This is a genomic window from Pseudoduganella sp. SL102 (assembly GCF_027856995.1).
GTDB lineage: Bacteria > Pseudomonadota > Gammaproteobacteria > Burkholderiales > Burkholderiaceae_D > Rugamonas > Rugamonas albidiflava.
The window spans coordinates 1542876-1658218 of record NZ_CP115554.1; the positions used below are offsets into that span (position 1 = coordinate 1542876).

95 protein-coding genes and 1 other RNA gene (1 of these 96 only partly in view) are annotated in these 115343 nt (G+C 64.8%); 57 read left to right on the plus strand and 39 right to left on the minus strand.

Going from position 1 to position 115343, the window contains the following annotated elements:
- Positions 1–268: 268 nt before the first annotated feature.
- The 6 genes from ftsX to OU994_RS06660 form a co-directional block, all read right to left on the minus strand.
- Entirely contained in the window at positions 269–1183 is a 915-nt protein-coding gene (gene ftsX / locus OU994_RS06635; protein ID WP_131147610.1) for a permease-like cell division protein FtsX, read from the minus strand.
- Positions 1180–1839: a cell division ATP-binding protein FtsE gene (locus tag OU994_RS06640; RefSeq protein ID WP_131147609.1), complete on the minus strand. Its 660-nt coding sequence runs from the start codon at positions 1837–1839 to the stop codon at positions 1180–1182. Before OU994_RS06640 ends, ftsX begins: the two co-directional genes overlap by 4 nt.
- Positions 1840–1864: 25 nt before the next feature.
- Entirely contained in the window at positions 1865–2935 is a 1071-nt protein-coding gene (gene ftsY, locus OU994_RS06645) for a signal recognition particle-docking protein FtsY (RefSeq protein WP_281610104.1), read from the minus strand.
- 208 nt (positions 2936–3143) lie between these two features.
- Positions 3144–4094, minus strand: coding sequence for a MerR family transcriptional regulator (locus OU994_RS06650; protein WP_281610105.1), 951 nt, complete (start codon positions 4092–4094; stop codon positions 3144–3146).
- 212 nt (positions 4095–4306) lie between these two features.
- Positions 4307–5224 carry an AEC family transporter gene (locus tag OU994_RS06655; protein ID WP_281610106.1) on the minus strand — a complete coding sequence of 306 codons (918 nt, stop codon included), beginning with the start codon at positions 5222–5224 and terminating at the stop codon, positions 4307–4309.
- A gap of 42 nt (positions 5225–5266) precedes the next feature.
- On the minus strand, positions 5267–6241 hold the full coding sequence (locus tag OU994_RS06660; RefSeq protein WP_131147605.1) for a TauD/TfdA family dioxygenase: 975 nt from the start codon (positions 6239–6241) through the stop codon (positions 5267–5269).
- Positions 6242–6574: 333 nt separating this feature from the next.
- On the opposite strand from OU994_RS06660, the gene OU994_RS06665 reads away from it, so the two are divergent.
- The 3 genes from OU994_RS06665 (at position 6575) to OU994_RS06675 (ending at position 10119) form a co-directional block, all read left to right on the plus strand.
- Positions 6575–8215, plus strand: a complete 1641-nt coding sequence (locus OU994_RS06665; RefSeq protein WP_281610107.1) for a methyl-accepting chemotaxis protein — start codon at positions 6575–6577, stop codon at positions 8213–8215.
- Between the two features lie 157 nt (positions 8216–8372).
- Positions 8373–9488 carry a porin gene (locus OU994_RS06670; RefSeq protein ID WP_281610108.1) on the plus strand — a complete coding sequence of 372 codons (1116 nt, stop codon included), beginning with the start codon at positions 8373–8375 and terminating at the stop codon, positions 9486–9488.
- Positions 9489–9582: 94 nt separating this feature from the next.
- Positions 9583–10119, plus strand: a complete 537-nt coding sequence (locus OU994_RS06675) for a hypothetical protein (protein ID WP_281610109.1) — start codon at positions 9583–9585, stop codon at positions 10117–10119.
- Positions 10120–10181: 62 nt separating this feature from the next.
- Here OU994_RS06675 and OU994_RS06680 read toward each other — a convergent pair whose 3' ends face one another.
- Positions 10182–11882, minus strand: a complete 1701-nt coding sequence (locus OU994_RS06680; RefSeq protein WP_281610110.1) for a thiamine pyrophosphate-binding protein — start codon at positions 11880–11882, stop codon at positions 10182–10184.
- A gap of 128 nt (positions 11883–12010) precedes the next feature.
- Here OU994_RS06680 and OU994_RS06685 point away from each other — a divergent pair, with 128 nt between their 5' ends.
- The 5 genes from OU994_RS06685 to glpK all read left to right on the plus strand — a co-directional run bounded on the left by OU994_RS06685 (position 12011) and on the right by glpK (position 14908).
- Positions 12011–12343 (plus strand): winged helix-turn-helix domain-containing protein, encoded by a 333-nt coding sequence (locus tag OU994_RS06685; protein WP_281610111.1) that lies wholly within the window; start codon positions 12011–12013, stop codon positions 12341–12343.
- A gap of 26 nt (positions 12344–12369) precedes the next feature.
- Complete coding sequence (locus OU994_RS06690; protein ID WP_281610112.1) at positions 12370–12603, plus strand: hypothetical protein; 234 nt, start codon at positions 12370–12372, stop codon at positions 12601–12603.
- A 24-nt stretch (positions 12604–12627) separates the two neighbouring features.
- Complete coding sequence (locus OU994_RS06695) at positions 12628–13056, plus strand: hypothetical protein (protein ID WP_281610113.1); 429 nt, start codon at positions 12628–12630, stop codon at positions 13054–13056.
- Positions 13057–13061: 5 nt separating this feature from the next.
- Positions 13062–13399, plus strand: an RNA gene (gene rnpB / locus OU994_RS06700) — RNase P RNA component class A.
- A 9-nt stretch (positions 13400–13408) separates the two neighbouring features.
- Entirely contained in the window at positions 13409–14908 is a 1500-nt protein-coding gene (gene glpK / locus OU994_RS06705) for a glycerol kinase GlpK (protein WP_281610114.1), read from the plus strand.
- A gap of 26 nt (positions 14909–14934) precedes the next feature.
- On the opposite strand, the gene OU994_RS06710 is transcribed toward glpK, so the two are convergent.
- From OU994_RS06710 to tssE, 8 genes are all read right to left on the minus strand, one after another.
- Entirely contained in the window at positions 14935–15198 is a 264-nt protein-coding gene (locus OU994_RS06710; RefSeq protein WP_281610115.1) for a PAAR domain-containing protein, read from the minus strand.
- A gap of 108 nt (positions 15199–15306) precedes the next feature.
- The gene (locus OU994_RS06715) at positions 15307–15957 is read right to left on the minus strand and encodes a hypothetical protein (RefSeq protein ID WP_281610116.1); all 651 of its coding nucleotides are present in this window, start codon (positions 15955–15957) and stop codon (positions 15307–15309) included.
- 6 nt (positions 15958–15963) lie between these two features.
- Complete coding sequence (locus OU994_RS06720) at positions 15964–17307, minus strand: hypothetical protein (protein WP_281610117.1); 1344 nt, start codon at positions 17305–17307, stop codon at positions 15964–15966.
- A 140-nt stretch (positions 17308–17447) separates the two neighbouring features.
- Positions 17448–19670: a hypothetical protein gene (locus tag OU994_RS06725; protein ID WP_281610118.1), complete on the minus strand. Its 2223-nt coding sequence runs from the start codon at positions 19668–19670 to the stop codon at positions 17448–17450.
- Between the two features lie 24 nt (positions 19671–19694).
- A complete protein-coding gene (locus tag OU994_RS06730) occupies positions 19695–22460 on the minus strand; it encodes a type VI secretion system Vgr family protein (RefSeq protein ID WP_281610119.1) in 2766 nt (921 codons plus the stop codon).
- 15 nt (positions 22461–22475) lie between these two features.
- Positions 22476–23462 (minus strand): type VI secretion system baseplate subunit TssG, encoded by a 987-nt coding sequence (gene tssG, locus OU994_RS06735; protein ID WP_281610120.1) that lies wholly within the window; start codon positions 23460–23462, stop codon positions 22476–22478.
- Positions 23426–25270 carry a type VI secretion system baseplate subunit TssF gene (gene tssF, locus OU994_RS06740; protein ID WP_281610121.1) on the minus strand — a complete coding sequence of 615 codons (1845 nt, stop codon included), beginning with the start codon at positions 25268–25270 and terminating at the stop codon, positions 23426–23428. Before tssF ends, tssG begins: the two co-directional genes overlap by 37 nt.
- A gap of 10 nt (positions 25271–25280) precedes the next feature.
- Positions 25281–25733 (minus strand): type VI secretion system baseplate subunit TssE, encoded by a 453-nt coding sequence (tssE, locus tag OU994_RS06745; RefSeq protein WP_281610122.1) that lies wholly within the window; start codon positions 25731–25733, stop codon positions 25281–25283.
- A gap of 824 nt (positions 25734–26557) precedes the next feature.
- On the opposite strand from tssE, the gene mraZ reads away from it, so the two are divergent.
- The 16 genes from mraZ to OU994_RS06825 all read left to right on the plus strand — a co-directional run bounded on the left by mraZ (position 26558) and on the right by OU994_RS06825 (position 44690).
- Positions 26558–26986, plus strand: coding sequence for a division/cell wall cluster transcriptional repressor MraZ (mraZ, locus tag OU994_RS06750; protein ID WP_131147600.1), 429 nt, complete (start codon positions 26558–26560; stop codon positions 26984–26986).
- A gap of 11 nt (positions 26987–26997) precedes the next feature.
- Positions 26998–27975 (plus strand): 16S rRNA (cytosine(1402)-N(4))-methyltransferase RsmH, encoded by a 978-nt coding sequence (gene rsmH / locus OU994_RS06755; RefSeq protein WP_281610123.1) that lies wholly within the window; start codon positions 26998–27000, stop codon positions 27973–27975.
- The gene (gene ftsL / locus OU994_RS06760; protein ID WP_281610124.1) at positions 27972–28244 is read left to right on the plus strand and encodes a cell division protein FtsL; all 273 of its coding nucleotides are present in this window, start codon (positions 27972–27974) and stop codon (positions 28242–28244) included. Before rsmH ends, ftsL begins: the two co-directional genes overlap by 4 nt.
- Complete coding sequence (locus tag OU994_RS06765) at positions 28241–30019, plus strand: penicillin-binding protein 2 (RefSeq protein WP_281610125.1); 1779 nt, start codon at positions 28241–28243, stop codon at positions 30017–30019. The genes ftsL and OU994_RS06765 overlap by 4 nt, the downstream gene beginning before the upstream one ends.
- On the plus strand, positions 30019–31584 hold the full coding sequence (locus OU994_RS06770) for a UDP-N-acetylmuramoyl-L-alanyl-D-glutamate--2,6-diaminopimelate ligase (protein ID WP_281610126.1): 1566 nt from the start codon (positions 30019–30021) through the stop codon (positions 31582–31584). The genes OU994_RS06765 and OU994_RS06770 overlap by 1 nt, the downstream gene beginning before the upstream one ends.
- Positions 31584–33005 carry a UDP-N-acetylmuramoyl-tripeptide--D-alanyl-D-alanine ligase gene (gene murF, locus OU994_RS06775; protein ID WP_281610127.1) on the plus strand — a complete coding sequence of 474 codons (1422 nt, stop codon included), beginning with the start codon at positions 31584–31586 and terminating at the stop codon, positions 33003–33005. Before OU994_RS06770 ends, murF begins: the two co-directional genes overlap by 1 nt.
- Positions 33006–33007: 2 nt before the next feature.
- Complete coding sequence (gene mraY, locus OU994_RS06780) at positions 33008–34177, plus strand: phospho-N-acetylmuramoyl-pentapeptide-transferase (RefSeq protein ID WP_281610128.1); 1170 nt, start codon at positions 33008–33010, stop codon at positions 34175–34177.
- Positions 34178–34215: 38 nt separating this feature from the next.
- Positions 34216–35772 (plus strand): UDP-N-acetylmuramoyl-L-alanine--D-glutamate ligase, encoded by a 1557-nt coding sequence (murD, locus tag OU994_RS06785; RefSeq protein ID WP_281610129.1) that lies wholly within the window; start codon positions 34216–34218, stop codon positions 35770–35772.
- Positions 35772–36983 (plus strand): putative lipid II flippase FtsW, encoded by a 1212-nt coding sequence (gene ftsW / locus OU994_RS06790; protein WP_281610130.1) that lies wholly within the window; start codon positions 35772–35774, stop codon positions 36981–36983. The genes murD and ftsW overlap by 1 nt, the downstream gene beginning before the upstream one ends.
- Positions 36980–38059 (plus strand): undecaprenyldiphospho-muramoylpentapeptide beta-N-acetylglucosaminyltransferase, encoded by a 1080-nt coding sequence (murG, locus tag OU994_RS06795; RefSeq protein ID WP_281610131.1) that lies wholly within the window; start codon positions 36980–36982, stop codon positions 38057–38059. The genes ftsW and murG overlap by 4 nt, the downstream gene beginning before the upstream one ends.
- 15 nt (positions 38060–38074) lie before the next feature.
- Positions 38075–39475 carry a UDP-N-acetylmuramate--L-alanine ligase gene (murC, locus tag OU994_RS06800; protein ID WP_281610132.1) on the plus strand — a complete coding sequence of 467 codons (1401 nt, stop codon included), beginning with the start codon at positions 38075–38077 and terminating at the stop codon, positions 39473–39475.
- A gap of 34 nt (positions 39476–39509) precedes the next feature.
- Positions 39510–40466 carry a D-alanine--D-alanine ligase gene (locus OU994_RS06805; RefSeq protein ID WP_373922559.1) on the plus strand — a complete coding sequence of 319 codons (957 nt, stop codon included), beginning with the start codon at positions 39510–39512 and terminating at the stop codon, positions 40464–40466.
- Between the two features lie 6 nt (positions 40467–40472).
- Positions 40473–41237, plus strand: coding sequence for a cell division protein FtsQ/DivIB (locus OU994_RS06810; RefSeq protein ID WP_131147588.1), 765 nt, complete (start codon positions 40473–40475; stop codon positions 41235–41237).
- 90 nt (positions 41238–41327) lie between these two features.
- The gene (gene ftsA, locus OU994_RS06815) at positions 41328–42560 is read left to right on the plus strand and encodes a cell division protein FtsA (protein WP_131147587.1); all 1233 of its coding nucleotides are present in this window, start codon (positions 41328–41330) and stop codon (positions 42558–42560) included.
- Between the two features lie 160 nt (positions 42561–42720).
- Entirely contained in the window at positions 42721–43929 is a 1209-nt protein-coding gene (gene ftsZ / locus OU994_RS06820) for a cell division protein FtsZ (protein ID WP_131147586.1), read from the plus strand.
- 257 nt (positions 43930–44186) lie between these two features.
- Positions 44187–44690, plus strand: coding sequence for a peroxiredoxin (locus tag OU994_RS06825; RefSeq protein ID WP_131147585.1), 504 nt, complete (start codon positions 44187–44189; stop codon positions 44688–44690).
- Between the two features lie 124 nt (positions 44691–44814).
- Here OU994_RS06825 and OU994_RS06830 read toward each other — a convergent pair whose 3' ends face one another.
- Positions 44815–45315 carry an SET domain-containing protein gene (locus OU994_RS06830; protein ID WP_131147582.1) on the minus strand — a complete coding sequence of 167 codons (501 nt, stop codon included), beginning with the start codon at positions 45313–45315 and terminating at the stop codon, positions 44815–44817.
- Between the two features lie 151 nt (positions 45316–45466).
- On the opposite strand from OU994_RS06830, the gene OU994_RS06835 reads away from it, so the two are divergent.
- The gene (locus tag OU994_RS06835; protein ID WP_281611592.1) at positions 45467–46309 is read left to right on the plus strand and encodes a DMT family transporter; all 843 of its coding nucleotides are present in this window, start codon (positions 45467–45469) and stop codon (positions 46307–46309) included.
- A gap of 34 nt (positions 46310–46343) precedes the next feature.
- On the opposite strand, the gene OU994_RS06840 is transcribed toward OU994_RS06835, so the two are convergent.
- Complete coding sequence (locus OU994_RS06840; protein WP_281610134.1) at positions 46344–47114, minus strand: PEP-CTERM sorting domain-containing protein; 771 nt, start codon at positions 47112–47114, stop codon at positions 46344–46346.
- A gap of 195 nt (positions 47115–47309) precedes the next feature.
- Here OU994_RS06840 and lpxC point away from each other — a divergent pair, with 195 nt between their 5' ends.
- Complete coding sequence (gene lpxC, locus OU994_RS06845) at positions 47310–48242, plus strand: UDP-3-O-acyl-N-acetylglucosamine deacetylase (RefSeq protein WP_281610135.1); 933 nt, start codon at positions 47310–47312, stop codon at positions 48240–48242.
- Between the two features lie 32 nt (positions 48243–48274).
- Here lpxC and OU994_RS06850 read toward each other — a convergent pair whose 3' ends face one another.
- Positions 48275–48760, minus strand: a complete 486-nt coding sequence (locus OU994_RS06850; RefSeq protein WP_281610136.1) for a DciA family protein — start codon at positions 48758–48760, stop codon at positions 48275–48277.
- A gap of 265 nt (positions 48761–49025) precedes the next feature.
- Here OU994_RS06850 and secA point away from each other — a divergent pair, with 265 nt between their 5' ends.
- Both secA and OU994_RS06860 read left to right on the plus strand, forming a co-directional pair.
- Positions 49026–51794, plus strand: coding sequence for a preprotein translocase subunit SecA (secA, locus tag OU994_RS06855; RefSeq protein ID WP_281610137.1), 2769 nt, complete (start codon positions 49026–49028; stop codon positions 51792–51794).
- Between the two features lie 128 nt (positions 51795–51922).
- Entirely contained in the window at positions 51923–52285 is a 363-nt protein-coding gene (locus OU994_RS06860; RefSeq protein WP_281610138.1) for a lysozyme inhibitor LprI family protein, read from the plus strand.
- Between the two features lie 64 nt (positions 52286–52349).
- Here OU994_RS06860 and OU994_RS06865 read toward each other — a convergent pair whose 3' ends face one another.
- Together OU994_RS06865 and OU994_RS06870 are read right to left on the minus strand one after the other, a co-directional pair.
- Positions 52350–52769: a hypothetical protein gene (locus OU994_RS06865; protein WP_281610139.1), complete on the minus strand. Its 420-nt coding sequence runs from the start codon at positions 52767–52769 to the stop codon at positions 52350–52352.
- A gap of 9 nt (positions 52770–52778) precedes the next feature.
- The gene (locus OU994_RS06870) at positions 52779–54002 is read right to left on the minus strand and encodes a porin (RefSeq protein WP_281610140.1); all 1224 of its coding nucleotides are present in this window, start codon (positions 54000–54002) and stop codon (positions 52779–52781) included.
- A 334-nt stretch (positions 54003–54336) separates the two neighbouring features.
- Between OU994_RS06870 and argJ the strand changes: the two genes are divergently transcribed.
- The 3 genes from argJ (at position 54337) to OU994_RS06885 (ending at position 56929) form a co-directional block, all read left to right on the plus strand.
- Entirely contained in the window at positions 54337–55572 is a 1236-nt protein-coding gene (argJ, locus tag OU994_RS06875; RefSeq protein WP_281610141.1) for a bifunctional glutamate N-acetyltransferase/amino-acid acetyltransferase ArgJ, read from the plus strand.
- A gap of 68 nt (positions 55573–55640) precedes the next feature.
- Positions 55641–56537, plus strand: a complete 897-nt coding sequence (locus OU994_RS06880) for an ATP-binding protein (RefSeq protein ID WP_281610142.1) — start codon at positions 55641–55643, stop codon at positions 56535–56537.
- A complete protein-coding gene (locus OU994_RS06885) occupies positions 56534–56929 on the plus strand; it encodes an NUDIX domain-containing protein (protein ID WP_281610143.1) in 396 nt (131 codons plus the stop codon). The genes OU994_RS06880 and OU994_RS06885 overlap by 4 nt, the downstream gene beginning before the upstream one ends.
- Before the next feature lie 178 nt (positions 56930–57107).
- On the opposite strand, the gene yacG is transcribed toward OU994_RS06885, so the two are convergent.
- The 4 genes from yacG to OU994_RS06905 form a co-directional block, all read right to left on the minus strand.
- Positions 57108–57287 carry a DNA gyrase inhibitor YacG gene (yacG, locus tag OU994_RS06890; protein WP_281610144.1) on the minus strand — a complete coding sequence of 60 codons (180 nt, stop codon included), beginning with the start codon at positions 57285–57287 and terminating at the stop codon, positions 57108–57110.
- A gap of 12 nt (positions 57288–57299) precedes the next feature.
- Positions 57300–58055 carry a cell division protein ZapD gene (gene zapD / locus OU994_RS06895; RefSeq protein WP_131147572.1) on the minus strand — a complete coding sequence of 252 codons (756 nt, stop codon included), beginning with the start codon at positions 58053–58055 and terminating at the stop codon, positions 57300–57302.
- 73 nt (positions 58056–58128) lie between these two features.
- Positions 58129–58788 (minus strand): dephospho-CoA kinase, encoded by a 660-nt coding sequence (gene coaE / locus OU994_RS06900; RefSeq protein ID WP_281610145.1) that lies wholly within the window; start codon positions 58786–58788, stop codon positions 58129–58131.
- Positions 58785–59660: an A24 family peptidase gene (locus tag OU994_RS06905; RefSeq protein ID WP_281610146.1), complete on the minus strand. Its 876-nt coding sequence runs from the start codon at positions 59658–59660 to the stop codon at positions 58785–58787. Before OU994_RS06905 ends, coaE begins: the two co-directional genes overlap by 4 nt.
- Positions 59661–59868: 208 nt before the next feature.
- Here OU994_RS06905 and OU994_RS06910 point away from each other — a divergent pair, with 208 nt between their 5' ends.
- The 5 genes from OU994_RS06910 (at position 59869) to OU994_RS06930 (ending at position 68619) form a co-directional block, all read left to right on the plus strand.
- Complete coding sequence (locus OU994_RS06910; protein WP_281610147.1) at positions 59869–60939, plus strand: LacI family DNA-binding transcriptional regulator; 1071 nt, start codon at positions 59869–59871, stop codon at positions 60937–60939.
- Between the two features lie 266 nt (positions 60940–61205).
- A complete protein-coding gene (locus tag OU994_RS06915) occupies positions 61206–63479 on the plus strand; it encodes a TonB-dependent siderophore receptor (protein ID WP_281610148.1) in 2274 nt (757 codons plus the stop codon).
- A gap of 11 nt (positions 63480–63490) precedes the next feature.
- Entirely contained in the window at positions 63491–65362 is a 1872-nt protein-coding gene (locus OU994_RS06920; RefSeq protein WP_281610149.1) for an alpha-amylase family glycosyl hydrolase, read from the plus strand.
- Between the two features lie 115 nt (positions 65363–65477).
- A complete protein-coding gene (locus OU994_RS06925) occupies positions 65478–66827 on the plus strand; it encodes an MFS transporter (protein WP_281610150.1) in 1350 nt (449 codons plus the stop codon).
- Between the two features lie 97 nt (positions 66828–66924).
- The gene (locus tag OU994_RS06930; protein WP_281610151.1) at positions 66925–68619 is read left to right on the plus strand and encodes an SEC-C metal-binding domain-containing protein; all 1695 of its coding nucleotides are present in this window, start codon (positions 66925–66927) and stop codon (positions 68617–68619) included.
- A gap of 34 nt (positions 68620–68653) precedes the next feature.
- On the opposite strand, the gene OU994_RS06935 is transcribed toward OU994_RS06930, so the two are convergent.
- From OU994_RS06935 to OU994_RS06945, 3 genes are all read right to left on the minus strand, one after another.
- Positions 68654–69865 (minus strand): type II secretion system F family protein, encoded by a 1212-nt coding sequence (locus OU994_RS06935; protein WP_281610152.1) that lies wholly within the window; start codon positions 69863–69865, stop codon positions 68654–68656.
- A 22-nt stretch (positions 69866–69887) separates the two neighbouring features.
- Positions 69888–71573 carry a type IV-A pilus assembly ATPase PilB gene (pilB, locus tag OU994_RS06940; protein WP_281610153.1) on the minus strand — a complete coding sequence of 562 codons (1686 nt, stop codon included), beginning with the start codon at positions 71571–71573 and terminating at the stop codon, positions 69888–69890.
- A gap of 176 nt (positions 71574–71749) precedes the next feature.
- A complete protein-coding gene (locus OU994_RS06945; RefSeq protein ID WP_281610154.1) occupies positions 71750–73021 on the minus strand; it encodes an HlyC/CorC family transporter in 1272 nt (423 codons plus the stop codon).
- A gap of 202 nt (positions 73022–73223) precedes the next feature.
- Here OU994_RS06945 and OU994_RS06950 point away from each other — a divergent pair, with 202 nt between their 5' ends.
- From OU994_RS06950 to OU994_RS06995, 10 genes are all read left to right on the plus strand, one after another.
- On the plus strand, positions 73224–74762 hold the full coding sequence (locus OU994_RS06950) for a carboxylesterase/lipase family protein (RefSeq protein WP_281610155.1): 1539 nt from the start codon (positions 73224–73226) through the stop codon (positions 74760–74762).
- Between the two features lie 126 nt (positions 74763–74888).
- Complete coding sequence (gene xdhA, locus OU994_RS06955) at positions 74889–76367, plus strand: xanthine dehydrogenase small subunit (protein ID WP_281610156.1); 1479 nt, start codon at positions 74889–74891, stop codon at positions 76365–76367.
- A 10-nt stretch (positions 76368–76377) separates the two neighbouring features.
- The gene (gene xdhB, locus OU994_RS06960) at positions 76378–78732 is read left to right on the plus strand and encodes a xanthine dehydrogenase molybdopterin binding subunit (protein WP_281610157.1); all 2355 of its coding nucleotides are present in this window, start codon (positions 76378–76380) and stop codon (positions 78730–78732) included.
- Between the two features lie 132 nt (positions 78733–78864).
- Positions 78865–79881, plus strand: a complete 1017-nt coding sequence (xdhC, locus tag OU994_RS06965) for a xanthine dehydrogenase accessory protein XdhC (RefSeq protein WP_281610158.1) — start codon at positions 78865–78867, stop codon at positions 79879–79881.
- A 1-nt stretch (position 79882) separates the two neighbouring features.
- A complete protein-coding gene (gene guaD / locus OU994_RS06970; RefSeq protein WP_281610159.1) occupies positions 79883–81193 on the plus strand; it encodes a guanine deaminase in 1311 nt (436 codons plus the stop codon).
- 26 nt (positions 81194–81219) lie between these two features.
- A complete protein-coding gene (locus OU994_RS06975; protein WP_281610160.1) occupies positions 81220–82701 on the plus strand; it encodes an adenosine deaminase in 1482 nt (493 codons plus the stop codon).
- A gap of 576 nt (positions 82702–83277) precedes the next feature.
- Positions 83278–86697, plus strand: coding sequence for a TonB-dependent receptor (locus OU994_RS06980; RefSeq protein WP_281610161.1), 3420 nt, complete (start codon positions 83278–83280; stop codon positions 86695–86697).
- Between the two features lie 144 nt (positions 86698–86841).
- Positions 86842–88527, plus strand: coding sequence for a bifunctional UDP-sugar hydrolase/5'-nucleotidase (locus tag OU994_RS06985; protein WP_281610162.1), 1686 nt, complete (start codon positions 86842–86844; stop codon positions 88525–88527).
- Positions 88528–88537: 10 nt separating this feature from the next.
- Positions 88538–89758: a phospholipase D-like domain-containing protein gene (locus OU994_RS06990; protein ID WP_281611593.1), complete on the plus strand. Its 1221-nt coding sequence runs from the start codon at positions 88538–88540 to the stop codon at positions 89756–89758.
- Positions 89755–90819, plus strand: a complete 1065-nt coding sequence (locus OU994_RS06995; RefSeq protein ID WP_281610163.1) for a S1/P1 nuclease — start codon at positions 89755–89757, stop codon at positions 90817–90819. Before OU994_RS06990 ends, OU994_RS06995 begins: the two co-directional genes overlap by 4 nt.
- 239 nt (positions 90820–91058) lie before the next feature.
- Here the strand turns inward: OU994_RS06995 and OU994_RS07000 are convergent, their stop codons facing one another.
- A complete protein-coding gene (locus OU994_RS07000; protein ID WP_281610164.1) occupies positions 91059–91814 on the minus strand; it encodes a DeoR/GlpR family DNA-binding transcription regulator in 756 nt (251 codons plus the stop codon).
- Positions 91815–91886: 72 nt separating this feature from the next.
- On the opposite strand from OU994_RS07000, the gene OU994_RS07005 reads away from it, so the two are divergent.
- Positions 91887–92468 (plus strand): NUDIX domain-containing protein, encoded by a 582-nt coding sequence (locus OU994_RS07005; protein WP_281610165.1) that lies wholly within the window; start codon positions 91887–91889, stop codon positions 92466–92468.
- 121 nt (positions 92469–92589) lie between these two features.
- Here OU994_RS07005 and OU994_RS07010 read toward each other — a convergent pair whose 3' ends face one another.
- The 4 genes from OU994_RS07010 to OU994_RS07025 form a co-directional block, all read right to left on the minus strand.
- Entirely contained in the window at positions 92590–93561 is a 972-nt protein-coding gene (locus OU994_RS07010; protein WP_131147551.1) for an ABC transporter permease, read from the minus strand.
- A complete protein-coding gene (locus tag OU994_RS07015) occupies positions 93558–94637 on the minus strand; it encodes an ABC transporter permease (RefSeq protein WP_281610166.1) in 1080 nt (359 codons plus the stop codon). The genes OU994_RS07010 and OU994_RS07015 overlap by 4 nt, the downstream gene beginning before the upstream one ends.
- Positions 94634–96160: an ABC transporter ATP-binding protein gene (locus tag OU994_RS07020; RefSeq protein WP_281610167.1), complete on the minus strand. Its 1527-nt coding sequence runs from the start codon at positions 96158–96160 to the stop codon at positions 94634–94636. Before OU994_RS07020 ends, OU994_RS07015 begins: the two co-directional genes overlap by 4 nt.
- A 93-nt stretch (positions 96161–96253) precedes the next feature.
- Positions 96254–97249: a BMP family protein gene (locus OU994_RS07025; RefSeq protein WP_131147548.1), complete on the minus strand. Its 996-nt coding sequence runs from the start codon at positions 97247–97249 to the stop codon at positions 96254–96256.
- On the opposite strand from OU994_RS07025, the gene OU994_RS07030 reads away from it, so the two are divergent.
- Positions 97248–97529 (plus strand): hypothetical protein, encoded by a 282-nt coding sequence (locus OU994_RS07030; RefSeq protein ID WP_281610168.1) that lies wholly within the window; start codon positions 97248–97250, stop codon positions 97527–97529. The two genes, OU994_RS07025 and OU994_RS07030, sit on opposite strands and share 2 nt — an antisense overlap.
- Before the next feature lie 213 nt (positions 97530–97742).
- Positions 97743–99986, plus strand: a complete 2244-nt coding sequence (locus OU994_RS07035) for a TonB-dependent receptor (RefSeq protein ID WP_281610169.1) — start codon at positions 97743–97745, stop codon at positions 99984–99986.
- 260 nt (positions 99987–100246) lie between these two features.
- On the opposite strand, the gene OU994_RS07040 is transcribed toward OU994_RS07035, so the two are convergent.
- Genes OU994_RS07040 through OU994_RS07050 form a run of 3 tightly spaced genes read right to left on the minus strand, consistent with a single transcriptional unit; the run spans position 100247 to position 103328 of the window.
- The gene (locus tag OU994_RS07040; RefSeq protein WP_281610170.1) at positions 100247–101149 is read right to left on the minus strand and encodes a LysR family transcriptional regulator; all 903 of its coding nucleotides are present in this window, start codon (positions 101147–101149) and stop codon (positions 100247–100249) included.
- Positions 101150–101166: 17 nt separating this feature from the next.
- Complete coding sequence (locus OU994_RS07045; RefSeq protein ID WP_131149304.1) at positions 101167–102087, minus strand: pseudouridine-5'-phosphate glycosidase; 921 nt, start codon at positions 102085–102087, stop codon at positions 101167–101169.
- A gap of 17 nt (positions 102088–102104) precedes the next feature.
- A complete protein-coding gene (locus tag OU994_RS07050; RefSeq protein ID WP_373922560.1) occupies positions 102105–103328 on the minus strand; it encodes a carbohydrate kinase in 1224 nt (407 codons plus the stop codon).
- Between the two features lie 216 nt (positions 103329–103544).
- On the opposite strand from OU994_RS07050, the gene xapA reads away from it, so the two are divergent.
- From xapA to OU994_RS07085, 7 genes are all read left to right on the plus strand, one after another.
- Entirely contained in the window at positions 103545–104375 is an 831-nt protein-coding gene (gene xapA, locus OU994_RS07055) for a xanthosine phosphorylase (RefSeq protein WP_131147543.1), read from the plus strand.
- 54 nt (positions 104376–104429) lie between these two features.
- Positions 104430–105623 (plus strand): phosphopentomutase, encoded by a 1194-nt coding sequence (locus OU994_RS07060; RefSeq protein WP_281610171.1) that lies wholly within the window; start codon positions 104430–104432, stop codon positions 105621–105623.
- Complete coding sequence (deoC, locus tag OU994_RS07065; RefSeq protein WP_281610172.1) at positions 105620–106588, plus strand: deoxyribose-phosphate aldolase; 969 nt, start codon at positions 105620–105622, stop codon at positions 106586–106588. The genes OU994_RS07060 and deoC overlap by 4 nt, the downstream gene beginning before the upstream one ends.
- Before the next feature lie 17 nt (positions 106589–106605).
- Positions 106606–109011, plus strand: coding sequence for an aldehyde dehydrogenase family protein (locus OU994_RS07070; RefSeq protein ID WP_373922561.1), 2406 nt, complete (start codon positions 106606–106608; stop codon positions 109009–109011).
- Between the two features lie 130 nt (positions 109012–109141).
- Positions 109142–110464, plus strand: coding sequence for a thymidine phosphorylase (gene deoA, locus OU994_RS07075; RefSeq protein WP_281610173.1), 1323 nt, complete (start codon positions 109142–109144; stop codon positions 110462–110464).
- Positions 110465–110584: 120 nt separating this feature from the next.
- Positions 110585–110992 carry a cytidine deaminase gene (locus tag OU994_RS07080; RefSeq protein WP_281610174.1) on the plus strand — a complete coding sequence of 136 codons (408 nt, stop codon included), beginning with the start codon at positions 110585–110587 and terminating at the stop codon, positions 110990–110992.
- A 4-nt stretch (positions 110993–110996) separates the two neighbouring features.
- Entirely contained in the window at positions 110997–112211 is a 1215-nt protein-coding gene (locus tag OU994_RS07085) for a nucleoside deaminase (RefSeq protein WP_281610175.1), read from the plus strand.
- 6 nt (positions 112212–112217) lie between these two features.
- Here OU994_RS07085 and OU994_RS07090 read toward each other — a convergent pair whose 3' ends face one another.
- The 4 genes from OU994_RS07090 to OU994_RS07105 form a co-directional block, all read right to left on the minus strand.
- Positions 112218–112676, minus strand: coding sequence for a VOC family protein (locus OU994_RS07090; protein ID WP_131147537.1), 459 nt, complete (start codon positions 112674–112676; stop codon positions 112218–112220).
- Between the two features lie 134 nt (positions 112677–112810).
- Positions 112811–113584 (minus strand): LytTR family DNA-binding domain-containing protein, encoded by a 774-nt coding sequence (locus OU994_RS07095; RefSeq protein WP_281610176.1) that lies wholly within the window; start codon positions 113582–113584, stop codon positions 112811–112813.
- A gap of 10 nt (positions 113585–113594) precedes the next feature.
- Complete coding sequence (locus OU994_RS07100; RefSeq protein WP_131147535.1) at positions 113595–114506, minus strand: sensor histidine kinase; 912 nt, start codon at positions 114504–114506, stop codon at positions 113595–113597.
- 19 nt (positions 114507–114525) lie between these two features.
- Positions 114526–114801 (minus strand): hypothetical protein, encoded by a 276-nt coding sequence (locus OU994_RS07105; RefSeq protein WP_281610177.1) that lies wholly within the window; start codon positions 114799–114801, stop codon positions 114526–114528.
- A 251-nt stretch (positions 114802–115052) separates the two neighbouring features.
- On the opposite strand from OU994_RS07105, the gene OU994_RS07110 reads away from it, so the two are divergent.
- Positions 115053–115343: the beginning of a choice-of-anchor A family protein gene (locus OU994_RS07110; protein ID WP_281610178.1), read on the plus strand. 924 nt of this gene lie beyond the right edge of the window; the window shows 291 of its 1215 coding nt (coding positions 1–291); its start codon is at positions 115053–115055; its stop codon lies off the right edge, out of view.

Consider the following 115343-nt stretch of genomic DNA (forward strand, 5'->3'; position numbering starts at 1 on the left):
GATAGCCTCTTTGCTATGGCTCAATACTAATCGGTAGGGCTGGGGCGCGGCTCGGCGCGCCAATGTTACTGCGCAGAATTTGAGCTGGATCAAAAGTTGTAAGACAAGATTATCGACGCGGCGCGACGGACTCTGTGCGTGAACGCACGATCATCCGGGGGCGGATGTAGGAGTGCAGCCAACGAGTTTGTACGTCGGCAGGAGGGGGTGGACAAAGAGATAAGGGCGGCCCGCCCGATTGCAAGAGCAGGCCGCCGGGAAAATTGCGTCAGGCAAGCCGGGCCAGTTGCCGGCGCACGGACAGCGCCGCGCCGACCAGCCCCAGGCCAGCCGACAGTGCCAAGAGCAGCGCCATCGCCAGCGGTTCGAGCGGGGCCAGCTGGAATTCGGATGCGTACAGCCGGGCAAACTCGGCGATCGCCGCGTTCAGCGGATGCAGCGACAACGCCACCGCACCCAGCGCGACGGCGCCAGCGAACAGGCCCAGCAGCGCGCCTGTGTAATAGAACGGGCGCTGGATATAGGTATCGGTCGCGCCGATCAGCCGCGACACGAGGATTTCCTCGCGCTGCGTCAGCACCTGGAGGCGGATCGTATTGAATACCACCGCGACAACCACGGTGCCGAGCGTGGCCGCGAGCAGCAGCAGGCCCACGCGCAGCACGCCCAGCAGGGCGGCCAGCCGCTTGACCCATTCGGAATCGACCTGCACCGACTCGACGCCGGGAATGGCGCGGATGCTGTCCGCGATATCGTCCACGTGCGCGCTTTCCGCAGCGCTCTGGAAGGCATTGAGCCGCACGATATAACTGTCGGGCAGCGGATTCTCGCCCAGCGTGTCGATCACGCCGGCCACGCCGTTTTTCTCCTGCAGTTCCTCCAGCGCCTTTTCGCGCGGCACGAACACGATCCGGGCATCCTTCGCCACCGCGCGCAGCGAACCGGCCATGCCTTGCGTATGCTCGCGCGGCAGGTCCTGCTTCAGGAATACCGACAGTTCGGGGTCGACGGCCAGCTGTTCGGACATCGGCCGGATATTGTCCAGCACCGTCACGCCGGCAAACGGCAGCGCCAGCGCGATCGCCACCACGAGGATGTTGAAGAAGAACGAGCCCGGCGAGCGGCGCAGGTGCCCCACCGCGGCGCCCAGCGCGAAGCCATGTTGACGCAGCCACACGCTCATGCGGCCTCCTTCAGCAGTTCGCCCTGCTTCAGGTGGATCACGCGGCTGGCGCTGTCCAGCACCAGTTCGTCGTGGGTCGAGATCAGGCACGTGACGCCGGCCTTGTTGAAGGCGCGCAGCGCGTCGAAGACCTTGTTGGCGCTGGCGCGGTCCAGGTTTGCCGTCGGTTCGTCGGCCAGGATGATCTGCGGCCGGTTGACGATGGCGCGGGCAATCGACACGCGCTGCTGCTCGCCACCGGACAATGCCAGCGGGCTGGCGGTGGCACGGCTCAGCAGGCCCACCTTGTCCAGCGCGGCGCGGGCGCGTTCTTCCGCCTGGCTACGGGGCAAGCCCGTGACCAGCATCGGCATCATCACATTGGCCAGCACGGAACGGTCGGTCAGCAGCCGCTGCTGCTGGAAGATCAGGCCCAGGTTGCGGCGCAGGAAGGGCACGCCGGCGCTTTTCAGCCGGCCGATGTCGGTACCATTCACGGTCACCTGGCCCGACGTGGGGCGCTCCATGGCCGCGATCAGCTTCAGCAGCGTGGACTTGCCCGCCCCGGACGGGCCCGCCAGATAGACGAGCTCGCCCTTGGCGACCGTCAGCGTGACGTCGCGCAGCGCGGTGGTGTCGGCGGTGTATTGCTTGGTGACGTTGACGAATTCGATCATGGCCGGTTTTTCCGTTCCCCAGCCATCAACCGAGCAGGGCTTCGACGAATTCTTCGGCGTCGAACGGCTGCAGGTCCTCGATCTTCTCGCCGATGCCGATGAAATACACGGGCACCGGGCGCACCCGCGCGATCGCGGCCAGCACGCCGCCCTTGGCGGTGCCGTCCAGCTTGGTGATGATCAGGCCGGTGAGCTGCAGCGCATCGTCGAACGCCTTCACCTGGGTCAGCGCGTTCTGGCCCGTGTTGCCGTCGATGACGAGCAGCGTTTCGTGCGGCGCCTGGTCCATGCCCTTGCCGATCACGCGCTTGATCTTCTGCAGCTCGTTCATCAGGTGCAACTGGGTCGGCAGGCGGCCGGCCGTGTCGATCATGACGACATTGGTACCCTTCGCCTTGCCGGACTGTACCGCGTCGTACGACACGGCGGCCGGGTCGCCCGATTCCTGCGACACCACCGTCACGTTGTTGCGCTGGCCCCAGATCATCAGCTGCTCGCGGGCCGCGGCACGGAACGTGTCGCCGGCGGCCAGCAGCACGGATTGGCCATGTGCCTGCATGTGCTTGGCGAGCTTGCCGATCGTGGTGGTCTTGCCGGCGCCGTTGACGCCGGAAATCATCATCACGGTCGGCTGGTGCCGGCCCAGCACGAAGGGTTTTTCAAGGGGCCGCAGCAGGTCGACCATCAAGGCCTTCAGCGCCACCTTGACGGCGGCCGCATCGGTCAGTTTGTCGTCCTTGACCTTGCGCTTGAGCGCATCGAGCAGGTATTCGGTGGCGTCGATGCCGGCATCGGACATCAGCAGCGCCGCTTCCAGTTCGTCATACAGGTCGTCGTCGATGCGGGCGCCGACGAACAGCAGCGACAGGTTGGCGGAGGTTTTCGACAGGCCGGCCTTGAGCCGGTTCATCCAGGATTGTTTCGATTCGGGGCGCGGCGCGGTTTCAACGTCGAAAGCCAGTGGAACCGCAGCGGCAACGGCGGCCGGCGCGGGATTCGAAGCAGGGGCAGCGGGAGCCGGGATCGGCGCCTGGTCCGCAGGTGCGACCGGCGGCACGTCGGGCGTGACGGTTTTTTTCTTGAAGAAGCTGAACATGTGTGTGGGGGCTGCGGCCGCGGTGGCCGGTAACACGCTGGGAATGGTTTCTTGCGCCGGCTATTCTACCAGAGCGCCCCGGAAAACCTTGCTGAAAGGGTATTTCCAGTATTTCCCCCGGGCTCGGCCGGCCCTGGGAAGCGCTGGCGCGCGATCCCGCAGCCGTTCCCCCTTGCATTACGACGTGCGCCGGCTCGGGACTCCGGGCTCAGGCAGCGGCGTGCCTGCGCTGTTCGTGGCGCCAGTCGGCCAGCGCCGCGGCCACGTCGGGCAAGGTCAGCACCTGCACGTAGGCCGGGGCGCGCCGGCGCAGCGCGGCATTGCCGCCACCGGCCCACAGGACCACCGGTTCCGGCAGGCGGGCCCGCAATTCCTTCAGCGCGTCCAGCACGTGGCGGGTATTCATCGAGGTCGAGAACGACAGTGTCACCACGTCCACCTGCAGGGCGCGGGCCGCTTCGACGATATCGGGCAATGGCGTTTGCGGGCCCAGCGAATAACAGCCGGCACCCTCGGCCACCATCAGCGCTTCGGACATCAGCAGGCCCAGGCCATGCCTTTCCTGCGGCGTGGTGGTCAGCAGGATGCGCGGGCGCGGCGCGCCGCCCAGCGGATTGGTGGGCGGCATCGAGAAGATCGCGCTGCGCAAGACCATTTGCAGCGTTTCCGTAAGCAAGTGTTCCTGCCATACGCCGAGGTCGCCGCATGCCCAGGCGTCGCCGATGGCGCCCGTCAGCGGGGCCATCAGGTCGATGACGAAATTGCGCAGTCCCATCACCAGCAACGCCTGCGACAGCTTGCGGCGCAGCCCGTCGCTGTCGTGGCTGCGGCAAAGGTCCAGGTAAGGAGTCAGCTCGGTAGCGTCGGGAAGGCGCGGCCGGTTGCCGGAGGTGGTTTTTTCCGCCAGTGCCTGCAGCTCCTGCGCCGTATAGCCGATCACCTTGCCGGGCCGGAAGCCCAGGTCGATCAGGCGCTTGACGAGGCGCAGCTTGTGCACTTGTTCGACTGGATACAGCCGCTCGCCGAACGGGTCGCGTTCCGGCCGTGGAAACGCGTACCGCCGTTCCCATACGCGCAGCGTTTCCTTGGCCACGCCGGTATCGCGCTCGACGTCGCTGATCGTGCACGGCATGGGCGAGAAATGCATCGGGTTATTCATCTGCGCGGGCTACTCCTGCGTTGGGCGTGCAGCATTTTAATGCCTTTTCCCGGGGAAAAATGACAGCCCATCCTTGCGGGAAGGGCCGGCCATGCGTCCTGTGTGACTTGTCCATGACATGTACAGGCAGGATGCATAGATGCATTTTATTTATGGGCTTTCACCGTTCATGTCGTGGACAAATAACGTGAAAAAAATTGTAGCCGGCACCGTCATGCGCCAAGCCAGGACATGAACTGCCGGCTCAACGGCACGGTCATCACGGCCAGCAGGGTTTGCAATGTAATCAGCGATGCCATCAGGCGGGCGTCGCCACCCAGCTGCTTTGCCATGATATAGGCGTTCGGGGCGGCCGGCAGCGCGCAATAGAAACAGGCTGCCAGCGCCACCTGCGGCGACACCTCCAGCCACAGGCAGACCTGGGCCGCCAGCAATGGCATGACCAGCAGTTTCAGCACGGAGCTGACGGCAAGCGCTGCCGGGCGCGCGCCTTCCAGCGAAAACACCAGGCCGCCGCCTACGCACAGCAGGCCCAGCGCGGTGGCTGCCTTGCCGAGGATGTCGAGCGTATTCATCAGCTCTTTCGGCAGCGCGATGCCCAGCACGCTGACGAGCACGCCGGCCAGCGTGGCCTGGATGATCGGATTGCGTGCCAGTGTCTTCGCCACGGTACCCAGGTTCGGCGTGGTGCCGCTCCACCACGCCAGCGCGATCACCGCCAGCGCATTTACCACCGGCAGGCACAGCGCCAGCGCCAGCATGACGCGCGACGCCGTTTCGGCCGGGAAGAACAATGCCGCCACGGCCAGGCCGAAATACGTGTTCGGACGCATCGCGCCCTGCATGACGGACGAGCGGCTGGCGCCCGGCAGCGTGGGCAGCAGCAGCAGCGCGCCCAGCGTCAGCACCACCACGGCGAACGTGGGGACCAGGGTGGCCAGCGCCAGTTCGCCGACTTCGCCGCCCTCGAACGACAGCCGGGCCGTGCCCGCGAACAGCATCGCCGGAAACGCGACGTTGTACGAGAACTTCTCGATGGAGGGGAAGAACTCGGCCGGCATCCAGCCGAAGCGGCGGATCGCCACGCCCAGCAGGATGATCAGGAAGACGGGAATGATGGAAGCGAGCATGGTGCGATTCTAATCGTTGCCTGGGTACGGATTCGTGCCCGCTCAGTCCGCCGAAATACCGGACGGGCCGATGCGGTGCGCATTTGGCGTGCTGGAAATGCGGATGCGGATCAGGTGGCGGCCCGGGTCCGTATACATGGCACGGCCGTGCAGCGTGCGGTGATTGTCCGCCCACAGCAGCGTATCGTCCGGCAACTGGCGCACGAAACGGGGCGCACGCTCTTCGACGATCTCGTTGAGCAGGCGCAGCGCGGCTATCAGTTCGGGAGTGGCCAAGTCGGGCCTGGCTGCAAGTCCTTTTTCAATCGAATCGTAGCGCCACCGCATCGCCCGGCCATCGGCATGAAAAACGGGTGCGTAGAATAATTCGATCCGGTCGTCGCCGGCGGCATAGACCGACGGCACGCGGAAAGGTACCTGGGTATCGCACAGCAGTGCATAGGCGTCGCGGCCCGCCGCGGTTTTCTGCAGCTCGGCAACGATGTCTTCCACGTCGATCAGCAGCGATTCGCCGCCATTGCAGCGCGCCGAGGCGACCACGTACAGCAGGAACTGCTCTTCCGGCATCGGATAGAACGACGAATCGGTGTGCATGTCGGCGTTGCCGGTGCGTTCGGAGAACGTGACGAACTTCGACTGGCTGCCGGGGCGGGCGCGCACATCCCATGCCACGCGCCTGGTGCGCTGGTCGGTCGACGTGGGGAAGCCCTGCGTCAGCGCGATCGCATACAGCACCGCGTTGCGGTGCGCTTCGGACAGGCCGGCCAGGCCCAGGCCGGTGATGGCCAGGCCGCGTGCCTTGCGGCTGGCCATGTGGGCGGCGAAGTCGCGCAGCGTGGGCACGGCGAGCAGTTCGCGCTGCAGCGCTTCCTCGTCGGGGTGCGGATAAAAGCCATTGCCGTTGAAATCGTCGAAGTGGCGTTCAACGATGGCGATGATGCGGGGCAAGTCGTCGCCCCAGGAAAAATTGGTCTGGACAACAGCGATGTTGCCGGATTGCTCAATGGACGAAAACACGAAGACTCCTGGACTTGTAATTGCCGCACGGCAACAAAGATGGCATTTTGATGGAGTCGGGATTTTTCTTCAAGGCATTGTTGCTGCAATGCAGCAACCGAATATTGTTTAGGTCTGAAATATTTGCTGCTGAAACCCTGCAACGGCGGGGAAGTTTGGCCACTCCGCATCAAATTTCCATGACGCATCATTGTTTCTTCAAGCTGACGCAAAAACGACACATTCGGATTTGTGCTGGACATTTCAACAAGGGAACGATACGTCGCGTGCTGCAATGCGCTAAAATTTTGCCGTGCGGCAATTTGCCATCCATTACAGACAAGAGGGAATCACATGAAGTGGCTAACCGGGCGCAAGCTCTCAACCAAGCTGGGCCTCGCCTTTGCGGCGGTCCTGCTGCTGACGGCGGTCGTCGGCATTTTTTCGATCAACCAGCTGGCCAAGGTCAACGACACGGCAAGGGGGCTGTCGACGCGCTGGATGCCGGCCATGCGCGTCATCCAGGACATCAAGTCGCAGATCGCCCGCGTTCGTACCCGTGAACTGCAATACATCATTTCCGACCAGGTTGCCGACCTGGACAAGTACGACAAGGTGATCGCCAACGACCTCGTCGACCTGAAGAAGATGCAGGATGAATACGTGGCCCTGATCAAGACGCCGGAAGAGCAGGCGCTGTACAGCGAATTCCTGGCATTGTGGGATCGCTACATGGCCGAGGACGCGAAACTGCGCGCCGCCGTGCGCGCCGGTGACCTGCCGCTGGCCAAGCAGCTGATCCGTGGCGAATCCAATAAACTGATCGTTGCCTTGCGCGGCCAGGTTGACAAGTTGGTCAAATACTACGGCGAAGGCGGCAACGCGGCGGCAGAATTTGGTGATCAGGTATACAATGCGTCGCGCGCCTGGATCGCCGGCCTGCTGGTCATCTCGGTGATACTTGGCACACTGGCGGCTTTGCTGATCACCCGCTGGCTCGTGAAGACGCTGGGCGGCGAACCGCAATACGCGGTGGAACTGGCCGGGCGGATCGCGGCAGGCGAGTTGAACGTGGACGTGCGTACCCGTGCGGGCGATGACAGCAGCCTGCTGTTCGCGATGAAGTCGATGCGCGACAGCCTGGCCAACATCGTCGGCCAGGTCCGGCATTCCACCGAAACGATCGCCAGCGCGGCACAGCAGGTGGTGGCCGGCAACGTGGACCTGTCGTCCCGTACCGAAGCGCAAGCCAGCTCGCTGGAAGAAACCGCGGCGTCGATGGAAGAACTGACGTCGACCGTTCGCCACAATTCCGACAGTGCGCGCCAGGCCAATGAACTGGCCGTGAACGCATCGGCGATTGCCGAGCAGGGCGGGCAGGTGGTGTCGCAGGTGGTCGAGCGGATGGGCTCGATCAACGAGTCGGCGAAGAAGATTTCGGACATCACCGGTGTGATCGATGGCATCGCCTTCCAGACCAATATCCTGGCGTTGAACGCGGCAGTGGAAGCTGCGCGTGCCGGTGAACAGGGCCGCGGCTTCGCCGTGGTGGCATCGGAAGTGCGCAACCTGGCCCAGCGCTCGGCTGCGGCGGCGCGCGAAATCAAGGAATTGATCGGCGATTCGGTCGACCAGGTCGAGGCCGGTACCAGGCTGGTCAACCAGGCCGGCAGCACGATGGAAGAGGTGGTGGTCAGCGTGCGCCGCGTGACCGACATCATGGGCGAAATCACGGTCGCCGGCCAGCAGCAAAGCGCCGGCATCGTGCAGGTGAATGAAGCGATCGCGCAGATGGACGCGGTCACGCAACAGAACGCGGCGCTGGTGGAAGAAGCCACCGCGGCGTCGCACAGCATGCAGGATCAGGCCTCCAGCCTGGCCCGGCTGGTAAGTATTTTTACTCTTGATGGAATAGCAAACCATCAGTATAGTGCCGCCTCCAGTGCCCAGCGCACTGATAACAAGACGGCGCGATTGAATCGGCCGCGACAATAAGTGAGCGCCGCAACCTTTACCGAAGGCTCGCGGCACAGTGGCAAATCGGGGTTTGCCGTCACGCATAAGCGGTCCGGAACATAGATTCCCGGCACCGCAAGACCGAATTTAGCCGTTGCTTTACTTTTTTAGATGCAACACAACTGAAGGAAATGTAATGAAAAAAACTCTAATCTCCGTTGCAGTTCTGGGCGCAATGAGCAGCGCCGCCTTTGCACAGTCGAATGTAACGATCTACGGTATCGTTGACGCTGGTATCGTCGCCGAGCGCGGCGGTAAAGACGGCAACGTGACCAAGGTTTCCTCGGGCGTCGCCAATGCATCGCGCATCGGCTTCCGTGGCACGGAAGACCTGGGTGGCGGCCTGTCCGCGATCTTCACCCTGGAAACCGGCTACAAGACCGACGACGGCCAGCTGGACAACTCCAGCAACACGCTGTTCAACCGCCAGGCATTCGTCGGCCTGCGTTCCACCACCGCCGGCACGCTGACGGTCGGTCGCCAGTACACCCCGTGGTACAACGCGCTGGTGCAAGTGGGTGACCCGTTCGCCGCCGGCCTGGCTGGCTCGGCCAAGAACCTGTTCCCGGCCAGCGGCATCAACGTGCGTAACAGCAATGCTGTCGTGTACCAGACCCCGCTGTTCAACGGCTTCGCCGGTGAAGTGTTCTACGGCTTCGGCGAACAGTCCGAATCGTCGGCCGGCCGCCAGCTGAGCGCCGCCGTGTCGTACACCAACGGCCCGCTGAACGCCCGCGTTGCCTACAACAACCGCAACAACGACACCGCTTCGACCGCTACCGCGGCAGCTGTCGAGCGCGGCATCGGCCACAACAGCCTGCTGGCAGTGAACTATGACTTCCAGGTTGCCAAGGCCTACTTCATGTTCAACCGCAGCAAGGGCCTGAACAGCATCGCCTACCCGAACCAGGGCACCCTGGGCGGCGTGACCGGCGGCATCGCCTACGCGACCACCACCGCGATCGCCGCATCGCGCGACAGCCGCGACGGCCTGGTCGGCGTGCAAGTGCCAGTGGCTGGCGCCGGCAAGGTCATCGCTTCGTTCATCTACAAGGATGACCGCGAAGCCGTGAACCGCGATGCCAAGCAGTGGGCCATCGGCTACATGCACGACATCTCGAAGCGCACCACCGGCTACGTGTCGTACGCCAAGATCGACAACAAGAACAACGCAGCGTTCACCGTCGGCGGCAACACCGAAGTCGGTTCGGGCGACAGCGCGTTCAACGTGGGCGTGCGTCACTCGTTCTAAGCGAGCCGCTTCACCCCGCATGCAAACCGGCCCTCGCGGGCCGGTTTTTTTTCGTGCGTTAGAATGACGCCAGATTGACTTTGCCGGCCTGCCAATGAAAACAAACTCGAGCATCGCGATTGCATTGCTGCTGACCTGTACCGCCGCCATGGCCGCGCCGCAGGGTGTGAAAAAAACCGCAGCGGAGAAGGGGGGCTTGCCGCGCTACGGCATGGCCGTGTACTCGGACCTGTGCGTGCAGCCGGGCGGCGAATTCGGCGGCCAGCGCATCACGGTGCAGCGCTTTGCCGAGGTGGACACGGTAATCTACGAATACACGGCGGGCGGCCTGTCGTGGCCCGTGGTGGCGAACGACGTCAACATCGACCCGCGCGGCCGGATGATGTATTTCACGGTGCAGCCGCCGGACGAGCCGGAGCGCACGCTCAGCGGCAAGTTTTCAAACGACGGCAACACGCTGACGCTGGACGGTGGCTATTGCGCCGACGAGTCGCTGCCGATGACGCTGCAAAAGGTGCGCGACTACGCGCAAAAGCCGAAGGCTTGCCGCGCCTGCCCGGCCGGCAAGAAGGCGCCGGCCGGTGACCCGGCGGCACCGAAGTGGGAAGCGGTGCCGCCGTCGCAGGGGTGACGCTCCCTGGGATGATTCTCCCTGGGGGGCGCCGCCCTGGGTATTGCTTCTTGAGATGACGCTTACTTTGCTTTTTCCTTCGCCGCGTTGGCGCGGATGGTGTCCAGCGTGGCGCCCGGCGTGATCAGGTTGCCGTCGTAGCGCAGCTCGATCACGGCGGGCAGGTTCTTCTCGCGCGTGAAGGAAAGCGCGCGCTGCAGCGCCGGCGCGAACTGCGCGGTGCGCTCGACGATTTCGCCCTGGCCCCCATACGCTTGCGCCAGCGCGGCGAAATCCGGATTTTCCAGGTCGGTTCCCGACACCCGCCCGGGGTATTCGCGCTCCTGGTGCATGCGGATCGTGCCGAACATGCGGTTGTTGAAGACGATGACGATCACCCCCGCCCCATACTGCACGGCCGTGGCCAGCTCCTGGCCGTTCATCATGAATTCGCCGTCGCCGGCAAACGTGATCACGGTCCGCTGCGGATCGATGACCTTCGCCGCCACGCCGGCCGGCACGCTGTAGCCCATCGCGCCGCTGGTCGGCGCCAGCTGCGTGCGCATGCCGCCGTAGCGGTGGAAACGGTGCGCCCAGGTGGCGTAGTTGCCGGCGCCGTTCGTGATGATCGTGTCGTGCGGTGCCAGCGCGTCGATGTCCTGCACCACCTGCCACAGGTCCAGCGGCGCCTGGCCATCCTGGAAGATGGCGGGGCGCGCCTGCCATGCGCGCAGCTCTTCCTTTGCCTGGGCCACGCTGCCCGCCCAGGCCGGCGCCTCCACCGGCGCCATCGCCGCCAGCATCGCCGCGGCCTGCGGCATGCCGCTGGCGATCATCAACTCGGCCTGGTAGACGCTGCCCAGTTCTTCCATGCTGGCGTGGATGTGCACCAGCCGCTGGCGCGGCAGCGGCGCCTCGATGACGCTGTAGCCGCTGGTGGTCATTTCACCCAGGCGCGGGCCGAGCGCGATCAGCACGTCGGCATCCCTGACGCGCGCGGCGAGCTTCGGATTGATGCCGATGCCCACGTCGCCGATATAGTGGGGATGGTCATTGTCCAGCAGGTCCTGGTAGCGGAAGGCGCACGCCACCGGCAGCTGGTTCGCTTCGGCGAAGCGGGCGATGTCGGCGCTGGCCTGTGCGGTCCAGCCGCTGCCGCCCAGCAGCAGCAGCGGGCGCCGCGCCTCGGCCAGCATGGCGCGCAGCGTATCGACCTGCGCCTGCGACGGGCTGGCCTGCACCGGCTGGTAGCGGCGGGTGTCGGCCACGGCGGCCTGCCTGACCAGCATGTCTTCCGGCAGGGCCAGCACCACGGGGCCCTGGCGCCCGCTGGTGGCCACCTGGAACGCGCGTGCGAGATACTCGGGAATGCGCTCGGCGCGGTCGATCTGCGCCACCCACTTGGCCATCTGCCCGTACATGCGCCGATAGTCCACTTCCTGGAACGCTTCGCGGTCGATGAAGTCGCCGCCCACCTGGCCGATGAACAGGATCATCGGCGTGGAATCCTGGTAGGCCGTGTGCACGCCGATCGATGCGTTGGTGGCGCCCGGCCCGCGCGTGACGAAGCAGATGCCCGGCTTGCCCGTCATCTTGCCGTAGGCGTCGGCCATGAACGCCGCGCCGCCTTCCTGGCGGTTGATCACGAAGCGGATGTCCGATTCGTGCAGCGCGTCGAGCACGTCCAGGTAGCTTTCGCCGGGCACGCCGAACGCGGTGTCGACACCGTGGATCTTCAATGCATCGACCAGGATCTGGCCGCCGGAACGGGATGGATGGGTCATGTGGGCCTCTTTGGATGATGCGGCATTCTAGAGCGCGGGTCGGCCGCGGGCTTTTGAAATGGCGACATCGATTTCCGTTTTGCGGATGATGTCTTGACATGCTTACACCTGTCAGATAATGTTTACACATGAAAGCGAAGAATAAGCGCAGTGACGGCGACCAGCTGCTGGCCATGCTGGCGGCACTCGATAATCCGCACCGGTTGCGCATCGTGGCCGCACTGGCCGAGGGCGGGCGCAACTATGTGAGCCAGCTGGCGCGCGAACTGGGCATCAGTCGCCCGCTGCTCCACCTGCACCTGCAAAAGCTGGAGGAAGCGGGCCTGGTGCGCAGCCAGATGGAGCTTTCGGCGGATGGCAAGGCATTGAATTACTTCGACGTGGCGGCATTCGATGTCACCCTCACCCCGGCGGCGGTGGCGATCGCGGTGCAGACCATGAGCGATCCTGAGCGACCCTGACTAACCCTGAACAGTAGAGGTACCCGATGTCCGAACATGTGTTCCTGCTGACGATTTTCCTGGTGGCCGTGGCGGTCCTGCTGGTCTTCGGCATGCGCTCGTACAGCGCCGTGCAGCAGGCGAAATACCGCGCGGCCGGCAGTGCCGACGCCACCCAGGCAGCCGAAACGGCGCGCACGCTGGCCTCCATCGACGCTTCGCTGGCCGACCTGCGCCAGCGCATCGCGGCGATCGAGCGCATCCTGGCGCAGGTCGACTGAGTCATCCAACCCGAGGAGAGCAAAATGACCGACATATCGCTGTTCCGGCTGTACCTGTTGCGTGCCGTGTACCTGCTGATCGGCATCGGGCTGCTGGTGCAGGTGTGGCCACGCATCCTGTCGGCCTCGCCCGACCAGCACCTGATGCAGGGCGTGGTGAACTGCATGCTGGGTGCCCTCTGCGGGCTGGCGCTGCTGGGTATCCGCTATCCGTTGCGCATGCTGCCGCTGCTGCTGTGGGAGCTGGCGTGGAAAGCGTTATGGCTGGCGATGGTCGCGCTGCCGCAGTGGCGTGCCGGCACGATGGACGAGGACATGGCCGCCACGGCGTTTTCCTGCCTGGTCGGCGTGGTGGTACCGCTGGCGCTGCCTTGGCGCTACCTGTTCGAGCGCTACCTGCGCGCACCGGGCGACCGCTGGCGCGGGCCGGCGGCGGCGGGTCGGGTACAATAGCGCCCGAAGCAAGCCAGACAGCCGCTGGCCGGCGCAGCAATGCGTTGGCGGGAGGAAGGTCCGGACTCCACAGAGCGGGGTGACGGTTAACGGCCGTCCGCTGAAAGCCCTTCACGGGGTATAAGGCGAGGAATAGGGCCACAGAGACGAGCGTATTAAGTTACGGTGAAACGCGGTAACCTCCACCTGGTGCAATTTCAAATAGGCACGCGATGATGTTGCTCGCGGAGCGTGCGGGTAGAAAGCTTGAGCGGCGGAGTAATCCGTCGCCTAGAGGAATGGCTGTCATAGCACCGGCTTGCCGGTGCCGTAACAGAATCCGGCCTATCGGCTTGCTTCACTAAATTCGGTCATGAAGAACTACATCCTCGCCCTCGACCAGGGCACCACCAGTTCGCGCGCCATCCTGTTCGACCACGAAGGCCGCATCGGCGGCTGCGCCGCGCAGGAATTCCCCCAGCATTTCCCCCGGCCCGGCTGGGTCGAACACGACGCCGATGACATCTGGACCAGCCAGCTCGCCGTGGCGCGCCAGGTACTGCGCGAAGCGAACGTGCGCCCAGCCCAGGTGCGCGCGATCGGCATCGCCAACCAGCGTGAAACCACCGTGCTGTGGGAGCGGGCCACCGGGTGCCCGGTGGGACCCGCGATCGTATGGCAGGATCGCCGCACGGCCGACCAGTGCGACGCCATGCGCGCGGCCGGCAAGGCGGCATTGATCCGCGACCGCACCGGCCTGGAGCTGGACGCCTATTTTTCCGCCACCAAGCTGGCCTGGCTGCTCGACCATGTGCCTGACGCACGCGAGCGCGCGGGCCGCGGCGAACTGTGCTTCGGCACCGTCGACAGCTGGCTCGTGTTCAACCTGTGCGGCGCCCACGTGACGGACGTCAGCAACGCCTCGCGCACGATGCTGTTCAACATCCACCTGATGCGCTGGGACGCCGACCTGCTGGCGCTGTTCGATATCCCGGAAGCGGTGCTGCCGGAAGTCGTGTCGTCCAGCGCGGAGATCGGCGCCACGCACGCCGATCTGTTCGGCAGCCCGATCCCGGTGGCCGGCATCGCCGGCGACCAGCAGGCCGCCACCTTCGGCCAGGCATGCCACGTGCCCGGCATGGTCAAGAATACCTATGGCACCGGCTGCTTTATGCTGATGCATGCCGGCGCCCGCCCGGCCGTGTCGCACGAGCGGCTGCTGTCCACGGTGGGCTGGCGCCTGCACAGCAGTGACGACATGCGCCCCTGCTACCTGCTGGAAGGCAGCGTGTTCATGGGCGGCGCCACCGTGCAATGGCTGCGCGACGGCCTGGGCATCATCCGCCAGTCGGGCGACGTGGAAGCGCTGGCCGCATCCGTGCCGGACAGCGGCGGTGTAATGCTGGTGCCGGCCTTCGTCGGCCTCGGCGCGCCGCACTGGGACCAGTACGCGCGCGGCACCATCGTCGGCCTCACGCGCGGCAGCACCGCCGCCCACATCGCCCGGGCCGCCGTGGAGGCGATCGCCTATCAAAGCGCGGAACTGCTGGCCGCCATGCAGCGCGATGCCGCCCAGCCGGTGCTGGAAGTGCGCGCCGATGGCGGCGCCGCCCGCAACGACCTGCTGATGCAGTTCCAGGCCGACCTGCTCGGCGTGCCCGTGGTGCGCCCGCGCGTAACGGAAACCACCGCGCTCGGCGCGGCATACCTGGCCGGCCTGGCGGTGCACTTCTGGTCGTCGATGGAGGAAATCGCCGCGCAGTGGCAATGCGAGCGGCGTTTCGAGCCGGCCATGCCGGAGGACCGCCGCGCCGCCTTGCTGGCGCGCTGGGGCAGGGCGGTGGAGCGCTCGCGGGGCTGGGAAGTGGATTGAGCGTTGCCGGGGTGGTTGGTCGATGTTCAGCCGCGGGTACTCTTCGGCACCGTCGTGATCAGCCTGGCGCCACAAGTCGTCCTGTGGCCTTCGAACGCGACCGGCACGCCATCGATCGTCACCTTCGGATCGCCTTCCGCGATGAAGCAGATGCCGTGGCCCGGAATCGGGCACGTGCAGCGGTCGCCCTTGCGGGCCACCGTGATGCCCAGCACGCTGGTCTTCGGCGCGGCGCTGATCACGCGGCCGCCGTGGCTGGTGGGGTCGTGGAGGCGAATGATGCCTTTCATGGGTGCTCCTTTCCGATTCCTTGCGTTACAGAATTGCCGGTCTTTGACAGCGTAATTGCCTTGTCGGCGTGCGATTTGGCAAGGGGCCAAGCCTGGCTCACCGACGGGTCAACGCGGAGCCGGCTGCCATTCATTGATACAGTCCGAAACGACCTCGTAGGGCGGAAAGGTTTTCTGCTTTTCGATGATGCGCGCTTTCAACTGCTCCCCTAGGGTCTTTTCCCTGTCGCTATAACCGGAGATGATTTTCTCCAGATCGCCTTGGCGGCAGAACCAGTCATGTTCGATACAAATGCTGATCCAGGCATATGCGTCGAGCTTGCTGTATACAGGGTTTTTCTCGTTGGAATATGCATACGCAAGATCGGCGTACGCGCGTTTGAAGCCCCTCTCCGCGGCGTTTAACTTCAACGCGAACCGTTGCGATGCGTTACCGCCGCCACCTGTCAAGGCCAGGAAATACATTGAAGGTGGGTGAAACTGTGCAGCCGCTTTCGCGAAGTGAATCTGCGCGGGTTCCCACGAACTATCTCCTGAATATGGACTCATGTGCCGAGCGCCAAGCAGATAGGAAGCCCGTATGTCTCCAGCATCTTCAAGGCGCTGCAGTTCCTCATCAGACGAAGTATCGCAAACGATCTGGTTCGCAGTACTCAGGGGTGAAGCAAGGTACGCGAACACAAGCACAGGCACGGTGAACCTTTTAAAGTTTTTCATGATGATCCCTTCGTCAGCCGGTGGATGGTGGTGGTCGATCAAAATTCGCTACTTCGAATACCCCTGCATATGGAACTCGGTATCCTGGCGGATTCCCCACCACATCAGGTACGCGTTGTTTTCGCTGCGGGCGCGAAACCAGGGTTTGTCGTGGTCGATCGGCCTGACCTTCGCTGGCGGGACGATCACAACCGCTGCTGGATTCTCGAGATCAGTCGTTCCCGCGACTAATACGTTCTTGCCGATGTGGTTGGCGTAGGCGATGCCGAGCGCCACGTTCGTCAAGGCTGACCCGGCGCCCATGTCACCCAGCAGCGCCGACGTATTGAACGATTGCTTTACAAAGTCGAATTCGGCGATTTCCTTGGTCGAAATGTGGGCGAGGTTGGCAATGCGTTCTCCTGAGTCAGCGTGGGTGTTGTGGGCATCGTGGATGACGTAGCCGATGTCGATGGGTTCCTTGCCAGCGTTTTGCACTGCTTGGGCGAGCGTGGCTTTCCAGGCTTGCATGACCCTGGGTGGAAGATCGGATTTCTTTTCAAAGTCGGCAGCGTTATGGGTGGCTGGATAGCCGATCCAGGCGAGCGGTTCGCGCTCGGTCTTGTAATCAGGGCCAGCGAGGACGAGCAGGACCATGTTTTCGTTGAGCTGATCGTCTTTTGGGGGGAAATTAGGAGCATCCCAATTCATGGCCCAAGCGGTTTCGCTAGGGTGAGTCTGCAGATAGTCAAGTGCAGCAGACAGAGATTTGAACCCAATATTCTCGCCGCCGGTGGTTACATGGACGTCTGGAACTGCGTCGCGAGTCCAAGCGGTAGGAAAATTTGGGTTTCCAATGGCAAATGTTCTGCGTATAAAATTGACAGCGAAACTTCTCGCCTCTAAGGGGTCTAACTTCTCACTTGGTAGCGCATACTCAACGTGAATTCCTGCCAGCTCGCGCCATGTGTCTTTTTCTTTCACGTTATGTGCATTGTAGAAGTATGTCGAATATGAAAAGTAATTGTCATGAAATGGGACAATCAGTGATTCAAAATATTTACGATGAAAGCCCGGAAAGGTTTCCTCGCCGTTCACGCCGCTTACAATTGAACCTATTGCTTGAAGCGTCGAGAAGGAGGCGGGATCAGTGCGAACCAAATCATCATCTTTGTTCGGTTTAGATAGCCCTAGTGTCCAAAGTAATTGCCATTCGGTAGAATAATCCCGGCGTTGTAGCGGGTTTAGCCATTGGATGCCGACTACTTGCGCTTTATATGGGTCCGTGCTCGCGCTGGTGGAAATCGAGACTTTGTTTTCGGTGGGGCGTAGCACATAAATATTTGCACATGCACTCATTAGTGTCACGGAGGCGAGTGCGGCGAGCGCTGGCATGATTGCGAAGCGTTTCATTATTTCTCCGTTGCTTAGAGGTTCTTGTACATCATTTGTCGTCAACCACGAATAAGTAGTTGTGGTTGATGCCATGGCTATAAAAATTAATGCCGCAAGGAATATTTTTCGGTTTCGGTTGGTAAATAGAAGGTGCATGGTTAGTCTCCAGCGGGAATGTGGGCAGGGGGAGCCGCATTCTCACGGCGATCCTCGATTTCCAGAGGCATGCTAGCTTCACCTTTTGAGTCGTTTGCCCACTTAAAAACTGATGTGTCGTTAATTTGACCGGACTGAAAATATTGCGAGAGTGTTTTTTGGGAGCTTGTATCTGGAAGGTCACGCCATAGCCGCCAGTCTGCCTCTATCCTAAGTTTTTGCAGTTCGGGCGCCGGGATCCGGCACATCCCAACGGCTACGTCATAAGCCAGGGCTTGCTCTGCATGCATCGGATTGGTCATAATGGTCGAATGATCGGTAGCGTTGCTGTCGATGTTTTCGGTCAGGTAACGCTTAATTTCCTTGGCACGCCATGCCTTGTACTCGTCATTGGCTTGTTCGGGGTTGTCTTCAGCGGTTACCTTCTCATCTGGTTTGACCATTTTTTCACGTCTTGCCAGCATACGCAGGCGGGCATGATCTTCGTAGCGCCGGCTCGCTTCACTGTCGCGGTTGCCCTTCCCGGCGTCGGTTTGTTCTCTGTTTGGTTCATCGGAGCGTTGTGTGATGGGCCGGTTTTCGGCATACGGATCTCCGGGATCGCGCACACGGTTGGCATCGCGGTCCTGTCCCGGGGCGTCGTAATATTCATCGAAGTCACTGGTCTTGCCGAAGCGCATTCCAACGGGTTCAAATGCCGAAGGCAGTGTCGGAGCATCGATGGGAATCGACCAATTTTTGCCCGGCTCGGCATTGATGCACGCGCCAAAAAAAGCCGAGGTGACTGTAATGGGTACGATGACTGGTGTTGATAAGAACGTTATTACTTTGCCGAAGTAAGTCTTATTTGAGCTTAAACCTTGAGATATTGAATACTTAACCTTGGGAGATGCGGGAATCCAGAATCCCGTGTTCCCAGCTTTCACATTCCTGTTGTGACGGTCATTCCAATAGTGGTAATTGCTCTTGACGCCGACTTTGAAATTTTGTGCGAATACGCGCTGGCTGAATACCCCGGCGCCACCAGCGGCAGTGATTTCCTCCTGATTCATGCCGCGCCATCCAATGCCTTGTATGGATGTGGCTGAAATGACTTGATCATGCGGATTACAGTAAAGCGTGACACGGCCACAAGTACCCTGGCGCGGTCCATAGCCGCAAGCTTGCCGGTCGCTTGCGATATCGAATCCATGCGCTGAATTTGCCATACGCTTGTCGATATCTTCGGCTTTTTGCTGTTCTGATGCCGGGCGGCGAATGATGTCGAAAAATGCCCGCAATGTCTTCATCCGTGCTTGTTCGGTCTGCCGCCCGGTACCGCCATACCGGTCTTTCATGTGTGATTCGGTCCAACTTTGAAGGAAGTTGGACTTGAGCACACTGTATGGCGGATTGCACAGGACGTAAGTGTCGGCTACGCAGCGTCCTTCCCTGCCAGCGCTGTTTTTTACCGCAGGCATTCGGTCCCCGAGGAATGCGGCGGCCATGCCGATCATGTTACCTTGGCTATGGCATACGATCGTAATCGGTACATCCACTTGTAATTCGCGAATGGATTTGATCAGCTTCGCTAGCCGAAGCGCAGCAAGCACGAAATAGGGACGCGGCGGACAAGAGAAGACTTGACGGCCGGGCACTGGATTGATGTGCTGGACGTTCATCCACAGAAACAGGTTTTCCGACAAGCCTGCGCTCCAAAGATCGGGTAACGCCGTGCAACCATTGGCAAACGGGCCGCCACCCCAATAATTCTCTTCGTTAAGATAAATGGCGTCGCCGAATTCTTGTAGCTCGGTTAGGCTAGCCTTATAGCCCCAGCGAAATCGAATTACTGGGCTAAAATGATTGTCGTCCCCTACAAACGTCTTGCTAGTCCGCTTTGCATTGATGAATCCATCATCCGTGAGCTCAGGAATATATGAGACCGGGGTCAGCTGGCCGCCCGCTGGCGTGGGATGAGCCAAATGCTCATCGCAACGTTTCAGGCGCTGGTTCAATCCAGCACAGATTCCCTTCTCGGCTTGGTCATACCATTCTCCGTCTGAATTCACTCCATGGACGAAAATCACAATACCCGGCAAGGGCATTTGCATAAGAACGTCCAAATAAGAATCACGCAGCAGTGTCACACCACTTGCGCCTTCAATGGATGACAAACGGACTACGTCCATTTCCTTGGGATCTGCCTTGGCAGAGCTCAAATGTGGGTTCGAGCTATTCGACATATCGATCTTCCTCCAAGAGTTTGTTCATGTCTCGTCATCAGCGATGCTTGCGAGCAGTTGTTGCACAGTGTCGCCTTGGACTTTTTCGGCCTCGCCTGAGTCATTGGTAATCACTGACATTGGAGCGCCCCCGTTTACGGCCACGTTCAGCTTTATTCCTTCGACGGGCTTACCGTCAGTAGGCCGTACAACGCGCGGCGTCCGAACAAATTCCCCATCTGTAAACTTCGGCACCTCCGCCCCCTTGGTCGCCGGCCCATTCCACCGATGCCCGTCCGTCCTGATCCGCATCTCCCCCGGCCCACCGATCTCCGGCTCGCCACCCTTCAGCGACAGGTAAGCCCCAGCCGTATTCACCAGCACGATTTCCTCGGCCATGATGATCACGCGCCCCGCGGCGCTGATCTTCACGTCCTTGGCGGAATCGATCTGCGTGGTGTCGTGCTGGCTTTGCATCAGCAGCGGGCCGTGGTGAGCGATGGCGTGCAGGCCGTCCCAATGCGAGAACAGCGAGATGCCCTTGCCGGCGTTGACGTTGAAACGCTGGCCGGAGGTCAGTTGCAGGTGTTGCTGCGCCACCGTATCGACGTTGGTGGCGGCGTAGGTGACCACTGCTTTCGACGTGGCGAAGCTGATGCCGTCCGGGGCGGTGACGCCGATGGCGGCGGCGCGGTTCTTTTCCCAATCCTTGACCTCCGCTTGCAGCTCGCTCTGCGCCGCGGCATCGATGGGCAGGCCTTCGTGCTGGGCCGCGTACTCGCCCAGTGACCGGAACAGCTGCACGCATTCCTCCATCAGCGCCAGGTATTCCGTGCGGTCGAGCTGCTTGCCGCCGCTGCCTAGCCGCTGCCAGGTGGTGAGCAGCATGCCTTTTGCGCCGCGCAGCGCCATGTGGCGGTCGGTGGTCAGCTCCGCGCCGTCGCCGCGCGGCGCGCCCACGCCGTTCGTGCGCGGCTGGGTGAGCGCGCCGAGATTGAGTTCGGTGCGGCCATGGTCGCTGGAGACTTGCGCGCTGATTTCGCCGGGCGTGTCGTCGAGCCGCAGCTGGTTGACGCGCGTGCTGCGGATTTCGCGGCTTTGAATACCAGCGACATACCGGTTGCCGGGCAGGCCGTCCGTGCCGAGGTGCGGAGGGCGGGCGACCGTGTTGTAGAGCTGGCCGATCACCACCGGCTTGTCCGGGTCGCCGCCCAGGAAGGCGATCAATACCTCGGTGCCGACGCGCGGCAGCGTGAGCGCGCCAAAGTGCGAGCCGGCGCCGCCGATGCTGCCGGCCCAGTTGGTGGCCACGCGCACCCAGGCCGAACCGGCATCGGTCCCGGATGCGCCGGCGCCCTGCGCGTGCTCGTGATCGCGTTCGCGCATGCCGCCGAAACGTACCTTGACGCGGCCATGCTGGTCGCAGTGCACTTCTTCGCCGGCTGGGCCGACCACGATGGCGCTTTGCATCTCCGCGCGCGGCTGGTCGATACGCGGGTCGTAGGCCGGCACGAAGCGGGTGTCGCGCCGTACGCACGCCATGCGCATGAAGAATCGCATGTCGCCGGCGTCGAACCAGTTTCGGCTGGCCAGGGGAATATCGGCGATGTCGGCGGTCCAGCGATTGCGGGCAAACAGGCGTTCCACCCGCGCATCGAACGCCTTGGGCAGGTTGTTCTGGGCAATGAACTGCAACGACAGGATGATGAATTCGCGCTCCTCGTCCGGGTGGGTGTTCATGTCGGGGTGGCCGTCCAGCGCAAAGTACTCGCCAGCGCCGCAGGAGCGCACGCCGCCTTCGGCGTGGTAGCACTTCGCTTCGAAGTCCGAGCGGGCCATCGCCTGCCGGGCCAGGTCACCGAGATCATCGGCGTTGGCACGCACGTGCGGTGCTTCGACCAGGTACCGGTCCAGATGGTCGGCCACCTTGTTGCCCTTGGCGCCCTGGTCGGCCGCGCTGCCAGCGCGCGCGGTCATGAACGAGGTACCGCGGGGATTGATGTAGTCCCAGCTGAAATGCGTCACGCTGCCGGGGCGCAGCATACGCACGCCGCTCCAGGCCGTGATGGTGTCGCGTTCCTCGGTGGCGCTGTTGCGATGAAAGCGCACCTGCCCGGCGGGAGATTGCCGGAGCCGCTTCACGTCGCGAAACAGCACCATGGTATGGACCGGCACCGCGGTCTTGCCGCTGTCTTCGTCGCCAGGCTTGGGCCGGAAGAACCAGCTGATGCCGCGCCGCTTCAGCAGCCGCTTCACGAATGCGCCAGTCCCTTCGTTATATTGGATGATCTGCTTGCGGGGCGGATCGCGGCGCATGCCCAGCGCAGCATCCACTTCGAACTCGAACGCGGCGGCCAGCGCGGGATTGTTGCGGCGCGCTTCGGTGAGGATCACCTGCACCACGTCCAGTTCCGTCTTGTCGAGGAACACGCGGGTATTGACGGCCAGGTCGAGAATGGCCAGCGCATCGCGGATGACCAGCTGGTAGGTGGCCAGGCCGCCATCGCTTTCGCCCTGCGCCGCTTCAGCCACGATGCCGCAGATGCTGCGCAACTTGCCTTCGTCCGTCACGATCTGTACCTCGGCCGCCACGCCGATCAGTTCCTTCAGGGGCAGGCGAACATCGAGCGACAGGCAGTACACGCGCAGTTCGATACCGCCGCAGACGGCTTCCGTGCCGGTGATCCGCTGCGGCAGCAGCATGGTGTCCGACAGGCCGTCCGCGCAGGCAAGCGTCATCCGGAGCGGGCGGTTGCGGGCCGTCAGGAATTGTTCGATGGGGCTGGTATCGTCGAATTTGTCGTAGTCCATAAGGCCTCCGGTCCGTCAAAAGGGCTCGATCAGGTAGCGGGTCTTGTCGTGATCCCGTGTCGCTGGCTTGAAGGTGAGGACTGCCGCGCGGCCCAGGCGGGCCTGGCCAAGGATGACCGGCCGTATATCTTTTGCGCGCAGGATCGGACGTACTTCGAAGCGCAGTTCAGGTACGGAGAACAGGGCAAGCATGGCTTTCAGTGCTTTTCCGCCGTCGCCATCGCGCAGGAAGTGGTCGTACTGGTCCCTTGTCAGGGGGCCGATCCACAGGCGCACCCAGGTGTCCCGCGTGCGGTAGCGCTTGCCGATGATCATGCTGCCCAGCCGGCACTGTTGCGGCTCGCCCAGCGTTGCCGTTTCATCCGGTTGCAATCTTTCCCAGGCGGGCACGAACGGCTCCAGCCGGATCGGCACGCCAAAGTAGTCATTCAGCACAGCCGATAGCAGTGCCGCTGAAACCGGCCGCTGGCGCAGCACTGCGGCATAGTGTGCGACGGCTTCGGCCGGGATCTCTTCCGCATCCTTCCGGCCCGCATGGCCGGCCAGGGCCAATTGCATATCGCGGAAATCGTCGCGCCCGTCGCGGCCGAACCGGTACTCGACGCGGCACTTTTCCCAGGCGCGATAGAACAGCATCACGGAGCGCTGCGAAAAACAGTCGAGGAAGGCACGCCCGCTTTCATCCTTGTCGCCGTGCACCTGCGTGGCGATGGTCTCCGTATAACAATAGGGCAGCGCGCCCTTCACACCGAGGAAGCCGATGAAGGCCGGCGTGATGCGGATGCGCGCATCGTCGATGGCCAGGGCCTCGATCTGGCTGGGCGGGAATCCCAGCGAAATGCTGTTCGAGAAGCGCAGCACGCTTTCCAGCGTATGCCGTGCCGGCTGGCCCTGCAGCCACCGGTCCAGCAGGTGCACGGCCTGGAAAAAGTCGTAGCGGTGCGGCCGGTCGAGCACCCGGCCGATCAGGCCAGTTCGATCTCGCCATGTCGTGGCTTGCATCGTATGAGTTCCTTTCCGTTCGAGAGCGAGACGATGGTCAGTTGCGTGAAGCTGTTGATGTGGACGCACAGTCCAAAGAAGTGGTCCAGTACTTGCGCGAACAGGTGCAGTCCGGTGCCCGTGAACGCTTCCTCGTCGAGCGTGATGCGGATTGCGATGCCGTGCACGGGTACCCGGCCCTTTTCGTCGCGGAACCAGGTGCGTGCGGGGCGCCGTTCCAGTGCCGCTATCGCGCGGATCTGGTGTTGCGTGAGCGCTGACTGGCGCAGGTCGTACAGCGCCAGGGCTTCGCGCAGCCCGTCGACGCCTTGCTGCACCAGCGCCGTGTGGCTGAGCGCCAGTTGCGAGACCAGCCGCCACTGAATGTCGCCGCTGAAGCGGTATTGCGGAGTGGGGCGGTTCAGGAAGCGCAGCGTCCATCCGGCGCTGCCCTGTTCCAGCTGCAGGTCGCCAGCCGGAGCGCCATGGCGCAGGCGCGCCGGCAAGTCGCGGTTGGTGCAGGTAAGGTCGATGGAGGCGCTGGCGTTGGGCATGTCGAGCGGGTCGATGGTCCGGTCCACCAGCGATATGCGCATTTCATGCCCTGGATGCGTCACGGCGCGGATGGCATCGCGCCTCACCAGGTAATATGCGCCCTTGCCGCGCTGTTCGCCGTGGCGCAGCGAGTAGTAGGGGCGGAATTCCGTCAATTCCTGCTTGCGGCCTTCCGCCCGCGCCGCTGCCCGCAGTACCGAAACCTTGTCCACGCTGTAGATGTCATAAGCGCTGGCGGGGCCGCCTTCTGGTAGCAGCAAGTAATCGGGCCGCGTGTGATCGAGTTCGATCGGGCAGGCGCTGTGCGGGAACAGGTTGACCACCGGCGTGCAGTTCAGCAGCAAGTTGTCGCGCGAAAGCGTGGCCAGATGGCGCGCGGGAACTGCATCGTGCCGTATGTCGAGTCCCAGGTGCAGCGTCAGCCGGCGGCATTCGGGCTTGAAGTGCGGGGCCAGCGGCCGCCACCCTATATCGATGAAATTGAACCGTTCGGGGAAGACGAAATACTCGGTCAGCAAGCGGAATGCCGGGTGGGACGTGGGCGGGCAGGGCAGCACCGCATCGCTGGCTGCGAAGCCGGCTGCTGCCAGGGGCACCGCGTCCAGTGCCTGCCATCGGCCGCCGGGCAGCTCGATCCAGGCGGCTTTCGTGTGCAGGAACAGAGTATCGCGCACCGTCGCGCACAGCGAAGGCTGGCCGGCGAGCAGGGCGCGCACTGCATCGAGGTCGATCCTGGTGGGATCGTCCGCCATGCATTCGAAGCCGATGCTGATCGACGAGACCACATCGATCGGGCGTTTGCACGCCGGCGGTGGTGCGAAGATGGGGTGGAACGCGAATTCCGTCACCACCAGTGGACTCACGTGTACATCCTGCACCGTGCGAAATCGGCAACTTGCTCCGCCGTCCGCACCGGCGCGCATCATCGTGCCGCGCGGCAGTCGGATTGTTCCATTCATACCACTCATGCCGTGGACGGCCAGGCCCGGATCGACGTGGACGATGGCCGTCGAGGGGAAGGGCAGCAGATAGTGGCGATAATTGACGCTGAGGATCGCCTCGCTCATCTTGTTGTCGTTTTCCTCGATCGCCTGCTCGGTGCGCCCGGTGAGAAAAGCGGTTCCCTGGAGCAGCCGCTCGATGTGGGGATCATCGCTGGCGCCGTTCGCCACGCCGAGGCGTGTTGCCTGCGCCGGGTACTCGGCGGCGTATTCCCGCACGTAGCCGTGGAGGATGCCCAGCGCACGTTCGTAGTATTCGCGTTCCTTTTTCATCGGGGCCCCATCAACGGATCGAGTAATGAAGGCTGGACGGTTCCAGCATCACATCGAAGCGCACCCGCTCGCCGGCCGACACGGTACGGAGCTGCGCGGTGATGATGAAACTGAGCCGGTTGACCACGCCCGGTTCATGGATCAGCTGCACCCGCACACCGGCCAGGCGCGGTTCGTGCAGCGCGATGGCGGTTTCCAGCTGGTCGCAAATGTCCTTGCGGTCCGCGCTGCTGGAAAGGCAGAGCTGTGCAAAGTCGGCCAAACCGAAATGGCCCACCGACCGGCGGCACAGCGGCAAACCCGCAAGGTCGCCATCCGCAATCGCGTTGCGGGTATTCAGCAGGCTTTCGAGGTCGCGCGTAATGCCCCGCTTGTGCTGCTCGAGAGTCAGCAGCGAAGGCGTCGAAGGTACGGTCAGGCGCTCCCACACGCTGGGGATGAAAGTGGCGTCGGCTTGTCTCATTGATTTCCTCTCGGAAAGTCCAGAGAGGTGATTCTCTGATCCCGAGAAGAAATACGAATTGCGTCAACGCAACAGTTTGTGTCGTCCGATCGCAAATGCCGCGACGCTCTTTAGACCGGGCGTCATGAACTTGTCTTCTCGGCATGAGAAGAAGTACTCACTTTCCCTATAGGCCGCATATTGCCTGGGAGCGCGAGAGGACATTGCTTTCCTGATGAAAGCAGCGGAAAATGCGGCGCCCTGCGGCCGGGAACACCTTGGACATGCAAAGTTGTCTATACATGTTATTTCCACAAGGAATTTTCAGCAATTTTTAAAACCGTGGAGTCATTGCATTATTAATAATTTGGCGCCGTGTTTCCGGTAGTACTTACTGCGCTGAAAACCCTGCCTGTATGCGGATACAGTGTCGGGAAACGGCGACAGCCAGCTAGGTTTTATGGCTGAGAAAACCGTTGTCGGGCCGCTACTCAGCCGTTGTTTCATGGCAACATTATATTTTCCTCAAATTTTGTTCTTTGCCACTCGGCAGCGATTCATGCTGCGCTGTAGATGAGGTAGCACATGCACTAAATAGCCTAGGTACCTGATTTGTCGACGTTTTCTGTGTTGAGACTGCTTGAACGATACGCGCTAAGTCCTTAATTTCATTAGTAAAAATCGACTTTTACCAATTGGAAATCGCTTGACCACTGTCGTGCCGACCTTTAAAGTGGGCACCTGTGTGAAAAAGTGCAGTTTTGTGGGATACCGGGGCGGAAACGGCGCCACCCAAAACCAACAACAGATTTATCCAAACCAGGTTCTGAAGAGAAAGTACAGCCGTGTTCCAGGGCGCTTCCGCGATCACTCTCGATGCGAAAGGCAGGATGTCCATTCCCGCCAAGCATCGTGACGCACTGTCAATACAGTGCGAAGGCCGCCTCACGCTGACCAAGCACCCGGACGGCTGCCTGCTGATGTATCCGCGCCCCGTCTGGGAAGCCAAGCGCGACCAGATCGCCGCCTGGCCGATGTCGGCCCGTGGCTGGCAGCGCATCTTGCTGGGCAATGCCAGCGACGTGGAAATGGATGCTACCGGGCGCATTCTGGTGGCGCCGGAGCTGCGTGCAGCCGTCGGCCTGGGCCGCGAGGTGATTCTTTCCGGCATGCTGACGCACTTTGAAATCTGGGATCCGGCCAAACGCGCCGAAAACGAACAAGCCACGATCGACGTCGGCATGCCGGACACGCTGTCCGATTTCTCATTCTAAAGGCCCGCCACATGACGAACACAGCGGTGCCAGAATTCCAGCATCGTACGGTGCTGCTAGACGAAGCGGTCGATGCGCTGGCCATTGCCGGCGCGCGTGCCGACGGTATCTACGTCGACGGCACCTTCGGCCGCGGCGGTCACAGCCGCCTGTTGCTGTCGCGCCTGGGCCCGAACGGGCGCCTGGTCGCGTTCGACAAGGATCCGCAGGCGATCGCCACCGCGCAAACCATCGAAGATCCGCGTTTTACCATCGTGCACGACAGTTTTGCCACGATGGCTTCCGCATTTGCCGAGCGCGGCATCGGCCAGGTCGACGGCGTGCTGCTCGACCTGGGCATTTCATCGCCACAGGTCGATGACGCCGCGCGCGGCTTTTCATTCCGCAATGACGGGCCGCTCGACATGCGGATGGACACGACACGCGGCATTTCCGCGGCCGAATGGCTGGCCAAGGAATCGGAACAGACTCTTGAAAAGGTGATCAGGGATTATGGGGAAGAACGGTTTGCTTTTCAGATTGCAAAGGCGATTGTTGCTCGCCGGGCAGTCGAACCAATTTCAAGCACACGACAGCTTGCCGGCATCGTGGCAGGCGCGGTCAAAACCCGGGAGAAGGGCAAGGATCCGGCCACAAGGACCTTTCAGGCTATCCGGATTTACATCAATCAAGAGCTTGAGGACCTCCAGGCAGGATTGAAGCAGGCCTACGACGCGCTGGCCCCGGGCGGCATCATGGCCGTCATCAGCTTCCATTCGCTGGAAGACCGCATCGTCAAGCGTTTCCTTGCCGAGCGCGCCAATGTGCCGCAGCCGGACCGCCGGCTGCCGATCCGCGCCGCCGACCTGCCGCAGCCGGAAGTGAAGCTGCTCGCCAAGATCAAGCCATCGGCGCGCGAAGTGGACGAGAACCCGCGCGCCCGCTCGGCGGTGATGCGGGTCGCAGTTCGTTTACCTGTGCGTCTCCCTGAACAAAAGAGGCCGGCATGAGCGGCAAGCTCGCCGCCGTCCTGGCCGCGCTGCTGGTGGGCTGCGCGCTGTCGCTCGTTAACGCGCAATACCAGGCGCGCCACCTGTTCATCGAGCTCGAACGCGCGCAGTCCAAGGCGCGCCAGCTCGACATCGAATGGGCGCAGCTGCAGCTGGACCAGTCCACGCTGGGCAAGCACGCCCGCATCGAAGAAATCGCGCACGGCGACCTGGGCATGACCCAGCTGACGCCCGCGCGCACGCAATACCTGACGGAGGGCGAGGAATGAGCCGTCCCAACGCCGCAAGCTCCCGCGTGGCCGCCTCGAAAGGCGTGTCGTTCTCCAAGAGCCCCGTGCTGGCTGTGCGCCTGCCCACCTGGCGCTCGCGCGTGGTGCTGTTCGTGCTGTTCACCGCGTTCGCCGCGCTGGCGGTGCGCGCGCTGTGGCTGCAGGGCCTGTCCACCCAGTTCCTGCAGAAGCAGGGCGAGATCCGCTACGCGCGCACGATCGAACTGCCGGCCACGCGCGGCAAGATCATGGACCGCAATGGCCAGGTGCTGGCATCGTCGGTACCGGTGAAGGCCATCTGGGCGATTCCGGACGACGTGCTGCAGGCGCCGCCCGAAAAGATCCGCGCGCTGGCCAGCCTGCTCGACATGAGCGAGGCCGAGTTGCGCAAGAAGCTCGATTCCGACCGCAACTTTGTTTACCTGAAGCGGCAGGTCGAGCAGGACGTGGCCGACCGGATCGCCAAGCTGAAGATCGACGGCATCGACACGCGCAAGGAATACAAGCGCTTCTACCCGCAGGGTGAAGTGATGACCCACGTGGTGGGCTTCACCAACGTGGAAGACGTGGGCCAGGAATCGATGGAGCTGGCGCACCAGAAAACGCTGGTGGGCCAGCCCGGCACGCGCCGCGTGATCAAGGACCGCCTGGGCCACATCGTCGAGGATATCGGCGCCAAGCACGAACCGCACGACGGCAAGGACCTGGTGCTGTCGGTCGATTCGAAGATCCAGTACATCGCCTTCACGCAGCTGAAGGCGGCTGTCGAGAAATTCGCCGCCAAGGCCGGCGCCGCCGTGGTGCTGGACGTGCACACCGGCGAAGTGCTGGCGCTGGCGAACTATCCCAGCTACGACCCGAACGACCGCCGCAAGCTGACCGGCGCGCAGTTGCGCAACCGCGTGATGACGGACTCGTTCGAACCGGGTTCCACGCTGAAGGCGATCACCGTGGCGCTGGCGCTGGACAAGGGCGTGGTCACGCCGTACACCAGCATCGACACCGGCAACGGCCGCCTCACCATCAAGGACCGCACCATCAGCGATACCAAGCCGCACCACGTGATCAGCGTGCAGCAGGTGATGGAGATGTCGTCCAACATCGGCACCTCGAAGATCGCGCTGTCGATGCCGCCGCAGGATATGTGGGAAATGTTCACCAAGGTCGGCTTCGGCCAGCAGCCGAAGTGGGGCTTCCCCGGCGCCGTTGCCGGCCGCGTGCGTCCCTACAAGAACTGGCGGCCGATCGAACAGGCCACGATGAGCTACGGGAACGGCATCTCGGTGTCGCTGATCCAGCTGGCCCGCTCGTACCTGATGTTCGCCCGCGATGGCGACCTGATTCCGCTCACCTTCCAGAAAAGCCACGACCTGCCGCAGGGCCAGCAGATCATCAAGCCGCAGACGGCGCGCCAGATGCGCGAGATGCTCGAGATGGTCGTCACCGGCAAGGACGGCACGGCGAAGCAGGCCCAGATCCCCGGCTACCGCGTGGGCGGCAAGACGGGCACCGCCTACAAGGTGGAAAACGGCCGCTACCCGATTCCGCGCAAGTACATCGGCTCCTTCGTGGGCATCGTGCCGCTGTCGGCGCCGCGCTTCGTGATCGCCGTGATGATCGACGAGCCGACCCAGGGCGGCCGTTTCGGCGGCCAGGTGGCGGCGCCGACGTTTGCCAAGGTCGCGGAAAACGCGCTGCGCGCCATGAACGTGCCTCCTGATTCCACCGTGACGGAAATCGTGGCTCCGGCGAGCAACGAAGGGGAGGCCATGTAATGACGAACATGAATAACAACGACGACATCCAACAGATCGGCGACTGGATCAGGCAGGCCGCACCAGGCGGCCAGCTGACCTCCGACTCGCGCCGCATCGCACCGGGCGACGTATTCTTCGCCTATCCGAACAACAGCGCCGGCGATGCCGGCGACGGCCGTACCTATATAGGACGGGCCATCGAACAGGGCGCCGCGGCCGTGCTGTACGACCCGGCCGGATTCGCCTGGAACCCGGAATGGCGCGTAGCCAGCCTGCCGGTGGCGGACCTGAAACTGCGCGCCGGTCCGATCGCGCACGCCGTGTACGGCATGCCGGACGCCGGCATGTTCACCGTCGGCGTCACGGGCACCAACGGCAAGACCTCGTCGGCCGTGTGGCTGGGCCATGCGCTGTCGCGCGCCGGCGAAACCGCCGCCGTCATCGGCACGCTGGGTGTCGGCCTGTTCCACGGCCAGGGCAATGGCCGCGGCGAAGCCGAATTCGCGGCCACCGGCTACACCACGCCGGACCAGGTACTGCTGGCCCGCACGCTGGACGAATGCCGCGCCGCCGGCACCCGTGCGCTGGCCATCGAGGTGTCGTCGATCGGCCTCGAACAGGGCCGCGTGGCGGGCATGCATTTCGACGTCGCCCTGTTCACCAACCTGACGCGCGACCACCTGGATTTCCACGGCTCGATGGAAGCCTATGAAGCGGCCAAGCAAAAGCTGTTCGCCTGGCCCGGCCTGAAGACCGCCGTCATCAACCTGGACGATCCGGCCGGTGTACGCATGGCATCGCAGGTGAAGGATGCCCAGGTGATCGGCTATACGCTCAAGAGCGAAGCCGAGATGGCTGCACTGCCTGCGCAGTTGGCCGGGATTGCCGTGCTGCGTGCCAGCCAGGTCAAGAGCCGCAGCGCCGGCACCGAGTTCCACCTCGAGTCGCCTTATGGCGCCGCGCAGGTGAAGACCCGGCTGGTGGGCGCGTTCAACGTCAGCAACGCGCTCGGCGTGCTGGGCGCGCTGCTGGCGAAAGGCCTGCCGCTACGCGCCGCCGTCGAGGCGATCGAGGCATTGGCGCCGGCCCCGGGCCGCATGCAGCTGGTCGGCGGCAACGATGCGCCGATGGTCGTCATCGACTACGCGCACACGCCCGACGCACTGGAAAAAACCCTGGAAGCGCTGCGTCCCGTGGCGGCGGACCGCGGCGGCCAGCTGTGGTGCGTGTTCGGCTGCGGCGGCGACCGCGACCCGGGCAAGCGCCCGCAGATGGGCCGCATCGCGCAGGCCGCGGACCATGTGCTGGTCACCAGCGACAACCCGCGCAGCGAAGACCCGCACGCGATCATCGCGCAGATCGTGGCCGGCATGGATGCCACCCGCCCCGCGCAGGCCATCGAAGACCGCGCCGCGGCGATCCTTTCCGCCGTCAAGCACGCGGCCAGGAACGACGTGATCCTGGTGGCCGGCAAGGGCCATGAACCCTACCAGGAAATCAAGGGCAAGAAACTGCCGTTCTCCGATGCCGAGCATGCCCAGCTGGCACTGACTGCCCGACTGACGATGATGAGGACGAACTGATGCGCGCCACGCTGGACCAGATCCTGGCTGCGCTGGATGGCGCGCGCCTCGTTGGCGAAGCCTCCACGGGCACGGGCTTCGATGGCGTGTCGACCGACAGCCGCACCGTGGCGCCGGGCGCCCTGTTCGTCGCGCTGCGCGGCGAAAACTTCGATGCGCACGACTTCCTGCCGCAAGTGGCGCAGAAAGCGGCTGCCATAGTGGTTGAACGGCTGCCCGATGGCTGGACCGCGCCTGCGGCGCTGCCCGTCATCCTCGTGCAGGACACGCTGGCAGCGCTCGGCCAGATCGCCCGCTGGTGGCGCAGCCAGTTCGACCTGCCGCTGATCGGTGTTACCGGCAGCAACGGCAAGACGACGGTCAAGGAAATGATCGCCGCCATCCTGGCTGCGGCCCATGGCGAGGAAGACCGGCTGGCGACGCGCGGAAACCTCAACAACGAGATCGGCGTGCCGCTCACGCTGTTCCGCCTGGCGCCGCACCATTCCTCCGCCGTAATCGAGCTGGGCATGAACCACCCGGGCGAGATCGGCCGGCTGGCCCGCATTGCCATGCCGACCATCGCCCTGGTGAACAATGCCCAGCGCGAGCACCAGGAATTCATGCACACGGTGGAAGCCGTGGCGCGCGAGAACGGTTCCGTGCTGGCCGCGCTGCCGGGCGACGGTACGGCGGTGTTTCCGTCGCACGACGAATTCACGCCCATCTGGCGCGAGCTCGCGGGCAGCCGCCGCACGATCACCTTCGGCCTGACCAAGGAGGCCGATGTGAGCTGCACGTTCCGGCCGGCCGATTTCGGCAACCAGATGTTCGTGTCGATCCGCTGCAGCGATGGTGAACTGGTCCAGTTCTATGTCGCCCTGCAGGCGGCCGGCGAGCACAACGTGCGCAATGCGCTGGCCGCCATCGCCTGTACGGCGGCAGCCGGCATTTCGTTCGACCGCGTCAAGGCGGGGCTGGACACCTTCGCGCCGGTCAGTGGCCGGCTGCAGCGCAAGCAGGCCGCCCAAGGCGCCGTCGTCATCGACGATACGTACAATGCGAACCCGGATTCGGTACGCGCCGCGATCGACGTGCTGGCGGGCAGCCCGGCGCCGCGCGTGCTGGTGCTGGGCGATATGGGTGAAGTGGGCACCAAGGGGAAGGAATTCCACGAAGAGATCGCCGCCTACGCGGCACAGAAGGGCATCGAACAGGTGCTCGTGACGGGAACGCTGGCCCGGCACATGCAGGATGCAGGTGCGGATTCGGGTTCGGCGAATGTCCGTCATTTCGAACAGTTCGACGCATTGCTCGCGGCAGTCGACGCGGCAGTGACGCCGGACACCACGGTGTTGATCAAGGGCTCCCGTTTCATGAAGATGGAGCGGGTCGTGCAGCATTTGATTGGATCGCAACAAGCTAACAAGGAAACCCACTGATCATGCTGCTTTGGCTCGCACAGTACCTGCAGGACGATATCGGCGCCTTCCGCGTCTTTAACTTCATTACTTTCCGCGCCGTGTTCGCCACGATCACGGCGCTGGTGATCGGCCTCGTCGCCGGCCCCGCCGTCATCCGCAAGCTCACCGCCATGAAGTACGGCCAGGCCGTGCGTACCGACGGCCCGCAGACGCACCTGAAAAAACACGGCACACCGACGATGGGCGGTGTGCTGATCCTGATCGCGATCGGCGTTTCCACCCTGCTGTGGTGCGACTGGTCGAACCGGCTGATCTGGCCGGTGATCGTGGTGACGCTGGGCTTCGGCGCCGTGGGCTGGGTGGACGACTACAGGAAAGTAGTGCGGCAAGACCCGGAAGGCATGCGCTCGGCCGAAAAATACTTCTGGCAATCGCTGGTGGGCGTGGCCGCCGCGCTGTACCTGGCATTCTCCGTGTCGGCACCCACGCCGGCCGAAGTGTTCACGCTGTTCTTCCAGTGGGTGCAGTCGGGCTTCTCGATGGACCTGCCGCCGAAGGCCGACCTGATCGTGCCGTTCTTCAAGACCATCAGCTATCCGCTGGGCGTGTGGGGCTTCATCGCGCTGACCTATTGCGTGATCGTGGGTTCGTCGAACGCCGTCAACTTCACCGATGGCCTGGATGGCCTGGCCATCATGCCGACCGTGATGGTCGGTTCGGCCCTGGGCCTGTTCGCCTACCTCACCGGCAGTGCCACCTATTCGAAATACCTGTTCATCCCGCACATCCCCGGCGCGGGCGAGTTGATCATCTTCGTGGGCGCGATGGCCGGCGCCGGCCTGGCCTTCCTCTGGTATAACACGCACCCCGCGCAAGTGTTCATGGGCGACGTCGGCGCACTGGCGCTGGGCGGCGCGCTGGGCACCATCGCCGTCATCGTGCGCCAGGAAATCGTGCTGTTCATCATGGGCGGCATCTTCGTCGCCGAAACGGTCTCCGTGATCATCCAGGTGGGCTGGTTCAAGTACACGAAAAAGCGTTATGGCCAGGGCCGCCGGGTATTCCTGATGGCGCCGCTGCACCACCATTTCGAACAGAAGGGCTGGAAGGAAACCCAGGTCGTGGTGCGCTTCTGGATCGTCACGATGATGCTGGTGCTGGTGGGCCTTTCCACGCTCAAGCTGCGGTAATCAACGGTAATCAATGGCAGGAAGAACGGTAGAACACGATGATCTATAACGGCAAAATCGCGCTGGTGCTGGGCCTTGGCGAATCGGGCCTGGCCATGGCGCAGTGGCTCGCCCGCTGCGGCGCGCTGCTGCGCGTGGCCGATACGCGCGCCGTGCCGGATCGCCTGCCGGCGCTGCGCGAAGCGGTGCCGGGCACGCAGTTCATCGCCGGCCCGTTCAACGCCGCGCTGCTCGACGGCGTGGACTTCGTCGCCGTCAGCCCCGGGCTGGCGCCGAACCGCGAGCTGGCCGACCTGCTGCCGGCCGCGCAGGAAAAGAACATCCCTGTCTGGGGGGAGATCGAACTCTTCGCCCAGGCGCTGGCCTGGCTGAAGACCGACCGCGCCTATGCGCCGAAGGTCATCGCAATCACCGGCACCAACGGCAAGACCACCGTCACCACGATCACGGGCCAGCTGTGCGAGCGCGCCGGCTTGTCGGTGAAAGTGGCCGGCAACATCAGCCCGGCCGCGCTGGACGTGCTGCGCGAGGCGATGGATGCCGCGCCGGCGGGCGCCGGGTCGACGGATGCAGGGCCGACGGATGCAGGGCCGACGGATGCACTGCCGCAGGCCTGGGTGCTGGAACTGTCCAGCTTCCAGCTGCACACCACGTATTCGCTGCAGGCCGATGCCGCCACGGTACTGAACCTGACCCAGGATCACCTGGACTGGCACGGCAGCATGGAAGCCTACGCCGCCGACAAGGCGCGCATCTTCGGCGCGCAGACCGTGCGCGTGCTCAATCGCGACGATGCCTGGACGATGCGCATGGCCAATCCGCTCGGCGGCAATGCCACCTTCGGCACCGGCGCCCCGGTCACGCCGGACAGCTTCGGCCTCGTCAACGAACGGGGCGTGTGGTGGCTGGCGGCGGCCGAGCCGCTCGACGATGCCGAACCGGCGAAGAAGCGCCGCAAGAACGAGCCGGCGCCCGCCGTGGAGACGGGCGTGAAGAAGCTGATGCCGGCCGATGCGCTGCAGATCCGCGGCACGCACAACGCGACCAACGCGCTGGCCGCGCTGGCGCTGTGCCGCGCGATCGGCCTGCCGTTCGCACCGCTGCTGCACGGCCTGCGCGACTACAAGGGCCAGCCGCACCGCGTGGAACTGGTCGCGGCGATCAACGGCGTCGAGTTCTACGACGACAGCAAGGGCACCAACGTGGGCGCCACCGTGGCCGCCATCGATGGCCTGGGCAAGAGCTTCGGCGGCGACAGCCAGCGCATCGTGCTGGTCGCCGGCGGCGACGGCAAGGGCCAGGAGTTCGATCCGCTGGCCGGACCGGTGTCGCGCTACGTGCGCGCCGTGGTGCTGATCGGCCGCGATGCGCCGGGCATCCGCGCCGCGCTGGCCGGCAGCGGCGTGCCGCTGCACGATTTCGCCACGCTGGAAGAGGCGACCATGGCCGCCGCGCGCATGGCGCTCAGCGGTGATGCCGTGCTGCTGTCGCCCGCCTGCGCCAGCCTGGACATGTTCAAGAACTACGCGCACCGCGCCCAGGTGTTCATCGACACCGTGCGCGAGATCGCGCTCGATGCGGGACAGGAGATCTGATGGCCTTCCAGCTGCCATTCAAGTTCTCCGGAGGCGGATCGGTCACGCCGATCGACATCCGCGCGCGCCAGTCGCGCATGATGGAGTACGACAAGCCGCTGCTGTGGGTAATCATCCTGCTGCTGCTGCTCGGCATGGTCATGGTGTATTCCGCGTCGATCGCGCTGCCCGATTCGCCGAAGTACGCGGCGTACAAGAACTCTTACTTCCTGACGCGCCAGGCCACCTTCATCGCCATCTCCGGCGTGGTGGCGCTGGTGGCGTTCCGCATTCCGATCGCCACCTGGCAGCGCTGGGCGCCCTACCTGTTCCTCGGCACCATGTTCCTGTTGCTGCTGGTGCTGATTCCCGGCGTGGGCGTGGTGGTCAACGGCGGCCGGCGCTGGCTGTCCCTGAAGATCTACAACCTGCAGCCTTCCGAGCTGATGAAGCTGTTCATCGTGCTGTACGCGGCCGACTACACGGTGCGCAAGCAGGAATACATGCACAAGCTGACCAAGGGTTTCCTGCCGATGGCCCTGGCGGTCAGCGTGGTCGGCCTGCTGCTGCTGCTCGAGCCCGACCTGGGCGCGTTCGGCGTGATCGTCTGCATCGCGATGGGCATCCTGTTCCTCGGCGGCGTGAATGCGGTCTGGTTCGGCGGCATCGCCGGCATGCTGGTCACGGTGTTCGTATCGATCATCGCGCTGTCGAAATTCCGGCGCGAGCGCTTCTTCGCCTACCTGAACCCGTGGGACGAAGCCAATGCGCTGGACAAGGGCTACCAGCTGACCCACTCGCTGATCGCCTTCGGCCGCGGCGAGATCTTCGGCGTGGGCCTGGGCGGCAGCGTGGAGAAACTGCATTACCTGCCGGAGGCGCATACCGACTTCCTGCTGGCCGTGATCGGCGAAGAACTGGGCCTGATCGGCGTGCTCGCTGTCATCGGAATGTTCTACTGGATCGTTAAACGCGCTTTCGAGATCGGCCGCCAGGCGATCGCCATCGACCAGACCTTTGCGGGCCTGGTCGCCAAGGGCATCGGCATCTGGATCGGCATTCAGACATTCATCAATATGGGCGTGAACCTCGGGCTGCTGCCCACCAAGGGATTGACCTTGCCGCTGATGAGCTACGGCGGCACGGGTGTGCTCGTGAATTGCCTCGGCCTGGCGATCCTGCTGCGGATCGACTACGAGAACCGCGTGCTGATGCGGGGCGGGCGAACATGAGCGCACCTGTGAAGAAGCTCGTGATCATGGCGGCCGGCACCGGCGGCCATATCTTCCCCGGCCTGGCGATCGCCCAGACGATGCGCGCGCGCGGCTGGGAAGTGAGCTGGCTCGGCACGTCGCACGGCATGGAGGGCGAGCTGGTGCCGAAGGCCGGCGTGGCGATGGACGTCATCCACTTTTCCGGCATGCGCGGCAAGGGGCTGGGCCATACGCTGTCCGGCGCGGTGAAGATGCTGAAGGCATTCTGGGATTGCTACGGCATCATCGGCCGCCGCAAGCCCGCCGTGGTGCTGGGCATGGGCGGTTACGTGACCGTGCCGGGCGGGATGATGACGAAGCTGCGCAATGTGCCGCTGGTGCTCGTCAACGCCGATGCGGCGCTGCTGCTGTCGAACAAGACGCTGGCGCCGGTGGCGTCGAAGGTGTGCTTCGGCTTCCCGGCCGACTTCGGCCGCGCGGCCGGCAAGGCGGTCGTCACCGGCAACCCGGTGCGCAGGGAAATCCTCGACCTGCCGGCACCCGCGCAGCGCTTCGCCGGCCGCGAGGGCGCCTTGCGCATCCTGGTGGTCGGCGGCAGCCTCGGGGCCAGGGCGCTCAACGATGCGCTGCCGGCCGCGCTGGCCCTGCTGCCGGAAGGCGAACGCCCGCTGGTCACCCACCAGTCGGGCAAGAAGAACATCGATGCGCTGCGCGCCGGCTATGCGCAGGCGGGAGTGCAGGCCACCGTGGTCGACTTCATCGACGACATGGCCAGCGCCTATGCGCAGGCCGACGTGGTGATCTGCCGCGCCGGCGCCATCACCGTGTCCGAGCTGACGGCGGCCGGCGTGGCCAGCGTGCTGGTGCCGCTGGTGGCGTCGACCACCAGCCACCAGCGCGACAACGCCCGCTGGATGGCGCAACAGAACGCGGCGATCCACATGCCGCAGACCGAACTGACCGCGCAGGGCCTGGCAACCCTGCTGCAGACGCTGACGCGCAACGCCTGCCGCGGCATGGCCGAGGCGGCGCACGCGGTCGGCAAGCGCGACGCGAACGACGCGATCGCAAACGTACTCGAACAACTGGCATAAGACGACACAGACACCATGCAACACAAGGTCAAGAACATTCACTTCGTCGGCATCGGCGGCAGCGGCATGAGCGGCATCGCCGAGGTGCTGGTCACGCTCGGCTACAACGTCAGCGGCTCGGACCTGGGCAGCTCGGCTGTTACCCAGCGCCTGGCCGACATGGGCGCCAAGGTGTTCCAGGGCCACGCGGCCGAGTACATCGGCGCCGCCGACGCGGTCGTCACGTCCACCGCCGTGGCGGCGGATAACCCGGAAGTGGTCGCGGCCCGCGCGAAGAAAATCCCGATCGTGCCGCGCGCCGTGATGCTGGGCGAACTGATGCGCCTTAAACGGGGCATCGCCATCGCCGGCACGCACGGCAAGACCACGACCACGTCGCTGGTCGCTTCGGTGCTGTACCAGGGCGGCCTGGACCCCACGTTCGTGATCGGCGGCCGGCTCACGGCGGCCGGTGCCAACGCCAAGCTGGGTTCCGGCGAATACCTGGTGGCCGAGGCGGACGAATCGGATGCGTCGTTCCTGAACCTGGCGCCGATGATCGAAGTGATCACGAACATCGACGCCGACCACATGGAGACGTACGAGCACGATTTCGAGAAGCTCAAGCAGGCTTTCGTGCACTTCACGCACCGCCTGCCGTTCTATGGCCGCGCGATGCTGTGCATCGACGATGCGCACGTGCGCAGCATCCTGCCGCAAGTAACGAAGCCGGTGACCACGTACGGTTTCGCCGAAGATGCCGAAGTGCGCGCCGTGAACGCCCGCGCGGTCGGCACGCAGATGCATTTCACGGTGTTGCAGGAAGGCTTCCCGGATCTCGATATCGTGCTGAACCAGCCCGGCCTGCACAACGTGCAGAACGCCTGCTCGGCCGTGGCCATCGCCCGCGAGATCGGCATCGATGACAGCGCCACGCAGGCCGGCCTGGCCGGTTTCGCCGGCGTGGGCCGCCGCTTCACGAAATACGGCGACGTCGCGATTCCGGGCGGCGGTACGAATCGTGGGACATTCACCCTGGTCGACGATTTCGGCCACCACCCCGTGGAAACGGAAGTCACGCTGGCCGCCGCGCGCGCCGCGTACCCGGGCCGCCGCCTGGTGCTGGCGTTCCAGCCGCACCGCTACACCCGCACGCGCGACCTGTTCGAGGACTTCGCCCGCGTGCTGTCGGTAGTGGACCTGCTGGTGCTGGTCGAGGTCTACCCGGCCGGCGAAGCGCCGATCGTGGGCGCCGACGGCCGCTCGCTGGTGCGCGCGATCCGCGCGCGCGGCAAGACCGAGCCTGTGTTCGTCGAAACCATCGGCGAGGTACCGGAAACCATCATGGGACTGGTGCGGGACGGCGACGTGGTGCTGACGATGGGTGCCGGTGCGATCAGCGGCGTGCCAGGAAAACTGGTGAACTACAAAGATTGAACGCAATGTTGAACAATCAAGCACAGGCATGAACATGGCAATTTCAAAAGAAGAAGCGCAATCGTTCGGCAAGGTCGGCGTGCTGTTCGGCGGCCGGTCCGCCGAGCGCGACGTGTCGATCATGTCCGGCGGCGGCGTGCTCGAAGCGCTTTGCAGCCAGGGCATCGATGCCCACCCGTTCGATCCGGGCCAGCGCTCGCTGGCCGAGCTGGCGGCCGAGAAGTTCGACCGCGTGTTCATCGCGCTGCACGGCCGCTACGGCGAAGACGGCACGCTGCAGGGCGCGCTGGAACTGCTGGGTATTCCGTATACGGGCAGCGGCGTGATGGCCAGTTCGGTGGCGATGGACAAGATCACGACCAAGATCCTGTGGCTGAAGGCCGGCCTGCCGACGCCCGACTTCGCGGTGCTGGACGATGGTGCCGACCTGGCGGCCGTTGCCGCGCAACTGGGCCTGCCGCTGATCGTCAAGCCGCCGCACGAGGGTTCGTCGATCGGCTTCTCGAAAGTCGATGCGGTCGGGCAGTTCCAGGCGGCCTACGACAAGTGCGCGCCACTGGACGACTCGGTGCTGGCCGAATCGTTCGTGTCCGGCCGCGAGTTCACCGTGGCTGTGCTGGGCGCCGGTGCCGGCGCGCGCGCGCTGCCGGTGGTGGAAATCGTGGCGCCGAAAGGCAACTACGATTACCAGAACAAGTATTTCACGGACGACGTGCAGTATTTCTGCCCGCCGCAGCTCGATGAAGCGATCCAGGCCGAGATGCGGCGCATCGCCGTCGAAGCCTACCGCACGCTCGGCTGCGAGGGCTGGGCGCGCGTCGATGTGCTGCTGCGCGACAGCGACAACCAGCCATACCTGCTGGAAGCGAATACCTCGCCCGGCATGACGAGCCATTCGCTGGTGCCGATGGCGGCACGCGCCGAAGGCATGTCGTACGAAGCGCTGTGCGTGGAAATCCTGCGCACCGCGCGCCTGAAGATCAAGGGATAAAGAGCAATGTGGCACGACGCGAAAGCCTTGAACGCAACCGCCAGCGGCATCGTCGCGCTGGTGTTTGCCGTTTGCGTCGCCGCCGGTATCTGGTGGATCGCGCACCGGCCGATCTTCGACCTGCGCACGATCCGCGTCGAGGCGATGGAACGGGCCGAACTGCGCCACGTGAACCTGCTGACGCTGAAGAACGGCACGCAGGGCCGCATCCCCGGCAACTTCTTCACGGCCAACCTGGAACAGGTGCGCCAGGTGTTCGAGGCGGTGCCCTGGGTGCGGCGCGCCACGGTGCGGCGCGAATGGCCGAACCAGCTGATCGTGGAAGTGGAGGAACACGAGGCGCTGGGTACCTGGGGCGAGGATGGCCGGCTGCTGTCGGTGAAGGGCGATGTATTCACGGCCAACCTGGCCGAGGCGGAAGAAGATCACGAGCTGCCGCAGTTCTCCGGACCGGACGGCAGCGAGAAGGAAGTACTGTCGCGCTACGCCGAGCTGCGCAAGTGGTTCGCGCCGGCCAGGCTGGTGCCGGCCGGCCTGTCGCTGTCGAGCCGTTATGCGTGGACAGTGACGCTGGACAACGGCGCGAGCGTGGCGCTGGGCCGCGAGCAGACGCCGACGATGCTGAAGGACCGCGTGGCGCGGCTGGTGTCGGTGTGGCCGCAGCTGGCCGCGCGCGTGCCGGACATCGAGACGATCGACATGCGCTACCAGAACGGACTGGCGCTGTCGGCGGCGGGGCTGAAGATCCCGGCCGAAAAAGTAAAGAAATAGCGAACAAAAAAGCGAACAAGAAAACTAACAAAAAACGAACAACAGGCCGCGGAAGGCCCGGTAGAGCGAAACGAATTTAACGAGCAAATAATGACAAAAGACGCGAAAAACCTGATCGTCGGCCTCGACATCGGCACCTCGAAGGTGGTGGCCGTGGTGGCCGAGGTGATGGGCGATGGCCGCCATGAAGTGATCGGGCTGGGGCAGCACGAATCGAAGGGCCTGAAGAAGGGCGTGGTGGTCAACATCGAAGCGACCGTGGAATCCATCCAGCGCGCCCTCGAGGAGGCCGAGCTGATGGCCGACTGCAAGATCCGCAACGTGTACGCGGGTATCGCGGGCAGCCATATCCGCAGCTTCAATTCGAGCGGCATGGTGGCGATCAAGGAAAAGGAAGTCACGGCCACCGATGTGGCGCGCGTCATTGAAACGGCGAAGGCCGTTAACATTCCCACCGATCAGCAGCTGCTGCACACGGTGCCGCAGGAATTCATCGTCGACAGCCAGGAAGACGTGCGCGAGCCGATCGGCATGAGCGGCATCCGGCTGGAAGTGAAAGTACATATCGTCACGGGCGCGGTGAGCGCCGTGCAGAATATCGTCAAGTGCGTGCGGCGTTGCGGACTCGAGGTCTCGGACCTGATCCTGCAGCCGATGGCATCCGCGGATGCCGTGCTCACGCCGGACGAAAAAGAATTAGGTGTAGTGCTGATCGATATCGGCGGCGGCACCACCGACGTTGCAGTGTTCTCGGACGGCGCGATCCGCCATACGGCAGTGATCCCGATCGCCGGTGACCAGATCACCAACGACATAGCGATGGCCTTGCGAACCCCCACCTCCGAAGCGGAAGAAATCAAGATCCGCTACGGGGTGGCAAAACAGGTGCTGGCGGATCCGGGGGAACACCTGGAAGTGCCGGGCCTGGGCGACCGCGGCCCCCGCAATCTGTCCCGCCAGGCGCTGGCTGCAGTCATCGAGCCGCGCGTGGAGGAATTGTTCGCCATGGTGCACCAGGTCGTGCGCGAGTCCGGATACGAGGGCGTGCTCTCGTCCGGCATCGTGCTGACCGGCGGCTCCTCGATCATGCCCGGCATGGTTGAAATGGCGGAGGACATCTTCCTGAAACCGGCACGCCTCGGCACGCCGGATTATCGCGGCCAGCTGGCCGACGTGGTGCGCAGCCCCCGCTACGCCACCGTGCTCGGTCTTCTGCTGGAAGCGAAGAAGCAGTATTTGCGCGGGCATATCGTGACGCGCCAGGACGGGTCCGTGAAGGCGGTCTGGCAACGCATGAAGGAATGGTTCCTCGGTAATTTCTGAGGGTGGGTGCCGGGTACGCAGGCCACCGCTTGATGGCCTGCGATGCACCCAAAACGGTAACAACAGGGTAAACTATTTTTATATATACGCGGTCTTCACCCCCAGCTTCTACCGATATGAAGGCTGGCGCTTGAAGGGCGCTCTCAACTAGGAGCACATCATGGAGTTCGATATGGTCGATAACGCATCACTGGGAACGGTGATCAAGGTGGTCGGTGTTGGCGGCGCGGGCGGTAACGCGGTGCAGCACATGATCAACAAGGGCATGAGCGGCGTGGAATTCATCGCCGCCAATACGGATGCCCAGGCGTTGTCGGCTTCCAAGGCCGACAACATCATCCAGATCGGCGAGACCGGCCTGGGCGCGGGCATGAAGCCCGACGTCGGCCGCAAGCTGGCCGAGGAATCGCGCGCGCGCATCGAGGATGCGCTGCGCGGCGCGCACATGGTGTTCATCGCCGCGGGCATGGGCGGCGGCACCGGCACCGGCGCCGCGCCGATCGTCGCGGAAGTGGCGAAATCGCTGGGCGCGCTGACGGTGGCGGTGGTGTCGAAGCCGTTCTCGCACGAAGGCCAGAAGTGCATGGAAATCGCCGATGAAGGCCTGGAGCAGCTGTCGCAGAACGTCGACTCGCTGATCGTGATCCTGAACGAGAAGCTCGAAGAGATCTACGAAGACGAGTCGCTGATCGAATGGCTGCAGCATGCCGACGATGTGCTGAACAACGCGGTGGCCGGCATCGCCGAGATCATCAACGTGCCGGGTCACATCAACGTCGACTTCAACGACGTGAAGACGATCATGGGCGAGCAGGGCAAGGCGATGATGGGTACCGCCACCGCCGCCGGCGTGGACCGCGCTCGCATCGCCGCCGAACAGGCCGTGGCATCGCCGCTGCTCGATGGCATCGACCTGTCCGGCGCGCGCGGCGTGCTGGTCAACGTGACCGCCAGCCGCAGCCTGAAGGGCAAGGAAATCAAGGAGGTGATGGCCGCGGTGCGCGCCTTCGCCGCGCCGGACGCATCGATCGCACAGGGCATCGCCTATGACGATTCGATGGGCGATTCGATCCGCGTGACCGTGGTGGCGACGGGCCTGGGCAAGAACAAGAAGCACGTGCAGCTGGTACCGCAGCAGATGCTGCGCACGGGCACCCACAACAACCCGCTGAACCCGCAGGCCGGCCTGGCCGGCGCCGCCGCATCGGTGTCGATGGGCATCGGTGCCGCCGGTGGCCACAGCTTCGAAGGCAAGCGCGAGCCGGCCGTATGGCGCCGCGAATCGGCTTCCGAGCAGGTGCGCGCGATGGAAAAGAACGGCATGGAAACCTACGATATCCCGGCATTCCTGCGCAAGCAGGCCGACTGATGTTGTAATGCGGCGGCGTGCCCGCAAGGGTGCCGCCGTGCCGGCCTACGTGAGAGGGGCCGGCCCTTTCGAGCGGCTTCGCTCGCGCTCTGGCATACTTGCCGGAGCTGCCGCCTGGTGCAGTGCACCTTGGGCGGCTTTTTTTTTGCCTGTGCGGCTTTTTTGTTTGCGTGGCTGGGCTCATCTGTACCCCCAGGTTTCGCTGTTGGGGTACTGCAGGGGAGCCCCTGCGCGCAACGGTTTACAAGGAGATCACCATGACCATCAAGATCGGCGACAAACTGCCGGAAGGCACCCTGTCCGAATTCATCGAAGTCGAAACCGAAGGCTGCTCGCTGGGCCCGAACACGTTCAACGTGCAGGAACTGGCTGCCGGCAAGAAGATCGCCATCTTCGGCCTGCCGGGCGCCTACACGCCGACCTGCTCGGCCAAGCATGTTCCCGGCTTCGTCCAGCACGCCGAGGCCTTCAAGGCCAAGGGCGTGGACGAGATCTGGTGCGTCTCGGTCAACGACGCCTTCGTGATGGGCGCCTGGGGCCGCGAACAGAAAGCCACCGGCATCGTGCGCATGATGGCCGATGGTAACGCCGCGTTCGCGAAAGCACTGGGCCTGGACGCCGACTTCTCGAAGTTCGGCATGGGTACCCGCTCGCAGCGCTACTCGATGCTGGTCGAGGACGGCGTCGTCACGCAGCTGAACATCGAGCAGGGCGGCAAGTTCGAGGTGTCGAACGCGGAGACGCTGCTGGGTCAGCTGTAACGCGGTAGCAACACCGGCCGGGTTATCCCGGCCATCGGCGCAGGTGGCAATTGCCGCGATCACGCGGCGGCCGTGTGAATCCTGGCTATCGAAAGTCAGCTCAGGCGGTAAATTCCGCGGATACTCAGCCAGCCGCCTTCTTGCCCCGGCTGCGCTTCTTCGGCGCCAGCATGATCCCCGTGCAGTTCGGCGCGCCGCAATGGCAGGCGAACGCCTTCTTCACCGCGGGGGTATGGCGCTCGTCGTAGATGAGGCCATAGTTGTAGCGCAGCTCCTCGCCTTTTTCAATGTCGCACAGCGCGTGGATGAATACGCGGTCGTCTTCCTCCATGGCCTCGCAGTTCGGGTCGCACGAGTGATTGATGAAGCGCGACTCGTTGCCGCCGGCGCCGCCATCGATCAGCAGGCCGTTATTGAGCGTGAAGAAGAACGTATGGTTGATCGGGCCGCCCTTTTCGGCGGTGCGCCGGCAGGTCTCGTCCCAATCCACGATCTCGCCGGTATATTCGATGATCCGGGTACCGGCCGGGATCGCGCGGCGGGCGAAGACGCCCTTGCCGTGGATCGGCGAATCGTGCACTTCGAACAGGGCGGAAGTTTTCGGTTTGGCAGTGGACGTGGTCATTCGAATATCATACCGCTTTGATAGTGTGCTTGCTCGTATCGCGCGCGTGCCGCGAGCGGGCCCGATCCGGCGGCTACAATGTGCGCCCCCAATCCCCACGGAATGCCCTTTGAAACAGAACGCCAAGGAAAACCTGCACAGCATTTACGCGATGGTCACGGCCGTCGCGATGTTCTCCATCATGGATACGGCGATGAAGCTGCTCGCCGCCCATTACCCGGCCATGCAGGTGACGGTGCTGCGCGCGTTTTCATCGATGCCGCTGGTGTGCGCGTACGTGGCATACCGGGGCGGGTTCCACGGCATCTTCAAGGTGAACTGGCCGTTGCAGCTGCTGCGCGGTGCGCTGGGCATCGGCATGCTGACGCTGTTTGCGTATGGCCTGAAGTCGCTGCCGCTGTCGGAAACCTATTCCGTGTTCTTCATCGCGCCCGCGCTGATCACGGCGCTGTCGGTGTTCATCCTGAAGGAGCGGGTGGACGGCATGCAGTGGCTGGCCATCGGCGTGGGCCTGGTCGGCGTGCTGGTGGTGCTGCGGCCCGAGGGCACCAGCTTCATTTCCGTTGCCGGACTGGCGATCCTCGGTTCGGCGGCCTGCTATGCGGTATCGGCGATCGCCAGCCGGATGCTGTCGCGCACGGATTCTAACGAGAAGATCATGTTCTGGCTGCTGGTGATGATCGGTGCCGGCTCGCTGCCGCTGGCGTTGCCGTCCTGGGTGGCGCTGCGCTGGGAGGACTGGCCGGTGATCGCCACGCTGGCCCTGTCCGGCTTTTTCGGCCAGCTGGCGATCACCAAGGCATTCAGCATGGGCAAGGCATCGATCGTGGCGCCGTTCGAGTACACCGCGCTGGCCTGGGGCGTGGCGATCGACTGGGCGTTGTGGAGCACGCTGCCGGATGGCTGGACCCTGGTGGGCGCGGCGATCATCATCGGCAGCGGCATCTACCTGGTGCGGCGCGAGGCGGTGCACAGCGAGGCCGAGCACCCGTAGTGTGGCGAATGTGGCGAATCAAGAATTCATCGAATCAACGACTTGATGATTTAACCACTGGGACACGCCGCCGGTTCGGGCGCCGGTGTGCGAGGCCCAGTCCGCCGAGGCCCAGCGCCACCAGCGCCAGGCTGTCCGGCTCCGGCACGACGCCGAACTGGGCTTCGATGCCGACCATGTCGACGCCCATGTTCAGGAACAGCTGGTTGTCCGTTTCGGCGAAGCGCAACTGGAACGTACCGCCACCGGCTACCAGGCTGGTAATGTCGTGTGTGTAGCCGATCCATGGATTCGGATTCGAGATCGGCGTGCCGTCGATTCCCAGGTAGAAGGTGCGCAGCACGCCCGTCCCCGTGTCGAACGCTCCGGCGCTCCCGGTCAACAGGTCGACACGGCCGAACTGCGCCGGCATGCCTGTATGGTCGAGTACGCCGTCATTGGGCAAGAACGGTGCGTAGCTGTTGACGAACATGGAGTAGTTCAGCATGACCGACGTCGCGTTCGGTGCCACGGTGAACGATTGCGTCAGCGCATGCGTGCCGGGGCCGAACTGGTCGCTCAGCGCATAGTATTGGCCTTGCAGCGGCCCCACCGTGACATTGCCTGATCCACCGCCGGATTCGCCTGCGACGGTGTCCGTATCGGCGGCCCAGGTGCCGCTGCCGTTGGGCAGGTCGGTGACCGTCCAGAAGGGCAGGCCGAGCCCCAGTTCGAAGTTGCCATTGCGAATCAACGGTATGGCGGACGCCGCTTGGCTGATGACGGCAAGCATGGCGGTGCAGGTGAGAAGCGCTAGCGGTTTCATGATGTTCTCCGGTGGATGAGCGTGTCCAAGGCATTGCAAACGCCATGCCATTGTTGAGCCGCAGAGTGAACGGCCGGCGCGGCACGCTTTCCGTGTAAATGGCGCCGACGCTTCGCTTGTTGTATTGGTCATATCGCACGGTTGGCGGCTGGTCGGTCCAGAACGCCAGCAGCGGAATGCCGATATAATCGTGAAATGAAACAACGTACGATCAAAGAACAAGTCCGCACCACCGGTGTCGGCGTGCACTCCGGGACCAAGGTCGAACTGACCCTGCGCCCGGCCCCGCCCGACACGGGCATCGTCTTCGCCCGCGTGGACCTGGTGCCGCCCGTGGTGTTCCCGGTCGGCCCCCTGGAAATCGGCGATACCCGCATGGCGACCGTGATGATTCGCGATGGCGCCCGTGTGTCGACGATCGAGCACCTGATGTCGGCCTGCGCGGGCCTGGGCATCGACAACCTCTATATCGACGTGACCGCCGAGGAAATCCCCATCATGGATGGCTCGGCGTCGTCGTTCGTCTACCTGCTGCAGCAGGCCGGCCTCGCCGAGCAGGAAGTACCGAAGAAATTCATCCGCATCAAGAAGCCGATCGAGGTGCGCGAAGGGCAGGGCGCCAGCGAGAAGTGGGCGCGGCTGGTGCCGCACAACGGCTTCAAGCTGGACTTCTTCATTGAATTCAACCACCCGGCCGTCGATGGCACGGCGCAGCGCGCGCAGATCGACTTCGGCAGCCAGTCGTATATCCAGGCGGTGGCGCGGGCGCGCACGTTCGGCTTCATGCAGGACGTGGAAATGCTGCGCGGGATCGGGCTGGCGCGCGGCGGTTCGCTGGAAAACGCGATCGTGATGGATGAGTACCGCATCCTGAATCCGGACGGCCTGCGCTACGACGATGAATTCGTGCGCCACAAGATCCTCGATGCGATCGGCGACCTGTACGTGATCGGCCACCCGCTGATCTGCGCGTACGAGGCGCACAAGTCCGGCCACGCGCTGAACAACAAGCTGCTGCGCGAACTGCTGGCCAATCCGGATGCGTATGAATTCGTCAGCTACGATTCGGCCGACCAGGCGCCGCCGTCGTATGCGCGGCAGCTCGAGCAGGAATGGGCGTATAACTAAGTAGCCGGGCAAGCAAGCCGGCGGCTTCGCTGCTACCGGCGATGTGCCACCAGGTTCTTCAGCGCCGCGATCAGCGTGGCGTTCTGCTTGGTCGGCTCCAGCGTCTCGGACAGCCGGGCGAACGAATCCACCCCCACTTCGGGAATGACGAGCTGGCGCCGCTCCACGGGCGGCGCCGCCATGGCCTTCATCATCTGCACCTTCAGGCGGATGTTGTCGATCTGCCACCCCTTGGTCGACAGCGCTTCTTGCAGTTTTGGCAATTGCTGTTTAAGCTTGGCGGCAACCGATGCGTTCGGTGTCGACAGCACCAGCTGGCCGGCCTCGAACGACAGGATGTCGCAGAAATTGAAGGCGGCCGGCAGGACTTTCGCGCAGTCCTGCTGCAACTTCGCCATGCGCTGCACGGCCGGCAGCAACGCGGCAAGGCGGTCGTCGCGGCGCAGGAAGTCGGTGGCTTCGACCGCCGTCCGGTTCCGGCGGGTCTGGTCGAAGGCATTGAAGGAGTTGAATCGCATGCGCGAAACATAGCATAGCCGCGCCGTGCATGCAGCACCGGCGGCGTGGCGGCGGGTGCATGCGATGCCGGACAGGAGCCGGGCGCACTGCACGGGAAGCTGCAGGGTGAGCTGTAAAGCGAACGGCAAGTTCCCCTGAGGCTATTGTCTTTCCGGCAGCCATCCCCATGTACCCCCGTGCTAAAATCATGGTCTTTTGCCACAGGCTTTGGGCGAGGTCGCGAAGCGAGCTTTTTTTAAACGGCGTTTATTCAAGAATTCAAGCATGTCCTTACTGACCGCGATTTTCGGCAGCCGTAACCAGCGGCTGCTCAAGCAGTACCAAAAAACCGTCAAAGCAATCAACGCTCTCGAACCCGAGTACGAAAAGCTGTCGGACGCCGAATTGCAGGCCAAGACGCCCGCCTTCAAGGAACGCGTGGCAGCCGGCGAGGCGCTGGACGACTTGCTGGTGGAAGCCTTCGCCGTCTGCCGCGAAGCGTCCAAGCGCGTCTTCAAGATGCGCCACTTCGACGTGCAGCTGCTCGGCGGCATGGTGCTGCATTACGGGAAAATCGCCGAGATGCGCACCGGTGAAGGCAAGACGCTGACGGCAACCCTGCCGGCCTACCTGAATGCGCTGTCCGGCAAGGGCGTGCACATCGTGACCGTCAACGATTACCTGGCCCAGCGCGACGCCGAAACCATGGGCAAGCTGTATCGCTGGCTGGGCCTGACCACGGGTGTCAACCTGGGGCAGATGGAGCACTCGGTCAAGCAGCAGGCCTATGCGTCGGACATCACGTACGGCACCAACAACGAATTCGGTTTCGACTACCTGCGCGACAACATGGTGTTCGACATCCGCGACCGGGTGCAGCGCGGCCTGAATTACGCGATCGTCGACGAAGTCGACTCGATCCTGATCGACGAGGCCCGTACGCCGCTGATCATTTCCGGCCAGGCCGAGAACCACACGGACCTGTACCACAAGATCAATGAAGTGCCCAAGCTGCTGACCCTGCAGATCGGCGAGGAAAAGCCGGACGGCAAGGGCAATGTCGAAGTGCCGGGCGACTATACGAAGGACGAGAAAGCGCACCAGGTGCTGCTGACCGAAGCCGGCCACGAGAAGGCCGAGGCGATCCTGACGAAAATGGGCCTGCTGCCGGAAGGCGCCTCGCTGTACGACTCCGCCAACATCACGCTGGTGCACCACCTGTATGCCGCGCTGCGCGCGCATGCGCTGTACCACAAGGACCAGCACTACGTGGTGCAGAACGGCGAAGTGGTGATCGTCGACGAATTCACCGGCCGCATGATGACGGGCCGCCGCTGGTCCGACGGCCTGCACCAGGCGGTCGAGGCGAAGGAAGGCGTGAAGATCCAGAACGAGAACCAGACGCTGGCCTCGATCACGTTCCAGAACTACTTCCGCATGTACACCAAGCTGTCCGGCATGACCGGTACCGCCGACACGGAAGCATTCGAATTCCAGGACATCTACGGCCTGGAAACCGTGGTGATCCCGCCGAACCGCCCGTCCGCCCGCAAGGACAAGCAGGACCAGGTGTACAAGTCGGCCCAGGAAAAATACCAGGCCATGGTGACCGACATCCGCGATTGCTACGAGCGCGGCCAGCCGGTGCTGGTGGGTACCACGTCGATCGAGAATTCCGAGCTGCTGGCGTCGATCCTCGACAAGGCCAAGCTGCCGCACAACGTGCTGAACGCGAAACAGCACGCCCGCGAAGCGGAGATCATCGCGCAGGCCGGCTCGCCGAAAGCGATCACGATCGCCACCAACATGGCCGGCCGCGGTACCGACATCGTCCTGGGCGGCAATGTCGAGAACCAGATCAAGTTCCTGGAAGCCGATCCGAACCTGTCGGACGCCGAGAAGCAAGCGCGCGCGCAAACGCTGCGCGATGGCTGGCAGGCGCTGCACGAGCAGGTGGTGGCGGCCGGCGGCCTGCACATCATCGGCACCGAGCGCCACGAATCGCGCCGGGTCGACAACCAGCTGCGCGGCCGTTCCGGCCGCCAGGGCGACCCGGGCTCCTCGCGCTTCTACCTGTCGCTGGACGATCCGCTCCTGCGCATCTTCGCCGGCGACCGCGTGCGCGCCATCATGGAACGCCTGAAGATGCCGGAAGGCGAGCCGATCGAGGCGGGCATCGTCACGCGCTCGATCGAATCGGCGCAGCGCAAGGTCGAGGCTCGCAACTTCGACATCCGCAAGCAGCTGCTCGAATACGACGACGTCTCCAACGACCAGCGCAAGGTGATCTACCAGCAGCGTAACGAGCTGCTGGAAGCCACCGAGATCGCCGAAATGATCCAGAACCTGCGCCACGGCGTGTTCACCGACCTGGTGCGCCAGTACGTGCCGGAAGAATCGGTCGAAGAGCAGTGGGACGTGCCGGCCCTGCAGGCCGCGCTGGCTGCCGAATGGCGCATCGACGTGCCGCTGGCGGAAATGCTGGAGAAGGAATCGAACCTGACCGACGAAGACCTCGTCGAGCGCGTGGTCGCCGCGGCGGACGAGCAGTACAACGCCAAGATCGCCATCGTCGGCAAGGAAGCGTTCGGCGGCTTCGAGCGCAGCGTGATGCTGCAGGCGGTGGACAGCCACTGGCGCGAACACCTGGCGGCGCTGGACCACCTGCGCCAGGGTATCCACCTGCGCGGCTACGCGCAGAAGAACCCGAAGCAGGAGTACAAGCGCGAAGCGTTCGAACTGTTCGCCCAGATGCTGGACCTGATCAAGAACGAAGTTGTGCGCCAGGTGATGACGGTGCGGATCCAGTCGCGCGAGGAAGTGGAAGCGGCCGAGGCGGCCCTGGCCGCCACGCACCTGGAAAACGTGAGTTTCCAGCACGCCGACTTCGATCCGAACGCGGCGCCGGAAGAACTGCTGGCGCCAACCGCCCATCCGGCTCCCGGCGGCATGCCGGAGGCCACGGTGCAGGTCGGGCCGAAAGTCGGCCGCAACGACCCCTGCCCATGCGGCAGCGGCAAGAAGTACAAGGCTTGCCACGGCAAGCTGGCTTGATGAAAAACCGGGGCGCGCCCCGGTTTTTTTTTGCCTGTACCTGATCCCGGTTGTTCACATCGCGACAGGCGCTTGCATTACCATCGCCGTTTATTGCCATCGCCGTGTTATTCCTGCTCCGCCCGCCCATGAAAACCAGCACCATCATTCCTGCCCTCGCCATTTGCCTCGGCACCGCGCTGCCCGTGGCGGCGCACGCCGCCAGTTTCGATTGCAGGAAAGCGGCGACGCCCGTGGAAGCCATCATCTGCGCCGATCCCGCGCTGTCGAAGGCGGATGAAGAGGTAGCCGTGCTGTACCGGCGCCTGCTCAAGCTGGACCCTGGCGCGAGGCAGGGGCAGCGGGAGTGGCTGCGTACGGTCCGCAACCGGTGCAAGGACGTCGCATGCCTGCGCGCGGTATACGAGGAACATGACACCCGGCTGCGGCTTTCGCTGGAAGCGGACAACGAGGAAGCAACGGCCGATGCCGCGCCACCGGCACGGCGCTGAAAGCGGGTGCCAATGCAAAAAGCCCGGCACTTGGCCGGGCTTTCGCTGACTGCAGGAGCCGCGCTTACTGCAGCGTCAGGATGACCTTGACGGTATCGTCCACGGCCGACTTGTCGATGTAGCCGATGGCTTTCGGATCGTCCGCCACGGCTTTCTTCACGTCGGCGTTCGACTTGAACTCCTTTGGCGCCTGGGCCTTGCCGGTGAAGACCAGCTTCGACCAGATGGCTTTTACCTGGGCGGCGTCCTTGTCGGTCACCTTCTTGTAGAACTCGTTGCGGATCGCCGAGCCGTCGGCCTGGTCGACCGGCGTGAACATCGTCGATTTACCCAGGAAGAACTGGGCCGCCTGCTCGGAGAACATGCGGGTGGCCGGGTTCTTCGCGCTGACGATGACCACGGTCTCGGCAAACGCCGAAGCCGGCAGGACGGAGGCCGTCGCGGCGAGGGCGGCGATGACCAGGGTGATAGTGATCTTTTTCATGTGCATTCCTTAGAAAACGAAGTCCACGCCGGCAGCGATCACGGTGACCTTCTTGCCGACGCCGGCCGGCGTCACATCGCTCAGGAAGCCGTTCTTGGCACCCGGCTTCACGCGGTCGACTTGCACCTTCAGCGCGGCCGACTGGGCGAAGTCCCAGCGCACGCCGATCAGGTCGGACGACTGGCTGCCAGGAGCCAGCAGGTTTTTCACGCCGGCGTTCAGCGTCGGGATGCGCGCCAGCGCGGCCGGCACGGAAACGTTCGAGCCCTTGCCATCGTACTTGGCGTGCGCGTAGTACGGCAGCACCTTGCCGAAGCGGTAGCCGGCCATCAGGTACCAGGCGTTGCTGTCGGCCAGGTAGACCGGGTCCTTGGCGCGGCGCATGCCGAATTCGGACTGCACCACGATATTGTTCCAGTCGGCCAGCAGGCCCACCGAGGTGAAGGCGACGCGCTTGGTCTCGGCGATCGTGATGTCGCTGGCCAGCTGGCCGAAGCCCACCGCCGTCAGCGTGCCCGTCAGCGAGTTGATCGGCTTGACGTCGGTGGCTTTCAGCTTGCCCTGCATGTGGGCGAAACGCAGCGTGACCGGGCCATGCTCGGCGCTGACCGCGAAGCCGGCAGCCGGCGCCTGGTAGCGCGGCTCGGAACGGTCGGACGACACGTACGACTTGCCGCGCGAAATGCCGACGAAGGCTTGCGCCGTCACGTTGGTGTCGCCGAAGGCGCGCTGCCAGTTGACGTCCACGCCGTCGACGCTGTCGATGATCATCTGGCCGTACATTTCCACCGGCGGGCGCATCATCGTGTTCGCGTAGCCCACGTTCTGGTAATCGGAGATCAGGAAGCCGGGCACCGCCACGCGGCCGGCGCGCAGCGCGACTTCATCGCTGACCTTGTACTTGACGAAGGCCCATGCCAGTTCGGTCGTGAAGCTGTCGCCAGTCGACTTGCGCGACAGGATCTGCGTGGTGGCGGACAGCTTGTCCGAGAACGTGTACGTGGCTTGCAGGCCCAGGTTCGAGTCGAGGCCGATGGTGGTGGTGCCGGCCGTGCCTTCGCGCTGGTTGGCGCGGGTGTAGCGCGCGTCTTCCGTATTGCTCTTGGCGGCGGCCAGCGTGCCGAAGCCGCTGACGTTGAGCTTGCCGTCGCCGATGGCGACCGCGTTGGCCGCACCGGTTTGCATCAGGCACAGCGCGCCCAGGACGAATGCTGCTGACAGTTTCAATTTCATGTTGGGGAATCCGTTCCGATGATTGTTTTGTATGGGGTATTGCCTGCCGTGAGGGCCGCTGCGGAGGTAGGGGAGCGGCACGCTGTCCACGACGAAGTGCATGCGGTCTCTACCTTATGGGATATTTCCATCGAGCACCAAATTTTATTTCCGGAAAGATATAAAACATGAAAGTTACTGTCGTTTTTTGTGAACTGATTGCGCTATCGAAGGCCGTTTACGAAACAATTTCTACTCAAAAATATAAGACTTTCGGCACTCGCCCGGTGCCGGCCGCCACCTGTTGCCACAGGTATTACAATAGCGATTTCACCAACCCGCACGAGAACATCACATGGCCGTCAATTCCCCCATTCCTGTCGCTGCTGAACTGAAACCTGTCGCCGGTATCGAGATCGGCTACGCCGAGGCCGGGATCAAGAAACCGAACCGCAAGGATGTGCTGGTGATGAAGCTGGCCGAGGGGGCCACGGTATCCGGCGTGTTCACGCTGAACCGTTTCTGCGCGGCGCCCGTGCAGATCTCGAAGGACAACCTGGCGGCGGCCAAGGCCGGCGGCAAGCCGATCCGCGCACTGCTCGTCAACACCGGCAACGCCAACGCCGGCACGGGCGAGGCGGGCATGGCCAATGCGCGCGCCACCTGCGATGCGCTGGCCGCCGAACTGGGCATCGATGCGCAGCAGGTGCTGCCGTTCTCCACCGGCGTGATCCTGGAACCGCTGCCGGTCGCGAAGATCAAGGCCGGGCTTCCCGCCGCCGTGCAGAACCTGAAGGCCGATAACTGGTTCAATGCCGCCGAAGGCATCATGACCACCGACACCCAGCCGAAGGCCGGCTCGCGCACCGTCACCGTCGCCGGCCACGCCGTCACGCTGACGGGCATCAGCAAGGGCGCCGGCATGATCAAGCCGAACATGGCCACCATGCTGGGCTACCTGGCGTTCGATGCGAAAGTGGCGCAACCCGTGCTGGACGTGCTGGTCAAGGAAGCGGCCGACAAGTCGTTCAACTGCATCACGATCGACGGCGACACGTCGACCAACGACTCGTTCATCCTGATGGCCACCGGTGCCGGCACGCTCGAAGTGAACTCGGTCGATTCGCCGGAATACCGCGAACTGGCGGCCGCGGTCACCGAACTGTCCGTGTTCCTGGCCCAGGCCATCGTGCGCGACGGCGAAGGCGCCACCAAGTTCATCACCATCACGGTGGAAGAAGGCGAATCCGTCGAGGAGTGCCGCAAGATCGCCTACTCGATCGGCCACTCGCCGCTGGTGAAGACGGCCTTCTTCGCTTCCGACCCGAACCTGGGCCGCATCCTGGCCGCCATCGGCTACGCCGGCGTGGAACTGGATGTCTCGAAAATCAACATGTGGCTGGACGACGTGTGGGTGGCCAAGGACGGCGGCCGCAATCCCGACTACAAGGAAGAACACGGCCAGCGCGTGATGAAGCAGAGCGAGATCACGGTGCGCGTGAAACTGGCGCGCGGCGCTGCCGCCGCCACCGTGTACACCTGCGACCTGTCGCACGACTACGTGTCGATCAACGCGGATTACCGTTCCTGATGGCAGGGCTGGAAGACTCACTGGCCACCTCATTGGCCACCTCATTGGCCACCTCATTGGCTACGTTCATGGTCCGTGCCGAAAGCGTGCTGGCGCGCGTGGAGGCGCTGCTGCCGCCAGCGCTGCCGGCGCCGGACTGGAATGCCGCGTTCGCGTTCCGCTGGCGCAAGCGCAGCGGCATCGCGGGCCAGGCCGGCTGGCTGCAGCCGGTCGCGCACGCGGCGAAGATCACGCTGGACGACCTGCACAACGTGGCGAACCAGAAGGCCGCCATCGAACAGAACACGCGGCAGTTCGTCGAAGGCCGGCCCGCCAACAACGTGCTGCTGACGGGCGCGCGCGGTACCGGCAAATCGTCGCTGATCAAGGCTTGCCTGAACGGCTTCGCCGGCCGCGGCCTGCGGCTGATCGAAGTCGACAAGGCCGACCTGGCCGACCTGCCGGACATCATCGACCTGGTGGCCGGCCGGCCCGAACGCTTCATCGTCTTCTGCGACGATCTGTCGTTCGAGGAGGGCGAGAGCGGCTACAAGGCGCTGAAGGTGGCGCTGGACGGTTCGATCACCGCGCAGTCGGACAATGTGCTGATCTACGCCACGTCGAACCGGCGGCACCTGCTGCCGGAGCGCATGTCGGACAACACGAGCTACAAGCACGACGAGGACGGCGACCTGCATCCCGGCGAAACGGTCGAGGAAAAGATTTCGCTGTCCGAGCGCTTCGGGCTGTGGCTGTCGTTCTACCCGTTCAAGCAGGACGACTACTTGGCCATCGTCGCGCACTGGCTGTCGACGTTCGGCTGCACCCCCGCGCAGATCGAGGAAGCGCGCGGCGACGCCCTGCGCTGGGCACTGCAGCGCGGCTCGCGTTCGGGCCGCGTGGCCTGGCAGTTCGCCCGCGACCATGCCGGGAAAATGGACGCTGTGGCCCCTGTGGCCCCTGTGGACCCCGGGACGGCGGCATGACGGAGGCGGCCAGGCCGATCGATGTCGCGGTCGGCATTTTGATGAAACCGAACGGCGACGTGCTGCTGGGCCAGCGCCCGGCCGGCAAGCCCTATGCGGGCTACTGGGAATTCCCCGGCGGGAAAGTCGACCCGGGCGAGACTATCTTCGCGGCGCTGCAGCGCGAGTTCATGGAAGAACTGGGCATCGAAGTGCTGTCGGCGCAGGAATGGTGCGGCGTCGAGCACGTGTACGAACACGCCCACGTGCGGCTGCACTTCTTCATCAGCCGCGAATGGCGCGGCGAACCGCAAAGCCTGGAAGGGCAGGCGTTCGCGTGGCAGGGGGAGGTGGGCGTGGAACCGCTGTTGCCGGCCACGATACCGCTGCTGCAGTGGATCGATCGGGGTTAATCAGTTGCCTGAAAAGTGGGGTACGTCCCTGATGCCGTTAAGTTAAGCGTTACACGGCATATTGAAAGCTCATGCATTCACCCCAACAGCGAAGGGCTGGGGTCAGACCCGCCGGGTCTGACCCCGGAATTTGCACTTGGGGTAGGCTTATCCAAACTGCTTCAGCCCGTCCTTATCTTTATTGCTTGTCTTCCTCGAGCGGATCGGTAGGGGCGGTGCCGGGGATGGTGTATTTTTCCTCGGCCCAGGCACCCAGGTCGATTTGCTTGCAGCGTTCGGAACAGAAGGGGCGGAACTTGTTTTTCTCGCTCCACTCCACTTTCTTGCCACAGGTGGGGCAGTCGACAACGGTTGGCATGGCAGGTAAAGATCAGAAATTGCAAAGGGTCAGTTCGAACGGCACGTCGTCTTCCAGCGGTTTCGGCTTGCAGTCGCCGCCCTGGCTGGTGAAACGCACCCACAGCATGTATTTATTGGCCGAGATTTCCGGGATTGCGCCCAGCGATTCATCGAGCGTGAGCCGCAGCATCTGGTATACCTTCCCCTGCAGCATCTGCTGGTAGCTGCCGGCATTGGCGATCATCTTCTTCGGCGCGCCGGAATTGCGCAGCAGCCGCAGCACCAGGGCCAGCGCGTCGCACAGCGGCGCCAGCGGCGCGAACCAGGTGGCGATGTCGTGGTAGCGCTGTTCGAACGGGTGCTGCTGCCACGCATAGTACGACGGCAGATCGAATTCGCACGCGCCGCCGGGAATGATGGTGCGGCCGCGAATGCTCATCAGCCATTCGTTGTCGCGCACGTTCTGGCCCGTCTTGCCCTGCGAAGCGACCAGCGCGGTCGACACGCTGTCGAGTTCCTCGAGGATCGCGTCGAGCATCTCGGCCTGCACGGCGGGGTTGGAACGGTAGCCCATCAGCGTCTGCTTCTGGCGCTCGATTTCCTGCAGCAGGTCCGATTTCAGGTCGGCGCGGCCGGCCACTTCGAGCATGTCGAAGATGGTGGAGAGCGCCACGTGATGCTGCAACGGATGTTCCTGGTTCAGGAAAAACTTGAATTTCTCGTACAGGTCCTCCAGGCGCAACAGCGTGCGGATGCGCTCGTTGAAAGGATATTCATAGACGATCAAAGTGAATCCCTCGTGGGTGGGCCTGAAATATGCCCGTGATTCTGAGGCATGCGAGGCAAAAATACAAACGTTGTTAATTGTTTCGTACGGCTTCTTCAGCCATCGCTAAGTAAGTTGCATGCAAGCTGTCGACTTGCGGTGTCAGCGCGTCCAGTGCGCCGGCATTGTCGATGACGTCGTGCGCGGCAGCCAGCCGCGCCTGCCGCGGCGCCTGGGCCGCCATGATCGCACGCACCTGCTGTTCCGGCAGCGCGTTCCGTGCCATCACCCGTGCCACCTGCACCGCTTCGGGGCAATCGACCACCAGCACGCGGCCCACGCGCTCGCGCCACGTGCCCGACTCGACCAGCAAAGGAATGTCGAAGATCACGTACGGGCCGGTGCCCAGCAGGCTCTCGGCGAACACGGCATCGCGGATCATCGGGTGCAGGATGCCTTCCAGCGTGCGCCGGGCCTCCGGCCGGGAGAACGCGAGCGCGCGCATCTTCACGCGGTCCAGCGCACCGTGTGCATCGGCGAAGTCGGCGCCGAAGGCGGCCAGCACGGCCGGCATGGCGGCGCCATGCGGCCCGGTCAGGCTGCGTGCGATCTGGTCGGTATCGACGATGTCCACGCCCCGCTCGGCGAACAGCCGCGCCACCACGCTCTTGCCGCTGCCGATGCCGCCCGTCAGGCCGACGGTGAAGCGCCTGCGGACGGTATCGTTCCCGTCACTCCCCGCGCCAGCGCTCATGCCACGCCCAGGAACCGGCTGGTGGCGGCGGCGATCTGCGTGCCGAACAGCAGCGCGATCATGCCGGCGGCGGCCAGGTAGGGGCCGAACGGAATCGGGTTGTCGCGGCCGCGCTTGGCGAACACCATCAGGCCGATGCCGACCACCGCGCCCACGACGGACGACAGCAGGATGATCGTCGGCAGCATCATCCAGCCCAGCCAGGCGCCCAGCGCCGCGAGCAGCTTGAAGTCGCCGTAGCCCATGCCTTCCTTCCCGGTCAGCAGCTTGAACGCCCAGTAGACGGACCACAGGCACAGGTAGCCGGCGGCCGCGCCGATCACGGCATCGCCCAGCGGCACGAAAGTGCCGTTCAGGTTCACCAGCAGGCCGGCCCACAGCAGCGGGTAGGTCAGGTCGTCCGGCAGCAGCCGGGTATCGGCATCGATGAACGTCATGGCGATCAGCAGGTAGGCGAACAGCAGCGTGGCCAGGCCCGTCCAGCCGCTGCCGAACTGCCAGACCAGCGCGGCCGACAGCACGCCCGTCAGCGCCTCGATGGCGGGATAGCGCGCCGAGATCGGCGCCTTGCACTGGCTGCACTTGCCGCGCAGCGCCAGCCAGCTGATGACGGGAATGTTTTCCAGCGCCGTGATCCGGTGGCCGCAATGAGGACAGGCCGAACGCGGCACCATCAGGTTGAAGCGGTCCGTGTGTGGCAGCGGCAAGCCCGATTCGCTGGCCACGTAGTTGTCCGATTCGCGCTGCATCATCTTCGGTATCCGGTAGATGACGACATTGAGGAAGCTGCCGACCAGCAGGCCGAAGATGGCGGCGATGATCGCGGCGGGGAGGGTGGCGGGCGGCGAAAAGAGGAAGAGTTGCTCGAGCATGTGTGGGTTCCGTGATCCCCGGCCTGCCGGGGCGGGATGGCAAAACCAGAGCTTACACCACCGGCCGCGGTTTGCAGGAGGCGGTACCGGCCGCCGGCCGTGTCGCCGGACGTATCGCCGGCGGCCGCATGGCGGGCATGGCTTTCCACGCGGCGGCCGGGTGTCATACAATCGGCCCTCCGGCCCCGGGGCATTGCGAAAAATCCAGATGGCGAAAGCACGGCAAGACAGTTCCAGCAGCGAGGTGGCGCAGCGGCGCCTGCAGATGGCCGATATCGCCCGGCTGGCCGGTGTTTCCACGGCCACCGTGTCGCGTGCCTTGAACAACAGCCCGCTCGTCAACGCCGAGACCCGCGGCCGCATCCTCGAACTGGCCGCGTCGCTGAAGTACTCGATCAATATCGGCGCGCAGAACCTGCGCCTGAAGCAGAACCGCTCGATCAGCGTGCTGATTCCGTTCGACCGCAAGAGCCACCAGAGCCTGACCGACCCGTTCCTGCTGGCCATGCTGGGCAGCCTGGCCGATGCGCTCACCGAGCAGGGCTTCGACATGCTGTTCTCGCGCGTTCCCGTCGACGAGCTGGGTGCCGCGGCGGCGGCGCCCTTCGATTCGGGCCGCGTGGTCGGCGTCATCCTCGTCGGCCAGTGGGGCCGCCATGAGGAACTCAACGAGCTGGCCGCCCGCAAGGTGCCGATCGTGGTCTGGGGCGCACAGCTGCCGCGGCAACTGTATTGCTGCATCGGCAGCGACAATGCCGGCGGCGGCCTGCTCGCCACCGAGCACCTGATCGCCCAGGGCCGCCGGCGCATCGCCTTCCTTGGCGATGTCGACCTGCCAGAACCGGCCCAGCGCTATCGCGGCCATTGCGAAGCCCTGGCCAGGCATGGCATCGCCGTGGAGCCGCGCCTGCAGGTATCGACATCGTTCCTGCCCCGCGGCGGGCGGGAAGCGGTCGAGACCCTGCACGCCCGCGGCATCGACTGCGATGCCGTGTTCGCCTGCAGCGACCTGCTGGCCATGACCGCCATCGACAGCCTGCGTGCGCATGGCCGGCGCGTGCCGGACGACGTGGCCGTCGTTGGCTATGACGATATCCCCCAGGCCGCGTGGTTCCACCCCCGCCTCAGCACCGTACGGCAGCCGATCGGCGAAGCCGGCCGCGCGATGGTGGCCGCGCTGATGGCATTGATCGAAGGGGGCGCCGCCCCGTCGGTGCAGCTCGCCACGGAACTGGTCGTGCGCGCCAGCGCGGGCGAACAGCCCGCATCCCCTCCCTGAATCTTTCCTGTTGGATATCCTGGTTTCCCTGGCACCCGGTTGTAATCGTTTGCATTCGAGCTGGATTCTGACCCATCCATTCCTGGCGTCGCCGTTTCTCTAACCGGATCAGGCCAACAACAGCAGCTAGACTGGCGCGTAGTGGCAAAGCAACCCCAAAAAATAAACTAATGCAATCGATTGCAATGATTTGCAAAAGTCGTGATAATTTGTCCGGCGCACCACCACGGCGGCGCGGCCACACATCAAAAACATCGGAGGAGACAATGACATTCCCTTGCACCCGCATGGGGGCGGCGGTATCGCTCGCCCTGCTGCACATGAACGGCGCGCTTGCCCAGGAGGCACCGGCGGCGGACGACGCCTTGCAGATGAACCGCGTGGTCGTCACCGGCACGGCCGGCGGCACGTCGAAGATGAAATCGAGCGTCTCGGTCAGCACGCTCGAAGCCGACACCATCGCCCAGTCGGTGCCGACCAGCGCGGCGGACGTGCTGCGTTCGGTGCCCGGCGTGCGGTCCGAATCCTCGGGCGGCGAAGGCAATGCCAACATGACAGTGCGCGGCGTGCCGATTTCGGCGGGCGGCTCGCGCTATGTGCAGATGCAGGAAGACGGCTTGCCGATCCTGCAGTCGGGCGACTTCAACTTCACCACGCCGGATGCCTTCATGCGCATCGACGGCGGCCTGTCGCACCTGGAAGTGGTGCGCGGCGGCTCCGCCTCCACGCTGGCCACCAATGCGCCGGGCGGCATCATCAACTTCATCGGCAAGACCGGCGAGCAGCAGGGCGGCAGCATCGGCCTGACAGCGGGGCTGGACCACGATTCGAAGCGGATCGATGCCGACTACGGCGGCACGCTGGCGCCGCGCACGCGCTTCTTCATCGGCGGCTTCTACCGCAACGGCGAAGGCGTGCGCAATGCCGGCGTCACGACCGAGAAGGGTGGCCAGCTGCGTGCCAACATCACCCGTGAATTCGACAACGGCTACCTGCGCCTGTCGGTGAAGCACCTCGACGACCAGACGCCGACCGCGCTGCCGGTGCCGGTGCGCATCGCCGACGGGCGGGTGGCCGCGATCGATGGCATCGACCCACGCACCGCCAGTTTCTACTCGCCTTACTGGGTGCCGGACGTCACGCTCGACAAGAACAACCGCCAGGTAGCGCACGACGTCAACGACGGCCTGCGCGTGCGCAGCACCGCCTTCGGCCTGGAAGCCCGGTTCGATCTCGGCAACGGCTGGACCCTGACCGAGCGGCTGCGCAAGTCGAACAACAGCGGCCGCTTCATCGGCGTCTTCGCCGGGAACAGCGGCACCGAGGGCGACTACCTCTTCGCCACCGGGCCGCGCGCCGGCCAGGCCTACGCGGGCCGGGCATTCTCGGCGGTCGTGTTCAATACCTCCATCGACGATGCCGGCTCGGTGATGAACGACACGAAGCTGGCGCGCACTTTCCAGCTGGCCGACGGTGCGCGCCTCACGGCCACCGGCGGCATCTACCTCGCCAACCAGGACCTGGGCCTGACGTGGAACTTCAACGAATACCTGATGCAGGCCATCGGCGACAAGCCCGCGTTGCTGCAAACGGCCAGCACCACCCCAGGCCTGGTCGGTCCCGCGTTCGGCGCCTGCTGCTCGCGTGCCGTGGACATGCGATACAAGTACCGCTCGCCCTATGTCAACCTGGGCTACGAGGCCGGCGCGCTGAACGTCGACGCCAGCGTGCGCCACGACCGGCAAAGCGCGAACGGCACGGCCAATATCGCCACCGGCGCGCTGCGCTACGATCCCGCCACCGTGCAGCGCGTCGACTATGACGTGAGCCACAACTCGTATTCGGTGGGGGCCAACTACCGCCTCACCGGCGGACTGGCCCTGTTCGCCCGCACCAGCGAAGGCGTCGCCTTCAATGCCGACCGCATCCTGTTCGGCGCGCCGCTCGACGGCAGCGCGCCGGTCAGCATCAATACCGTGCGCCAGCTCGAGGGCGGCGTGAAGTGGCGCAGTGGCCCGCTGAGCGCCTTCGTCACGGCCTTCCATGCGAAGACGCGCGAGAGCAACTATGAAGTGACCACGCAGACCAGCACGGCCAACAGCTACGACGCGAAAGGCGTCGAGGTCGAGGCGGCGTGGCGCCATGGCGACTTCCAGCTCAACGGCGGCCTGACGCTGACCGATGCCGAGATCAGCGCCACCGCGCCGGGCAGCGAAGCCCTGGTCGGCAACACGCCGCGCCGCCAGGCCAAGGCCGTGTACCAGCTGGCTGCCACGTACGACTTCGGCAAGGCCATGGTGGGCGCCAGCCTGGCCGGCACGGGCAGGTCGTGGGCGGACGACCAGAACACCTTCGTGCTGCCCGCTTACCGCACGGTGAGCGCCTTCGCCAACTACCGCGTCACCGACCAGGTCACGCTGTCGCTGTCGGCCAACAACCTGTTCAACGCCACCGGCTATACGGAGGCGGAGGGCGACGGCCACGCGGCGCGCTCGGTCAGCGGCCGTTCCATCAAGGCCAGCGCCAGGTACACGTTCTGAACCGCTTACACATGTCCCGTTCCATGACCGATCTTGCCGATGTTCCATCCGCCGAGCCGCTGCTGGCGGCGCTTCCCGCCCCGCGGCGTGCCGCCGCGGCACGCCGCTACGCCGAGCATGGCCCGCTGCTGTACCAGCGGCTGGCCGGCCTGTATGGCGAATGCCCCGGCTTCGGCCAATGGTACGAAACCTTGCTGGCCACGGTCGGCGGCCTGCTGGCCGCGCGCCCGGCCGACCTGCTGGCGCTGGACGCGCGGCGCGCCGCCGAGCCGGACTGGTTCCTGCGCCAGGACATGCTGGGCTACAGCGCCTATGCGTCGCGCTTCGGCGGCGACCTGGCCGGGGTAGGGCGGCGCATCGGCCACTTGCGCGCGCTGGGCGTCACCTACCTGCACCTGCTGCCGTTCCTGCGCGCGCGGGCCGGCGAGAACGATGGCGGCTTCGCCGTGGCCAGCTTCGACGACATCGATCCCGCGCTGGGCAGCATGGCCGACCTGGAAACGCTGTGCGGCCAGCTGCGCGATGCGGGCATCAGCCTGTGCGCGGATTTCGTGCTGAACCACGTGGCCGACGACCATGCCTGGGCCCGGGGGGCGATGGCGGGCGACGCTCGCCTGCGCAAGTTCTTCCACGTGTTCCCCGACCGCGCCATGCCGGAGCGCTACGAAAGCACGCTCGGCCAGGTGTTTCCCGAAGCGGCACCCGGCAACTTCACCCGGGTGCCGGCCATGGAAGGCTGGGTATGGACCACCTTCTACCCGTTCCAGTGGGATTTGAACTACGCCAATCCCGAGGTGCTGGCGGAAATCGCCGCGGCGCTGCTGCGGCTGGCGAACCGCGGCGTCGAAGTGTTCCGGCTCGACTCCACCGCCTTCCTGTGGAAACGCGAGGGAACCGCGTGCATGAACCAGCCGGAAGTGCACGCGCTGCTGCAGGCGCTGCGCGCCATCGTCGGCATCGCCGCGCCGGCCGTGCTGCTGAAGGCGGAGGCCATCGTGCCGACCCGCGACCTGCCGGCCTACCTCGGCGACGCCGGCACGCCGGAATGCCACCTGGCCTATCACAGCACGCTGATGGCCGCCGGCTGGGCCGCGCTGGCCGAGCAGGAAACCGGCCTGCTGCGGGCCGTGATCGCGCGCACGCCGAATCCGCCACCCGGTGCGAGCTGGCTGACCTATGTGCGCTGCCACGACGATATCGGCTGGAAGATCCTGCTCGACGAAGCGGGCGGCGCCGCCGGGCGCCTGGCCGCCGTCGCGCGCTTCTTCCATGGCGAGGGCGGCACCTACGCCGCCGGCGTGCCCTTCCAGGACGGTGCCGCCGCGCCATCGGCCGGCACCATCACGGCCACCAACGGCATGGCGGCGGCGCTGACGGGCTTCGAGACGGCCGAAGGGCCGCTGGCGCGCGAAATGGCGCTGCGGCGCCTGCTCCTGGTGCACGGGGTGGCCCTGGCATTCGGCGGCATGCCGATGCTGTACATGGGCGATGAGCTGGGCACGAGCAACGACCATGCCTATCGCACCGACGCGCAGCGGGCGCACGACACGCGCTGGGTCCAGCGGCCGGTGTTCGACGACGCCAGCCTGGCGCGCCGCGACGATCCGGATACCTGGTCGGGACGGGTATTCCACGCGCTGCGCGCGCTGGTCGAGGAGCGCCGCCAGTGCCCGGCATTGGCGGCCGATGTGCCGCGCAAGCTGTTGCCGGTACCGGACGACGCGCTGCTGGCGCTGGCGCGCGGCGACGATTTCCTGGCCCTGTTCAACTTCTCCGAGCGCACCATGGTGGTCGACCTGCCTGCCCTGGGGGCGGGTACATGGCCCGGCTACTCCGGCAAGGTGGAGCTGGCGCCATGGAGCATGCTGTGGCTGCGGCGCTAGCGGGGCAGCACGTGTAACAACCGGATGTGCCCGAAAAAGCGCGGAAAACATGCGCGGGCACACGGACCACCCCTATCAGGCGCATCATGGCGCCACCATGACGGAGACAATCGCGATGGCATACCAACCCCACCTGTCGTTCCGGCAGATCGTCAACATGAACGTGGGTTTCTTCGGCATCCAGTTCAGCTTCGGGCTGCAGCAGAGCAGCATGAGCCCGATCTACAAGTACCTGGGTGCCGACGAGGCGACGCTGCCCCTGCTGTGGCTGGCCGGCCCCGTCACCGGCCTGCTGGTGCAGCCGCTGGTCGGCGCGATGAGCGACCGCACGGTCACGCGCTGGGGCCGGCGCACGCCATATTTCCTGGTCGGCGCGATCCTGTGCAGCCTGGGACTGCTGTTCATGCCGTTCAGCGCCACGCTGTGGATGGCGGCCAGCCTGCTGTGGATCCTGGACGCCGCCAACAACGTCACCATGGAACCCTACCGCGCCTTCGTCAGCGACAAGCTGGCGCCGCCCCAGCATTCGCTGGGTTTCCTTACACAGAGCGCATTCACGGGGCTGGGCCAGACGCTGGCCTATCTGACGCCGTCGCTGCTCGTCATGCTGGGCATGGACAAGGATGCGACCAACGGCAGCCATATCCCGCAAGTCGTGGTGGCCGCGTTCCTGATCGGCGCGTTCATGTCCATCACCAGCGTGCTGTGGTCGATCCGCACTACGCCCGAGCTGCCGCCCGACGCCGCGGAACTGGCCCGCTTGCGCGCCGCCGGCCGGCCCGGGATACGCGCGGTCCTGGCCGACATCGGGCAAGCCATGCGCGAGATGCCGCCCACCATGCGCCAGCTGGCGTTCGTCAAGCTATTCCAGTGGTATGCCATGTTCTGCTACTGGCAGTACATCATGCTGTCGCTGTCGCAGACCATGTACGGCACCACCGACCCGGCCAGCCAGGGCTTCCGGGACGCGGGCCTGCTCAACGGGCAGGTCGGCGCCTTCTACAACTTCATCGCCTTCCTGGCCGCTTTCGCCCTGGTGCCGTTTACGCGGCGCTTCGGCGCCAAGCGCATGCATGCCGCGTGCGTGGCGGTGGCCGGCGCCTGCATGCTGTCCATCCCGATGATCCGCGAACCGGCCCTGCTGTTCATCCCGATGGTCGGCATCGGCCTGGCATGGGCCAGCATGATGGGCAATCCCTACGTGATGCTGGCCGGGTGCATCCCGCCGGCGCGCACCGGCGTGTACATGGGCATCTTCAACATGTTCATCGTGATCCCGATGATCATCCAGATCTTCACGCTGCCGCTGTACTACCGGGGGCTGCTGGGCGGCAACCCGGAAAACGTGATCCGGCTCGCCGGCGTGCTGATGCTGTGCGCGGCGGTGGCGGTGCTGCGGGTCAGGCTGGCACCTGCCGCGGGCGCCGCCGGTGCACCGGTGCTGCAGCCGGCGACCCGGCATTGAGGCGTCGGCGAACCCCGTTTCCGGCATCAGGCGTGGCCGGAAGGGAACACTGCGGTACACTGGCAGCGCGGCATTTCCGCCGCATCTACCGCGACACATGGACGATCTTGAATTTGCACGGCGCGTCTCGGCGCGCATCGCCGAGCTGTACAGCGAAGCCAAGCGCAGCCAGCACCACTTCCCCAGGCACGCCCTGATCCAGACCCGCGCGCTGGCCAGCCTGTGCTGCGACATGCTGTACCAGGCCGGCGGGCGCGAGTCGCCGCTGGGCCTGGATGAAAAGATCCGGGCGCTGGTCAAGGCCCGCCTGATCAACCCCGACACCCGCGCGCTGCTGCACGACCTGCGCCGCTGGGGCAACGCGGCCGCGCATCCCGAGGACAGCCTGCTGGACGAAGGGCGCTTCGCCACGCTGGCCAGGCAGGCGCTGGCCGGCTCGATTGCCCTGCTTGAAACCGTGTTTCGCCAGCAGCACGGCGGCGCGGAGGTGCCGGGCTACGCGGTCGCCGACGACGGGCGGAAGGATGAGCTGAAGGAAGTGTGCTACCGGGCGCTGCTGGAGAACAGCGCGGCCGACCAGTACCAGGTCGCGATGCTGCTGCGCCAGCAGTGGGTGACGAGCGTCGAGGAATCCGGGGCCGGTCCCAACCCCGTGCTCGCGTCGTTTGCCAGGCGCTTCGAGTTCGGCGCGCTGGAAGGCCGGGCGCTGGACCTGCTGCGCTACGCCAGCGACGCGAACTATCCGCCGGCCTGCTACCAATATGGCCTCGCGCTGTCGGAAGGCCGGCGCGGCGAGCAGTTCACCGCGCTCGGCGTGAGCCTCATTGCCCTGGCCAGCCGGCATGGCGATATCGATGCGCTGGCCTGGTGCGGCCGCTCCGCCCTGTACGGCCTGCACGGCGAGCCGGTGGATTTCGCACTCGCGCGCGAGCACCTGGAACGGGCCGCCGCCGAGGACCACCCGCTGGCCCTGACCCTGCTGTCGACCATGTACCGCGATGGCCTGGGCATGCCGGCCGACCCGACAGCGGCGTTCGGCCTGACCCTGCGTGCCGCGGAAGCGGGCTACCCGATCGGGCAATACCAGGCGGGGATCGCCCTGTACCGCGGCGATGGCGTCGCGAGCGACGAGCCGGCGGCGCTGGCGTACCTGAAACGGGCCAGCGATGCCGGGCTTCCCGAAGCGCGGCATATCGTGGGCAACCTGATCCGGCGCGGCGCGCTGCCGGGCGACGTCGGCGAGGCGGAACAGCTTCTCGCGAGCGCCATGCTGCGGGTGAACGAGGCCTACCTCGACCTGGCCGAGCTGTACATGTCGCAGCCGCAGCCCAGGCAATGGATCGAGGCGAGCCGCCTGGTGCAGGCTGTCTACGAGAAGGCGCTGCGCGACCACGACGGGCCGATCGCGGATCGGGCATTCCAGGCGGGGCCACCCCTCATCGCCAGGCTCGAAGCGGCGCACGGCGTGATGTCGGACGAGGAACGCAGGGATTTCGTGGCGGCGCGCTTCATGTTCGACGCGGAAGGGCGGCCCTTCCCGGATCGCGACGAGCGCCTGCGGGTGTTCGTCGCCAGCACCATGGCGCTGGCACAGGTACGGGAAAGCGGTTCCGGGCATGAAGCGCCGCCGCGCGGCAAGGCGGGCTGGATGGCCGGTACCCCGGCGATCCGCCACCCGGCCCCGCAGGCCCCGCTGGCACCGGTGGTGCAGCGGGTGACGCATGCCAAGGTTGGCCGGAACGACCCTTGCCCGTGCGGGAGCGGGCAGAAATTCAAGGCCTGCTGCGGTTGAGGCCCGGGGCGGATGGGCCCCGGGCCAGCGGGGCTTACACCACCGAACCGAGCTTGAAGATCGGCAGGTACATCGCCACCACCAGGCCGCCGATCAGCACGCCCAGGATCACCATGATGGCCGGTTCCATCAGCGACGACAGCGACGCCACCGCCTCGTCGACTTCTTCCTCGAAGAAGTCGGCGACCTTGCCCAGCATGCTGTCCAGCGCGCCGGATTCCTCGCCGATCGCCACCATCTGCGTCACCATGTTGGGGAACACTTCCACATTCTGCATCGCCACCGTCAGGCTGACCCCGGTGGACACCTCTTTCTGGATGCTTCGCGTAGCTTCCAGGTAGACGGCATTGCCGGAGGCGCCGCCGACGGAATCGAGCGCTTCGACCAGCGGCACGCCGGCCGCGAACATGGTCGACAGCGTGCGCGTCCACCTTGCAATGGTGGCTTTCCTGATCACGGCGCCGAACACCGGCAGCCTCAGCAGCAGGCGGTCCATCGCCTGCTGCATGGACAGCGAGCGGCGCCAGGCCTGGAAGAAGAAGTACACGGCGGCGAACAGGCCGCCGAAGATCATGTACCACCAGGCCACGAAGAATTCCGAGATCGACATCACCACCAGGGTAGGCGTGGGCAAATCCGCGCCGAAGCTGGTGAACACCTCCTTGAAGGCCGGCACCACCCAGATCATGATCACGGCCGTGACGATGAATGCCACCGCCAGAATGGCGATCGGATAGGTCAGCGCCGACTTGATCTTGGCCTTCATCGCCAGCGTCTTTTCCTTGTAGATCGCCAGGCGCGTCAGCAGGTCTTCCAGGATGCCGGCCTGTTCGCCGGCGCCCACCAGGTTGCAGAACAGCGGGTCGAAATACAGCGGGAACTTGCGGAACGCGCCATTCAGGCTGGTGCCGGTCTCGATATCCGAGCGCAGGTCCATCACCAGTTTCGACACGGCCGGATTGGCGTGCCCCTTGCCGACGATATCGAACGATTGCAGCAGCGGCACGCCGGCCTTCATCATCGTCGCCAGCTGGCGCGTGAACAGGGTGATGTCCTTGTCGGTGACCTTCTTGCCGGAGCGGTACACCTTTTTCTTGACCTTGGTGACCATGATGCCCTGGCGGCGCAGCGTCACGTTGACGACCGCCTCGCCGCCCGCGCGCAGTTCGCCGCGCACGGTCTTGCCCGTCTTGTCCTTGCCTTCCCAGGCAAAGATGGATTCCTTGATACCGCCCGCGTGTGCCATGTCTTGATTCCTGTCCTGAGTCCTATTCGTTGGTGCAGCCCAGCACTTCTTCCAGGCTGGTCAATCCCGCCTTCACTTTCACCAGGCCGGACTGGCGCAGCGATTTCACGCCTTCGGCCTGGGCCTGGGCGGCGATCTGCATCGCGTTGCCGTGCGCCAGGATCAGCGCCTCGATGGCCGGGCTGATCGGCATGATCTGGTAGATGCCCACGCGTCCCTTGTAGCCGGAGCCGTTGCACCGTTCGCAGCCCACCGGGCCGTACGGCTTCCAGCTGCCGTCGGCTTCCTCGGCGCGGAAACCGGCGCTGATGAGCTTGTCCGGGGCGATGTCCAGCGGCTGCTTGCAGCCGCACAGCCGGCGCGCCAGCCGCTGCGCCGTGATCAGGATCACCGACGAGGCGATATTGAACGGCGCCACGCCCATGTTCATCAGGCGTGTCAGCGTGGAGGGCGCATCGTTGGTGTGCAGCGTGGAGAACACCATGTGGCCCGTCTGCGCCGCCTTGATGGCGATATCGGCGGTTTCCAGGTCGCGGATCTCGCCGACCATGATGATGTCCGGATCCTGGCGCAGGAACGATTTCAGCGCCACCGGGAAGGTCAGCCCGGCCTTGTCGTTCACGTTCACCTGGTTCACGCCGGGCAGGTTGATCTCGGCCGGATCTTCCGCCGTCGAGATATTGATGCCCGGCTTGTTCAGGATGTTCAGGCAGGTGTACAGCGACACCGTTTTGCCCGAGCCCGTGGGGCCCGTGACGAGCACCATGCCGTACGGGCGCTGGATCGCATCGAGCAGCAGCGCGCGCTGTTCCGGTTCGTAGCCCAGCGCATCGATGCCCATCTGCGCCTGCGTGGCGTCGAGGATACGCATTACGGTCTTCTCGCCGAACAGCGTAGGCAGCGTGGAGATACGCAGGTCGAGCGTCTTGGTGGGCGACACGATCAGCCGCATGCGGCCATCCTGCGGCACGCGCTTTTCCGAGATGTCCAGGCGGGCCAGCACCTTGATGCGCGATACCAGCTTGTCCTTGATGGCGATCGGCGGCTGCGCGTGTTCGACCAGCACGCCGTCGACGCGGAAGCGGATCCGGTAGAACTTCTCGAACGGCTCGAAGTGCAGGTCGGAGGCGCCCATGTTCACCGCATCCATCAGCATCTTGTTCAGGAAGCGCACGATCGGCGCATCCTCGATATCGGTGGCCGGCGCCTCCGTTGCCGCCGCTTCCTGGTCTTCGGCGAACTGGATCTCGCTTTCCGCGCCGGCCAGTTCGTCCATCAGCTGGGCGCTGCTCTTGCCGAGCTCGTGCAGCAGCCGCAATAGCGCATCGTGCGGCACGATCACCGGTTCCACCGCCGATTCGGTCTGGAACTTGATCTGGTCCAGCGCCTGCGTGTTGGTGGGATCGGAAATCGCCACCGACATCTTGTTGCCCCGCTTGGCCAGCGCCACCACGCGGCCGCTCTGCATCAGTTTTTCGTCGATGATCTTGTGGGGCAGCGCGGCCACGCTGATCGCGTGCAGATCCAGCATCGGGTAGGCGAACGTTTCGGAGCAGAAGGCGGCCAGGTCGCGCGCGCCGATGATGCCGCTGCCGAGCAGCACGTCGATGAAGGGCTGCTTGTCCGTGCCCGCGCGCTTTTGCAGCGCGTCCGCCTGCGCGGTCGTCAGGCGGCCGGCCTGTACCAGGACCCGTGCCAGTCCCGGCATGGGCGCCGCTGACGCCGTCGTGGGTTGGACTGCTGCCATAAGAGAAACTGAATGCGGAAACTAGAGTGAGGACACTGGAATGGCACCGATGAAACCAACAAGAACAACAGGGGAACGGTGGAGATAATCAAGTGATGATGCCTGTGGGCATCACTTTTGTAAAGCGTTCCGCGCGCTCACAGGTGTGTCAATTTGGCGACTTTCACGCGCTGGTTTTGCACTTGTACAACCTCCATGATGCAATTGCCAATGCGCACGCAGATCGGCGCATCGGGAATGTCCTGCAGGTATTCAAGCAGCAAGCCGTTCAGTGTTTTCGGCCCGTCCAGCGGAAAGTTTAATCCCAGCCGCTTGTTGATGTCGCGCAGCGCGGTACTGCCCTCGAGCAGGCAGGTGCCCGCGCTGTCCCAGCCGAACGCCTCGGGCCGCGGCGCGGAGGGTGCCGGCGTGGTGAATTCGCCAATCATTTCTTCGATGATATCGTCCAGCGTCACGAGGCCTTGCACCTCGCCGTACTCGTCGACGATGATCGCCAGCCGTTCCCGGCGGTCCTGGAAATTCTGCAGTTGCGCGAACACGGCCGTATCCTGCGGAATGAAATAAGGCGCGGACAACAGGGCGCGGATGCGTTCCGCGGTGAGCTCGTCTTCCTCGTTCAGCAGCGAAACGGCCCGGCGCACGTGCAGGATGCCGGTGATGCCGTTGATCTCGCCATCGTGGACGGGCAGCTTGGTGTGCCGGCATGCCGTCAGCTGCCGCCGGATTTCGCTGGCGGGCAGGGCGAGGTTGAGCGCCTCGATCTGCGCGCGGGGCGTCATCACGTCCTCGACCGAGATCTTGTCGAGGTCGAACAGGTTGAGCAGGATGCTGCGGTGCTGCTGCGGCATGAAATTGCCCGCTTCCAGCAGCAGCGAGCGCAATTCGTCGGCCGACAGTCCCGCCTCGTGGGGATTGGCGGCCGGCTTGACGCGGAAGGCGCGCAGCAGCGTTGCCACGAACAGGTTGACGAACCAGATCAGCGGCCCGGCCGCGCGCAGCAGGGGGCGCAGCACGAGGCTGGCCGGCAGCACCACCTGGTCGGCATAGCGGGCGCCGATGATCTTCGGCGCGATCCCGGTCAGCACGATCAGCGCGAACACCGCCACGCCGGTCGAGACCATGATCACCTGTTCATCGAGGCCGAAGCGGTTGATGGCGATCGCCGTCACCAGCGCGATGGCCATGGCGTTCAGCAGCGTGTTGGCGATCAATACCAGCGACAGGAGGCGCTCGGTCCGTTCCAGCAGCCACAGCGTGGCCAGCGCACGGCGGCTGCCGCGTTTCGCTTCATGGCGCAAACGGAACCGGTTGGCCGCCATCAGGGCGGTTTCGGCCATCGCGAAAAAAGCCGACAGGAAAATCAGGCAGGCGAGTACAGCGAGCTGTACCCATAAGGGAATGTTGTCCAAAGCGTGGGCAAGTGTCGCGGCAGGCGCGGCCGCAGAGCTGCAAATTCTACGGGATCGATGTCTCTGGTGCAACTAGACGCATTGCAGGCAAAGAGCGGTGCTCTTTGAAACCCCTGCAATGCCCCCCTGACACGGGCTCTGCTGGTGCACCAGGTGGGGATAGCGCTATCATCACGTTAACAACCACAACGGGAGACAACACATGAAAGCAGCCTCCGCCGGCATCCTGCTGGCCGCCGCAAGCACGCTCGCCCAGGGCGCCGCGCCCGTCACCACCGTCAAGGTCGAAGGCGGCCGCATCGAAGGGCGCATCGAGGATGGCGTGCGCGTCTTCAAGGGCATTCCGTTCGCCGCGCCGCCGGTCGGTGAGCTGCGCTGGCAGGCCCCGCAGCCGGTGCGGCCGTGGCAGGGCGTGCGCGAGGCGGTGGACTTCGGCAACCGCTGCATGCAGCTGCCGCTGTATTCCGACATGGTGTTCCGCTCGCCCGGCCAGTCCGAGGATTGCCTGTACCTGAACGTGTGGGCGCCGGCCAGCGCTGGCGCGGGCAAGAAGGCGCTGCCGGTGCTGGTCTATATCCACGGCGGGGGCCTCGCCACGGGCGATGGATCGGAGCCGCGCTACGAGGGTGCGGCGATGGCGAAGCAGGGTATCGTGGCGTTGACGATCAATTACCGTCTCGGCGCGTTCGGCTTCCTCGCCCATCCGGAGCTGACGGCCGAGAGCAAGTACAAGGCGTCCGGCAACTATGGCCTGATGGACCAGTCGGCCGCGCTGGCGTGGGTGAAGAAGAATATCGCGGCCTTCGGCGGCGATCCGGCGCAGGTGACGATCGCCGGCGAATCGGCCGGTTCGTATTCGGTCAGCGCGCAGATGATCATGCCGATGTCGAAGGGCCTGTTCGCGCGCGCCATCGGCGAAAGCGGTTCGGTGCTGGGCCGGCGCGGCGCTCCGCCGCTGGCGGAAGCGGAAAAGCAGGGCGCGGCGTTCGCGCAAGGCGCCGGCTTCGCCACGCTGAAAGAGCTGCGCGCGGCGCCGGCCGAAGCCCTGCTGGAAGCGCAGGCCAAGCCGGGCGTGCCGTGGTTCGGCATCGTCACCGATGGCCACGTGTTCGACCGCGCGCCGCTGGACACCTACGCGCAGGGCCGCCAGGCGAAGGTGCCGCTGCTGGCCGGCTGGAATTCGCAGGAAATGCACGCCGGCGCGATCCTGGAGAACCAGGAGCCGACGCCGGAACGCTTCCAGGCGGTGTTGAAAAAGTTCTACGGCGACGATGCGGCGGCCGCGGCCCGCGTGTATGACTACGACGTGGCCGATGCCGCGCGCGACCTGTCGAGCGACCGCTGGATCGTCTACGGCACGTGGAAATGGATCGACCTGCATGCCAAAGCGGCACCGACGTGGCGCTATTACTACAGCCGCCCGCGGCCGGCCACCGTCGATGGCCAGCCGGCGGCCACCGGTGCGGCCCATTCGGCGGAGATCGAATACGCGATGGGTAACCTGGACGGCAACAAGGTGTATGCCTGGACGGACGAGGACCGCGCCGTGTCGCGCACCATGCAGGGCTATTTTGCCAACTTCATCAAGCATGGCGATCCGAACGGCGCCGGCCTGCCGGCCTGGCCGAAGGCCACCCAGCCGGGTGCCAGCGTGATGCGGCTCGACGTGCAGTCGGGGGCCTACGATCCGCAAGACCGCGCGCGCTTCGAATTCCACGACCGGCAGGCCGCGAAACCCTGATCTTGCAATCGGCACGGCCGGAAAGTTGCTTCATGCTGTTTGGGTGATAAGGCTCATCACCAATATGTTATAGGTGGGTTGGTCGCGAATGTTAGTCTTACAAACTGATACCACCGCGAGGCCAACATGTCCGAACCGATCCGCTTTTACTTCCGCGGCGCCGTGCACGAAGTGCAAGGCGCCGATACCACGCAAACCGTGCTCCAGCACCTGCGCGAAGACCTGCATTGCACCGGCACCAAGGAAGGCTGTGCCGAGGGCGATTGCGGTGCCTGTACCGTCGTGGTCGGCTCCCTTGTCGATGGCAAGGTCGAGCTGAAAGCCGTCAATTCCTGCATCCAGCTGACGCCCACGCTGGACGGCAAGGCCCTGTTCACCGTCGAGGACCTGCAGCAGCCGAACGGCGACCTGCACCCGGTGCAGCAGGCACTGGTCGAATGCCACGGTTCGCAATGCGGCTTCTGTACCCCGGGCTTCGCCATGTCGCTGTGGGGCATGTACCTGAAAGTGGAAGGCCGCACGCCCGAGCGGAAAGAGATCGACGATTGCCTGTCCGGCAACCTGTGCCGCTGCACCGGCTACCGTCCCATCATCGATGCCGCCCGCCGCATGACGGAACTGCCGGCCGTAGATTTTGATACCACCGGACTGGCCGAACAGCTGCAGGCACTGAAGCGGGACAAGCTGTCCACGTACGCCGCCAACGGCCAGACGTTCCACGCTCCGCGCACGCTGGAAGAACTGGCGCAGCTGCGCGCCGAGCATCCCGCCGCCACGCTGCTGGCCGGCTCCACTGACGTGGGCCTGTGGATCACCAAGCAGATGCGCGTGCTCACCGACATCATCTACCTGGGCCACGTCGAAGCACTCAAGAGCGTGACGCTGGATGCTGCGTCCCACGACCGTCCTATGCTTGAAATCGGCGCCGGCGTCGCGCTGGACGAAGCCTACGGCAAGCTGTGCGAATACTACCCGGCCGAGCTGTCCGAACTGCGCCAGCGTTTTGCCTCGCTGCCGATCCGCAATGCCGGCACCCTGGGCGGCAACGTGGCCAACGGTTCGCCGATCGGCGACTCGATGCCGTGGATGATCGCGCTGGGCAGCGAAGTGGTGCTGCACAGTGCCGCCGGCGACCGCACGCTGCCGATGGACGCGTTCTACCTCGACTACATGAAGAAGGACATGCGGCCGGGCGAGTTCGTGCGCGCCGTGCGCGTGCCGCTGCCGCGCGCCAATGTAGCGTTCCGCACCTATAAACTGGCCAAGCGCTTCGACCAGGACATCTCGGCCGTGTGCGCCGCCTATGCCTTCGAACTCGATGGCGGCAAGGTCGTCGATGCCCGCATCTGCTACGGCGGCATGGCCGGCACGCCAAAACGCGCCGCGCAGGCTGAAGCCGTGCTGAACGGCCGCGTGTGGAGCGAAGAAGCGCTGGTCGAAGCGATCGCCGCGCTGGCGCAGGATTACGCGCCGCTGACCGACATGCGCGCCTCCAGCACCTACCGCATGCGCACCGCGCAAAACCTGCTGCGCCGCTTCTGGCTTGAAACCCGTATCGATGCGCCGCTGGCGAATGCCGACGTGAACGCCTTTGCCGCTGCCTGAGGAGACACCCATGAACCATCCCGCCATCCCCGAACTGAAGGCCGCCATCCCCGAGCTGGCAGGTGCCGCATGGTCCGGCGTCGGCCTGTCGCGCAAGCATGAATCGGCCGAGCTGCACGTGCTGGGCCAGGCTACCTACACGGACGACATCCCCGAGCTGCAAGGCACGCTGCACGCCGCGCTGGGCCTGTCGACCAAGGCGCACGCCAACATCACCGCCATGGACCTGGAGCCGGTCAAGAACTCCCCGGGCGTGGTCGCCGTGTTCACCGCCACCGATATCCCCGGCGTCAACGACATGGGCCCGATCATCCATGACGATCCGATCTTGTCGCCCGGCCTGGTGCAGTACGTGGGCCAGCCGATCTTTGTCGTGGTCGCCGACACGCACACCAACGCGCGCCGCGCCGCCCGCAAGGCCGTGATCACGTACGACGAACTGCCGGCCATTTTCACGCCGCAGCAGGCGAAAGCCGCGGGCTCGTACGTGCTGCCGCCGATGAAGCTGCTGAAGGGCGATGCGCAGGCCGCGTTCGAGCGCGCCCCGCGCAAGGTCAAGGGCGAACTGTTCGTCGGCGGCCAGGAGCAGTTCTACCTGGAAGGCCAGATCTCGTACGCGATCCCGAAGGAAAACCGCGGCATGTTCGTGCAGTGCTCCACCCAGCACCCGAGCGAGATGCTGCACCTGGTCGCGCATGCGCTGGGCCTGAATTCGCACAATGTGACGGTCGAGTGCCGCCGCATGGGCGGCGGCTTCGGCGGCAAGGAATCGCAGTCCGCGCTGTGGGCGATCTGCGCCTCGCTGGCCGCGTTCAAGCTGAAAGTGCCGGTCAAGCTGCGCGCCGACCGCGACGACGACATGATCGTCACCGGCAAGCGCCACTGCTTCTTCTATGAGTACGAAGTGGGTTACGACGACGCGGGCCGCATCGTTGCCGCCAAGGTGGACATGACGTCGCGCGCCGGCTACTCGGCCGACCTGTCCGGCCCCGTGGCGACCCGGGCGATCTGCCACTTCGACAATTGCTACTACCTGTCCGATGCCGACATCCGTGCCGGCGCCGGCAAGACCAACACGCAGTCGAACACCGCGTTCCGCGGCTTCGGCGGGCCGCAGGGCGCGATCGCGATGGAATACATCATCGACGAGATCGCCCGCGAACTGGGCAAGGATGCGCTGGATATCCGCCGCCTGAATTTCTATGGCACCGACGAGCGCAACGTCACGCCGTACGGCCAGCTCGTCGAAGGCAACGTGCTGCCGGAACTGACCGCGCGGCTGGAAGCCACCAGCGAATACCGCGCGCGCCGCGAAGCCATCGAGAAATTCAACGCCACCAGCCCGGTGCTGAAGAAGGGCCTGGCCTTCACGCCGCTCAAATTCGGCATCGCGTTCAACGTCACGCACCTGAACCAGGCCGGCGCGCTGGTGCACGTGTATGTCGACGGTTCGGTGCTCGTCAACCACGGCGGTACCGAGATGGGGCAGGGCGTCAACACCAAGGTGATGCAGGTGGTGGCCCACGAACTGGGGCTGGACATGTGCCACGTGCGCATCACCGCCACCGATACCAGCAAGGTCGCCAACACGTCGGCCACCGCGGCATCGACCGGCGCGGACCTGAACGGCAAGGCGGCGCAGGATGCCGCCCGGCAGATCAAGGAACGGCTGGCCAAGTTCGCCGTCGAGCAGCATGGCGGCGATGTGGCGTCGGTGCGCTTCGAGGACGATCACGTGCATGTCAACGGCCAGGCTATCCGCTGGCACGTGCTGGTGGGCCAGGCCTACCTGAAGCGCGTGCAGCTGTGGTCGGACGGCTTCTACGCCACGCCGCACCTGTCGTGGGATCCGAAGTCGATGAATGGCCATCCATTCTCGTACTACGCGTTCGGCGCGGCGGTCTCCGAAGTGATCGTCGACACGCTGACCGGCGAATGGCGCCTGCTGCGCGCCGATGCGCTGTACGACGCCGGCAAGTCGCTGAACCCGGCCATCGATATCGGCCAGGTCGAAGGCGCGTTCATCCAGGGCATGGGCTGGCTCACCACCGAGCAGCTGTGGTGGAATGCGAACGGCAAGCTGATGACGCACGCACCATCCACGTACAAGATCCCCGGCATTTCCGATTGCCCGGGGGACTTCCGCGTGAACCTGTTCGAGCAGCCGAACGTGGCCGACAGCATCCACCGCTCGAAAGCGGTCGGCGAACCGCCGCTGCTGCTGCCGTTCTCGGTGTTCTTCGCCATCCGCGACGCCATCTCCGCCGTGGGCAACCACCAGGTGAACCCGCCGCTGAACGCCCCCGCCACCAGCGAGGAAATCCTGCGCGCGATCGATGCCGTGACCGCGAAAGTTGCAAATTAATCTGTGCTTGTCACCGTTTTCACCCCAAAGCAAAACCCGGGGTCAGACCCGGCGGGTCTGACCCCAGACTCTGCACTTGGGGTGCTGGTAAGTGAATCAGGGCATTTGACTACCCTGGTTGAGGATTGAATCATGAACGAATGGCTGACGACAACCACCGCACCGGCGGTGCTGGTAACGGTGGCGCGGGTCGAGGGATCGGCGCCGCGCGAGCCGGGGGCGAAGTTCCTGGTCACGCAGCGATCGCTGCACGACACGATCGGCGGCGGCCACCTGGAACTGCGCGCGGTGGAGATCGCCCGCGAGATGCTGGCCGCCGGTGCCACCGAGGTGCGCAATGAGCGCTTCGGCCTCGGCCCCAGCCTGGGCCAGTGCTGCGGCGGCGTCGTCTGGCTGCTGTTCGAACCGGTGACCGATTCCGTCGCCGAAGCGCTCACCGTACTGCGTGGCGACAGGACCAGCGACTTCTGGCGCGTCGCGTCGATCGCCGGCCGGCCACGCAACGCGGTGTTCGATGCGGAAGGCGCGCTGGTTGCCGGCGAGGTCGATGTGCCGCGCCACTTCCCGCGCCACTTCCCGCGCACCTCCAGCGCCATCGTGCTGCCCGAGGGCTGGCTGGTCGATCCGGTCGCGGCGCCGGCGGCGCACCTGGTGCTGTTCGGCGCCGGCCACGTGGGTGCCGCGATCGTGCGGGCACTGGCGGAGCTGCCGTGCACCATCACGTGGGTGGACGAGCGCGACGACATGTTCCCGGCGCAGGTGCCCGCCAACGTGATCGTCGAGGCGACCGATACGCCGGAAGCCGTGGTAGCATCGGCTCCACCCGGCGCCAGCTACCTCGTGCTGACCCACAGCCATGCGCTGGACGAGCGCCTGTCCGCCGCCATCCTGGCGCGCGACAGCGTGGGCTGGTTCGGCCTGATCGGCTCGAAAACCAAACGGGTGCTGTTCGAACGCCGGCTGCTGGCGCGCGGCTTGCCGGCGGAGCGCATCGATGCGATGGTCTGCCCGATCGGCGTGCCCGGCATTACCGACAAGGCACCCGCCGCCATTGCCGTCTCCGTGGCGGCACAATTACTGATGACCTGGGAAGCGCAGGCGCACGCGGCCGCCGCGATGCCACGCCAACCCGCCCTGCAAGAGAACTGACATGCAAACCACCCCGAACGTGCAGGCCTACCGCGCCGGCCTGCTGACCTTCCATGCCGACCCGGCCTTCAGCGAGCGGGCCCATTCCTGGTACGAGGATGGCCTGCTGATCGTTGCCGATGGCAAGATCCAGGCCGCCGGCGACTGGGACAAGCTGCGCGACACGCTGCCGCCCGATACGCCGGTGACGGATTACCGCGGCAAGATCATCACGGCCGGCTTCATCGACGCCCACATCCACTACCCGCAGACCGACATGATCGCCTCCCCGGCGCCGGGCCTGCTGCCATGGCTGGAGCAGTACACGTTCCCGACCGAGCGCGCGTTCGCCGACCCGGCCCATGCGGCTGGCGTCGCCGAATTCTTCCTGGATGAGCTGATGCGCGTGGGCACCACCACGGCGCTGGTGTATTGCACGGTGCACCCGCAATCGGTGGATGCGTTCTTCACCGCCAGCGAAGCGCGCGGCCTGCGCATGATCGCCGGCAAGGTGATGATGGACCGCCACTGCCCGGACTTCCTGTGCGACACGGCCGAGCGGGGCGCCCTCGAGTCGGAAGAGCTGATCGGGCGCTGGCACAACCACGGCCGCTCGCAATACGCGATCACGCCCCGTTTCGCGCCCACGTCCACCGAGGCGCAGATGGAGCTGGCCGGCGCGCTGGCCCGCAAGTACCCGGACACGTATCTGCAGACCCACGTGTCGGAAAACGAGGATGAGTGCAAGTGGGTGCAGCAGCTGTATCCGAACGCGCGCAGCTACCTCGACGTATACGACCACTACGGCATGCTGCGCCCGCGCGCCGTGTTCGGCCACTGCATCTGGCTCGATGGCGAAGACCGCGCCCGCATGGCGGAAACGAAATCGGCCGCCGCCGTGTGTCCCACGTCGAACCTGTTCCTGGGCAGCGGCCTGTTCGATTTCGAGGAAGCCGACAAGGCCGGCATGCCGATGGCGCTGGCCACGGACGTCGGCGCGGGCACGTCGTTCTCGATGTTGCAAACGATGAATGAAGCCTATAAAGTAGCGCGCTTGAAAGGCAGCTACCTGCCCGCGCTGCGCATGTTTTATTTGTCGACGCTGGGCGCCGCGCGCAGCCTGCACCTGGACGGCACGATCGGCAGCCTGGCGGCCGGCAACGAGGCCGATTTCATCGTGCTCGATCCGCAGGCCACGCCGTTGCTGGCGCGCCGCACGGCCCGCACGGAAAGCCTCGAGGAGATGCTGTTCGCGCTGGCCCTGCTGGGCGACGACCGCGTGATCGCGGCCACGTACTCGGCCGGCAAGCGGGTGCACCAGCGGGAGAGCTGACTTTCTCACCTTCACGAGAGAGTCCCATGCAAACAGCAGTCAACACCCGTCGCATCCTCGCCGCCGCCCTTGCCGCGGCCTTCGCCTTTGGCGCGCAGGCAAAAGGCGGCAACGAAGACATCGTCAAGCGCCATTTCGCCTCGCTGGTCGCCAGCCCGGCGAAAACGGCGGAACTGACGATGTTCATGACGATGATGCCGAAGGGCGGCGACCTGCACCACCATTACTCCGGCGCGATCTATGCCGAGCAGTACCTGGAGTGGGTGGACCGGCAGGGGTACTGCGTCAACAAGACCAATTTCAGGATCACCAGCGACAAGGCGGCCGTGGAAGCGGAGCGGGCCAAGCCCAACGGCCTGCGCACCTGCGTCTCCGGCGCCGACCTGGTGGCCGACAACGACACCTACCGCAAGCTGCTGCAAAAGTGGTCGACCCTGGACTTCCACAACCATTCGGCCGACCAGGCGCCGCCGGACCAGACTTTCTTCGACACCTTCGGCTACTTCGGCCCGGTGGCATCGACCAATACCAATGAAGGCCTGCGCACGTTGAAGCAGCGCGCGATCGCCGAGAACCTGGCGTACATCGAGACCATCTTCGAGCTGGCGCCGATGACGCCGGACGAAGCGTTCGACAAACTGTTCACCACGCCGAACCTGCCACCGGCGCAGCTCGAAGCGTACATGACGCATTTTGCGACCGTGCTGGAAAACATTCCTTCCTTCCAGCGTGGCATCACCGACTACATCGCCAATGTGGAAAAGAGCGCCGCCGGCATCGACGACGAGCGCTTCACCATGCGCTACCAGCCCTACGTGCTGCGCTTCCTGTCGCCATCGGCCGTGTTTTCGCAAATGCTGGCCAGCTTCAAGCTGGCGCAGGCCAGTCCGCTGATCGTCGGCGTCAACATCGTCGGCCAGGAAAGCCTGCACGTATCGATGCGGGACTACAGCCTGCACATGCAGATGTTCCGCTTCCTGAAGGCGAAGTACCCGGACGTGAAGACGGCACTGCATGCCGGCGAATTGCGCCTGGGGATCGTGCCGCCGGAAGGGCTGACGTTCCACATCGGCGAAGCGGTCAATGTCGCCGGCGCCAACCGGATCGGCCACGGCATCGACATCGCGCATGAACGCAATGCGCTGGCGCTGATGAAGACGATGCGCGAGCGCCGCATCCCCGTCGAGGTCAACCTCACCAGCAACGAGTTCATCCTGGGCGTGAAGAACGAGGAGCATCCGGTCGAGCTGTACCGCCGCTATGGCGTGCCGTTCGTACTCTCCACGGACGATGCCGGCGTCACCCGCCACAGCCTGTCGAACGAATACGTGCTGTTCGCCACGCGCTACAAGACCGATTACGCGGAGGTGAAGAAACTGTCGTACGACAGCATCCGCTATGCCTTCCTGGCGGACAGCGACCGCAAGCGGCTGCTGAAGCAGCTCGATGAACGGTTTGCCAGGTTCGAGGCGGAAGTTGCCGGCGCACTGCCGGCTGGCAAGCAGTAAAGGTTGTTGACGGGAAGGCGCCGCGATGGCGCCGACTTTCTCTTTATTCCCGGTAACTTCTTTTTTGTTGGCGATCCCTGCTGCAATGGCCGGGATCGGCCCCGAGCCATCGGCGATCTTGATTGTTTTGCTTTCAATCCTGCCAACTCTGTGGCCTTTGCGCTACATTTCTGTAGTACGCAAGCACCGTTTTTATTATTTCTAAATGAAATAATTTCACGCAATCGTGCCGCACTTATAATCCCGCCGTCAGCCATCCCCGAGAGTAAACACGACGTTTAACGAGCGATACCCACCCGATTTATTTCGCGTGCGTATAAATCCACTTGTTAAATCGAATTTGTCACCGTTTTGACGCTCATGCATAGTTGATCGGAAGCTATGTCATTTTAGCTGCGCGCCGGTCACGCAGGTGTCATGAAACTGTCATATCAATGTCACGGCCATGAAATCGTGACCGGCTAAGCTCTCGGGTCGGCTAAGCAGCTTGCAACACAAAGTAAAGCGTGGCGGTCGTTGTGATCCACCAGATCCGCAGCGAACCGCCAATAAATTCGTCCATTTTGGGGTTAAACAATGATGAATCACCAACGGCTCCGGCTTACGCAGATCGCGCTGAGCCTGTCTATCGCACTGGCCGCCATCCCGGCCGCCGCGCAGAACACGACCTCCGCCATCGGCGGTCGTATCTCGGGCGCGGACGGCAATCCGGCTTCCGGCGCACAGGTCACGATCCGTCACGTAGAGTCCGGTTCCGTCAACAACGTGACCACCGATGCCGAGGGCCGCTATGTGGCCCGCGGCCTGCGCGTGGGCGGTCCCTACACCATCACGATCACCAAGAACGGCGTGACCGAGAAGCGTGAAGGCGTGTTCATCGCCCTGGCGGAAACGGCGAGCGTGGACGCGCAGCTGGGCCAGGCGATGCAGACCGTGACCGTTACCGGCAGCAATGTGCGCAACGATCGTTTCTCGAAGACGACGATGGGTACCGGCACCAATATCGGCCCGCAGGAACTGGCGATCCAGGCATCGATCCAGCGCAACCTGCAGGACTACGCGCGTGCCGACCCCCGCGTGTCGCAGACCGACAAGGAACGCGGCGAGATTTCCGTGGCCGGCCAGAACAGCCGCTACAACTCGCTGACCATCGACGGCGTGGCCGTGTCCGATACGTTCGGCCTGGAAGCTTCCGGCTCCCCGACCGCGAAGCAGCCGATCTCGATCGAGGCGATCCAGTCCGTGCAGGTCAACGTCGCCAACTACGACGTCACGCAGAAGGGCTACACGGGCGGCAACATCAACGCCGTGACCAAGTCCGGCACGAACACCGTCAAGGGCAGCGTCTACTACGTCTTCCGTAACGACAAGACCGCCGGCGAGCGCTTCAACGCCACCGACGGCACCTACTACGATCCGGCCAAGTTCAAGGAAACGACCAAGGGTGCGACGGTCGGCGGCCCGCTGATCAAGGACAAGCTGTTCATCTTCGCCAACTACGAGAAGCTGGAATCGACCCGCGCGGCGCCGAGCTACGGCGTGGCCGGCAGCCAGATGACCAACGTGGGCGTGACCCAGGAAGCCATCGACCAGGCGCAGCAGATCGCCCAGAGCCGCTACGGCATGGACATCGGCACGTCCCAGGTTCCCGGCGGCACGATGCTGTCCGTCACCGACAAGCTGCTGAAAGTGGACTGGAACATCAGCGACGACCACCGCGCCATGTTCCGCTGGTCCAAGACCGAGCAGAGCGAGCCGTTCTTCGCCGGCCTGACCTCCACCGGCATCTCGCTGAACTCGCAGTGGTACCAGCAGAACAAGGTCATCGAGACCAAGGTCGCGCAGCTGACCTCGGACTGGTCGCCGACCTTCTCCACCGAGATCAAGCTGTCGACCCGCGACTATGACAGCGTGCCCACCGTGAACGCGATGCTGCCGACCGTGGCCCTGCGCTTCTCCGGCCCGCTGCCGGCCGGTGCACCGGCAAGCCTGGGTACCGGCAACCGCTTCATCAACTTCGGTACCGACAACAGCCGCCAGCGCAACGTGCTGGGCACGAAGACGGATGACGTCTACGTGGGCGGCAACCTGCAGCTGGGCGACCATGAAGTGAAATTCGGCGCCGATTACCAGAAGAACGAGATCTACAACGCGTTCCTGCAGAACGTCTACGGCAACTACACGTTTGCCTGCCAGACGGGCCTGGCCTACGAGTTCCTGGGCGGTAGCTTACTGAACAGCAAGGACAACGGCGGATGCGACACCGTCAGCAACGTGCAGCAAGCCGTGCTGGAAAACTTCCGCCGCGGCCGCCCGCTGAATTACAGCTACCAGGTCGCCAACCCCGGCTATTCGCTGGAAGACGCCGTGGCCCGCTTCACGATGAAGAACACGGGGGTGTTCGTGCAGGATACCTGGACCGTGACCCCGAACCTGACGGTGATGGCCGGCGTGCGCCTGGACAAGATCGACGTGCCCGAGCGTCCACTGGCCAATGCCGCACTGGCGGGAGCGCCAGGCGCTCTGAATGCTGCCGGCCGCGCGACGGGTGGCTTCGGCATCAACAACACCAACACGCTGGATGGCCAGAAGCTGTGGCAGCCGCGCGTGGGCTTCAACTACAACTTCGAAACCGCGCGCCGTACGCAGATCCGCGGTGGCGCCGGCCTGTTCCAGGGTGCCGCGATGAGCGTGTGGCTGGGTAACCCGTTCCAGAACGCCGGCGTGGCGACGACGACGGTCGGTTGCGGTGGCAGCTTCGCGGTTTGCGATATCAACGGCGGCACGTTCAGCGCCGACATCAACAACCAGCCGCGGTTCTCGACCTCGCCGCCGGCCGCGTCGGTCGACGTGCTGGCCGCCGGCCTGCGCCAGCCGGCCGTGTGGAAGATGAACCTGGCCGTCGACCACGAACTGCCGTGGTACGGCATGACCGTGGGCGCGGAGTTCCTGAAGACGAACGCACGTGACGCGATCTTCTACCGCAACCTGAACCTCGGCAATGCCACTGCGACGGGTTCCGATGGCCGCGCGCTGTACTATACGGCGCCAGGTTACGACCGGCAGTGCTGGGATGCCAGCGGCAACAGCATCACGGCCGGTGACGCATGCAGGGCCTTGCGCCCGCGTGCCCAGTCGAACCAGACGTTCAACAACGTGCTGGTCGCCACCAACACGAAGAAGGGTGGCAGCAACGTGGCCACGCTGCAGCTGAGCCGTCCGATGAATGCCGGCTGGGCATGGAATGCGGCCTACACGTACACAGAGTCGAAGGAAGTGTCGCCGCTGACCTCGTCCACGTCGAACTCGAACTGGTCGGGCCGTGCCGTGTTGAACCCGAACGAGGAAGTGGAAGCCAATTCCAGCTACTTGGTGAAGGACCGCATCAGCGCATCGCTCAGTTTCCAGAAGCGCTTCTTCGGCACCTACCGCACCACCTTCGGCACGTTCTATGAAGGCCGTTCGGGCAAGCCGTACAGCTGGACGTTCAACAACGACGCCAACGGCGACAACCTGGCTGGCAACGACCTGATGTACATCCCGACCGCATTCGGTTCCGGCGAAGTCATCTTCCGCGGCGATTCGGCCACCAGCCACGCCAACGAAGAGCGCTTCTGGGCGATCGTCGAACAGTACCGTGGCCTGCGCAATTCGGCTGGCGGCGTCGTGAAGCGCAACAACAGCTTCTCGAACTGGACCAACAACTTCGACGTGCGCGTGTCGCAGGAAATCCCGGGCCTGTGGCAAGGCCACAAGGGTGTGTTCACGCTGGACATCCTGAACTTCGGCAACCTGCTGAACAAGAAGTGGGGCCGCATCAACGAAGTGGCCTTCCAGGCCAACGGCGCGCAAGCCCGTTCCTTCGTGGACGTGGTCGGCATCGAAGGCGGCAAGTACATCTACGCGATGCGCGACAAGGTGGAAGACCTGACCGTGCGCCAGGAAAAGGGCGAATCGCAGTGGGCCCTGCAAGCCACCGTCAAGTACGAATTCTAAGGTTCGTGCAGGTCTAGCTTGATGAAAAGGCCGGCATCCGCCGGCCTTTTTTTCGTCTGTAACACAAGGTATCAACCTGCCGGCGGCGCTGTTTTCGCATGCCGGCCGCCGGTACAATACACGCTCACGTATCTCATCCTTTCCATGAAATCCTCACTGCATACTCTCGCCCTGGCGGCTGCGCTGACCGCGCTCGCCGGGTGCGCCACGCCGCCGTCCGACCGGGCGCCCGCGGAGATCAACCTGGTCGCCATCAACGACCTGCATGGCAACCTGGAAGCCACGAAATTCACGTACACCGGCGTGGCCGACAAGGCGCCGCGCACCGTGATGGCGGGCGGCATCGACACCATTGCCGGCGCGCTGCAGCAATGGCGCCGCGAAGACAGCGAACTGCTGCTGGTCGGCGCGGGCGACATGGTGGGCGCCAGTCCGGCGCTGTCGGCCATGTGGGCGGATGAACCGACCATCGCGGCGCTGGACATGCTGGGCCTGGCCGTCACCTCGGCCGGCAACCATGAATTCGACGGCGGCCGCAAGGAACTGCTGCGCCAGCAGCACGGCGGCTGTGATTCGCCACGGCCGGACAAGGCCTGCCAGTTCGACTCGCAATACGGCGGGGCGAAATTCGGCTACCTGGCCGCCAACGTCGTCGAGGCGGACAGCGGCAAGACCATCCTGCCGGCCTACCGCATCCTCGAAGCGAAGGGCGTCAAGATCGCCTTCATCGGCGCCGTGCTGAAGGGCACCGCCGACGTGGTGGTCGCTTCCGGCATCGCCGGCCTGCGCTTCCTCGACGAAGCCGATGCCGTCAACCGCCTGCTGCCGGAACTGCGCGCGCAGGGCGTGGGCGCGTTCGTGTTGCTGGTCCACGAGGGTGGGCGCACCGTCACGCCGTTCGACCAGCAGTATTGCGACAACCTGGAAGGCGACCTGGTGCCGATCGTGAAGCGGCTCGATCCGGCCGTGAAGCTCGTGATCAGCGGGCACTCGCACAAGGGTTACCTGTGCCGGGTCGGCGATACCGTCGTCACGCAGGCGCAGATGGGCGGGCACATGCTGTCGCGCATCAAGCTGATGGTGGACCGCCAGAGCGGCAAGATCGTCGACGTCGATGCGCGCAACGTCGTCATCGAGCAGGGCGCCTATCCGGCCGAGCCGAAAGTGGCGGCCTACCTGGCCAGCGTGCGCGAGCGCAGCAACCGCGAACTGGCCAAGCCGGTCGCACGCATCGCCGTGCCCACCGTGTCGCGCGCCGGCGACGGTGCCGATGAATCCGCGCTCGGAAACCTGGTTGCCGATGCCACGCTGCTGGCCGCGCTGCCGTATAGCGCGCAGGTGGCGTTCATGAACCGGGACGGCATTCGCCAGCACCTGGAGGCGGGCCCCGGCAACGTCGTGTCGAAAGGCCAGGCACTGGCCACGCTGCCGTTCGGGAATACGCTGGTGGTGATGGACCTCACCGGGGCGCAGCTGCGCACGCTGCTCGAACAGCAATGGGTGGCCGACAAGGTGCAGGTGCGTGGCCTGCTGCAGGTATCCGAAGGGTTCACCTACCGCTATCGGCTGGATGCCAATGGCAAGGCGACGGTATCGGATGTCACGCTGAACGGTGCGCCGCTGGACGATGGCGCAACCTATCGCGTGGCCGTCAACAATTTCCTGGCAGGCGGCAACGACGCATTCCCGATGTTCGCCAAGGGCACCAACCGCGCCGAAACGGGCATCCGCGACATCGATTCGCTGACCGCATTCCTGGTGCGCCGCGAACAGGAGGGCAAGCCGGCCGGCCTGCCGCCCGCGCAGCCGCGCATCCGCCGCACCCAATAAGGAGCCGATGATGAAACGACTGATCTTATCCGGTTTGCTGTTGCTGCCGTTCTGCGGCGCCCACGCCGACTTCCGCATTCCCGGCTTCGAACTGGTGCAGACCGCGCCGGTGGAAACCACGTTGGCGAACGCCGACCTGCGCGATCCGGTTACCGTCTGGTGCGAGCTGTTCGACAATGCCAGGAGCGACATCGCGATCGGCCAGTTCTACGCCGCCGGCAAGCCGGGAGCGCCGTTCGACAAGGTGATCGACCGGCTGGCCGCGGCCGGCAAGCGCGGCGTGAAGATCCGCTTCCTGCTCGACAAGAAGGGCATCGGCCTGTCCGATGCCGCCACGCTGGAGCGGCTGCGCGCGATCCCGAACCTGGAAATGCGCGTCCTCGATTTCAGCCGTCTCACCGGCAACGGCATCATCCACGCCAAGTACGTGATCGCGGACGGCAAGCGGGCTTTCGTCGGCAGCCAGAACTTCGACTGGCGCGCGTTCACGCACATCCACGAGACCGGGCTGCTGGTCGACGATGCCGCGATCGTCGCGCAGGTCGGCGCGATCTTCGAGCAAGACTGGAACGCGCAGGCCCAGTTGGCGCAAGGCCGCGCGGTGGCGCCGCTGCAGCAGAAGTCGGCGACGGCCACCGTGCCGGACCGGCCATCCTACCTGCTGGCCAGCCCGGCCGCCTACAACCCGCCCGGTGTGGCCGATTCCGAGACCGGCCTGCCGGCGCTGCTGGCCGGCGCCAAGGAAGAAGTGCGCGTGCAGCTGCTCGACTATGCGCCGCTGTCGTATGGCCCGAACGGCACCCGCCCATACTACGCGGTGGTGGACAACGCCGTGCGCGCGGCCGCCAACCGCGGCGTGAAGGTGAAGCTGATGGTGTCGAACTGGAACCTGGAGCACGTCACCCTGCCGTACCTGAAAAGCCTGGCCGTGCTGCCGAACGTGGAAATCCGCGTCGTCACCTTGCCCAAGGCGTCCACCGGCTTCATCCCGTTTGCCCGCGTGATCCACTCGAAGACGATGGTCATCGACGGCAAGCTGGCATGGGTCGGCACCAGCAACTGGGCCGGCGGCTATTTCGACCTGTCGCGCAACCTGGAAATCGTGATGCGCAACGAGCAGATGGCGCGGCGGCTGGCGGCGCTGCAGGAACAGGTGTGGAGCTCGCCGTACGCCGAACCGCTCGACATCAACAAGAACTACCCGAAACCACAGAAAGCTTCCGAACAATGAAACGACTCGCATGCATGCTGGCGCTGGCCGGCGTCTTCGCCACCACCGCGCCGTCGAGCGCCCTGGCATGGGGTAACGATGGCCACCGCGCGGTGGGCGCCATCGCCGCCAAGCTGCTCAAGGGCAGCGTCGCCGAACAGCGCATCGCCGCGCTGCTGCTGCCGGGCGAAACGCTGGAATCGATCGCCGTCTGGGCCGATTGCGTGAAGGGCACCTGGTGCGGCCCGCAGACGCCGGAGATGCAGGCCTACGTGGCCGCCAATCCAAAGCACTCCGAGTACCACTACACGGACGTGCCGTTCCAGCTGGGCGCCTACCACGACCATGCGCCCGGCACGTTCGACGACGATATCGTGCACACGCTGAAGTCGGCGATCCTGGTCCTGCAGGGCAAGGACACGCCGGCGACCAACCCGCACAAGTTCACCCCGCGCCAGGCGCTGCTGATCGTAGCCCACCTGGCCGGCGACATCCACCAGCCGCTGCACGTGGGCGCCGCCTTCGTCAGCAAGGATGGCCGCTTCGTGGTGCCGAAGACGCATGCCGAGATCGACGAACTGAACATCTTCGATTCGCGCGGCGGCAACAACCTGCTGCTGGACGATGCGTTCATCGCGTCGATCGGCAACAAGCACATTCCGCCCGGCGCTCCGGCGAAGTCCGGCGCCAGCGCGGCGAAGACCAAGCCGTTCCACTCGTACTGGGACACCACCGTGGTCGATTACGCATTCCGCCGCTCCAGCACGCGCACGCCGGAACAGTTCGCGCAGTACGCCATCGACCGGAAGCCGGCGGTGCCCGTCAACAGCGGCGACGCAGCCACCTGGCCCTACCAGTGGGCCAACGATTCGCTGGCCGTCTCCAAGCTGGCGCACATGGATGTCACGCTGGGCGCCGCCACCACGCAAACCTCGAAAAGCAGCGGCACCAGCTACCAGGTGTGGGCCTTGAACGTGCCGGACGACTATCCGGTGCCATCCTCCGCGCTGGCGCGCCAGCAGCTGATCAAGGGCGGCTACAACCTGGCCGCGCTGCTGAAGGAAATCTGGCCGGAGGCATAGTCGCCGGCGCTGGCTCCGCAGGTGCCGGACATTTTTTCCGGTGAAAGTGTGCGACACCGGTTCTCGCCCGAAAAATGGTGACAGGCTCCGATTAAAAAACGGTGACAGGCTCCGATTACCAAAAACGGTGACAGGCTCCGATTAATTTGAAATTTTCCTTGAGCGCCGGGAAGGTTTCAAAACAATCGGAGCCTGTCCCCGGTTTTCAAAACAATCGGAGCCTGTCCCCGGTTCTCGTTTCACGCCAGCGTCACCTCGATCCCCATCTCCCGATACGGCGCCAGCAGCGCGTCGTCCACCCCGCGGTTGACGACGATGTGATCCACGGTCGCCAGCGGCGCGATCTGGAACGGCGCCGCGGTCCCCAGCTTCTCCGGCGATGCCATCACCACCGTGCGCTGCGCATGCGCCGACAGTGCGCGCTTCATCGCCGCCTCGTCGAAATCCCCCGTCGTGATGCCGGCCTGCGGGTCCAGGCTGCACACGCCCATGAAGAACAGGTCGGCGCGGAACTGGCTGACAGCTTCCACCGCGGCGGCGCCCATCGCCACGATCGAGTGCTTGAACAGGCGCCCGCCGATGATGATCACGTCGATGTACTCGTGCCCGACCAGTTCCACCGCCACCGACGGGCTGTGCGTGATCACCGTCGCGCGCAGGTCGCGGGGCAGGGCGCGCGCCAGCTGCACGGCGGTCGTGCCGCCATCGATGAACACGACCTGGCCCGGCGCGATCATCGCCGCGGCCGCGCGGGCGATGGCCGGCTTGGCATCCGTCGACAGCTTCTCGCGCACCGCGAAATTGCCCTGGGCGGGCGACGCGGGCAGGGCGCCGCCGTGCACGCGCTGCAGCAGGCCTTCCTTGGCCAGCTCGCGCAGGTCGCGGCGGATCGTGTCTTCCGACAGCCCCAGCGATTCGCTCAGGGTCTTGGCGACGATTTGTCCTTCTTCCTTCAGGAGGCGCAGCAGCAGCTCCTTGCGCTGGCGGGTCAGCATTGCACGATTTTCCTTGAAATTGCACGAGATCGCATGATAGCCTAAAAAAGACCTGTTACCAATGGAGCGATCATGCACGTACGTATCCGCGAAGTCCGGACCCTGGCCAACGACTGGTACCTGCTGAAGAAAACCACGTTCGATTACCGCCGGCGCGACGGCAGCTGGCAGACCATGTCGCGCGAAACCTACGACCGCGGCCATGGCGCCGTGATCCTGCTGTACAACCTGGCGCGCCGCACGGTGGTGCTGGTGCGGCAATTCCGCTTTCCCGCCTATGGCTATGGCGGCAGCCACGACGGCTACCTGATCGAAGCCCCCGCCGGCCTGCTCGACGCGGCGTCACCCGAGGAACGCATCCGCGCCGAAGTGGCCGAGGAAACCGGCTTCCACGTCGAGCATGTGCAGCGCGTGTTCGACGCCTTCATGAGCCCCGGCTCCGTTACCGAGCGGCTGCATTTCTTCGTCGCCGAGTACGACGCCACCCATCGCGCCGACAGTGGCGGCGGCGTGGCAGACGAAGGGGAGGACATCGAAGTGCTGGAACTGGACATCGACGCCGCCCTCGCCATGATCGCCGACGGCCGCATCGAAGACGGTAAGACCATCATGCTGCTCCAGCACGCCGCGCTGAACTTGTTCCGGGCTCGCTGACTGTTGTTTCGCCAACACAGGGACAGTCCCCCTGGAGGGGACAGTCCCCCGGGTTTTTACAACAGTGCGGGAAAAAAAAAGCCTGCGGGGTGCGCAGGCTTTCGGGGGGAGCAGGCAGGGCCTACCGCGACTTCACGAACGGCACGCCAATGGCCTTCGGTGCCACCGACTTGGCCATCAGCCCGGCCAGCACGATCACGGTGACGACATACGGCACCATCTGGATCAGCGCGCCCGGGATGCGGCCCACGACCGGCAGGTCGACGCCTTCGAGCTGGATCTGCACGGCGCCGAAGAAGCCGAACATCAGGCAGCCGAGGAAGGTGTAGAACGGCCGCCAGTTGCCGAACACCATGGCGGTCAGCGCCAGGTAGCCGGCGCCGGCCGACATGTCGCGCAGGAAGAAGCCGCTCTGCACGATCGCCAGGTAGGCGCCGGAGAACGAGCACAGGATGCCGGCGATCAGCATCGCCGCGTAGCGGGTGCGTTCGACGGAAACACCGGCCGCGTCGGCGGCGTGCGGATTCTCGCCGCAGGCGCGCAGGCGCAGGCCGAAGCGCGTGTGGTACAGCACCCAGTGCACCAGCGGCACCAGCGCGAACGCCAGGTAGACGAGCGCCGTGTGGCCGCCCAGCAGCTGCGTCCAGATCCAGCCCAGCACGGGAACGTCCGCCACGGCGGCGCTGCCCGGCAGCACGATCTCCGACAGGCGCGCCTCGCCCAGGTCCGGCGTGCGGCCGCCCTGCTGGAAGAAGTATTGCGCCACCACGAACGTCAGGCCGCTCATCGTGATGTTGATGGCGATGCCGGCCACCAGCTGGTTGCCCTTCTGCGTGATGGCGATGCAGCCTTGCAGCAGCGCCACCGCGACGGAAACGCCCATGCCGGCCAGGATGCCGTACCACGGATTCTGCGTGGCGAAGGCCACCGCGGCGGACACGAATGCCGACGCGAGGATCTTGCCTTCGAGTCCGATGTCGACGACGCCGGAGCGTTCGGCGAACAGGCCGGCCATCGCCGCGAATATCAGCACCGGCGCATTGCGCACGGTGGACACGACGATGCTGCCCAGGTGGAGATCTTCAAAGCTCATGCTTGTTTCCCTTTGATCAGTTTCATCAGCGCGGGGGCGTACAGGTATTCCATCGCACCGCAGAACAGGATGATCAGGCCCTGGATCAGGATCACCATCTCCGGCGGGATGTTCGGTTTTTCCAGCGAGAGGTCGAAGCCGCCCTGCGTGAGGGCGCCGAACAGCACGGCCGACAGGAAGATGCCCACCGGGTGCTGGCGGCCCATCAGCGCGATGGCGATGCCGATGAAGCCCGCGCCGCCGACGAAGTTCAGCGACAGGTAGTGGGTGGAACCCATGATCGAGTTGACGGCGCCCAGGCCGGCCAGCGCGCCCGAGATCAGCATGGTCGCGATGATCATCGCCGAGATCTTCACGCCGGCGTAGTGCGCGGCGTGCTGGTTCAGGCCCGTGGCGCGCAGCTTGTAGCCCCACGACGAGCGCGACACCATCACGCCGTACACGGCCAGCGCGACGAGGGCCAGGAAGAAGCTGATGTTCAGCGGCGTATCGCCCAGCACCGGCAGCCAGTCCGACAGGCGCGGCAGCTCGGCGCCTGGGGCGAACACGCGGCTGGCCGTGTTCTGCTCGCCCGGCGGGATCAGGTACTTGACGATCACGAAGTTCATCAGCGACGCGGCGATGAAGTTGAACATGATCGTGGTGACCACCACGTGGCTGCCCCGTTTCGCCTGCAGGTAGCCGGGAATGAAGGCCCACAGCGCGCCGAACAGCGCGGCGCCCACCATGCCAGCTGGGATCAGCAGGAACCAGGGCAGGCTGGCGTCGAAGGCCAGCATGGCGATGGTCAGGCCCAGGCCGCCCAGGTACATCTGGCCCTCGGCGCCGATATTGAACAGGCCCGCCTGCATCGCCACCGACACCGCCAGGCCGGTGAACACGAAGGTCGACGCATAGAACAGCGTGTACGCCAGGCCTTCCGGATTGACGACGGCGCTGTTGATCAGGATCTGCATCGATTCGACGGGGTCCTCGCCGAGCAGGTGGATCACCAGCGCGGTGACGAGCAGCGCGGACAGCAGGTTCAGGAGGGGCAGGACGATGCCGGTTGCCCAGCGTGGCAGATCGTTGTTCATGACTTGTGCATCCCCCCCATCAGCAGGCCGATGCGGGTGGTATCGAATTCGTTGACCGGCATTTCGCCGGTGATGCGGCCGCCGCACATCACGAGGATGCGGTCGGCCAGCGCGCGTACTTCTTCCAGCTCCACGGAGACCAGCAGGATCGCCACGCCGGCATCGCGCAGCGCCAGCAGCTGCGTATGGATCGCCTCGATGGTGCCGATATCCACGCCGCGGGTGGGCTGGCCCACCAGCATCAGCTTCGGTTTCGCCAGCACTTCGCGGGCGATGACGACCTTTTGCTGATTCCCGCCGCTCAATAAACCGATGCGCAGGTCCGGGTTGGGCGGACGCACGTCGAACTCCTTCAGCAGCCCGGCGCAGCGCTCGGCGATGTGCTTGAAGTCGAACAGCCCCCAGCGGCCCTTGATGTGGTCCTGGTAGCCGAAGAAGGTGTTGTGCATCACGCTGAAATTCTTCACCACGCCATCGCGCAGGCGGTCTTCCGGCACGTGGGCGATGCCCAGGTCGCGGAACTTGCGCGGCAGGCCGTCGGCATCGTGGCGCTTGTACGGCAGGGGCTTGCCCTCGAAGTCGGCCTGGCCGCCGGTGGGCAGCCGCATGCCGGACAGGATTTCCATCAGCTCGCTCTGGCCATTGCCGGACACGCCGGCGATCGCGACGATCTCGCCGGCACGCAGCGTGAAATTGATTTCCTCCAGCAGCGAGACGCCGGCGCTGTCCTTCAGCTGCAGGCCCTTCACTTCCAGTACCGGCGCGCCAGGCTTGTACGGCGCGCGCGGCAGGTTGTTCTCGATCGGCCGGCCGACCATCATGTTGGCCAGCGCTTCCTTCGACGTCCCGGCGGTCTGCACCGCACCCACCACGCGCCCGGCGCGCATCACGGTCACGGTATCCGTGATATCCATGATTTCCTGGAGCTTGTGGGTGATCAGGATGATCGTCTTGCCCTGTTCCTTGAACAGCCTGAGGATCTCGAACAGCGACTCGGTTTCCTGCGCGGTCAGCACGGCGGTCGGCTCGTCCAGGATCAGGATGTTGGCGCTGCGGTAGATCTGCTTGAGGATTTCCACGCGCTGCTGGGCGCCCACGGACAGGTCGTGGATCGTCGCCAGCGGGTCGACATCGAGCCGGTAGCGCGCACAGATCTCGCGCAGTTTCTTCTCGGCCTCGGCGCGGTGGGAGGCGAGGCGGAAGCCGCCTTCGGTGCCCAGCATGACGTTATCGAGCACGGTCATGTTATCGACCAGCATGAAGTGCTGGTGCACCATGCCGATGCCGAGGCGGATCGCTTCCTGGCTGGAGCGGATCTGGCATTCCCGGCCATCGAGCAGGATGGTGCCGCCGTCGGCATGGTAATAGCCGTACAGGATGCTCATCAGCGTGGACTTGCCGGCGCCGTTCTCGCCCACCAGGCCATGGATGGCACCCTTGGCGATCGCGAAGCTCACATCCGTGTTCGCCTTCACGGCGCCGAAATGCTTGGAGATGCCGCGGAATTCAACAGCTGGCTGCATAGGAGTTTTCAGGTCGTGTTTTACTGAAAAACGCGCCGCGGGGAGACCCCGGCGGCGCGTTTTCGCATGTCTGTTTTCTGTGGTGCTGGCGTATCAGGCCGGGCAGGCAGCGCCCGAGCGGATGTCGATGACCTTGGTCTTGCCGTCGATGATGTCCTTGCGAACACCCAGCACGCGCTTCTCGATCTCCGGCGTGACCAGCTTGCGGTTGTTGGCATCGAGTGCCCAGTCCACGCCGCCTTCCTTGATGCCCTTGGCGGTGACGCCCGCCTTCCAGGTGCCGTTCTTCATCTGCATGAAGCTGTCGTACACGGCATTGTCCACGCGCTTGACCATCGAGGTCAGCATCGTGCCCGGATACAGGTGGTTCTGGTTCGAGTCGACGCCGATCGCCAGCTTGCCTTTTTCCTTGGCCATCTGCAGCGTGCCCATGCCGGAACCGCCGGCCACGGCGAACACCACGTCCACGCCGCGTTCGAACTGCGAGCGGGCCAGTTCGCCACCCTTGGCAGGATCGTTCCAGGCGGCGGCGGTGGTGCCGACCATGTTCTGCACGACTTCGGATTTCTTGTCGACGGATTTCGCGCCTTGCGCGTAGCCGCAGGCAAAGGTGCGGATCAGCGGGATGTCGATGCCGCCGATGAAGCCCAGCTTCTTCGACTTCGACGCCATGGCCGCGGCCACGCCGACCAGGTAGGAACCTTCTTCTTCCTTGAACGTGATCGAATTCACGTTATTGCCCTGTGCCACGCCATCGATCAGCACGAAACGCACGTTGGGGAATTCCTTGGCCACTTTCTGCACGGCCTGCGTCTGGGCGAAGCCGATCGACGCGATCATGTCGAGTTTCTTGCGCGCCAGGCCACGCAGCACCTGTTCGGCCTGGGTATCGGAAGACGCCTGCACTTCGATGAAATTGATACCGGTTTCTTTCTTGAAGCGCGAAGCACCTTCGAAAGCGGATTGATTGAACGACTTGTCGAACTTGCCGCCCGCGTCATAGACGACGCCCAGTTTTGGGTTGGCAGCAAATGCGCTCGCCGAAACCGCAACTGCGGCGATCATCATGGAAAGTTGTTTGATTTTCATGAAAATGCTCCTGGAAGTCCGCTATTGTATAGTTTTTGTGAGCAAAACACGTATCCCGCTGAGGCAGGGACAGGTGAAAGCCGCATGTTTAGAGGTTTTGCTCGGCAATTGCGAAACCGCCACATTTTCCATTCCTTGCATTTTCTTCCACGGTTTTTATCCCCTGTTGGAATCCAACAACATCCTGGGGCTGCTGGTGGCAATCCCCTCTGCAGCCCGACAAGCCCCGCCGCCGTTGTTTTCGCTCCACTTCTGGCGTCGCGAAAGTGCCCCGAAATGATCGCTTCCTCTGGGGCCGCCAAGCGGCCGGAGCCGGGCTGACCGCACACTATTGCATGTCGATCATATGTATGACAAATACCTTTTTTCTACAAGATTTATATTGAAAACATCTCAATAAGCTTGTTGTGACCGCCAGTTTCGATCGTGTAGGATCGGCAAACATTGGTTATCCGCCATGGTCTAAAACTCTACAAAAAGGAATTGGCTCCCCATGAAACTCACCCATCGGACCCTGATGGCGCTGGCGATCGCCGCCGCCTTCCCCTTCGCCTCCGCCCAGGACACCCAGGCAACGGGCGCAAGCGCCGAAACCACCCAGCCGGGCCAGCTGGAAACCGTGATCGTGACGGCCCAGCGCCGCGCCGAGAACATCAAGGACGTGCCGATGTCGATCGCCACCGTGAAGGGTGAGAAGCTCGACGTGCTCACCTCCGGCGGCCAGGATATCCGCTTCCTGTCCGGCCGCTCGCCGTCGGTCAGCATCGAATCCGACTATGGCCGCACCTTCCCGCGCTTCTACATCCGCGGCCTGGGCAATACCGACTTCGACCTGAACGCGTCGCAGCCGGTGGGCCTGGTGATGGACGACATCGTGCAGGAAAACCCGATGCTGAAAGGCTTCCCCGTGTTCGACGTGGACCAGGTGGAAGTGCTGCGCGGTCCGCAGGGCACGCTGTTCGGCCGTAATTCCCCGGCCGGCGTGATCAAGTTCGATTCGGCCAAGCCCGTGTTCAAGCAGGAAGGCTACCTGGCCGCCGGCTTCGGCAAGGACCGCGTGCGCAATGTGGATGGCGCCTACAACCTCCCCGTCAGCGACACGGTGGCGATCCGCTTCGCCGGCTCGTCGCAGCACCGCGGCGACCGCGTGCACAACGAGCGGGCCACCGGCACGCGCGACTTCGAGGGCTACAAGGACAACGCGGCGCGGCTGCAGGTACTGGTCAAGCCGTCGGCGAACTTCTCGGCCCTGTTCAATGTGCACGGCCGCGACATGGACGGCACCGCCACGCTGTTCCGCGCCAACATCCTGAAGGCGGGCACCAATGAACTGGTCGACGGCTTCGACTACGACCGCTATCCGACCGATGGCATCAACGAACAGCACCTGAAGAACAAGGGCGGCAATGTCAGGCTGCGCTGGGATCTGCCGGGCGTGACGCTGCATTCGATCACCGGCTATGAAAAGCTGGAGTTCTACAGCCGCGCCGACGTCGACGGCGGCTATGGCGCGGTGTACGCGCCGCCGTACGGCCCCGGCTTCATCCCGTTCATCGTTGAAACGGCGGACCTGATCCCCGACCACAAGCAGATTTCGCAGGAGTTCCGCGCCGAATCGACCGGCAGCGGCCCGCTGCAGTGGATCGCCGGACTGTTCTACTTCAAGGAAGACATCACGATCGACAGTGTCGCGTTCGATACGCTCTCGCCGGGCAACCCGCAGGTGCCGAACTACGCGACGCAGACGCAGAACGCCAAGTCGTGGGCGGTGTTCGGCTCCGTCAACTACGCGGTGAGCGAGCGGCTGAAACTGCGCGGCGGGCTGCGCTACACGAGCGACAAGAAGGACTTCGTGGCGCAGCGCATCGAAACCACCGGCCGCTCGTACCTGCCGCTGTCCGACGATTCCAGCAATGTCAGCTGGGATGCCTCCGGCACCTATGTGCTGAACCGGGATACCAACGTGTTCGCCCGCGTGGCGACGGGCTACCGGGCGCCGTCGATGCAGGGCCGCCTGTTCGACCTGGGCAGCAAGCCATCGATGGCCGGCGCCGAGAAGGTGCTGTCGGTCGAGGCGGGGGTGAAGCAGGACCTGTTCGACCGCCGCGCGCGCATGTCGGCCACCGTGTTCCATTACCGCGTGAAGGACAAGCAGCTGACCGCCGGCAGTGGTTCGGTCAACATGAACCAGCTGCTGAACGCCGACAAGGCGACCGGGCAGGGTGTGGAACTGGACCTGCAGGCCAACCTGTCGCAGAACTTCTCCGCCACGTTCGGCACCAGCTACAACGATACCGAGATCAAGGACAGCAGCCTGTTCGTGCTGCCATGCGGCAGCGGCTGCACGGTGACGAACCCGGTCTCGTTCGTGGGCGGCACCCGCGTCGCGCTCATCGACGGCAACCCGCTGCCGCGCGCGCCGAAGTGGCAGCACAACTTCACGCTGAAGTACGCCGCCCCGGTGGCGAACGGCGAAGTGTATGCCTTCACCGACTGGTCGTACCGCTCGTCGTATAACTTCTTCCTGTACGAAGCCGTCGAGTACAAGGCCAAGGACCTGCTGGAAGGCGGCCTGCGCGTCGGCTACAAGTGGGGCGACGGCAAGTACGACCTGGCGCTGTACGGCCGCAACATCACCGACGAAGTGCAGTCGGTCGGCGCGATCGACTTCAACAACTTGACCGGCATCCTGAACGAACCGCGCACGTATGGCGTGCAGTTCAAGGTGAATTTCTGAGGTAGCCGCCTTGCGCGCTCGATCTAGCGATTAGCGGTTGAGCAGCAGGGGTCTGTCCCCGGTAAGTGTAAGCAGTAGTGCTTGCCATTTGCTCCGTTAGGGGACTGACCCCGGTTTTGCCAGCGTATCAGCAACGTCGGCAAAAACCGGGGTCAGTCCCCTCGGTCATTGCCGGCAACCGGGTTTGGCACGACCGACTGGCGGGGACAGACCCCGTGAGACGCCAGCGTTCTTCGCAACCTCACATCGCTAGGGTGCTCCTACCGCTCCGCCGGCCGCAGGATATTCAGGAACGCCCTGACCACCGGCGCATCGTCGGTGGTGGTGTATGTGATGTACAGGTTGGCCGACGGCGGGTTGGTGCGGATCGGCAGGAACACCACGCCGGGCCAGCCGATCCGGCTGGTGGTCTCCGGCATCAGCGTGACGCCGAGCCCGGCGCCGACCATGGCCAGCAGGGTTTGCGGCTCGTTGGCTTCCTGGAAGATGGCCGGTTCGAAGCCGGCATCCACGCAGCACTGGATCAGGTAGCGCGGAAACGCGGATTTATCCAGCGCCAGGGTCAGCATCGGCTCGTCGGCGATGTCGACCAGTTCGATGGCATCCCTTTTCGCCAGCGGATGGTGTTCGTTGACGGCCACGCACACGTTCTCGCGAAAGCACAGTTCCTGGCGCAGGCTGTCGTTGCGCAGGTCGCTTTCGTCGAGCTTCGGCTCGCGCCAGAAGCCCACGTCGATCTGCTTGGCGCGCAGCGCCTCGTACTGCACGGTGGGGCCCAGCTCGTGGATGGTCCACGTCACGCGCGGGTACTTGCCCTGGAATTCCTCCAGCAGGCTGGGGATCGGGCCCCACATCGCCGAGCCGACGATGCCCACGCGCAGCCGGCCCACTTCGCCGCGGTCGATCTGGCGCACGGTGTCGATCGTCATCCGCATCTTCGCCAGCAATTCGACCGCCTCGTTCATCAGCGCGCGGCCGGCCACCGTCAGCTCGAAGCTGCGGGTGGTGCGGGCAAACAGCTTCACCCCCAGCTCCGCTTCCAGCTTCATGATCTGCTGCGACAGCGGCGGCTGCGAGATGTGCAGCCGCTCGGCCGCACGGGAAAAGCTCTTTTCCTCGGCCACGGCCAGGAAGTACTTCAGTTGCTTCAGGTCGATCGACATGGCGGCCGTCCGGGCGGTCAGGTGACCGGGTGCTCGAGCAGGGCGCGCGCCAGTGCCGCGCCCACGCGGGCATTGTTCTTCACCAGCGCGATATTGGTGGCCAGGCTGCGGCCCGAGGTCAGCGTCTTGATGCGCGCCAGCAGGAAGGGCGTGACCTTCTTGCCGGTTACGCCGTTTTCTTCCGCTTCCTGCAGGGCCTGCAGGGTGATGCCGTCGATTTCCTCCTTCGGCATCGCGGCGCTTTCCGGCACCGGGGCGGCCACCACCACGCCGCCGTTCAGGCCCAGCGCCCACTTGGTGCGGATGAACGAGGCCTGTTCGGCCGGCGTGTCGAGGCGGAAGTCGGCGTGGTAGCCGCTTTCGCGCGTGAAGAATGCCGGGAACCCTTCCTGGCCCACGCTCACCACCGGCACGCCCTGCGTTTCCAGGTATTCCAGCGTGAGGCCGATATCGAGGATCGACTTCACGCCGGCGCACACCACGGCCACGTTGGTCTGCGCCAGTTCCTGCAGGTCGGCCGAGATGTCGAAGCTGGTTTCGGCGCCGCGGTGCACGCCGCCGATGCCGCCGGTGACGAATACGGAAATGCCGGCCAGCTGCGCGCAGATCATCGTCGCAGCCACCGTGGTGGCGCCCAGCTTGTTCTGCGACAGCACATAGGCCAGGTCGCGGCGGCTGACCTTCAGCGCTTCCGGCGAGTTGCCCAGCAATTCCAGCTGTTCGGGCGTCAGGCCGATGCAGATCTTGCCGCCGATGATGGCGATGGTGGCCGGCACGGCGCCGCCGTCGCGGATGATCTGTTCCACTTCGCGGGCCGTCTGCACGTTCTGCGGATATGGCATGCCATGCGAGATGATGGTCGATTCGAGCGCCACGACCGGCACGCCGCTGGCCCGTGCGTTGGCCACTTCGGGCGAGAAGGAGAGGTATTGGTGCATGGTCATTGCTGTTCCGTTCAGTCTTTGTCGTTCAGTAGGGGCGCGCTGAACAGTTCAGCTGTCAGCGCGGGGGAGACGGTATGGGGGCTCTGCACGGTCAGCGCGGCGGCGCGCAAGCCGCGGGCACACGCTTCGGCCAGGTCCGTGCCGCCCTGGGCCAGCGTCCAGCACACCGCCGCGGAAAAGGCGTCGCCCGCGCCGGTCACGTCGACCACGTCCACGTCGTGGGCCGGCAGCCAGTGGAGGTCGTCCATCGCCTTGGCGGCCGTTTTTGTGACGGCTGTGTTGTCCGCGGTATCGCCTGCCGCCATGTGCGCGGCCGTGTAGTACACGCCGGCCGCTCCGCAGGTGACGATGACATCTTGCGCGCCCTCGGCCCGTACCGCGCGGCATGCATCGCGCACCGCGGCCTCGGTGGGCAGCGGGCGGCCAGCGCGCGCTTCCAGTTCGCCGCGGTTCAGGATCAGCAGGCGCAGGCCGGCCAGGTCGCGCGGCAGCCGCGCCATCTTGGGCTGCGACACGGCCACGATCGCCAGCGGGATGCCGTCGCGGCGTGCCTCGTCGAGCAGCAGCGCGACGGTGTCGTGCGGCAGGTTCAGGTCCGCGATGACGAAGGAAGCGGCGCTGCGCTGCGCCTGGCGGCTGGCGAGGAAGGCGGGCGTCAGCTGTTCATACAGGCCCATGTCGGCCAGCGCCACGGCCATTTCGCCGCCGGCATCCAGCACGGCGGTATAGGTGCCCGTCGCCACGCCCGGCAGCACCGGTGTGCCGGTCATGTCGATGCCGCACTCCCGGGCGTGCGCCCGCAGGGCCTGGCCGGCGCTATCATCGCCCAGGGCCGTCAGCAGCGCGCAGGGCGTACCCAGGCGGGCCAGGTTCTCGGCGATATTGCGGGCCACGCCGCCGAAGGTCTCGGCGGCGGTGGCCGGGTTCGAGGTCCCCATGCGCAGCGGTTCGGTGGTGCGCAGCTTGCGATCGAGGTTGGCCGCGCCCACGCACAGCACCGAGCTTTCGCGCGGCAGCACGTAGGCACGGCCCACCAGGCGGCGCTCACGGATCAGGCTTGCCACGTGCCCGGCCACGGCGGAGCGCGACAGGCCCAGGGCCTGGGCCATCTCCTGCTGGGAAATGAACGGATTGGCACGGATCAGGCCGTAGAGTTGTTCTTTCTTGCTCATTTCATGGCGCGGGGCGCGTTGGCAGGCACTGTCGTTCACCTGGTCGATACGGGACCAAGACATTTGTCGGTCATCGTAAACAACTGTTTGTTCGCTGTCAAATGGCTATAATAATGGGTAATTTATATGCAGCGAATATAAATGGCAAAGAAAATAGGTATTTGTCATACATATAGCTGGTGATGCATAGTGTCGCTGCCCCGGACCGCCACGAGCCATCCCGGTGGCCGAGCCAGCCTCTTCATCCGCAAAACAGCGAGAACCAACAGCGAGAACTCCATGTCGAACAATTCCCCCTTCCAGGCCGCGGCCATCGTACGTTCCCGCGTGCCGGCCGGCTTTGCCCCGCGCGCCGCGCTGATCCTCGGTTCCGGCCTCGGTGTGCTGGCCGACCAGATGACGGATGTCGTCACGATCGGCTTCGACGAGCTGCCGGGCTTCCCGATCAGCACCGTGCACGGCCACGCGGGCCAGATGGTGCTGGGCAAGCTGGCCGGCGTGCCGGTGGTGTGCCTGAAGGGGCGCGGCCATTTCTACGAGGGCTATGGCCTGGGCGTGATGACGAGTGCCGTGCGCACGCTGAAGCTGCTGGGCTGCGAATTCGTGTTCGTCACCAATGCCGCCGGTTCGCTGCGCGCGGAGGTCGATGCCGGTTCGCTGGTGGCGCTGAACGACCACATCAACTTCCTGCCCGGTTCGCCGATGATCGGCCCGAACGACGAGCGCTTCGGCCCGCGCTTCTTCAGCATGGCCAACGCCTACGACGCCGACCTGCGCAAGCAGCTGCAGGATACCGCCGCCGCGCAGAACATCACGCTGCACGAAGGCGTGTACATCGCCTACTCGGGCCCGAGCTTCGAGACGCCGGCCGAGATCCGCGCCTTCACGCGCCTCGGCGCGGATGTCGTCGGCATGTCGGTCGTGCCGGAAGTGGTGCCGGCCCGTCACTGCGGCCTGAAGGTGATCGGCGTGTCCGTCGTCACCAACCTGGCCGAAGGCCTGTCGCCGTTCCCGCTGTCCCATGAACAGACGCTGAAATACGCGGCCGTGGGCGCCGAAAGCCTGGTGAAACTGATCCAGGCCTTCTTTGCGAACCTCGCAAAGGCTTAAAGCAACAAGCAGGGCGGCTTCGGCCGCCCTTGAATTTTCTTGACCGGATAAACCATGTCACGCGCATTCATCCTCCTGCTCGATTCCTTCGGCCTCGGCGCCACGCCGGACGCCGACAAGTACGGCGATGCCGCCACCAACACCTTCGGCCACATCGCCAAGTGGGCAGCCGAACAAGGCAAGCCGATGTCCCTTCCGGCGCTGGAACAGCTGGGCCTCGCCGCCGCCGCGCATGCCGCCTGCGGCACCTGGGCTGCCGGCTTCAACCAGCGCGAAGGCTTCAGTGCCGCCTACGGCGCCGCCCGCGAGCAATCGACCGGCAAGGATACGCAAAGCGGCCACTGGGAAATCGCCGGCGTGCCGGTGCTGTTCGACTGGGGCTACTTCCCGAAGACTGTGCCGTCGTTTCCCAAGGAGCTGACGGACCGGCTGCAGGAACTGACCGGCGTGCCGGGCTTCCTCGGCAACTGCCATGCCTCGGGCACCACGATCCTGACCGACCTGGGCGACGAGCACGTGGCCACCGGCAAGCCGATCCTGTACACCTCCGCCGACTCCGTGCTGCAGATCGCCGCGCACGAGGAACACTTCGGGCTGGAGCGCCTGTACGACATGTGCGAGAAGGCCTATGAGCTGGTCAAGCCGTACAACATCGGCCGCGTGATCGCGCGCCCGTTCCTGGGCAGCGCCGGCAGCTACAAGCGCACCGCCAACCGCCACGACTATGCGGTGCCGCCGTCGGCACCCACCCTGCTGGACCACGTGAAGGATGCCGGCGGCGAAGTAATCGCGCTCGGCAAGATCAGCGACATCTACGCGGGGCAGGGCGTCTCGCGGGTGGTGAAGGGGCCGGACAACATGGCCCTGTTCGACCGCCTGCTCGAAGTGGAAGAGCAGGCCGGCGACAAGTCGCTGACGTTCGTGAACTTCGTCGACTTCGACATGCATTTCGGCCACCGCCGCGACGTGCAGGGTTATTCGCAGGCGCTGCACGAACTGGATGCGCGCCTGCCCGAATTCATCGGCAAGCTGAAGGAAGGCGACCTGGTCGTGATCACCGCCGACCATGGCTGCGACCCCACGTCGCCGGGTTCCGACCACACGCGCGAGCATATCCCGATGATCTTCTTCGGCCCCGGCGTGGCCGGCCGCGCGCTCGGCATCTCGGAAACGTTCTCCGACATCGGCCAGACCATCGCGCACCACCTCGGCGTGAAACCCCTTTCCAACGGAACCAACCTCTTATGAGTAACACCGCGAGCAATGACTTCAAGCGCAACGAGGCCACCGGCCTCGACCTGGGCTGGCTGAATCACATCCACGTCAACAAGGCGGCCGCCGAGCGCCGCGGCGCGTCGCTGGCGAACCGCCGCACGGTGAAGAAGGAATACCAGGCCGCGTGGCTGGTCAAGGCGATCGAGCTGATCGACCTGACCACCCTGTCCGGCGACGATACGCCTGGCCGCGTGGAGCGCCTGTGCATGAAGGCGCTGCGCCCGCTGCGCACCGACCTGGTCGAAGCATTGGGCCTGCAGGAGCGCAACCTGAAGACCGGCGCGGTCTGCGTGTACCACGAAATGATCCGCCATGCGGACAAGGTGCTGCAGGGGCGCTTGCCGATCGCCGCCGTGTCCACCGGCTTCCCGGCCGGCCTGACGAGCATGGAAACCAAGGTGCGCGAGATCGAACTGTCGGTGGCCGACGGCGCGCAGGAAATCGACATCGTCATCACCCGCCAGCATGTGCTGACCGGGAACTGGCAGGCGCTGTACGACGAGATGGTGGCTTATCGCCAGGCCTGCGGCGAAGCGCACGTGAAGGCGATCCTGGCTACCGGCGACCTGGTCACGCTGGAAAACGTGGCGAAGGCGTCCTGGGTGTGCATGATGGCCGGCGCGGACTTCATCAAGACATCCACCGGCAAGGAAGGCGTGAACGCAACGATTCCGGTCTCGCTGGTGATGGTGCGGGCGATCCGCGAATACTACGAGCGCACCGGTTTCAAGATTGGCTACAAGCCGGCGGGCGGCGTGTCGACCGCCAAGGCCGCGCTGCAATACATGACGGTGATGAAGGAAGAGCTGGGCAACGAGTGGCTCGAGCCGCACCTGTTCCGCATCGGCGCATCGAGCCTGCTGACCGACATCGAACGGCAGCTGGAACACCACGTCACCGGCCACTACTCCGCGGCCCACCGCCACGCGCAACCTTGAGCTTTAAGACAATCGCCATGCCAACTATCAACGAGATCCTCAACACCATGGAATACGGCCCCGCCCCCGAGAGCCAGAAAGAAGCGCAAGCGTGGCTGGACCAGCATGGCCGCAAGTTCGGGCTGTTCATCGATAACCAGTGGTCCGACAGCGGCGAGCTGTTCGCCTCCACCAATCCCGCCGACGGCAAGCCGCTGGCCGAGCTGACGCAGGCCAGCGCCGACGACGTCGATCGCGCCGTGTCCGCCGCGCGCCGCGCGCAGCCGGCATGGGCCGCGCTGGGCGGCCATGGCCGCGCGAAGATCCTGTACGCGATCGCGCGCCTGATGCAGAAGCATGCGCGCCTGTTCGCCGTGCTGGAAACGCTGGATAACGGCAAGACCATCCGCGAAACGCGCGATGCCGACCTGCCGCTGGTGGCGCGCCACTTCTACCACCATGCCGGCTGGGCGCAACTGCTCGACGAAGAGTTCCCGAACCATCGCCCGGTGGGCGTGGTGGGCCAGATCGTGCCGTGGAACTTCCCGCTGCTGATGCTGGCGTGGAAGATCGCGCCGGCGCTGGCGGCCGGTAACACGGTGGTGTTCAAGCCCGCCGAGTTCACGCCGCTGACCGCGCTGCTGTTCGCCGAGATCTGCGTGCAGGCCGGCATGCCGGCCGGTGTCGTCAACATCGTCACGGGCGATGGCCGCACCGGCGAAGCCATCGTCAAGCACGAAGGCATCGACAAGCTGGCCTTCACCGGCTCCACCGAAGTGGGGCGCCTGATCCGCGAGGCCACCGCCGGCACCGGCAAGAAACTGTCGCTGGAACTGGGCGGCAAGTCGCCGTACATCGTGTTCGACGATGCCGACATCGACGCGGCCGTGGAAGGCCTGGTCGATTCGATCTGGTTCAACCAGGGGCAGGTCTGCTGCGCCGGTTCGCGCCTGCTGGTGCAGGAGTCGGTGGAAGAGCGTTTCCTGAAGAAACTGAAGGCGCGCATGGACAACCTGCGCCTCGGTTCGCCGCTGGACAAGTCGATGGACATCGGCGCGCTGGTCGATCCGATCCAGCGCCAGCGCATCCATGGCCTGGTGGAAGCGGCGCGTGCCGAAGGCTGCGAGATCTACCAGCCGTCCGCCTGCGAGATCCCGGCCGATGGCTCGTGGTTCCCGCCCACGCTGATCACCGGCGCATCGACGTCGGCCGCGGTGGCGCAGGCCGAGATCTTCGGCCCGGTGCTGGTGGCGATGAGCTTCCGCACCCCCGCCGAAGCCGTGCAGCTGGCGAACAACACCGTGTACGGCCTGGCCGCGTGCGTGTGGTCCGAGAACATCAGCCTGGCGCTGGACGTGGCACCGCAGATCAAGGCTGGCGTGGTGTGGATCAATACCGCCAACCAGTTCGACGCCGCGTGCGGCTTCGGCGGCTACAAGGAATCGGGCTATGGCCGCGAGGGGGGCCGCGAAGGCCTGTACGAATACCTGGTGCCGGTGAGTGAAGATGCGCGCCCGGCCTTGCCGCCGGTCGCGAAGGTATCGTCGAACGCATCGCCGAAGGCCGCCGCGCCGGCCAGCGATCCGTTCGCCATCGACCGCACGGCCAAGCTGTACATCGGCGGCAAGCAGGCCCGCCCGGACGGCGCCTACAGCCGCGCGATCCACGGCGCCGACGGTGCGTTCCTCGGCGAGATCGGCGAAGGCAGCCGCAAGGACATCCGCAATGCCGTCGAGGCGGCGCACAAGGCCGCCGGCTGGACCAAGGCCACCGCGCACAACCGCGCGCAGGTGCTGTACTACATCGCCGAGAACCTGGCCGCCCGCGGCCGCGAATTCGCCGACCGCATCGCCGCGCAGACTGGCTCCCAAGGTGGTGCCGGTTCGGCTGAAAAAGAAGTGCAGGCATCGATCGAGCGCCTGTTCTACTGGGCTGCGTGGGCCGACAAGTACGACGGCGCCGCGCACCAGCCGCCGATGCACGGCATCACCGTGGCGCTGAACGAGGCGATCGGCGTGATCGGCATCGTCTGCCCGAACGAGAACCCGCTGCTGGGCTTCATCTCGCTGGTGGCGCCCGCCATCGCCGTGGGCAACCGCGTGGTGGCCGTGCCATCCGAGGCGCATCCGCTGTCGGCCACGGACCTGTACCAGGTGTTCGATACCTCGGACCTGCCGGGCGGCGTGGTGAACATCGTCACCGGCAGCGCCGATGAACTGGCACGCACGCTGGCCACGCACGCCGATATCGATGCCGTATGGCGCCACGACGGTTCGGCCGAAGGCTGCGCCGAAGTGGAGCGGCTGTCGGCCGGCTCGCTGAAGCGCACCTGGACCGGCGGCGCCAAGGGGCGCGACTGGTTCAGCGTGCAGCAGGCTGCCGGCAGGACCGTGCTGCAGCATGTGACCCAAGTGAAAAATATCTGGATTCCTTACGGGGTCTGATAGCGTCCAGATTCGTACGCTTACCCCAAGGGCGTGAATCTGGGGTCAGACCCGCCGGGTCTGACCCCGGCCTCTGCCTCTGGGGTATGCAAAGCCTGCGACACGCAGACTTCAAAGAAAGAACACCACCATGTACCTCCCCCAGGAAATCATCCGCAAGAAGCGCGACAAGGGCACCCTCACCGCCGACGAGATCAACTTCTTCGTCAAGGGCATCACCACCGGTGAAACCACCGAAGGCCAGATCGCCGCGCTGGCGATGGCGGTCTACTTCAACGACATGACGATGGACGAACGCGTGGCCTTCACGCTGGCCATGCGCGATTCCGGCGATGTGCTGGAATGGAAATCGCTGGACCTGCCCGGCCCGGTGATGGACAAGCATTCGACCGGCGGCGTGGGCGACCTGGTGTCGCTGCTGCTGGGCCCCATGATCGCGGCGTGCGGCGGCTTCGTGCCGATGATCTCGGGCCGCGGCCTGGGCCACACCGGCGGCACGCTGGACAAGTTCGACTCGATCCCCGGCTACACGACGGTGCCGGACAATGCGCTGTTCCGCAAGGTCGTGAAGGAAGTCGGCGTGGCCATCATCGGCCAGACGGCTTCGCTGGCACCGGCCGACAAGCGTTTCTACGGCATCCGCGACGTGACCGGCACGGTGGAATCGGTGGCGATGATTACCGGCTCGATCCTGTCGAAGAAGCTGGCGGCCGGCCTGGACGTGCTGGCGATGGACGTGAAGGCCGGCAGCGGCGCGTTCATGCCCACCTACGAGAAATCGGTGGAGCTGGCCGAGTCGATCGTCAGTGTCGGCAACGGCGCCGGCACGCTGACGTCCGCACTGCTCACGGACATGAACGAATCGCTGGCGCCTGCCGCCGGCAACGCCGTCGAAGTACGCTGCGCGATCGACTACCTGACCGGCAAATCGCGCCCGGCACGCCTGCACGAAGTCACGCTGGCGCTGTGCGCCGAGATGCTCGTGCTGGGCAAGCTGGCCGCCGATGAAACCGAAGCGCGCGCGAAGCTGCAGGCATCGCTCGACTCCGGCGAAGCCGCCGACCGCTTCGCCCGCATGGTCGCCGCGCTGGGCGGCCCGGCCGACCTGATGCAAAACCCGGACAAGTACCTGGACAAGGCGCCCATCATCGTGCCGGTCCCGGCGCTGCAATCGGGCTATGCCGCCGCCACGAACTGCCGCGCCATCGGCCTGGCAGTCGTCGCCCTGGGCGGTGGCCGCACCCGGCCGCAGGACACGATCGACTTCGCCGTCGGCCTGACCGAACTGGCCGAACTGGGCCAGCGCATCGAAGCCGGCCAGCCGCTGGCCTACGTCCACGCCCGCACCGAAGCGGCCGCCCAGCGCGCCATCGCCGACGTGCAAGCCGCCTACACGATCGCCGACACGGCCCCCGCCGCCAACCCGATCGTCTACCGCACGATCCGCCCGTAACGTAAAAACAACAGGGGACAGTCCCCGATTTTGCAATTCGGTCGTAAAACAACGCCGGGGACTGTCCCCGATTTTGCAATCGGTTGTTCTACAACGATCGACGCGATGGAAAGTTTGCTGATGAACACTGAACAATTGATCGAGGAAGCCAAGGCGGCGCGGTTGAAGGCGTATACGCCGTACTCCAACTTCAAGGTGGGGGCGGCGCTGCTGGCCCGTGACGGCAAGGTGTTCCATGGCTGTAACGTGGAAAACGCGTCGTACGGCCTGTGCAACTGCGCCGAGCGCACGGCGTTCTTCAGCGCCCTCGCGCACGGCTACCAGCCGGGCGATTTCGACAGGCTGGTGGTGGTCGGCGAGACCGAAGGCCCGATCGCCCCCTGCGGTGCCTGCCGCCAGGTGATCCTGGAACTGGGCGGCAACGGGCTGCCCGTCGTGCTGACCAACCTGAAAGGGGATGTACTGGAGACCACCGCCGCCGAACAGTTGCCGAACGCATTCGGCAGCTGGGACCTGAAGCGCCGGTAAGCCCGTGAAGAAGACGATCGACGTCCAGGCAGCCGTCACCATTGCCTCGCTCGAGGCGATCGCGGCAAAAACGCAGGGAACGTTCGGCGTGGGCGGCGTGATGCTCGACGGCTTCGGCAACGTGCTGCAGGCCGTCCACAACCAGGTGATCCGCGATGGCCTGATCTGGGATCCGACCGCGCACGGCGAGCGCCAGCTGGTCGACTGGTATTTCGCGGAGAAGGCCAGGGGCCGGGCGCTGCCGCCGCCGCACGAGATCACGGTCGTCACCTCGCTCGACCCGTGCTGCATGTGCGCGGGCGCGCTGCTGGCCGCGGGTTTCAAGGTGGTGGTTGCCGCCAACGACACCAATGCCGGCATCAATCACGATGGCGGCGGCACCTTCACCGCGCTGCCCGAAACGCTCCGTGCGCAGGCGCGCGAGACCTTTGCCTACCCGGCCGTGCTGGGTTCATCGTCCTATGCGCGGGGTGCGGCGGGCGCAGCGCCGCCGCCGTTCTTCATCGGCAAGACGATCGCCGAACCCACCCAGGCGCTGTGCTCGCTGGTGTTCGAGGCGACCACGGAAGCGGTGATGAACCTGTTCGACAACGACCCGCCACGCACCGGCCTGCTCGATCCCGCCACGCTGCCGGACGACCACGCGATCGTGCGCGCACTGAAGCGCGCCTGCCCGGATGCGCTGACCTACCGCGCCACGCCACGCCGGCCGGATGCGGGCCTGGCCCCGTACCTGCGGCATGCGATGGAGCGCGACCTGGCCCAGGGCGGCAGCGGCAATGCGGCGGTGCTGCTGGACGCGTTCGGCAACCTGTTGCTGTGCTGCCATGGGCGGCGCACGCAATCCGGCATCCGCACCGCGTTCATGGAATGCACGCGAGCCTATGCGCAGTTGCGGTACAAGCTGATGGCGGGAGCCGATGCGGCGCGCCAGGAAGAAGTGCGGCGCTATCTCGGCCACCCGAAGGATGGCACCTTCGTGCTGGCCGTGGGGCCGGACGACGGCGCGCTCAGCTTCATGGAACTGGGGGCCTACGGCTCGACGATGGAAGGCGCGCTGCCGCCGGATAACCCGACGCAGTTCCAGTACGTGCGCCCGGGCATGCCGCCGGCGGCGCTCGAGGAACTGTGCGGCAAATTGCCGCCACTGTACCGCGACCTGATCGGGATCAAGCCGGTACAGGTGGCGGATGGCGAACTGGTCGACGCGTTGCGCTGACGGCGTTCAGCGCGGCCGTTCGGCCTCGGCCCACGGATCGTAGGTGCCGATGCTCCATACGTGGCCTTCGGGGTCGCGGCAGGTAAAGCCGCGGCCGCCATAGTCTTCGTCCTGCAGCGGCAGCACGACTTCGCCGCCGGCATCCATCACGCGCTCGTGCACCCGGTCCGCATCGTTGACGGTGAGGTAGGCGCTCTGGGTGACGAACCGGCCGGTTTCCGACGGCTGCTTCAGCAGGCGGCCATAGTCGGTATCGAATACCGATCCCAGCATGATCATGCCGTTGCCATAGGAAAGCTGGGCATGGGCAACGGTGCCGTCTTCATTGCGCACCACGAGGGTGGCTTCGAATCCCAGCGTGCTGCACAGCCATTCGATGGCGGCGGGGGCATCGCGGTAACGCAGGCAAGGCATGATGGTGGCGCGCGTGTGCTTGGGTATCGTGGTATCCCGGTTCGTCGTCATTGCGCTTCTCCCTGTTCTGTTGCGGGTTCCTGGTTGGCGAAACCCCAATATAGACCAGCGCACAAGGCACGGCAAGCAAAGTCAGGTACGACCGGCGGCCCCCGCGTGCGACGCATGAGCCGCCGCACGACCGCCTACATTTGCTGGAATAAATGGGTGTTGCCGCGACTGACTTCGAGCTGTTCCGGGCAGTTCTTCACGCGGACCATCTGCCGCCCGCGCAGGTCGCGGGTGACTTCCGCGATCGCATCCACGCGCACCAGCGTGGAGCGGTGGATGCGCCAGAATTCATCCGGATCGAGCTCGTCCGCCAGTTCCTTCAGCGTCTTGCGGATCAGGACTTCGCCCTGCGCCGTCTGCACCCGGGTGTACTTTTCATCGGCCTGGAAGAACAGGATCTCGCGCGTGCTGATCATGCGCAGGCTGCTGCCCACCTGGGCCTGGATCCAGTGCAGGTAATCGCGCTTGCCGCCGCGGCCGGGCTCGCCGCCGCCGCGCCCGTCGAGCAGCCGCGACAACTGCGCCGCGATATCGTGCGGCCGCTGCCCGATGCGTTCCTTCAGCCGCGCGCACGTGGTCTTCAGCCGCTCGCCGCCCACCGGCTTCAGCAGGTAATCCAGCGCGCCCTGTTCGAACGCCTCGATCGCATACTGGTCGTAGGCGGTGACGAACACGATGTGGCACCGGTTGAACAGCATGCGCGCCGCTTCGATGCCGGACAGCCCGGGCATGCGGATGTCGAGGAATACCACGTCCGGCTGGTGCTGCCCGGCCAGCGCGATCGCTTCCACGCCATTGGCCGCCTCGGCCGTGATGGCCAGTTCCGGCCAGCATTCGCGCAGCCGGGTGCGCAGCATGTCGCGCATCGGTTCTTCATCGTCCGCGATCAGGGCGGTGGGCGCCTTCATTGCAGCCTTCTCATGGGGATTTTTCCGCGAAGATGTCCGGCGCGAACGGTACCCGGATGGCGGCCCGGCAACCGCCCTCGGGCGGGGTTTCGATCTGCAGTTCGGCGCGCGTGCCGTACATCAGCTTCAGGCGCTCCCGCACGTTGGCCAGGCCGATGCCGTCGCCGCCGAAGCAGGAAAAGCCCACCCCGTCATCCTGCACGTCCACCTGCAGCATGGTGCCGGTGGCGGCGGCGCGGATATCGATCCGGCCGCCTTCGATCTTCGGCTCCAGCCCGTGCTTGATGGCATTCTCGATGAGGATCTGCAGCATCATCGGCGGGAACGTGGCGCTCTCCAGTTCGGGCGGCACGTCGATCGACACGGCCAGCCGCGCCTTCATGCGCGCCTGCATGATCGCCAGGTAGGAGCGCGACAGCGCGATCTGCCGGCCCAGCGTGCCATTGCCGCGCGAGCGCATCTGGGGCAAGGTCGAGCGCAGGTAGTCGATCAGGTGCTGGTGGATGCGCGCCGCCTGCGGCGGATCGGTTTCGATCAGCTGGCCGATCAGGGCGAGCGTGTTGAACAGGAAATGCGGTTCCACCTGGGCCTGCAGCGCGGCCATGCGCGCTTCCACCAGCCGGCGTTCCAGTTCCTCGGTGCCGGCCTGCTCGGAAGCGCGACGCGCCTCGATCTCGGCCTTGCGCTTGCCGCCCGCCAGCACCTTCAGGCCCAGCGAAATGAAGATGAATGCCACCACCTGCTCGGGGTGGATCACCGGCGTGCAGGCCAGCAGCGTCGCCAGCACCCAGGTCACCACGAGCTGGCGCATCGGCACCTGGGCCAGCCAGTCGAAGAATTGCCACCACAGCGAGCTGGCGGTTTCGCCCAGTTCGCGCACGAATCCCATGGCGCCGCGGGCGCCGCTTGCCGCTGTCTTCATCGCTTGCCTGGTTGTCCGCTCATCGGCCGTTCTGGTGGGCGGGGTCGCGGTGGCGCGGCCGGTAGTGCTGCTTGCCGCCCAGTGCGCCCGCGACCAGCTTGACGAGCAGGAACAGCACGAACAGGGTCAGCGCCAGCGGCAGCACGGTGATCAGCAGCGCCAGCATCACGCACGCCGCCAGCAGGCTCGGCCAGGGCATGCGGTCCAGGCGGCGCATCGCGTGCCGCACGATCCGCACGGTCGCGTCATACGCTTCGCGCAAGGTTTCCGTACAAGTCTTGTTGATGGTTTTCATTGGCAGCCTCCAGGTATCGATGCCTGCACTGTAGTGCCGCGGTTCGCGCGGTGGAACGGCGATCCGACGAACGGGCGGTTTCGCGGGACGATTTGCGACAGCGGCCGACGAATGGGCGCAAAAAGCAACACGAATGCTCATACGAAACGACCAAAACTCACCCGATTGCTTGACCGGCCGCAAGGAATGGACCTGCCCGTGGTATCCTATATGTAATAAATATTGCAATTAAAGAACATCAAGGAATAACCATGCTACGCACCAGTCTCATTGCCGCCGTCCTGTCCGCAGCGTTCGGCACCCAGGTGGCCGCCGCCGCCGAGCCGCTGACGGCCACGCAGGTGCTGAACCAGATGAATGCCGTCTCGCTGACGACCATCACGGCCACCTCGGGCGGCCACGTGCACGGCCGCACCTGGGCCGCGGGCAGCGTTACCGGCGGCGAATACGGCAACCAGCTCGGCAAGGCGCCGGCTTCGGACTATGCCGGCCTGACCGCGGCCAGCGTGAAGGGCGCCACGGATGCCTGGGGCAACACCAGC

Excerpts from the sequence above, each read along its gene's own strand:
- ftsX (WP_131147610.1), bottom strand. The coding sequence starts at position 1,183 with ATGAGCGTGTGGCTGCGTCAACATGGCTTCGCGCTGGGCGCCGCGGTG.
- OU994_RS06640 (WP_131147609.1), bottom strand. The coding sequence starts at position 1,839 with ATGATCGAATTCGTCAACGTCACCAAGCAATACACCGCCGACACCACC.
- ftsY (WP_281610104.1), bottom strand. The coding sequence starts at position 2,935 with ATGTTCAGCTTCTTCAAGAAAAAAACCGTCACGCCCGACGTGCCGCCG.
- OU994_RS06650 (WP_281610105.1), bottom strand. The coding sequence starts at position 4,094 with ATGAATAACCCGATGCATTTCTCGCCCATGCCGTGCACGATCAGCGAC.
- OU994_RS06655 (WP_281610106.1), bottom strand. The coding sequence starts at position 5,224 with ATGCTCGCTTCCATCATTCCCGTCTTCCTGATCATCCTGCTGGGCGTG.
- OU994_RS06665 (WP_281610107.1), top strand. The coding sequence starts at position 6,575 with ATGAAGTGGCTAACCGGGCGCAAGCTCTCAACCAAGCTGGGCCTCGCC.
- OU994_RS06670 (WP_281610108.1), top strand. The coding sequence starts at position 8,373 with ATGAAAAAAACTCTAATCTCCGTTGCAGTTCTGGGCGCAATGAGCAGC.
- OU994_RS06675 (WP_281610109.1), top strand. The coding sequence starts at position 9,583 with ATGAAAACAAACTCGAGCATCGCGATTGCATTGCTGCTGACCTGTACC.
- OU994_RS06680 (WP_281610110.1), bottom strand. The coding sequence starts at position 11,882 with ATGACCCATCCATCCCGTTCCGGCGGCCAGATCCTGGTCGATGCATTG.
- OU994_RS06685 (WP_281610111.1), top strand. The coding sequence starts at position 12,011 with ATGAAAGCGAAGAATAAGCGCAGTGACGGCGACCAGCTGCTGGCCATG.
- OU994_RS06690 (WP_281610112.1), top strand. The coding sequence starts at position 12,370 with ATGTCCGAACATGTGTTCCTGCTGACGATTTTCCTGGTGGCCGTGGCG.
- OU994_RS06695 (WP_281610113.1), top strand. The coding sequence starts at position 12,628 with ATGACCGACATATCGCTGTTCCGGCTGTACCTGTTGCGTGCCGTGTAC.
- glpK (WP_281610114.1), top strand. The coding sequence starts at position 13,409 with ATGAAGAACTACATCCTCGCCCTCGACCAGGGCACCACCAGTTCGCGC.
- OU994_RS06710 (WP_281610115.1), bottom strand. The coding sequence starts at position 15,198 with ATGAAAGGCATCATTCGCCTCCACGACCCCACCAGCCACGGCGGCCGC.
- OU994_RS06720 (WP_281610117.1), bottom strand. The coding sequence starts at position 17,307 with ATGAAACGCTTCGCAATCATGCCAGCGCTCGCCGCACTCGCCTCCGTG.
- OU994_RS06725 (WP_281610118.1), bottom strand. The coding sequence starts at position 19,670 with ATGTCGAATAGCTCGAACCCACATTTGAGCTCTGCCAAGGCAGATCCC.
- OU994_RS06730 (WP_281610119.1), bottom strand. The coding sequence starts at position 22,460 with ATGGACTACGACAAATTCGACGATACCAGCCCCATCGAACAATTCCTG.
- tssG (WP_281610120.1), bottom strand. The coding sequence starts at position 23,462 with ATGCAAGCCACGACATGGCGAGATCGAACTGGCCTGATCGGCCGGGTG.
- tssF (WP_281610121.1), bottom strand. The coding sequence starts at position 25,270 with ATGAAAAAGGAACGCGAATACTACGAACGTGCGCTGGGCATCCTCCAC.
- tssE (WP_281610122.1), bottom strand. The coding sequence starts at position 25,733 with ATGAGACAAGCCGACGCCACTTTCATCCCCAGCGTGTGGGAGCGCCTG.
- rsmH (WP_281610123.1), top strand. The coding sequence starts at position 26,998 with ATGACGAACACAGCGGTGCCAGAATTCCAGCATCGTACGGTGCTGCTA.
- ftsL (WP_281610124.1), top strand. The coding sequence starts at position 27,972 with ATGAGCGGCAAGCTCGCCGCCGTCCTGGCCGCGCTGCTGGTGGGCTGC.
- OU994_RS06765 (WP_281610125.1), top strand. The coding sequence starts at position 28,241 with ATGAGCCGTCCCAACGCCGCAAGCTCCCGCGTGGCCGCCTCGAAAGGC.
- OU994_RS06770 (WP_281610126.1), top strand. The coding sequence starts at position 30,019 with ATGACGAACATGAATAACAACGACGACATCCAACAGATCGGCGACTGG.
- murF (WP_281610127.1), top strand. The coding sequence starts at position 31,584 with ATGCGCGCCACGCTGGACCAGATCCTGGCTGCGCTGGATGGCGCGCGC.
- mraY (WP_281610128.1), top strand. The coding sequence starts at position 33,008 with ATGCTGCTTTGGCTCGCACAGTACCTGCAGGACGATATCGGCGCCTTC.
- murD (WP_281610129.1), top strand. The coding sequence starts at position 34,216 with ATGATCTATAACGGCAAAATCGCGCTGGTGCTGGGCCTTGGCGAATCG.
- ftsW (WP_281610130.1), top strand. The coding sequence starts at position 35,772 with ATGGCCTTCCAGCTGCCATTCAAGTTCTCCGGAGGCGGATCGGTCACG.
- murG (WP_281610131.1), top strand. The coding sequence starts at position 36,980 with ATGAGCGCACCTGTGAAGAAGCTCGTGATCATGGCGGCCGGCACCGGC.
- murC (WP_281610132.1), top strand. The coding sequence starts at position 38,075 with ATGCAACACAAGGTCAAGAACATTCACTTCGTCGGCATCGGCGGCAGC.
- OU994_RS06805 (WP_373922559.1), top strand. The coding sequence starts at position 39,510 with ATGGCAATTTCAAAAGAAGAAGCGCAATCGTTCGGCAAGGTCGGCGTG.
- OU994_RS06810 (WP_131147588.1), top strand. The coding sequence starts at position 40,473 with ATGTGGCACGACGCGAAAGCCTTGAACGCAACCGCCAGCGGCATCGTC.
- ftsA (WP_131147587.1), top strand. The coding sequence starts at position 41,328 with ATGACAAAAGACGCGAAAAACCTGATCGTCGGCCTCGACATCGGCACC.
- ftsZ (WP_131147586.1), top strand. The coding sequence starts at position 42,721 with ATGGAGTTCGATATGGTCGATAACGCATCACTGGGAACGGTGATCAAG.
- OU994_RS06825 (WP_131147585.1), top strand. The coding sequence starts at position 44,187 with ATGACCATCAAGATCGGCGACAAACTGCCGGAAGGCACCCTGTCCGAA.
- OU994_RS06830 (WP_131147582.1), bottom strand. The coding sequence starts at position 45,315 with ATGACCACGTCCACTGCCAAACCGAAAACTTCCGCCCTGTTCGAAGTG.
- OU994_RS06835 (WP_281611592.1), top strand. The coding sequence starts at position 45,467 with ATGGTCACGGCCGTCGCGATGTTCTCCATCATGGATACGGCGATGAAG.
- OU994_RS06840 (WP_281610134.1), bottom strand. The coding sequence starts at position 47,114 with ATGAAACCGCTAGCGCTTCTCACCTGCACCGCCATGCTTGCCGTCATC.
- lpxC (WP_281610135.1), top strand. The coding sequence starts at position 47,310 with ATGAAACAACGTACGATCAAAGAACAAGTCCGCACCACCGGTGTCGGC.
- OU994_RS06850 (WP_281610136.1), bottom strand. The coding sequence starts at position 48,760 with ATGCGATTCAACTCCTTCAATGCCTTCGACCAGACCCGCCGGAACCGG.
- secA (WP_281610137.1), top strand. The coding sequence starts at position 49,026 with ATGTCCTTACTGACCGCGATTTTCGGCAGCCGTAACCAGCGGCTGCTC.
- OU994_RS06860 (WP_281610138.1), top strand. The coding sequence starts at position 51,923 with ATGAAAACCAGCACCATCATTCCTGCCCTCGCCATTTGCCTCGGCACC.
- OU994_RS06865 (WP_281610139.1), bottom strand. The coding sequence starts at position 52,769 with ATGAAAAAGATCACTATCACCCTGGTCATCGCCGCCCTCGCCGCGACG.
- OU994_RS06870 (WP_281610140.1), bottom strand. The coding sequence starts at position 54,002 with ATGAAATTGAAACTGTCAGCAGCATTCGTCCTGGGCGCGCTGTGCCTG.
- argJ (WP_281610141.1), top strand. The coding sequence starts at position 54,337 with ATGGCCGTCAATTCCCCCATTCCTGTCGCTGCTGAACTGAAACCTGTC.
- OU994_RS06880 (WP_281610142.1), top strand. The coding sequence starts at position 55,641 with ATGGTCCGTGCCGAAAGCGTGCTGGCGCGCGTGGAGGCGCTGCTGCCG.
- OU994_RS06885 (WP_281610143.1), top strand. The coding sequence starts at position 56,534 with ATGACGGAGGCGGCCAGGCCGATCGATGTCGCGGTCGGCATTTTGATG.
- yacG (WP_281610144.1), bottom strand. The coding sequence starts at position 57,287 with ATGCCAACCGTTGTCGACTGCCCCACCTGTGGCAAGAAAGTGGAGTGG.
- coaE (WP_281610145.1), bottom strand. The coding sequence starts at position 58,788 with ATGAGCGCTGGCGCGGGGAGTGACGGGAACGATACCGTCCGCAGGCGC.
- OU994_RS06905 (WP_281610146.1), bottom strand. The coding sequence starts at position 59,660 with ATGCTCGAGCAACTCTTCCTCTTTTCGCCGCCCGCCACCCTCCCCGCC.
- OU994_RS06910 (WP_281610147.1), top strand. The coding sequence starts at position 59,869 with ATGGCGAAAGCACGGCAAGACAGTTCCAGCAGCGAGGTGGCGCAGCGG.
- OU994_RS06915 (WP_281610148.1), top strand. The coding sequence starts at position 61,206 with ATGACATTCCCTTGCACCCGCATGGGGGCGGCGGTATCGCTCGCCCTG.
- OU994_RS06920 (WP_281610149.1), top strand. The coding sequence starts at position 63,491 with ATGTCCCGTTCCATGACCGATCTTGCCGATGTTCCATCCGCCGAGCCG.
- OU994_RS06925 (WP_281610150.1), top strand. The coding sequence starts at position 65,478 with ATGGCATACCAACCCCACCTGTCGTTCCGGCAGATCGTCAACATGAAC.
- OU994_RS06930 (WP_281610151.1), top strand. The coding sequence starts at position 66,925 with ATGGACGATCTTGAATTTGCACGGCGCGTCTCGGCGCGCATCGCCGAG.
- OU994_RS06935 (WP_281610152.1), bottom strand. The coding sequence starts at position 69,865 with ATGGCACACGCGGGCGGTATCAAGGAATCCATCTTTGCCTGGGAAGGC.
- pilB (WP_281610153.1), bottom strand. The coding sequence starts at position 71,573 with ATGCCGGGACTGGCACGGGTCCTGGTACAGGCCGGCCGCCTGACGACC.
- OU994_RS06950 (WP_281610155.1), top strand. The coding sequence starts at position 73,224 with ATGAAAGCAGCCTCCGCCGGCATCCTGCTGGCCGCCGCAAGCACGCTC.
- xdhA (WP_281610156.1), top strand. The coding sequence starts at position 74,889 with ATGTCCGAACCGATCCGCTTTTACTTCCGCGGCGCCGTGCACGAAGTG.
- xdhB (WP_281610157.1), top strand. The coding sequence starts at position 76,378 with ATGAACCATCCCGCCATCCCCGAACTGAAGGCCGCCATCCCCGAGCTG.
- xdhC (WP_281610158.1), top strand. The coding sequence starts at position 78,865 with ATGAACGAATGGCTGACGACAACCACCGCACCGGCGGTGCTGGTAACG.
- guaD (WP_281610159.1), top strand. The coding sequence starts at position 79,883 with ATGCAAACCACCCCGAACGTGCAGGCCTACCGCGCCGGCCTGCTGACC.
- OU994_RS06975 (WP_281610160.1), top strand. The coding sequence starts at position 81,220 with ATGCAAACAGCAGTCAACACCCGTCGCATCCTCGCCGCCGCCCTTGCC.
- OU994_RS06980 (WP_281610161.1), top strand. The coding sequence starts at position 83,278 with ATGATGAATCACCAACGGCTCCGGCTTACGCAGATCGCGCTGAGCCTG.
- OU994_RS06985 (WP_281610162.1), top strand. The coding sequence starts at position 86,842 with ATGAAATCCTCACTGCATACTCTCGCCCTGGCGGCTGCGCTGACCGCG.
- OU994_RS06990 (WP_281611593.1), top strand. The coding sequence starts at position 88,538 with ATGAAACGACTGATCTTATCCGGTTTGCTGTTGCTGCCGTTCTGCGGC.
- OU994_RS06995 (WP_281610163.1), top strand. The coding sequence starts at position 89,755 with ATGAAACGACTCGCATGCATGCTGGCGCTGGCCGGCGTCTTCGCCACC.
- OU994_RS07000 (WP_281610164.1), bottom strand. The coding sequence starts at position 91,814 with ATGCTGACCCGCCAGCGCAAGGAGCTGCTGCTGCGCCTCCTGAAGGAA.
- OU994_RS07005 (WP_281610165.1), top strand. The coding sequence starts at position 91,887 with ATGCACGTACGTATCCGCGAAGTCCGGACCCTGGCCAACGACTGGTAC.
- OU994_RS07010 (WP_131147551.1), bottom strand. The coding sequence starts at position 93,561 with ATGAGCTTTGAAGATCTCCACCTGGGCAGCATCGTCGTGTCCACCGTG.
- OU994_RS07015 (WP_281610166.1), bottom strand. The coding sequence starts at position 94,637 with ATGAACAACGATCTGCCACGCTGGGCAACCGGCATCGTCCTGCCCCTC.
- OU994_RS07020 (WP_281610167.1), bottom strand. The coding sequence starts at position 96,160 with ATGCAGCCAGCTGTTGAATTCCGCGGCATCTCCAAGCATTTCGGCGCC.
- OU994_RS07030 (WP_281610168.1), top strand. The coding sequence starts at position 97,248 with ATGAAAATGCTCCTGGAAGTCCGCTATTGTATAGTTTTTGTGAGCAAA.
- OU994_RS07025 (WP_131147548.1), bottom strand. The coding sequence starts at position 97,249 with ATGAAAATCAAACAACTTTCCATGATGATCGCCGCAGTTGCGGTTTCG.
- OU994_RS07035 (WP_281610169.1), top strand. The coding sequence starts at position 97,743 with ATGAAACTCACCCATCGGACCCTGATGGCGCTGGCGATCGCCGCCGCC.
- OU994_RS07040 (WP_281610170.1), bottom strand. The coding sequence starts at position 101,149 with ATGTCGATCGACCTGAAGCAACTGAAGTACTTCCTGGCCGTGGCCGAG.
- OU994_RS07045 (WP_131149304.1), bottom strand. The coding sequence starts at position 102,087 with ATGCACCAATACCTCTCCTTCTCGCCCGAAGTGGCCAACGCACGGGCC.
- OU994_RS07050 (WP_373922560.1), bottom strand. The coding sequence starts at position 103,328 with ATGTCTTGGTCCCGTATCGACCAGGTGAACGACAGTGCCTGCCAACGC.
- xapA (WP_131147543.1), top strand. The coding sequence starts at position 103,545 with ATGTCGAACAATTCCCCCTTCCAGGCCGCGGCCATCGTACGTTCCCGC.
- OU994_RS07060 (WP_281610171.1), top strand. The coding sequence starts at position 104,430 with ATGTCACGCGCATTCATCCTCCTGCTCGATTCCTTCGGCCTCGGCGCC.
- deoC (WP_281610172.1), top strand. The coding sequence starts at position 105,620 with ATGAGTAACACCGCGAGCAATGACTTCAAGCGCAACGAGGCCACCGGC.
- OU994_RS07070 (WP_373922561.1), top strand. The coding sequence starts at position 106,606 with ATGCCAACTATCAACGAGATCCTCAACACCATGGAATACGGCCCCGCC.
- deoA (WP_281610173.1), top strand. The coding sequence starts at position 109,142 with ATGTACCTCCCCCAGGAAATCATCCGCAAGAAGCGCGACAAGGGCACC.
- OU994_RS07080 (WP_281610174.1), top strand. The coding sequence starts at position 110,585 with ATGAACACTGAACAATTGATCGAGGAAGCCAAGGCGGCGCGGTTGAAG.
- OU994_RS07090 (WP_131147537.1), bottom strand. The coding sequence starts at position 112,676 with ATGACGACGAACCGGGATACCACGATACCCAAGCACACGCGCGCCACC.
- OU994_RS07095 (WP_281610176.1), bottom strand. The coding sequence starts at position 113,584 with ATGAAGGCGCCCACCGCCCTGATCGCGGACGATGAAGAACCGATGCGC.
- OU994_RS07100 (WP_131147535.1), bottom strand. The coding sequence starts at position 114,506 with ATGAAGACAGCGGCAAGCGGCGCCCGCGGCGCCATGGGATTCGTGCGC.
- OU994_RS07105 (WP_281610177.1), bottom strand. The coding sequence starts at position 114,801 with ATGAAAACCATCAACAAGACTTGTACGGAAACCTTGCGCGAAGCGTAT.